At 64.2% G+C, this 111,833-nt stretch carries 108 protein-coding genes and 2 tRNA genes (1 of these 110 only partly in view); 40 read left to right on the top strand and 70 right to left on the bottom strand.

What is annotated here, in order from left to right; all coding sequences use genetic code 11:
- The first annotated feature begins 108 nt into the window (after positions 1–108).
- Complete coding sequence (locus FXB38_RS06520) at positions 109–684, top strand: cysteine hydrolase family protein (RefSeq protein ID WP_148749932.1); 576 nt, start codon at positions 109–111, stop codon at positions 682–684.
- Positions 685–794: 110 nt separating this feature from the next.
- Entirely contained in the window at positions 795–1,112 is a 318-nt protein-coding gene (locus tag FXB38_RS06515; RefSeq protein WP_148749931.1) for a hypothetical protein, read from the top strand.
- A 35-nt stretch (positions 1,113–1,147) separates the two neighbouring features.
- Here the strand turns inward: FXB38_RS06515 and FXB38_RS06510 are convergent, their stop codons facing one another.
- From FXB38_RS06510 to FXB38_RS06500, 3 genes are read right to left on the bottom strand one after another with little or no spacing between them, the layout of a single operon-like run.
- A complete protein-coding gene (locus tag FXB38_RS06510) occupies positions 1,148–2,416 on the bottom strand; it encodes a flavin monoamine oxidase family protein (protein WP_148749930.1) in 1,269 nt (422 codons plus the stop codon).
- A 9-nt stretch (positions 2,417–2,425) separates the two neighbouring features.
- The gene (locus FXB38_RS06505; RefSeq protein WP_148749929.1) at positions 2,426–3,130 is read right to left on the bottom strand and encodes a RibD family protein; all 705 of its coding nucleotides are present in this window, start codon (positions 3,128–3,130) and stop codon (positions 2,426–2,428) included.
- Positions 3,131–3,152: 22 nt separating this feature from the next.
- Entirely contained in the window at positions 3,153–3,812 is a 660-nt protein-coding gene (locus tag FXB38_RS06500; protein ID WP_148749928.1) for an FABP family protein, read from the bottom strand.
- A gap of 472 nt (positions 3,813–4,284) precedes the next feature.
- Between FXB38_RS06500 and FXB38_RS06495 the strand changes: the two genes are divergently transcribed.
- The gene (locus FXB38_RS06495) at positions 4,285–5,427 is read left to right on the top strand and encodes a helix-turn-helix transcriptional regulator (RefSeq protein WP_148749927.1); all 1,143 of its coding nucleotides are present in this window, start codon (positions 4,285–4,287) and stop codon (positions 5,425–5,427) included.
- Between the two features lie 8 nt (positions 5,428–5,435).
- Here FXB38_RS06495 and FXB38_RS06490 read toward each other — a convergent pair whose 3' ends face one another.
- Positions 5,436–5,684: a hypothetical protein gene (locus tag FXB38_RS06490; protein WP_148749926.1), complete on the bottom strand. Its 249-nt coding sequence runs from the start codon at positions 5,682–5,684 to the stop codon at positions 5,436–5,438.
- Between the two features lie 153 nt (positions 5,685–5,837).
- Positions 5,838–6,707, bottom strand: a complete 870-nt coding sequence (locus tag FXB38_RS06485) for a VOC family protein (protein ID WP_246229707.1) — start codon at positions 6,705–6,707, stop codon at positions 5,838–5,840.
- 924 nt (positions 6,708–7,631) lie between these two features.
- Between FXB38_RS06485 and FXB38_RS06475 the strand changes: the two genes are divergently transcribed.
- The 4 genes from FXB38_RS06475 to FXB38_RS06460 all read left to right on the top strand — a co-directional run bounded on the left by FXB38_RS06475 (position 7,632) and on the right by FXB38_RS06460 (position 13,545).
- Positions 7,632–9,872: a TOMM precursor leader peptide-binding protein gene (locus FXB38_RS06475; RefSeq protein WP_148749924.1), complete on the top strand. Its 2,241-nt coding sequence runs from the start codon at positions 7,632–7,634 to the stop codon at positions 9,870–9,872.
- A 93-nt stretch (positions 9,873–9,965) separates the two neighbouring features.
- Entirely contained in the window at positions 9,966–11,342 is a 1,377-nt protein-coding gene (locus FXB38_RS06470; RefSeq protein ID WP_148749988.1) for a SagB/ThcOx family dehydrogenase, read from the top strand.
- Between the two features lie 252 nt (positions 11,343–11,594).
- Entirely contained in the window at positions 11,595–12,509 is a 915-nt protein-coding gene (locus tag FXB38_RS06465) for a helix-turn-helix transcriptional regulator (RefSeq protein WP_187434696.1), read from the top strand.
- Positions 12,510–13,047: 538 nt separating this feature from the next.
- Entirely contained in the window at positions 13,048–13,545 is a 498-nt protein-coding gene (locus FXB38_RS06460; protein WP_148749922.1) for a cupin domain-containing protein, read from the top strand.
- A 69-nt stretch (positions 13,546–13,614) separates the two neighbouring features.
- Here the strand turns inward: FXB38_RS06460 and FXB38_RS06455 are convergent, their stop codons facing one another.
- Positions 13,615–14,640, bottom strand: a complete 1,026-nt coding sequence (locus FXB38_RS06455) for a LacI family DNA-binding transcriptional regulator (protein ID WP_246229705.1) — start codon at positions 14,638–14,640, stop codon at positions 13,615–13,617.
- Positions 14,641–14,947: 307 nt separating this feature from the next.
- Between FXB38_RS06455 and FXB38_RS06450 the strand changes: the two genes are divergently transcribed.
- From FXB38_RS06450 to FXB38_RS06430, 5 genes are read left to right on the top strand one after another with little or no spacing between them, the layout of a single operon-like run.
- Positions 14,948–16,240 (top strand): ABC transporter substrate-binding protein, encoded by a 1,293-nt coding sequence (locus FXB38_RS06450; RefSeq protein WP_148749921.1) that lies wholly within the window; start codon positions 14,948–14,950, stop codon positions 16,238–16,240.
- A 35-nt stretch (positions 16,241–16,275) separates the two neighbouring features.
- Positions 16,276–17,316 (top strand): carbohydrate ABC transporter permease, encoded by a 1,041-nt coding sequence (locus FXB38_RS06445; protein WP_430640158.1) that lies wholly within the window; start codon positions 16,276–16,278, stop codon positions 17,314–17,316.
- Positions 17,317–17,326: 10 nt separating this feature from the next.
- Entirely contained in the window at positions 17,327–18,382 is a 1,056-nt protein-coding gene (locus FXB38_RS06440) for a carbohydrate ABC transporter permease (RefSeq protein WP_148749920.1), read from the top strand.
- Between the two features lie 18 nt (positions 18,383–18,400).
- The gene (locus tag FXB38_RS06435) at positions 18,401–19,480 is read left to right on the top strand and encodes an ABC transporter ATP-binding protein (protein WP_148749919.1); all 1,080 of its coding nucleotides are present in this window, start codon (positions 18,401–18,403) and stop codon (positions 19,478–19,480) included.
- Between the two features lie 20 nt (positions 19,481–19,500).
- Positions 19,501–21,813, top strand: coding sequence for a glycoside hydrolase family 31 protein (locus FXB38_RS06430; protein ID WP_148749918.1), 2,313 nt, complete (start codon positions 19,501–19,503; stop codon positions 21,811–21,813).
- Between the two features lie 119 nt (positions 21,814–21,932).
- Here the strand turns inward: FXB38_RS06430 and FXB38_RS06425 are convergent, their stop codons facing one another.
- The 3 genes from FXB38_RS06425 to FXB38_RS06415 all read right to left on the bottom strand — a co-directional run bounded on the left by FXB38_RS06425 (position 21,933) and on the right by FXB38_RS06415 (position 24,317).
- Positions 21,933–22,844, bottom strand: a complete 912-nt coding sequence (locus FXB38_RS06425; protein ID WP_148749985.1) for an NAD-dependent epimerase/dehydratase family protein — start codon at positions 22,842–22,844, stop codon at positions 21,933–21,935.
- A 7-nt stretch (positions 22,845–22,851) separates the two neighbouring features.
- Positions 22,852–23,712 (bottom strand): SDR family NAD(P)-dependent oxidoreductase, encoded by an 861-nt coding sequence (locus tag FXB38_RS06420; RefSeq protein WP_148749917.1) that lies wholly within the window; start codon positions 23,710–23,712, stop codon positions 22,852–22,854.
- A gap of 215 nt (positions 23,713–23,927) precedes the next feature.
- Positions 23,928–24,317 (bottom strand): DoxX family protein, encoded by a 390-nt coding sequence (locus tag FXB38_RS06415; RefSeq protein ID WP_148749916.1) that lies wholly within the window; start codon positions 24,315–24,317, stop codon positions 23,928–23,930.
- A 149-nt stretch (positions 24,318–24,466) separates the two neighbouring features.
- On the opposite strand from FXB38_RS06415, the gene FXB38_RS06410 reads away from it, so the two are divergent.
- Both FXB38_RS06410 and FXB38_RS06405 read left to right on the top strand, forming a co-directional pair.
- On the top strand, positions 24,467–24,847 hold the full coding sequence (locus FXB38_RS06410) for a winged helix-turn-helix transcriptional regulator (protein ID WP_148749915.1): 381 nt from the start codon (positions 24,467–24,469) through the stop codon (positions 24,845–24,847).
- A gap of 79 nt (positions 24,848–24,926) precedes the next feature.
- A complete protein-coding gene (locus tag FXB38_RS06405) occupies positions 24,927–25,700 on the top strand; it encodes an SDR family NAD(P)-dependent oxidoreductase (RefSeq protein ID WP_148749914.1) in 774 nt (257 codons plus the stop codon).
- Positions 25,701–25,811: 111 nt separating this feature from the next.
- On the opposite strand, the gene FXB38_RS06400 is transcribed toward FXB38_RS06405, so the two are convergent.
- The 6 genes from FXB38_RS06400 to FXB38_RS06375 all read right to left on the bottom strand — a co-directional run bounded on the left by FXB38_RS06400 (position 25,812) and on the right by FXB38_RS06375 (position 33,468).
- Positions 25,812–27,713 carry a response regulator gene (locus tag FXB38_RS06400; protein WP_148749913.1) on the bottom strand — a complete coding sequence of 634 codons (1,902 nt, stop codon included), beginning with the start codon at positions 27,711–27,713 and terminating at the stop codon, positions 25,812–25,814.
- 25 nt (positions 27,714–27,738) lie between these two features.
- Positions 27,739–29,232 (bottom strand): circadian clock protein KaiC, encoded by a 1,494-nt coding sequence (gene kaiC, locus FXB38_RS06395; RefSeq protein ID WP_246229703.1) that lies wholly within the window; start codon positions 29,230–29,232, stop codon positions 27,739–27,741.
- A complete protein-coding gene (locus tag FXB38_RS06390; protein ID WP_187434695.1) occupies positions 29,229–29,513 on the bottom strand; it encodes a circadian clock KaiB family protein in 285 nt (94 codons plus the stop codon). The genes kaiC and FXB38_RS06390 overlap by 4 nt, the downstream gene beginning before the upstream one ends.
- Before the next feature lie 173 nt (positions 29,514–29,686).
- The gene (locus FXB38_RS06385) at positions 29,687–30,352 is read right to left on the bottom strand and encodes a response regulator transcription factor (RefSeq protein WP_148749911.1); all 666 of its coding nucleotides are present in this window, start codon (positions 30,350–30,352) and stop codon (positions 29,687–29,689) included.
- A 476-nt stretch (positions 30,353–30,828) separates the two neighbouring features.
- Positions 30,829–32,076, bottom strand: a complete 1,248-nt coding sequence (locus tag FXB38_RS06380) for an NAD(P)/FAD-dependent oxidoreductase (protein WP_148749910.1) — start codon at positions 32,074–32,076, stop codon at positions 30,829–30,831.
- 6 nt (positions 32,077–32,082) lie between these two features.
- Positions 32,083–33,468 carry an aminotransferase-like domain-containing protein gene (locus FXB38_RS06375; protein WP_148749909.1) on the bottom strand — a complete coding sequence of 462 codons (1,386 nt, stop codon included), beginning with the start codon at positions 33,466–33,468 and terminating at the stop codon, positions 32,083–32,085.
- A gap of 379 nt (positions 33,469–33,847) precedes the next feature.
- Between FXB38_RS06375 and FXB38_RS06370 the strand changes: the two genes are divergently transcribed.
- From FXB38_RS06370 to eutC, 6 genes are all read left to right on the top strand, one after another.
- Positions 33,848–34,894, top strand: a complete 1,047-nt coding sequence (locus FXB38_RS06370) for an ABC transporter ATP-binding protein (protein WP_347340221.1) — start codon at positions 33,848–33,850, stop codon at positions 34,892–34,894.
- Entirely contained in the window at positions 34,891–35,940 is a 1,050-nt protein-coding gene (locus FXB38_RS06365; RefSeq protein ID WP_148749907.1) for an ABC transporter substrate-binding protein, read from the top strand. The genes FXB38_RS06370 and FXB38_RS06365 overlap by 4 nt, the downstream gene beginning before the upstream one ends.
- A 65-nt stretch (positions 35,941–36,005) precedes the next feature.
- Positions 36,006–37,217, top strand: a complete 1,212-nt coding sequence (locus FXB38_RS06360; protein WP_148749906.1) for an ABC transporter permease — start codon at positions 36,006–36,008, stop codon at positions 37,215–37,217.
- Positions 37,218–37,222: 5 nt separating this feature from the next.
- Positions 37,223–38,050 carry an ABC transporter permease gene (locus FXB38_RS06355; RefSeq protein WP_148749905.1) on the top strand — a complete coding sequence of 276 codons (828 nt, stop codon included), beginning with the start codon at positions 37,223–37,225 and terminating at the stop codon, positions 38,048–38,050.
- A gap of 11 nt (positions 38,051–38,061) precedes the next feature.
- Positions 38,062–39,459, top strand: coding sequence for an ethanolamine ammonia-lyase subunit EutB (locus FXB38_RS06350; protein WP_148749904.1), 1,398 nt, complete (start codon positions 38,062–38,064; stop codon positions 39,457–39,459).
- Positions 39,459–40,256, top strand: a complete 798-nt coding sequence (eutC, locus tag FXB38_RS06345) for an ethanolamine ammonia-lyase subunit EutC (RefSeq protein ID WP_210250879.1) — start codon at positions 39,459–39,461, stop codon at positions 40,254–40,256. Before FXB38_RS06350 ends, eutC begins: the two co-directional genes overlap by 1 nt.
- A 97-nt stretch (positions 40,257–40,353) precedes the next feature.
- Here eutC and FXB38_RS06340 read toward each other — a convergent pair.
- The 9 genes from FXB38_RS06340 to FXB38_RS06300 form a co-directional block, all read right to left on the bottom strand.
- Positions 40,354–40,429 (bottom strand) — tRNA-Phe (locus FXB38_RS06340).
- 184 nt (positions 40,430–40,613) lie between these two features.
- Positions 40,614–40,796 carry a DNA gyrase inhibitor YacG gene (yacG, locus tag FXB38_RS06335; protein ID WP_148749903.1) on the bottom strand — a complete coding sequence of 61 codons (183 nt, stop codon included), beginning with the start codon at positions 40,794–40,796 and terminating at the stop codon, positions 40,614–40,616.
- 136 nt (positions 40,797–40,932) lie between these two features.
- Positions 40,933–41,562 (bottom strand): Maf-like protein, encoded by a 630-nt coding sequence (locus tag FXB38_RS06330; RefSeq protein WP_148749902.1) that lies wholly within the window; start codon positions 41,560–41,562, stop codon positions 40,933–40,935.
- A gap of 158 nt (positions 41,563–41,720) precedes the next feature.
- On the bottom strand, positions 41,721–42,188 hold the full coding sequence (locus FXB38_RS06325; protein ID WP_148749901.1) for an arsenate-mycothiol transferase ArsC: 468 nt from the start codon (positions 42,186–42,188) through the stop codon (positions 41,721–41,723).
- A 6-nt stretch (positions 42,189–42,194) separates the two neighbouring features.
- Positions 42,195–42,692 (bottom strand): UPF0262 family protein, encoded by a 498-nt coding sequence (locus FXB38_RS06320; RefSeq protein ID WP_148749900.1) that lies wholly within the window; start codon positions 42,690–42,692, stop codon positions 42,195–42,197.
- The gene (gene hisD, locus FXB38_RS06315) at positions 42,689–43,984 is read right to left on the bottom strand and encodes a histidinol dehydrogenase (protein ID WP_148749899.1); all 1,296 of its coding nucleotides are present in this window, start codon (positions 43,982–43,984) and stop codon (positions 42,689–42,691) included. Before hisD ends, FXB38_RS06320 begins: the two co-directional genes overlap by 4 nt.
- A 158-nt stretch (positions 43,985–44,142) precedes the next feature.
- Entirely contained in the window at positions 44,143–44,592 is a 450-nt protein-coding gene (locus tag FXB38_RS06310; RefSeq protein ID WP_187434694.1) for a DUF2948 family protein, read from the bottom strand.
- Positions 44,593–44,674: 82 nt separating this feature from the next.
- Positions 44,675–45,334, bottom strand: coding sequence for an NAD-dependent epimerase/dehydratase family protein (locus tag FXB38_RS06305; RefSeq protein ID WP_187434693.1), 660 nt, complete (start codon positions 45,332–45,334; stop codon positions 44,675–44,677).
- Positions 45,335–45,360: 26 nt separating this feature from the next.
- Positions 45,361–46,299 carry an SDR family oxidoreductase gene (locus tag FXB38_RS06300; protein ID WP_148749896.1) on the bottom strand — a complete coding sequence of 313 codons (939 nt, stop codon included), beginning with the start codon at positions 46,297–46,299 and terminating at the stop codon, positions 45,361–45,363.
- Positions 46,300–46,383: 84 nt separating this feature from the next.
- Between FXB38_RS06300 and FXB38_RS06295 the strand changes: the two genes are divergently transcribed.
- Complete coding sequence (locus FXB38_RS06295) at positions 46,384–47,037, top strand: TetR/AcrR family transcriptional regulator (protein ID WP_148749895.1); 654 nt, start codon at positions 46,384–46,386, stop codon at positions 47,035–47,037.
- A 9-nt stretch (positions 47,038–47,046) separates the two neighbouring features.
- On the opposite strand, the gene FXB38_RS06290 is transcribed toward FXB38_RS06295, so the two are convergent.
- The 5 genes from FXB38_RS06290 to FXB38_RS06270 all read right to left on the bottom strand — a co-directional run bounded on the left by FXB38_RS06290 (position 47,047) and on the right by FXB38_RS06270 (position 51,047).
- Positions 47,047–47,871, bottom strand: a complete 825-nt coding sequence (locus FXB38_RS06290; protein WP_148749894.1) for an alpha/beta fold hydrolase — start codon at positions 47,869–47,871, stop codon at positions 47,047–47,049.
- A gap of 28 nt (positions 47,872–47,899) precedes the next feature.
- Positions 47,900–48,409, bottom strand: a complete 510-nt coding sequence (locus FXB38_RS06285) for a hypothetical protein (protein WP_148749893.1) — start codon at positions 48,407–48,409, stop codon at positions 47,900–47,902.
- 197 nt (positions 48,410–48,606) lie between these two features.
- The gene (locus tag FXB38_RS06280) at positions 48,607–48,915 is read right to left on the bottom strand and encodes an EthD family reductase (protein WP_148749892.1); all 309 of its coding nucleotides are present in this window, start codon (positions 48,913–48,915) and stop codon (positions 48,607–48,609) included.
- Positions 48,916–49,094: 179 nt separating this feature from the next.
- On the bottom strand, positions 49,095–50,801 hold the full coding sequence (locus FXB38_RS06275) for an FAD-dependent oxidoreductase (RefSeq protein ID WP_148749982.1): 1,707 nt from the start codon (positions 50,799–50,801) through the stop codon (positions 49,095–49,097).
- Between the two features lie 39 nt (positions 50,802–50,840).
- Positions 50,841–51,047 (bottom strand): hypothetical protein, encoded by a 207-nt coding sequence (locus FXB38_RS06270; protein WP_148749891.1) that lies wholly within the window; start codon positions 51,045–51,047, stop codon positions 50,841–50,843.
- A gap of 315 nt (positions 51,048–51,362) precedes the next feature.
- On the opposite strand from FXB38_RS06270, the gene FXB38_RS06265 reads away from it, so the two are divergent.
- Positions 51,363–51,437 (top strand) — tRNA-Thr (locus tag FXB38_RS06265).
- Between the two features lie 1,000 nt (positions 51,438–52,437).
- Here FXB38_RS06265 and FXB38_RS06255 read toward each other — a convergent pair.
- Genes FXB38_RS06255 through FXB38_RS06245 form a run of 3 tightly spaced genes read right to left on the bottom strand, consistent with a single transcriptional unit; the run spans position 52,438 to position 54,107 of the window.
- Positions 52,438–52,926 carry a cyclic nucleotide-binding domain-containing protein gene (locus FXB38_RS06255; protein ID WP_148749889.1) on the bottom strand — a complete coding sequence of 163 codons (489 nt, stop codon included), beginning with the start codon at positions 52,924–52,926 and terminating at the stop codon, positions 52,438–52,440.
- Between the two features lie 39 nt (positions 52,927–52,965).
- The gene (locus FXB38_RS06250) at positions 52,966–53,568 is read right to left on the bottom strand and encodes a ferric reductase-like transmembrane domain-containing protein (RefSeq protein WP_430640157.1); all 603 of its coding nucleotides are present in this window, start codon (positions 53,566–53,568) and stop codon (positions 52,966–52,968) included.
- Positions 53,569–53,603: 35 nt separating this feature from the next.
- Positions 53,604–54,107 (bottom strand): peptidase associated/transthyretin-like domain-containing protein, encoded by a 504-nt coding sequence (locus FXB38_RS06245; protein WP_148749887.1) that lies wholly within the window; start codon positions 54,105–54,107, stop codon positions 53,604–53,606.
- Between the two features lie 241 nt (positions 54,108–54,348).
- On the opposite strand from FXB38_RS06245, the gene FXB38_RS06240 reads away from it, so the two are divergent.
- Positions 54,349–55,356, top strand: coding sequence for an LLM class flavin-dependent oxidoreductase (locus FXB38_RS06240; RefSeq protein ID WP_148749886.1), 1,008 nt, complete (start codon positions 54,349–54,351; stop codon positions 55,354–55,356).
- A gap of 51 nt (positions 55,357–55,407) precedes the next feature.
- Here the strand turns inward: FXB38_RS06240 and FXB38_RS06235 are convergent, their stop codons facing one another.
- Genes FXB38_RS06235 through FXB38_RS06210 form a run of 6 tightly spaced genes read right to left on the bottom strand, consistent with a single transcriptional unit; the run spans position 55,408 to position 60,019 of the window.
- Positions 55,408–56,283, bottom strand: a complete 876-nt coding sequence (locus tag FXB38_RS06235; protein ID WP_148749885.1) for an amidohydrolase family protein — start codon at positions 56,281–56,283, stop codon at positions 55,408–55,410.
- 14 nt (positions 56,284–56,297) lie between these two features.
- Positions 56,298–56,690 carry a RidA family protein gene (locus FXB38_RS06230; protein ID WP_148749884.1) on the bottom strand — a complete coding sequence of 131 codons (393 nt, stop codon included), beginning with the start codon at positions 56,688–56,690 and terminating at the stop codon, positions 56,298–56,300.
- Positions 56,691–56,715: 25 nt separating this feature from the next.
- Positions 56,716–57,519 (bottom strand): 2-oxo-hept-4-ene-1,7-dioate hydratase, encoded by an 804-nt coding sequence (hpaH, locus tag FXB38_RS06225; RefSeq protein ID WP_148749883.1) that lies wholly within the window; start codon positions 57,517–57,519, stop codon positions 56,716–56,718.
- A gap of 3 nt (positions 57,520–57,522) precedes the next feature.
- Positions 57,523–58,383: a fumarylacetoacetate hydrolase family protein gene (locus FXB38_RS06220; RefSeq protein ID WP_148749882.1), complete on the bottom strand. Its 861-nt coding sequence runs from the start codon at positions 58,381–58,383 to the stop codon at positions 57,523–57,525.
- Between the two features lie 49 nt (positions 58,384–58,432).
- On the bottom strand, positions 58,433–59,050 hold the full coding sequence (locus FXB38_RS06215) for a flavin reductase family protein (protein WP_148749881.1): 618 nt from the start codon (positions 59,048–59,050) through the stop codon (positions 58,433–58,435).
- Between the two features lie 3 nt (positions 59,051–59,053).
- A complete protein-coding gene (locus tag FXB38_RS06210; protein ID WP_148749880.1) occupies positions 59,054–60,019 on the bottom strand; it encodes a Bug family tripartite tricarboxylate transporter substrate binding protein in 966 nt (321 codons plus the stop codon).
- A gap of 129 nt (positions 60,020–60,148) precedes the next feature.
- Here FXB38_RS06210 and FXB38_RS06205 point away from each other — a divergent pair, with 129 nt between their 5' ends.
- The 4 genes from FXB38_RS06205 to FXB38_RS06190 all read left to right on the top strand — a co-directional run bounded on the left by FXB38_RS06205 (position 60,149) and on the right by FXB38_RS06190 (position 63,707).
- Positions 60,149–60,955, top strand: a complete 807-nt coding sequence (locus tag FXB38_RS06205; protein ID WP_187434705.1) for an IclR family transcriptional regulator — start codon at positions 60,149–60,151, stop codon at positions 60,953–60,955.
- A 97-nt stretch (positions 60,956–61,052) separates the two neighbouring features.
- Positions 61,053–62,348 (top strand): O-acetylhomoserine aminocarboxypropyltransferase, encoded by a 1,296-nt coding sequence (locus FXB38_RS06200; RefSeq protein ID WP_148749878.1) that lies wholly within the window; start codon positions 61,053–61,055, stop codon positions 62,346–62,348.
- Between the two features lie 4 nt (positions 62,349–62,352).
- Positions 62,353–63,135, top strand: a complete 783-nt coding sequence (locus FXB38_RS06195) for an alpha/beta fold hydrolase (RefSeq protein ID WP_148749877.1) — start codon at positions 62,353–62,355, stop codon at positions 63,133–63,135.
- A gap of 68 nt (positions 63,136–63,203) precedes the next feature.
- The gene (locus tag FXB38_RS06190; RefSeq protein ID WP_148749876.1) at positions 63,204–63,707 is read left to right on the top strand and encodes a DUF6496 domain-containing protein; all 504 of its coding nucleotides are present in this window, start codon (positions 63,204–63,206) and stop codon (positions 63,705–63,707) included.
- Between the two features lies 1 nt (position 63,708).
- Here the strand turns inward: FXB38_RS06190 and FXB38_RS06185 are convergent, their stop codons facing one another.
- Positions 63,709–63,936, bottom strand: coding sequence for a hypothetical protein (locus tag FXB38_RS06185; RefSeq protein WP_148749875.1), 228 nt, complete (start codon positions 63,934–63,936; stop codon positions 63,709–63,711).
- Between the two features lie 398 nt (positions 63,937–64,334).
- On the opposite strand from FXB38_RS06185, the gene FXB38_RS06175 reads away from it, so the two are divergent.
- Entirely contained in the window at positions 64,335–65,066 is a 732-nt protein-coding gene (locus FXB38_RS06175; RefSeq protein WP_148749874.1) for an SDR family NAD(P)-dependent oxidoreductase, read from the top strand.
- 53 nt (positions 65,067–65,119) lie between these two features.
- Here FXB38_RS06175 and FXB38_RS06170 read toward each other — a convergent pair whose 3' ends face one another.
- Genes FXB38_RS06170 through phnG form a run of 9 tightly spaced genes read right to left on the bottom strand, consistent with a single transcriptional unit; the run spans position 65,120 to position 72,121 of the window.
- Positions 65,120–65,731, bottom strand: coding sequence for a pyridoxamine 5'-phosphate oxidase family protein (locus FXB38_RS06170; RefSeq protein WP_148749873.1), 612 nt, complete (start codon positions 65,729–65,731; stop codon positions 65,120–65,122).
- Between the two features lie 26 nt (positions 65,732–65,757).
- Positions 65,758–66,354 (bottom strand): phosphonate metabolism protein/1,5-bisphosphokinase (PRPP-forming) PhnN, encoded by a 597-nt coding sequence (gene phnN, locus FXB38_RS06165; protein ID WP_148749872.1) that lies wholly within the window; start codon positions 66,352–66,354, stop codon positions 65,758–65,760.
- Positions 66,351–67,508, bottom strand: a complete 1,158-nt coding sequence (locus FXB38_RS06160) for an alpha-D-ribose 1-methylphosphonate 5-triphosphate diphosphatase (protein WP_148749871.1) — start codon at positions 67,506–67,508, stop codon at positions 66,351–66,353. The genes phnN and FXB38_RS06160 overlap by 4 nt, the downstream gene beginning before the upstream one ends.
- 12 nt (positions 67,509–67,520) lie before the next feature.
- Entirely contained in the window at positions 67,521–68,219 is a 699-nt protein-coding gene (gene phnL, locus FXB38_RS06155; RefSeq protein ID WP_148749870.1) for a phosphonate C-P lyase system protein PhnL, read from the bottom strand.
- 22 nt (positions 68,220–68,241) lie between these two features.
- Entirely contained in the window at positions 68,242–69,039 is a 798-nt protein-coding gene (gene phnK, locus FXB38_RS06150) for a phosphonate C-P lyase system protein PhnK (protein WP_148749869.1), read from the bottom strand.
- On the bottom strand, positions 69,032–69,928 hold the full coding sequence (locus FXB38_RS06145) for an alpha-D-ribose 1-methylphosphonate 5-phosphate C-P-lyase PhnJ (protein WP_148749868.1): 897 nt from the start codon (positions 69,926–69,928) through the stop codon (positions 69,032–69,034). Before FXB38_RS06145 ends, phnK begins: the two co-directional genes overlap by 8 nt.
- Positions 69,925–71,040: a carbon-phosphorus lyase complex subunit gene (locus FXB38_RS06140; RefSeq protein WP_148749867.1), complete on the bottom strand. Its 1,116-nt coding sequence runs from the start codon at positions 71,038–71,040 to the stop codon at positions 69,925–69,927. Before FXB38_RS06140 ends, FXB38_RS06145 begins: the two co-directional genes overlap by 4 nt.
- Positions 71,041–71,043: 3 nt before the next feature.
- Entirely contained in the window at positions 71,044–71,652 is a 609-nt protein-coding gene (gene phnH, locus FXB38_RS06135; RefSeq protein ID WP_187434692.1) for a phosphonate C-P lyase system protein PhnH, read from the bottom strand.
- A 4-nt stretch (positions 71,653–71,656) separates the two neighbouring features.
- A complete protein-coding gene (gene phnG, locus FXB38_RS06130) occupies positions 71,657–72,121 on the bottom strand; it encodes a phosphonate C-P lyase system protein PhnG (RefSeq protein ID WP_148749865.1) in 465 nt (154 codons plus the stop codon).
- A gap of 120 nt (positions 72,122–72,241) precedes the next feature.
- Here phnG and phnF point away from each other — a divergent pair, with 120 nt between their 5' ends.
- The gene (phnF, locus tag FXB38_RS06125; RefSeq protein ID WP_148749864.1) at positions 72,242–72,970 is read left to right on the top strand and encodes a phosphonate metabolism transcriptional regulator PhnF; all 729 of its coding nucleotides are present in this window, start codon (positions 72,242–72,244) and stop codon (positions 72,968–72,970) included.
- A gap of 128 nt (positions 72,971–73,098) precedes the next feature.
- Here the strand turns inward: phnF and phnE (FXB38_RS06115) are convergent, their stop codons facing one another.
- The 4 genes from phnE (FXB38_RS06115) to phnC form a co-directional block, all read right to left on the bottom strand.
- Positions 73,099–73,947, bottom strand: a complete 849-nt coding sequence (phnE, locus tag FXB38_RS06115) for a phosphonate ABC transporter, permease protein PhnE (protein ID WP_148749863.1) — start codon at positions 73,945–73,947, stop codon at positions 73,099–73,101.
- Positions 73,944–74,828 (bottom strand): phosphonate ABC transporter, permease protein PhnE, encoded by an 885-nt coding sequence (phnE, locus tag FXB38_RS06110; protein WP_148749862.1) that lies wholly within the window; start codon positions 74,826–74,828, stop codon positions 73,944–73,946. Before phnE (FXB38_RS06110) ends, phnE (FXB38_RS06115) begins: the two co-directional genes overlap by 4 nt.
- 73 nt (positions 74,829–74,901) lie before the next feature.
- Positions 74,902–75,837 carry a phosphonate ABC transporter substrate-binding protein gene (phnD, locus tag FXB38_RS06105; protein ID WP_148749861.1) on the bottom strand — a complete coding sequence of 312 codons (936 nt, stop codon included), beginning with the start codon at positions 75,835–75,837 and terminating at the stop codon, positions 74,902–74,904.
- Positions 75,838–75,903: 66 nt separating this feature from the next.
- On the bottom strand, positions 75,904–76,713 hold the full coding sequence (gene phnC, locus FXB38_RS06100; RefSeq protein ID WP_148749860.1) for a phosphonate ABC transporter ATP-binding protein: 810 nt from the start codon (positions 76,711–76,713) through the stop codon (positions 75,904–75,906).
- A 174-nt stretch (positions 76,714–76,887) separates the two neighbouring features.
- Here phnC and FXB38_RS06095 point away from each other — a divergent pair, with 174 nt between their 5' ends.
- From FXB38_RS06095 to FXB38_RS06085, 3 genes are read left to right on the top strand one after another with little or no spacing between them, the layout of a single operon-like run.
- Positions 76,888–77,544, top strand: a complete 657-nt coding sequence (locus FXB38_RS06095) for a transferase hexapeptide repeat family protein (protein WP_148749859.1) — start codon at positions 76,888–76,890, stop codon at positions 77,542–77,544.
- Positions 77,541–78,734, top strand: a complete 1,194-nt coding sequence (locus FXB38_RS06090) for an alpha-D-ribose 1-methylphosphonate 5-triphosphate diphosphatase (protein ID WP_246229701.1) — start codon at positions 77,541–77,543, stop codon at positions 78,732–78,734. Before FXB38_RS06095 ends, FXB38_RS06090 begins: the two co-directional genes overlap by 4 nt.
- 18 nt (positions 78,735–78,752) lie before the next feature.
- Entirely contained in the window at positions 78,753–79,451 is a 699-nt protein-coding gene (locus FXB38_RS06085; protein ID WP_148749857.1) for a DUF1045 domain-containing protein, read from the top strand.
- Between the two features lie 3 nt (positions 79,452–79,454).
- Here FXB38_RS06085 and FXB38_RS06080 read toward each other — a convergent pair whose 3' ends face one another.
- The 7 genes from FXB38_RS06080 to FXB38_RS06050 all read right to left on the bottom strand — a co-directional run bounded on the left by FXB38_RS06080 (position 79,455) and on the right by FXB38_RS06050 (position 87,008).
- Positions 79,455–80,048 (bottom strand): hypothetical protein, encoded by a 594-nt coding sequence (locus FXB38_RS06080; protein ID WP_148749981.1) that lies wholly within the window; start codon positions 80,046–80,048, stop codon positions 79,455–79,457.
- Between the two features lie 83 nt (positions 80,049–80,131).
- The gene (locus FXB38_RS06075) at positions 80,132–81,532 is read right to left on the bottom strand and encodes a selenium-binding protein SBP56-related protein (RefSeq protein ID WP_148749856.1); all 1,401 of its coding nucleotides are present in this window, start codon (positions 81,530–81,532) and stop codon (positions 80,132–80,134) included.
- 273 nt (positions 81,533–81,805) lie between these two features.
- Positions 81,806–82,747, bottom strand: coding sequence for a dihydrodipicolinate synthase family protein (locus FXB38_RS06070; RefSeq protein ID WP_148749855.1), 942 nt, complete (start codon positions 82,745–82,747; stop codon positions 81,806–81,808).
- Positions 82,748–82,882: 135 nt separating this feature from the next.
- Positions 82,883–84,964, bottom strand: a complete 2,082-nt coding sequence (locus FXB38_RS06065; RefSeq protein ID WP_148749854.1) for a methyl-accepting chemotaxis protein — start codon at positions 84,962–84,964, stop codon at positions 82,883–82,885.
- A 121-nt stretch (positions 84,965–85,085) separates the two neighbouring features.
- Positions 85,086–85,856 (bottom strand): enoyl-CoA hydratase, encoded by a 771-nt coding sequence (locus tag FXB38_RS06060; RefSeq protein WP_148749853.1) that lies wholly within the window; start codon positions 85,854–85,856, stop codon positions 85,086–85,088.
- 12 nt (positions 85,857–85,868) lie between these two features.
- Positions 85,869–86,354 carry a MarR family winged helix-turn-helix transcriptional regulator gene (locus tag FXB38_RS06055; protein WP_148749852.1) on the bottom strand — a complete coding sequence of 162 codons (486 nt, stop codon included), beginning with the start codon at positions 86,352–86,354 and terminating at the stop codon, positions 85,869–85,871.
- 45 nt (positions 86,355–86,399) lie between these two features.
- On the bottom strand, positions 86,400–87,008 hold the full coding sequence (locus FXB38_RS06050; RefSeq protein ID WP_347340220.1) for a TetR/AcrR family transcriptional regulator: 609 nt from the start codon (positions 87,006–87,008) through the stop codon (positions 86,400–86,402).
- Between the two features lie 141 nt (positions 87,009–87,149).
- On the opposite strand from FXB38_RS06050, the gene FXB38_RS06045 reads away from it, so the two are divergent.
- From FXB38_RS06045 to FXB38_RS06035, 3 genes are all read left to right on the top strand, one after another.
- Positions 87,150–88,406 carry an HlyD family secretion protein gene (locus FXB38_RS06045; protein WP_148749850.1) on the top strand — a complete coding sequence of 419 codons (1,257 nt, stop codon included), beginning with the start codon at positions 87,150–87,152 and terminating at the stop codon, positions 88,404–88,406.
- Positions 88,354–89,970: an MDR family MFS transporter gene (locus FXB38_RS06040; RefSeq protein WP_210250877.1), complete on the top strand. Its 1,617-nt coding sequence runs from the start codon at positions 88,354–88,356 to the stop codon at positions 89,968–89,970. Before FXB38_RS06045 ends, FXB38_RS06040 begins: the two co-directional genes overlap by 53 nt.
- A 111-nt stretch (positions 89,971–90,081) precedes the next feature.
- Complete coding sequence (locus FXB38_RS06035) at positions 90,082–91,800, top strand: ATP-dependent Clp protease adaptor ClpS (RefSeq protein WP_148749849.1); 1,719 nt, start codon at positions 90,082–90,084, stop codon at positions 91,798–91,800.
- 33 nt (positions 91,801–91,833) lie between these two features.
- On the opposite strand, the gene FXB38_RS06030 is transcribed toward FXB38_RS06035, so the two are convergent.
- From FXB38_RS06030 to FXB38_RS05995, 8 genes are all read right to left on the bottom strand, one after another.
- The gene (locus FXB38_RS06030) at positions 91,834–93,495 is read right to left on the bottom strand and encodes a tannase/feruloyl esterase family alpha/beta hydrolase (protein WP_187434690.1); all 1,662 of its coding nucleotides are present in this window, start codon (positions 93,493–93,495) and stop codon (positions 91,834–91,836) included.
- 80 nt (positions 93,496–93,575) lie between these two features.
- On the bottom strand, positions 93,576–95,030 hold the full coding sequence (locus tag FXB38_RS06025; protein WP_148749847.1) for a GntP family permease: 1,455 nt from the start codon (positions 95,028–95,030) through the stop codon (positions 93,576–93,578).
- A 3-nt stretch (positions 95,031–95,033) separates the two neighbouring features.
- Complete coding sequence (locus FXB38_RS06020; protein WP_187434689.1) at positions 95,034–96,053, bottom strand: patatin-like phospholipase family protein; 1,020 nt, start codon at positions 96,051–96,053, stop codon at positions 95,034–95,036.
- Between the two features lie 117 nt (positions 96,054–96,170).
- Positions 96,171–97,415 carry a phosphoglycerate dehydrogenase gene (serA, locus tag FXB38_RS06015; protein ID WP_148749845.1) on the bottom strand — a complete coding sequence of 415 codons (1,245 nt, stop codon included), beginning with the start codon at positions 97,413–97,415 and terminating at the stop codon, positions 96,171–96,173.
- A gap of 194 nt (positions 97,416–97,609) precedes the next feature.
- The gene (locus FXB38_RS06010; RefSeq protein WP_148749844.1) at positions 97,610–98,842 is read right to left on the bottom strand and encodes a rhodanese-like domain-containing protein; all 1,233 of its coding nucleotides are present in this window, start codon (positions 98,840–98,842) and stop codon (positions 97,610–97,612) included.
- Between the two features lie 75 nt (positions 98,843–98,917).
- Positions 98,918–100,099 carry a PepSY-associated TM helix domain-containing protein gene (locus FXB38_RS06005; protein WP_148749843.1) on the bottom strand — a complete coding sequence of 394 codons (1,182 nt, stop codon included), beginning with the start codon at positions 100,097–100,099 and terminating at the stop codon, positions 98,918–98,920.
- Positions 100,092–101,114 (bottom strand): extracellular solute-binding protein, encoded by a 1,023-nt coding sequence (locus tag FXB38_RS06000; protein ID WP_246229699.1) that lies wholly within the window; start codon positions 101,112–101,114, stop codon positions 100,092–100,094. The genes FXB38_RS06005 and FXB38_RS06000 overlap by 8 nt, the downstream gene beginning before the upstream one ends.
- 8 nt (positions 101,115–101,122) lie before the next feature.
- Positions 101,123–103,456, bottom strand: a complete 2,334-nt coding sequence (locus FXB38_RS05995; RefSeq protein ID WP_148749841.1) for a TonB-dependent siderophore receptor — start codon at positions 103,454–103,456, stop codon at positions 101,123–101,125.
- Positions 103,457–104,056: 600 nt separating this feature from the next.
- Between FXB38_RS05995 and FXB38_RS05990 the strand changes: the two genes are divergently transcribed.
- Both FXB38_RS05990 and FXB38_RS05985 read left to right on the top strand, forming a co-directional pair.
- Complete coding sequence (locus tag FXB38_RS05990; protein ID WP_148749840.1) at positions 104,057–104,758, top strand: hypothetical protein; 702 nt, start codon at positions 104,057–104,059, stop codon at positions 104,756–104,758.
- 41 nt (positions 104,759–104,799) lie between these two features.
- Complete coding sequence (locus tag FXB38_RS05985) at positions 104,800–105,081, top strand: hypothetical protein (protein ID WP_148749839.1); 282 nt, start codon at positions 104,800–104,802, stop codon at positions 105,079–105,081.
- A gap of 109 nt (positions 105,082–105,190) precedes the next feature.
- On the opposite strand, the gene FXB38_RS05980 is transcribed toward FXB38_RS05985, so the two are convergent.
- Positions 105,191–106,075, bottom strand: a complete 885-nt coding sequence (locus FXB38_RS05980; RefSeq protein WP_148749838.1) for a dihydrodipicolinate synthase family protein — start codon at positions 106,073–106,075, stop codon at positions 105,191–105,193.
- A gap of 178 nt (positions 106,076–106,253) precedes the next feature.
- Here FXB38_RS05980 and FXB38_RS05975 point away from each other — a divergent pair, with 178 nt between their 5' ends.
- Positions 106,254–107,666, top strand: coding sequence for an FAD-binding oxidoreductase (locus tag FXB38_RS05975; protein WP_148749837.1), 1,413 nt, complete (start codon positions 106,254–106,256; stop codon positions 107,664–107,666).
- Between the two features lie 8 nt (positions 107,667–107,674).
- Entirely contained in the window at positions 107,675–108,340 is a 666-nt protein-coding gene (locus FXB38_RS05970; protein WP_148749836.1) for a GntR family transcriptional regulator, read from the top strand.
- Between the two features lie 6 nt (positions 108,341–108,346).
- Here the strand turns inward: FXB38_RS05970 and FXB38_RS05965 are convergent, their stop codons facing one another.
- Positions 108,347–108,547 (bottom strand): hypothetical protein, encoded by a 201-nt coding sequence (locus FXB38_RS05965; protein ID WP_148749835.1) that lies wholly within the window; start codon positions 108,545–108,547, stop codon positions 108,347–108,349.
- A 126-nt stretch (positions 108,548–108,673) separates the two neighbouring features.
- Here FXB38_RS05965 and FXB38_RS05960 point away from each other — a divergent pair, with 126 nt between their 5' ends.
- On the top strand, positions 108,674–110,695 hold the full coding sequence (locus FXB38_RS05960; protein WP_148749834.1) for a YgiQ family radical SAM protein: 2,022 nt from the start codon (positions 108,674–108,676) through the stop codon (positions 110,693–110,695).
- A gap of 344 nt (positions 110,696–111,039) precedes the next feature.
- Here FXB38_RS05960 and FXB38_RS05955 read toward each other — a convergent pair whose 3' ends face one another.
- Positions 111,040–111,833 carry the 3' portion of a LysR family transcriptional regulator gene (locus tag FXB38_RS05955; protein ID WP_187434688.1) on the bottom strand. The gene runs 148 nt beyond the window's last position, so only the last 794 of its 942 coding nucleotides appear in the window; its start codon lies off the right edge, out of view — the gene reads right to left on this strand; it ends in the stop codon at positions 111,040–111,042.

Below are 111,833 nucleotides of genomic sequence, written 5' to 3'. Positions count from 1 at the left end.
CGTCCGGGGCACGAGAAGCGTCGCGAAACGAGGGAAGATTGGCATTGTGCTCTTTCCCGATCGCCCGACATATTTGACCCAGCAAACAAGCTCCGGAATCCGCACGCCATGCCTCATCCCCTCCCCGCCCTCATCGTCGTCGACGTCCAGCGCGCATTCGACGAATGGGAGGCAGCGGGCAAGCGGCGCAACAATCCGGATGCGGTGGCGCGCATCGTTGATCTGCTCGCGGCGTTCAGGGCGAGCCGCGCGCCGATCTTCCACATCCGCCACGAAGGCACCAAGCCGAACTCGACGTTTTTGCCCTCACGCACCGGCTACGCCGTCAAGGACGAGGCGCGCGAGCAAGCCGGCGAGCCTGTGATCGTCAAGCGCGTCAACAGCGCCTTCATCGGCACCGACCTCGAGAAGCGCCTGCGCGCGAGCGACATCGCCACGCTCGTGATCTGCGGCGCCACCACCAATCATTGCGTCGAAACGACGACGCGCATGGCCGGCAATCTCGGCTTCGAAGCGGCCCTCGTGCGCGACGCGACCTGGACATTCGATCGCGTTGGCCCCGACGGCGACACGCACTCGGCCGAATCCATCCACGCGATGACGCTGTCGAACCTGAACGGTGAATTTGCCCGCATCGTGACCACGAACGACGTGATCAGCTCGCTCGCAGCGGTGCGACAATAAATCTCAGCGCGATTGCGCGTTGATCGTCTGCGTCGTTTCGACGCCCGCACTCGCCGGAACGCAACAAACGCCCATCTGTTGTCACTCGACATCTCAACTGGAGTGATGACATGAAGTATCTTTTTGTCGCGATGGCCATCGGTGCGGCTGCGCTCACCGCGTCCGCAGCCAACGCGGCAAGCGGCGGCAAGGCCAAGCCGTACGCGCAAGTCAGCCAATCGACCGACATCAGCGCGCAGCACAGGCACGGCCATTACGGCCATCGCCATCATCGCTGGCACCCTCATCATCACGGCTACTATCGGCCGCACTATCGCAGCTACGGCTACTATCCGCGACACCAAGGTTATTACGGCGGCGGACCCTACGGCTATTATGGTGGTGGCGGCCCCAGCGTGACGTTTGGCTTCGGCGCCAATCGCTGGTGAGACCAGGAGGCCCGCAGAGATGCGGGCCTTCTTTCTCAACCCTGCAAGATGAGGCCAGCCGTCTTCAGGCCGCTCGCGAGCGCAGCCTCGACCGTGCCCATGTCGCGACCACGATAGAGCGCCTCGCCGGAGAACAGCACCGGGCCATCGGCGCGCGCGAGAATTTCCTGCGCCGTCCGCGTCTGCGGCGTCGCCCAGGAATAGGCGCCGCGCGCAAAGGGATCGCGCGCCCAGTTGGCGGCTTCCGCCGCCACGAGGTCGCGTACGAGATCATCGCGTGAAAGTCCAAAGATCGCGGCGAGCGAATCGATGCCGGCGTCGATCAAGCCCCGTCGATTGAGTCCGGCCAGCGCCGCGGTGCGCGGCCCGCCGAACCAGCCAGTCAGCACGGGAAGTTCGGATGGATTCTGCGTCCACCACACCGGGATCGTCTCGTCCGACAGCAGAAAGGTGAGATCGGCGAGATCCGCCGCCCTGTCGCGCCACCATGGCCGTGTGAAGCGCAGCAGGATCTTGATGACATTGCCGAAGCCGATGTCGGCCGCGGCGGCCGCCTTTTCGCGCGCGGCTTGCGGCAGCGCGATCTCGCGCAACAGCGGTAGCGGTACGGTGAGGATCACCTTGTCACAGGTGAACGCCTCGCCGCCCGCGCAACGGGCCGCAACGGTGATACCCTCTTCGATCGCCACCACCGCGCAATTGAGGTGGATCACAACGCCATGCCTGCAGCATTCGGCCGCCAGAAACGCAATCAACGCGCCGTAGCCGCCGACGACGCGCCCCTGCGAATGGTGCCCGCCGTCCATCCACTCCGCACGCAAGGCCAGCGTCGAGGCGCGCTCGGGTTCGGCGGCGTCGTAGCCTTCGACCATCCGTTCGATCGTGTGCCGCATCCGCGCATATTGATCGCCTGCAAAATGTCGGTGCAGGAACTCGGCGACGGTGAGGTCGTCCTTCAGGTCCCTCAGCGCGGCATGAAGCTCGGCCTCATGCGGATTGTCCCGGCCTTCACGCGAGAGTTTTGTGCCGTCAAAGCTCCATTGCGTGCCTTCGATGGCCTGCAGCGACAGCCCGGCCTCGCTCATCAGACCGCGCGTGACCGGCGCTTCGCCATGGACGAACTCGGCGCCGCCATCGGCGGGATAGCCGAACGCCGACGCCGGCAGCGGATGGATGCGTCCGCCGCAACGGTCGCGCGCCTCCAGGATTGTGACGCGTTTCCCTACCCGCACAAGCTCGCGCGCGGCCATCAAGCCGGCCGCGCCCGCGCCGACGATGACGATATGCTCTGACTTGTTCGACATTGCCGTTGCTTATTGGCGCGCGGCGTCGTTCTGGATCAGGTAGCGCAGCAGCAGCACGCCGCCGCCGAGCTGCCGCGTGCTCTCCAGCGTCATCGCGGCGAGCGGCGCGCGCTTGTCGCTGTCGGCGTCCGTCGAATCGAACACGAAGGGTGCACCCCTGGCACCATCGATCGCGGGGCTGAGGATCAGGTTGAATTCGTCGATCAGGCCGGCGCGGAGGAACGCGCCATTGGCGACGCCGCCGCCCTCCACCAGCAGGCGCTTGACGCCCAGCTCGCGATTGAGAATCTCGATGGCCAATGCGAGGTCGATCTCGGACTTTCCGGCGAAGATATAAGACACGCCCTCGCCACGCAGGCCGGCGAGATGCGAATCCGGTACGCTCTCGGTCAGCACCACGACGATCGGATCGCCGCCGATGTCAGAGCGGCCCCAGCCGATCTTGCCGTGCGCGTCGAGCACCACGCCATAGGTTTCCGCATCGCGCCGCGCCAACCAGTTTTCGCGCGGGAGTATTTCGCGCGCCGTCCCGGGATAGGGCTTGCCCTTGGCGAACTCGGAGCCGGTGACGCGGCCGATCACCCAGGCATCGCCGCCGAGCTCGTCATGGATCTTCTCGAACCAGTCGGTGCCGGCGCCCTTCGGGCGCCAGCGGCTGGGATGGGTGCGGCCGTCGAGGCTCGCGTGCATCAGACAGATGACGTAAGGCTTCATACAAATTCTCCGTGCCCGCTCGTCAGGCCGGCTTACCATCCTTGGCGCGATTGTTCACGATCACCGCGAGCGGATTGAGTTTTGGCGGTGCGACCAGCAGAAGCGTATTACTATCATGATGGTCGAACGGCGCCCCGCGGACGAACAACTCGGTCTGGATCTCGTAGCTCCAGCTACCATCGTCGTTGAAGCTGATGTCGCAGCGGTAACTATCGGTGCGGAAGGCTTGTTCCAGGAAGTCGGTCGAGCAGATCCCGTAAGCGGTGTCGCCGCGCTTCGCTGTGACGGAGATCTTTTTATCATCCGGCTTGGCCTGGCCGGAGGCCAGCAGCACCTGCCCGCGCGGGATCGCAAGCGTCTGCATGATCAACCCGGTCGCGGGCTCCCAGAGCCAGTAGCCGACCTGGTCGTGGAAGGTGATGTCTTCCTCGGGCGTGTTGATGTGAATGTGATAGCGCAGCCCGTAGAACAGCTGTGGCCCGTTGGCCTGCGGATCGATCGGGTCCATCCGGATATGCTCGATGAAGGTCCGCCGCTCCGGCCCCTCCGCCTTCGGATTGATATCGATGCCCTTGTCCGCCTGCCAGGTGCCGGCGAGCCGGCGGAGCGGCCCGAGATTGGCAAGGCTGTCGGACGAGACGTCCTCGGGCTCGGTGAAAATGTCGGCGGGAATGGGGAGCATGGAAACCTCGCATCGTTGCGCGGAGCAGCAATAGCACAAGGGCGGCGTGAATCGAGCGGAATGGAACCGGAAGGGGACCTGCGCGTTGCGAGCCCTTGAGTCATTTGCCCGCCATCATTCAATGGCATCTTCAGGAAGGACTTTTGCATCATCCACTGCTGCAACTCGATTTAGTCTGCATACGCAGCGCGACATCTGCCGAAGTTTTACTCAGGACATCCCACAGACCGAGGATAGGATCTCCGCCGTCGAGCGCAGATCTCCCGGCATTCACGAAAGCCACGGCATCCGGCCAAATGGCGTCACAAGAGTTTGTGCTCGGAGTACCCCTTTTGCGCCGCGGAATCGCGGTGGTAAGACCATGAGCGAACGGGCTGTGACATTCGCCATTGGCGGATCGATCGGCTCGGGAGCGATTTTCAAGCGACGTCGGTGATTTTGACGCCGGTGATATTCAAGTGAGTAGTTTGGAATGCAGCGGGTTTCAGTCGAGAAATTCTCGGATCTCATCGGTGCTGTCTATGACTGTGTGATCGCACCTGAACGGTGGGCCGGAGTTCTGGAGGAGGTATGCACCGAGTTCGGCTTCGCCACCGGCGCGCTCTCGGTGGCCAGCCTCACCAACATGAAGGCCGTCGTCAATGCCGTCGCCGGGTCCGACCTGACCCAGATGTCTCAGAATGCGATCGGCTACGGGCCCGACATCATCGAACTCTGGGGCGGCGCCGAGCGCATTCAACAATACCCGCTCGGAGAACCCATCGTTCAATCCCAGGCCGTCCGGCAGGACATCATTTCCGGCAATCGCTATTATCGTGAATGGGCCATGCCCAAGGGCCTGTTCGACGCCGTCGCGGTCGGCCTCGTGCGCGACGGGACGATGGTCGGCAACGCGATCTTCAGCCAGCACGAGTCCGCCGGCGCCATCGACGATGCGCAGCTCAACGGATTACGCTTGCTCGCACCTCACATCCGCCGCGCCGTGACCATCAGCAATCTGTTCGACATGAAGACGGTCGAAGCCGCGGCATTCTCCGAGACCGTGGAGACCCTGACGGTCGGTGTCGTCCTGGTGGACGAGGAGTCGCAGATCGTTCACACCAACGCCGTCGCTACCGCGATGCTCGCGGCCGGCGATCCGATCTTGACGCGACATGGCCGCATCGCGGTTCAGTCGGCGACGACGACCACTTCATTGCAATCGGCCATCGTGCAGGCCGCGAAGGACGAGGCGGCACTTGGCCAGAAGGGCATTGGCATCCCGATCCTTCGCGGAAGCGGCGACCCGCTCGTCATCCACGTTCTGCCGCTGCGACGCGGTCACATGCGCGCCGGCCTGATCCAGCGCGCTGCCGCCGCCCTGTTCGTGGCGTCAGCCTCCGGACCGCCGCAGATGTCTCACGTCGCTCTCAACCAGCTCTACGATTTGACGCCAGCCGAGATTCGCATCTTCGAGCTCATCTGCGAGGGCCATACCCGCGACGCGATCTCAGGACTGCTCGGCGTGTCCGTCGCCACCGTGAAGAGCCATTTGCTTCATGTGTTCGAAAAGACAGGTTGCCGCCGCCAGGTCGACCTGGTCAGGCTCGCGAGATCACTGATATTTCCGGTATGAGGCGGCTCTCAAGCCGCTTCGGACGTCGATTTGGCGCGCTGCTCGAGCATGCCGATCGTCAAGACCAGATTGTCGCGGCGCGCGCGTAGGTTCGCCGCGCGCTGCGGATAGGTCGGCTGCTGCGCGTCGAACACCCCGACCCGGGCCTCTTCCTCGAGAATGTCGGTGTTGAGCAGCCGGACACGCCACCACAAATCGGCGATCAACGCATCAAGCCGGAGCTCTCCAGCTGCACCAGAACGGGACACTTCCTGCATCGCTTGCCTCAACCTGAAACGGCCCCCCAGTTGAGGCCTGGCTTTGGCCCTGGCTGAGCAAGCGGAGTGCCAGGAAGCGGGCGCGATCCGAAAAGCAGGGCTCCGGTCCCGCCAAGTGCGCCTGAAACAACCAGGTCGATGAAGCGTCTCGTCCTAGCGCTTCGTCTTGTGAAGCACCATCCGGCCCTGTGAAGCAATGTCACCCCATTTGGCGGACCAGGTGACCTCCGGGGCGGAGGATCGCGCGATGCCCTTTTGATCCCACGCCCCCTGCAGTGCAAACAGGGCGCCCTGGGGATCGACACATCGCACGATCCAGCAACCATCGGGCAACTCGATCGGCTCCTGAAGAACCCGGCCCCCGCCGGCATCGACCCGCCGGGCCGCCACCCCGACGTCGTCGACATTGAAGTAATGAAGCCAACACGCCTGCGGTACGCTCGGAAGCTTGGTGAGCATGCCGCCGATCGTCTGCCCGGCCGCCGAAAACAATTCGTACACGCTTGCCGGGTCGGCCTCAGTGGAGGCCTGTTGCCAGCCGAGAAGCTTGCCGTAAAACGGAAAGACCTTGCTTCGGTCTTCAGCCAGCAACTCGTGCCAGCCCACGCGCCCGGGCTGGTCCAACCCGTTCTGTTGCGATTGGCCATATGTCGGCCCGGTGACCAGCGCAAACGTCGCTCCTTGCGGATCGGCGACCACCGCAATGCGGCCGATGTTGCTGTCGGTCGGCGCGACGAGGATCGCGCCTCCAAGCCGGCGGATCTGCGCGACCCGCGCATCCATGTCATCGACGGCGACGTAGCCGAGCCATCTCGGTGTTGCTCCCATTCGCACCCCTTCTTCGGGGAGATCCATCAGCCCGACGACCGGAGCGTCGCCTGCAGCCAGTAGCGTGTAAGCCAGTTCCGGGCTCGACACATCTTTCACAGCCCAGCCGACCACCCCGGCGTAAAAAGCAGCCGCCGACGGCATATCCGTCGTCAGAAGCTCATGCCAAACAAAGCGTCCGAGTTGAACGACCAAGCTAGTGTCCCCGTTCGCGCGGACAGACGGTTGCGCACTGCATCATGCGCCGCAGCCCGTGTCATCGATAGGGAATTTGGACAGGAATTTGTGGCAATGCCATTCATGAAGATGAATGCAATCTGAACCAGCGCCATTACATTTCGTGTTCACGCGAATCTTGCCCGCTTTGATTGCTCGGCGTAGGATGATTGTAGAAGATCGTTCTTCCGACCATGGAGGATGCAGCCGTGCAGCGAGCGAAGCAAGCTTCGAAAAAGAAGCGAATGACCAAAGCTGCAGTACCGGCGCTCGGATTTGCCGGACTGACCTTTTCGATGGCGGGAAGCGCGATGGCGTCCGCAGTGCCGGCGGACGAGCCTCAACAACGAGTGAATTTTTCGCCTGGCCAGTTCTCTGCGCTCAGCGAGGAAGAGCTCGCCGACGTCAATCTCGCCACCTTCCATCTCGCTAGTGACGAGAAGACTCTCAGCGGCGTGCTGCTTGCGCGCGGATGCGGCGGCTGCAGAGGATGCGGTGGTTGCAGAGGTTGCGGTGGCTGCCGAGGCTGCGCAGGCTGCAGAGCCTGTCGCTGCGGCGTCGGTTGTGGCGTTGGCATTGGCTGCGCCGTTGTTGCGCCGGTGGCATGCACAGGATGCTGCGCATCATGGGGCCGCTGCCGCTGGTGCTAGGCGCTGGCGCTTCTTGACCGGACATCGACAGGTCGCGATTTCATTGGCCGGGTTCGCTAACGACCCCGGCCAATTTGCTGTTGTCGCCACAGGATTCGTTTCGCCCGGCTCCTCAGCTTGCCGATGGCGAGCGAGTGTGTTCCAACTTGTTCGAAGAAGGCCGGTCGAATTCGGCGCACAAGTCGGGCCGCTTCAAGCTCCGTCGTGCGCCGGCAATCGGACATGACGGGAACAGGATCCGCGTGCTGACCCGATGACAGTCAAGCGAAAGAGCAACGCTGCGAAGCAGACCCGCAAGGACATTTTGCGATTCGCACCAAACTTCACCGCCTATCTGCTTCCTCCCAATGCGGTCTGTCTCTATTCCGAGAACCGCAAGTTCTTCCTGCACGGCGATCTCTATTGCGCCGTGGCAAGCGCAATCGGAAAGAACGGCAAGACGGCGCCGGAGATCATCCGCCAGCTCTCGAAGAGTTTTCCCGTCACCGGGATCGAGGAAGCAATCAGGCGGCTGCTGGAGCGCCGCTACTGCGTCAACGGAGCATCGCACGCAGGCGCCGTTGATGGCTATTGGGCAAGCCTCGGCCTGCCTCCGGAGGTCGCCGAAGAGAACCTGTGCAATTGGCCTGTGCGGGTCGAATCGATCGACGTCAAAGGCGCGGGCGAACTGAGCGCGGCGTTGGGCAAGCTCGGGGTTCACATCGCCAGGCGATCGCCCAGGCTCATCATCACGCTGGTGAACGACTACCTCGAACGGCAGCTCGCCGAACTGAACGGCGAACGCGTCGCCGACGGGACGCCCTGGCTGCTGGTCCAGCCGTCCGGCGCGTTTCCGCTGGTGGGGCCCGTGTTCAAGCCGGGCGAGAGCGCCTGCTGGACCTGCCTGCATGATCGCATGATCCGCAATCGCGAGATCAAGGGATTTCTGGACCGCGGAGCGGCGCAGGCGGTCGCCATATCGCCGCTGGTCAGCGACACCGTGGGCGAGACCGCGATCCATTTCGCTGCTATTGAAATCGCGAAGGCGATCGCCTCCGGATTTCGCACCGATCTCACCAATCACATCGCAAGCTTCGATTTGACCGGGGCGGCCATCGCCAAGCACTACGTCGCGAAGCGCCCGCAATGCGCGACCTGCGGCAGCAGGAAGCTCAGGAATCCGCGACGAACAGCAGCGCCGATCGAGCTTGCCGAGGGCAGAAAGCTGGTCATGACCAGCGGCGGATACCGCACCGTGACGTCGCGAGCGACCGTGGCGCGGTTCCGCAAGCACGTCAGCCCGCTGACCGGCGTGGTGTCGCGGCTCGAGCGGATCGAGGTCGACCTGCCGATGAACACCAATTTTTTTGCGCACCACAATTTCTCTGCGCCGGCCTGGAACGTCGACCAGCTCAGGTCAGGCCTGAGCGGCGGCAGCTTCGGCAAGGGCTCCACGGCCGAGCAGGGCGAGGCCAGTGCACTGATGGAGGCGATCGAGCGCTATTCCGGCATCTTCCAGGGCGACGAGATCAGGACGACGCGCCGCTTTGCCGATTTCGCTCCCGGTGACGCGCTCCTTCCCAACGACGTCCAGTTCTTCAGCGATATGCAATTTCAAAACCGGCATGTCCCGCTGCCGGACGATTCGCATCCGGTTCCCGAGCCGTTCGATCCCGCGACCAGAACCGAGTGGTCGCCGGTCTGGTCGTTGCGCGACAAGCGTTTCAAATATCTTCCGACCGGTCTTTTGTATTTCTTCTATGGCGGCTTCCACACCGATTCGAACGGATGCGCTGCCGGCAACACCCGCGAGGAGGCCATCGTTCAAGGTTTCCTCGAACTGGTCGAACGCGATGCGTACGCGATCTGGTGGTACAACCGCGTGCAGCGTGCCGAACTCGATCTCTCGCAATTCGAGGATTCCTATGTGCGGGATCTCCAGAGCCAGTTTGCCGATGCGGGCCGCCGGCTCTGGGTGCTCGACATCACCAGCGATCTCGGCATTCCCTCCTATGTTGCGATCATGCACTGGATGCAGAACGGACACGAGAACATCGAGTTCGGGTCCGGCTCGCATTTCGATCGCCGCATCGCCTTGCTGCGTTCGCTTACCGAGCTGACCCAGTTCATGTCGATCGGGATGATGAGCGGCGGCAGCGGCGAGAAGCCGTCGCTTGACGGTGTCACACCGCTGCGGCTGGACGATTATCCGTTCCTGACCCCCAGCGACAATCCGCTGCTCCCGCCGGCGCCTGGGATCACAGTTCACGACAACACGCGCGACCAGGTCAATGCCTGCGTGGAGATCGCGGGCCGCGCAGGATATGATTTTCTCGTGCTCGACCAGACGCGGCCCGATGTCGAGGTCCCCGTCGTCAGGGTGCTCGTTCCGGGCCTGCGGCATTTCTATCGCCGCTTCGGGCCCGGCCGGCTTTACGACGTCCCGGTGAAGCTTGGGCTGCTGGACCGCCCGCGGCTGGAAAGCGAGCTCACTCCGTTCCTGCCACACACCTGAAGGCTGGTCTCGTTGCGCGTTCCCCGGAAAAAGCCGAGCAGGACAAGCGCGCCCATCATCGCCGCCCGGCTGAACGGCCGCTTCTCGCTTCACATGCAGGCCGACGGAAGCATTGCCGCGGTCTCGGGCGATTATTCGGTGAGCCTCGGACAATTCAGCGCCGCGGCAATCGCGCGCGCGGGGCATCTGGCCGCCGGCCTGCCGCTCACCTCCCTTGCCGGCAAGAGCACCCTCGCGCGGCAGCTTCATGCTCTGGTGCGGCGGTTGGCGCAGCATGGGCTGCTCGACTATCGCCTGTTCTCTCCCCGTGACGCGCAAGACCTGGTGGTCATCGAGCCCCAGATCGCCGGATACTGGCCGCAACGCGCCAAGCTATCGAGCGCCGATACGATCGTGTTGTCGCGCTATGCTTATTTGCGCCGGCGCGGCAACGAGATGGTGCTGGAATCGCCGCGCGCCGGCGCGCTGTTCCGGATTTGCGATCCCGCCATCGCCGCCACGCTGGCTGCCCTGTCGCAACCGCAAATGATCAGCAAGCTTCGCAAGCAGACGGCCTCCCTGAACCTCGATCTGCTCGGACTGCTGCTCGACAGCGAGATGCTGATCAAGCGCGACACGAAAGACGGAGACGGCCTTCGCCTGGAAAACGGCGACAGCAACCTCGCTCTCTGGGATTTCCACGACCTCGTGTTTCACGCGCGGAGCACGGAGGGCCGGCACGCCAATCCGGTTGGCGGCACGTACGCGCATGCGGGGGCTATTCCGCCGCTGCCTGCCGTGCGCCCGCCCTGGCGCGGCAAGAAAATCTCCCTCGGCAAATTCGCCACGCCGGAGCCCGCGTCGCCCTTCGCAAAACTGCTACGCGCGCGCCACTCGACACGGGATTTCGACGATCAGCATCCCGTCACGCTCGCCGAGCTCGCGCGGTTTCTCGACGCCACCGCCCGCGTGCTGTCGGAATGGAAGAGCGGCGCCGATGTCGACGGCGGCCCGGAGGTCACCTACAGCTCGAGACCGTATCCGGGCGCAGGCAGCGCCTATGAGCTGGAGCTGTACCTGACGGTCTCGAAGTGCGAGGGCCTTGCGCCCGGGCTTTATCACTATGACGCCGGCGGCCACGCACTGGTCGCAATCGACGCCTCCGCCAATCAACTCCAGGCGCTTTCGATGGCCGCCGAATTTGCGATGGGAGCATCCGGTCCGCCGCAGATCCTGATCACGATCGCCGCGCGCTTCGGCCGGATCTCCTGGAAATACTCTTCGATCGCCTATTCGCTGATCCTGAAAAACGTCGGCTGCCTGATCCAGACGTTCTACCTGGCCGCCACCGACATGGGCCTCGGCGGCTGCGCCATCGGCACCGGCAATATCGATCTGTTCGCAAAAATGACGGGGCTGGAATTTTATGTCGAGGGGCCGGTCGGGCAGTTTGCGCTCGGGCGTGGGAGGAAGGCGGCAATCCCAAGCTAGCAGCCCCGGCGGAGGCTCGGCTTGGTCTGGAGCGAATGACGTCTGGACCCCTGCGTACTCGCAGTCATTCCCCAGCGGCGTGGTGCTATCCTGCAACACTGGGTGGTGACGCCTCAATACCCGACGGCCCTTTCGGAAGGCTCGCTCCCCGCTCGATCTTATGTAACAAACAGGGCCATGACCGACGCGCCAGTCCCGTTCGCGCCCTTGCACATTTCGACCGACGCCTTTCCGGTTCATCGGCGTCTGGCGATGTGGCGCGAGATCTATGGCCGCACGATCGCAAAATTCGACATCAAGCCGATTAACGACACTCCGTTTCGCGCTGGCGTGACGTTGCGCTCGCTTCCGGGATTGGGAGTGGCTGCCGGCCACAGGTCGGACTCGCACTACCGCATGACGCGCGAGCTCGCGACCAAATCCACCGACAATCTCATCTTTGCCGTGGTCACGAACGGCGTGGGCATCATCTCGCAACGAGGCCGCGAAGCCACCATAGGAGTAGGGGAAGCGTTGCTGATGTCGGCGACCGAACCAAGCATTTGCACCTTGCATTCGGGAGGTCGCTTTCTGACCCTCTCGGTGCCGCGCGACGCCATATCGCCGATGGTCGTCGAGGCGGGTTCAATGCTCGTCCGTCCGATTTCGAAGCACAGCGAAGCGCTGCGGCTGCTCACGAGCTATCTCGGCATTGTCAACGAAGCTGACAAGCTTTGCGACCCCGAGTTACAGCGCCTGGCTGTCACGCATATCCACGACCTGCTTGCATCCGCACTCGGCGCCACACAGGACGCGGCAATTCTCGTTGAAGGACGTGGGATACGCTCGGCAAGGCTGCGAGCAATCATGTCGAACATTGTCGAAAATCTCGGCCGGCGCGAGCTGTCGATCACCTATGTCGCTTTGCACCATAGCGTCACGCCGCGCTACATTCAGAAGCTGTTCGAGAGCGAAGGCACCACGTTCACGGAATATGTCCTTGAACAACGGTTAGTCCAAGCCAACCGGATGCTGAGCGATCCCCGTTTTTCCAATCGCGCCATCAGCGACGTCGCTTTCAAGGTTGGCTTCGGCGACCTCTCCTATTTCACGCGCACCTTCCGCCGCCGCTTCTGCATGACCCCATCAGACGCAAGAGAGCGGGCTCGTCGCGAAAGCGACGCATGAAGTACTGCGGCAATCGCCGGGACATCGCGCGAACCGCGATCGCTCGCAGCCGCGCGGGATCAATCGGTGACGATCGGTCCGAACGCCTCCCATCGATCGCCCGTGAAACGCATCATTCGGAACTCCTTGACCACACGATAGTCGGTCGGGGCGGTGTTGACGGAGAGCCCCGGGAGCAGCAGATCAATGATTACGGGATTACGACCGGGCAGCCGCAGATTTGCGCCGCAAGTTCGGTGATTTCGTCGTAAGCTGTCTCCGGCGCGCTATCGACAATGTCGAGAGCGTGCAGGGCTGCCAGTCGTTCGGTTTCGTTTGCGGGTACCGGTGACGGCATAGCGGGTCTCCGCGACGGAGAACCTTGGATGGGTCGCACGCTTTCCGGAAAACAAAGCGGTGCGACCACCCCCGTTCATTCGGTTCCACCATCGCCTCAGCAGGCGCATCACATCCTTTGTGCGAGGAACGTTGCCGCGTCAGGCGGGTTCACTGCCACTTGACGACAACGCATCGCAACCCGATCGCGGAGGGAACTGCCATGAACAGCGATGCAAGCCGCGATTTTTCGCGATTGAGCCCGCTCTTTCGGGCGCCCGGCACCGGACCTACGCTCGACGTGCTCGGTGTGACGCACAGCTACAAGGCAATGGCGAGCGATACCGGTCAGCAATTCTCGGTATGGGAATCGATCGTGCCGCCGGGCCGCGGCGCGCCGGCGCACACGCATACCCGTGAGGACGAAGCATTCTATGTGCTGAGTGGCGAAGTGCTGGTCGAGGTCGAAGGCGCGACCGATCCGTTGCGTCTCGGCACCGGCGCATTTCTCTTTGCCCCGCGCCATCGGCGTCACGGCTATCGCAATGTGGGCACCGATACGGCGCGCCTCCTGGTGTTGGCGATGCCAGGCGGCGGTCTCGATCGGATGTTCGCCGCCTTCGACGAGCTGGGAAAACGGAGCGGACATAAGCCGGCAATCGAGACCATTGCTGCAATTGCCGAGCAGTACGGTGTCGTTATCCATCCGCCGGCTGATTGAGCGGACGAAAGGCGGCACGACCGCCCCGCTCGCAGATGCAGCCAGATCTCCCCCGCGAACGGTTGTGTGTCAGCCGAACTTGCAGGGAAGCAGGCGTTCGCCGAAAGGTTCGCCTCGCCAGATCAATTGCAAGCCCGAGACGATCTCCGCGCCGTAGACGGCGTAGGGAATTTCGATCGACTTCAGCCAGGGTGCGACCCACTTGTTGAGTGGCGTGCCGTCGATGCTGACCAGTTCGCAATCGCCAGGGATTTTCAGGCCGCATTCGAGCGCGCGACGATTCACGCCGTAGGCAATCTGGTCGCTCACACAGAGAATGGCGTCCGGCCTGTCGCGGCCGTCGAAAATTCGCGCGCCGGCATCGTAGCCGACCTGGAGGTGCGATCGTCCCTCCCCGTCGGCCCGGACGATCGCCTCGTCGGACCATCCGCGCTCCCGCAGCCTGGCGAGGAAGCCCGATACGCGGTCTCGCGATGCGGACGAACTCAGCCGCGGAAAAACAACGGCGGGGACGCGCCGACCGAGATCGGCGAAATAGTCGGCGACGGCAGCACCCGCTGCGGCATCGTCGATACCGACGAACGGGCCGCTGCCGCTCGGATTTCGACGGTTCACGAACACCGTCGGCGCGCCCGAGGTGGAAAGTTCGCTCAATCCGGGGCTCGGCACCGCCGCGACGAGGACATAGCCGCGCACCATCTGCGCCCGCATCGCAAAGAGATACTCGTCCTGAAGTTCGGCGCGGTCGTGCGTGTCGCAGAGGATCATCACGTAGCCGGCTTCGCGCAGCGCGGTTTCGGTCGAACTTGCGATGGTCGCCATCGCCGGATTGTCGAGATTGGCCGCGATCATCGCCACGAGCTGACTTTGGCCGCGCTGGAGCGCGCGTCCGACCGGATTTGGCCGGTAGCCGACCGCCTCGATCGCGTCGCGGACCCGCGCCACCGTGGCCGGGGAGGCGCGTCGGGTCTGGCCGTTGACGATCCGCGATACGGTCGAAACCGAAACGCCGGCGCGGGCCGCAACGGTGGCAAGTGAGACGTCTTCCCGCATCGGCCTCCCCAGGGTCTGATCCGACTGTCTTTTCATAGTCATCCGCAGTGTCCGCTGTCGAGGTTCCCCCCGGGCGTCCCCCGAAAGCAAGGAGGCTGTCAGAACGAAGATTGACAGATTGGCAAACGTTTGCCAAAGATGTTTTTGCCCTTGTGGAAGGGGATGTCGGTTTATCCACCTGCTGCCCAGTCTGTGGATAACGCGCCCCAATTCGTGAGTAAGGCATCCGCCTGAGCAGGTGCCGATATTGAAGGAAACGCCAGCGCTGAGGATCCGTCCGAGAACGGACCCGTGCGCCAGATCTCGCGCGGACCCGCATCGGGTCGGCGAGCGGAGAGGAGATTCGACCATGCGTGCCGCCACGCCCGTCATCGCGTCCTTTACACTGTCCCTGCTGGCCGCCACTGCGTTCGGCGGGCCGGCCGCGGCCGAGACCACCACGCTGCGCATGACCTGGTATTCGGATGGCAACGAGGGCGAGGTGATGGCTGACCTGCTCAAGCGATTCCATGAGCAGAACAAGGACATCGAAATCGTCCTCGATCAGGTGCCCTTCAAGGCCATCAACGAGACCTTGCCGGTGCAGCTGGCCTCCGGCCAGGGCCCGGACATGGCGCGCGTCGTCGACATGGGCGGCCTGTCGCGCTTCGCCCTCGACATGCGCCCCTTTCTCAAGGACCCCGGCTACTGGGAAACGAACTTCGGCCCTTTCCTCGAATGGATGCGCCCGGCCGGCGACACCAAGTCAATCCCGGGCTTCATGACCCAGCTCACTGTCACCGGTCCGTTCGTCAACAAGACCCTGTTCGAGCAGGCCGGGGTCGCGATGCCGGGCGAGAAGTCGACCTGGGAGGACTGGGCGAAGGCGGCGAAGCAGGTGGCGGATAAGGTCCAGGCGCCGTTCCCGCTGGCGCTCGACCGCTCGGGCCATCGTTTCTATGCACTCGCGGTCTCGCAAGGCACGCAGGTGTTCGGGGCGAATGGCGAGCCCGATGTCGTCGACGGAGGCTTCAAGCGCGCGGCGCAGCTCGTCTACGACTGGCATAAGTCCGGCGTGATGTCGAAGGAGCTGTGGGGCTCGGTCTCCGGCACGGCCTATCGCGGCGCCAACGACGAATTCAAGAATGCGCAGGTCGTGATGTATCTGTCCGGATCGTGGCAGATTAGTCAGTTCGCCAAGACCGTCGGTGATGCCTTCGACTGGGTGGCGGTCCCCAATCCCTGCGGGCTCGGCGGGTGCAGCAGCATGCCGGGCGGCGCCGGTCTTGTGGCCTTCAAGACGACCCAGCATCCCAAAGAAGTCGCGCGGGTGATGGACTATCTCGCGAGCGAACCGGTGCTGGCGGAGTTCTACTCGCGCTCGCTGTTCGTGCCCGGCCACCTCGGGCTCGCGAAGAAGGGCCTCGACTATCCGACGGCCAGCCCGGAAGCCGCCGCCGCGCTGAAGGTCTTCACCGCAAGCGCGGCCCAGATTTCTCCGATCGCCTACCGGATCCAGGGCTACAGCAATAGCCGAATCGTCCTGAACGCCGTCATCAGCCGGCTCGGGCAGGCGGTCTCGGGCGAGACGACGCTCGAGGACGCCTACAAGCGCATCACCGCCGACGTCGCGCAGCAGATAGCCGAACGCAACAAGAAGTGACGGCAACGCCTTCATCGGGCCGGAGGATCAGTGTGATGTCGGGCGTCTCGTCCACGATCCGACCTGAGCGCGGCATGGCAACCGGCGCGCTCGCCCGGCTCGGACAGGTCGCGGTCCTGCCGGTTGGCGTCGCGCTGCGGCTGCTCGATCCGCCGATGCGATGGATGCAGCGCATGATCGGTGCGCGGCGCATGGCGTACGTGTTCCTGCTTCCCAACTTCGTCTTCTTCGGCTTGTTCGTATTCCTGCCGATCGGCATCAACGTCGTGTTCTCGGTGACCGGCGGTACGGCGCTGTTTCCCTCGCAGCGCCCCTATGTCGGCGGCGACCAGTTCGCCTATCTGTTCGACTGCGGCTCCTATCTCGATCCATCGAGCTGCCGCGAGGACCACTTCTGGCGCGGCGTCGCCAATACCGCAAAGTTCGTCGTTTTTCAGGTGACGGCGATGGTGCTGCTTTCTCTCGTCACCGCGCTCGTCCTCAACATGAAGATCCGTGGAAGGGGCTTTTTCCGGGCGGTCTATTTCTTTCCCGTGCTGCTGTCGCCCGTGGTGGTCGCACTGATCTGGAAATGGATCTTGCAGCGCGACGGGCTCCTCAACGCCGCCATCACCACGCTCGGCGGTCAGAAGATCCTGTTCTTCGTCGATCCGGGCTGGGCGATGTTCTGGGCAGTATTCGTCTCGGTGTGGGCCCATATGGGCTTCTACACCCTGATCCTGCTCGCCGGCCTGCAAGCTATACCCGCCGATCTCTACGAGGCGGCGGAGATGGACGCGACGCCGCGCTGGCGCGTATTGTTACGCATCACGCTGCCGTTGCTGTGGCCGAACATGATCGTCGTCATCGTGCTCGCGCTCATCAAGGGCGCGCAGACCTTCGACGAGGTCTTCGTGCTGACCGGCGGCGGTCCCGGCACCGCGACGCTGATGGTGGTCCAGTACATCTACGAGACCGCGTTCTCCAGCCAGGTGCAGAATTTCGGCCTCGCTGCCGCGGCATCCGTCGTGCTCGGTGTCGTGCTTTTTGTCCTGACGCTCCTGCAATTCGCCGCCGCGCGGCGCAAAGAGGTTTGAGATGGCAACCATGCGCCTTTCAAGCATGCTCGGTCAGCGTCGCAACGGGCCCGGACGTCCGCTGCACTGGACCGACATCGCGGCCTACGTCTATCTCGCGCTCGGTGTCGTCCTGATGTTCGGACCGGTGCTATGGCTGGTGCTGTCATCGTTCAAGACCCAGAGCGCGCTGCTGGAATTTCCCCCGTCGCTGCTCCCGTTCGCACAGGTCGAAGTGACGGTATCAGGTCAGCCGCAGAAGCTGCCGCTGTTCCGCGCCAAGCTTCCCGACGGCACGGTCCGCGAATTGGCGCAGGTCCGACGCATCGGGCTCATTGCCCAGATGGTCGATCCCGCCGATCCCTCGCAACAGTTCCGCGTCGCGATCGACAAGCGCGAACCGGTGCGCCGCGTCGCGCTTGCGACCGAGAACTACAGCGAGCCGCTGCAGCGCTTCGCCTTCCTGCGCTTCCTGTACAATTCGGTATTCGTGACGGTGATCGCCACGCTGATCACGCTGCTGATCAATTCCATGGCCGCCTACGGGCTCGCCGTTTATCAGTTTCCCGGCAAGCAGGCGGCCACCCTGGCGGTGATCGGGACGCTGATGATCCCGGTGACCATCATCCTCGTGCCGGTTTATCTGGTGGTGACCGAACTCGGCCTCACCAACTCGCTTTGGGCGGTGATCCTGCCGGGCGCCGCGACGCCGACCGGCGTGTTCCTGCTGCGGCAATACATGCTGACCTTGCCGAAGGATCTGATCGAGGCCGCGCGCATGGACAAGGCGTCCGAGTGGCAGATCTATTGGCGCATCGTCATGCCGCTGACCCTGCCGGCGCTGGCGGTTCTGGCGATTTTCTCGATCATGTGGCGCTGGAACGAATTCCTGTGGCCGCTCGCGGTGCTGACCAAGACCGAGGTCTACACGCTGCAGATCGCGCTCAATGCCTTCCAGGGCGAGCTCCAGACCCAGTGGCATTACCTGCTTGCGATGACGGTCGTGACGCTCATTCCCGTCGCGCTCGTCTTCGTGTTCCTCCAGCGCTTCATCACGACGGGCATCGGCTCGACCGGAATGAAATGACCGATCGGGGCTATCACCATGGCTGAACTGAAACTCACGGGCGCACGCAAATCCTTCGGCACCATCGACGTGCTTCACGGCATCGATCTCGCCGTGAAGGATGGCGAATTCGTCGTCTTCGTCGGACCGTCCGGTTGCGGGAAGTCGACGCTGCTGCGCGTCATCGCCGGCCTCGAAAACGTAACCAGCGGCGAGGTCCATATCGACGGCGAGCGCGTCACCCATCTGCCGGCCTCCGAGCGCGGGCTCGCCATGGTGTTCCAGTCCTATGCGCTTTATCCGCACATGAGCGTGCGCAAGAACATGGCCTTTGCGCTCGAGAACATGGGGCTGAAGCCTGCGCAGATCGAGGAGCGGGTCGAGCGCGCCGCCGCCATGCTGCGGCTCACGGACTATCTCGACCGCAAACCCAAGGCGCTGTCCGGCGGACAACGGCAGCGTGTCGCCATCGGCCGGGCCATCGTGCGCGATCCGAAGATCTTTCTGTTCGATGAGCCGTTGTCGAACCTCGACGCGGAGTTGCGCGTCGCGACGCGCAAGGAGCTTGCCGCGCTGCATGCCAAGCTGGGCGGCACCATGATCTATGTCACCCACGATCAGGTCGAAGCCATGACACTTGCCGACCGGATCGTGGTGCTGAAAGCTGGCCGGATCGAGCAGATCGGCACGCCCCTCGAGCTCTACAATCACCCCTCGAACGCCTTCGTTGCCGGCTTCATCGGTTCGCCCCGGATGAACTTCCTGCCGGCTGTGGTGGTTTCCGACGACGGCATGCTCCGCCTCACGGTCGGCGAACGTGACGTCGCGTTACCTCGCGCCCCTTCCGGCCTCGCAGCCGGCGCGGCCGTGACGCTCGGCATCCGCCCCGAGCATATCGACGTCGCGCCCGACACGGGCATGCTCACAGCAACTGTCGACCTCGTCGAACGGCTTGGCGGTGAGACCTTCATCTATGCGTCGGCCCCCGGCCTGCCGCAGATCACGCTGCGCCAGGATGGCCAGTCACAGTTCCACCGCGGCGATGCGGTCGCGATCCGCTTCGCCGCCGACCATCTGCATATCTTCGACGCAGCCGGCGCAGCCCTCGCCCGGCCCTGACCGACCCGGAGCCTGATTTCATGAAAGCCCTGACCCACGGCCGCTTTCGCGGTCTCGACGGCCAAGCCGCGCTGTTCGACCTCGCGACCGGACCGGCGGCGGCTCCGCTCGCGACGCTGCGCGTCGCAATTCTGGAGAGCGACATCGGCCGCGTCACCCTGCGCCAGCAGGATGGCTATCGCCTCGACCGCGGCTGGGCGATTGCGCCTGGTCGCACCGAGCCGCCGTTCGAAGGACGGCTGCGCGACGATTTCTCCGGCTTTGCCAATCCGGCTTCGACGGTGTCGGAGGCCGGCGGCATCGTCACGCTCGCCGCCGCGGGTCTCAGCGCGCAGGTGCAGCTTGATCCGTTCGGCATCGCCTGGTACCGCGACGGCGAGGACCGGCCATTGCTGCGCGACCGTCCGACCCAGGCCTATTTGCTGTCGCGCAAGACCGGTGCGTCGCTGCACGCGATGGAACGGCACGACGACGAACGCCATTACGGCCTCGGAGACAAGGCCGGTCCGCTCGATCGCACAGGCCGGCGCTTCGCGATCGACGCTGTCGACCCCTGCGGCTACGATGCCGAGCTTTCCGATCCGCTGTACAAGATGCTGCCGTTCTTCATCGTCGATGGCCCACGCGGCGCGCACGGCGTGTTCTACGACAATCTCGCCCTCGGCTCGGTCGACCTCGGCTGCACGATCGACAATTACCATGGGCTGTTCCGCAGCTATCGCGCCGAGGACGGCGACCTCGACTATTACGTGCTCGCCGGCCCGACCGTGCCGGAAGTCACGCGCCGGTTTTCCTGGCTGACCGGCGGACAGGCTTTTGCGCCCCGCTGGACGCTCGGATTCGCGATGACGACCATGACGATTGCCGACGCGCCGGATGCGGACGCGCGCATCACCGGCTTCATCGAGGATTGCAGACGCTACGGCATTCGTTGCGACAGCTTTCACTTCGGCTCGGGTTACACCTCGATCGGCGACCGTCGCTACGTCTTCAACTGGAACCGCGAGAAATTCCCGGATCCGTCGGCGACGATGGCGCGGCTCAAGGCGGCCGGCATGCAGCCGGTCACCAACATCAAGCCCTGCCTGCTCGACGATCATCCACGGCTCGCTGAAGCCAGGGCGAGCGGCATTCTGGTCGCCGACGGCGAGACCGGCGATCCGGCGGTCGCGCAATTCTGGGACGGCCTCGGCTTCCATGTCGACTTCACCAACCCGAAGGGCCGGCAGTGGTGGGCGGACGGCATCCGCGACGCGCTGCTCGCCTATGGGGTGACGGCGGTGTGGAGCGACAACAACGAATACGAGATCTGGGACGAGGATGCGGTCTGCGACGGCGACGGACGGCCGTTTCCGCAAGGGCTCGCCCGTCCCGCGCAGGCGCTCCTGATGCACAAGCTCGCCTACGAGACCCAGGCCGCACAGGCACCGGACAAACGCCCCTATACCATCACGCGCGCCGGCAGCGCCGGCATCGCCCGCTACGGCCAGACCTGGAGCGGCGACAACGAAACCTCGTGGAAGACGCTGCGCTACAACCTGACCCAGGGGCTCAACATGAGCCTGTCGGGGCTTTACAACATCGGCCACGACGTCGGTGGCTTCCATGGCCCGTCGCCAGGCCCGGAGCTGCTCTGCCGGTTTGTCGAGTTCTGCGCGTTGTGGCCGCGCATGGTGATGAATTCCTGGAAGACGAGCGGCATCGTCAACACGCCCTGGATGCATCCGGGCGTAGTTCCGCAGGTCCGATCCGCCATGAACCTGCGTCACAGCCTTATCCCTTATCTCTACACCCAGATGTGGCGTGCGGCGGCCGAAGACGTGCCGGCGGTGCGCCCGCTGCTGTGGGATTTCGCGTCCGACGCGACCGCCGGGGCCGTCGAGGATGCTTTCATGCTTGGACCCGATCTGCTCGTCGCTCCGGTGCTGGAAGAGGGAGCGACGACGCGCGAAATCTATCTGCCCACCCATCCCGGTGGCTGGTACGACTGGCATGACGGGACGCCATTCGAGGGCGGGCGAACCATTACTGTCGCAGCGCCTCTGGGCCGGCTACCGCTGTTCGCACGCGCGGGCGCGATCGTTCCGGTCGAAGACAAGGAGGGGCTGACGGCGATCGCGTTCGGAGCGCCCGATCATGGTGGCTTCGGCCTCCTCTATGTCGACGATGGCGAGGCGGCGGATTGGCGCAAGACAGGCACGACCATTGAATTGCGCCTGCGCCCCGACGATACCGGCTTCGTTCTCGATGTCAGCGGAGGAAAGTTGGCCGCACCAATCCGTGCCCGCGGCGTCGGCGTGCCGAATCTGCGTCTTGCCGGCACGGCAGAGTGAGCCGCGCGCGCGACCGAAGCCGGTCTCGATCGCACCCGCCGCTAACGGATTGAGCGCGATCCGGCGACTGTCTTCTCGACGCATTTGAGAGCGTACGGTTTCCGGCGCGAAAGGAGATCTCACTCCAGCATCCGCGCGGCATCGCGCAACGCGGTCTCCAGCGGTTCCGGCTCCATCCCGAAAGTCTCTCGGGCGATACGAGAGTCCATGATGAAGGGGTCGGTGAACTGATAGCGTGTCGCGCGGAGTTCGCGAACCATCGGGACGAAAATGCCGACAGTCCAGACCAAGCCCCAGGGTATGACCGTTATCTTCGGTTCCGGCAGACCGTTGGCTTTCGCGAACCGGGTGAGGAGCTCGCGTGCCGTCATCGGCTCATGGCTCGGCACGTGCCATGCTCTGCCCCAAGCGCGTTTGTCGGCTGCCACAGTCGACAGAAGGCGGGCCGCATCCCCGGTCGACGTCCAGGTTCGAGGCACGTCGACAGGTACCGGCGATTTCACGCGCTTGCCGGCGAGCATGGGTCTGAACATCGCCAGACTGACCAACGATTGGGGCTGGATATGATCGCTGGCGCGTATTTCAGTCGCGCGGATGCGGCCGGCGCGGTGCAGCGCGAGCGCCTCCTGCCACATCTCGCCGCGCATGCGTAGCTTGGGATGTGTGGCAGCGAGCGGCGTGGCTTCTGACATGACGCCGGAGCCCGGACCATAGGGGTATAGCGTGGCGTGTGTCGCGAGGACCGCGCCGCTGCGCTCCGCAGCCTTCAATATTGCCGCACTGATCGGCGGCCAGTCGATCAGCCAACGATCATAGGCCGGGCTGGCGCAATTGAAGAGAGCGGCTGCACCTTCGGCGATTGTGCTCAGCCGATCGGCATCGGCCGCGTTCGCCGCGATGCGCTCGATCAAAGGATGAGTTGGGCCGCCGCCTCTGCGTGTCACGAGCCGGACGTTCTCGCCGCGTTCAGCGAGCAGGGACGCGACAGCGCTTCCGACAGCACTGGCCCCTACGATGACATTCGTTTTCATTGGCTCGTTATTCCAACGATAAGCCGTGCTTGGCCGCAATGTCGCCCGTCAGGGCCCATAGCTTCCTGGCGGCATCGGAGTTCATTGCAAGTGGCTCCGGCTCGAAACGCTTGGGGTTGCGCAGGACGACTCCATCGAAGTCGGCCGGCGAGGCCTGGGTCAAAATGCGGACTGCGTTGACTGCGGAAACCTCGGGCGTTGTACCGAACAGCCCCAGCAATTTCATACTCAAGGGCATAAGCGGATCGGCCATGACCTTGGTCTTGGTGGAACCGACACAGGCCGCCGCGATAGTCACAGGACGGTCGCGCCACAACCGCGCAGCTTCCTGGACATGCAGATGACCAAGGAGGTGCGTACCCAGTATCGACTTGTAGAAGCTCCACTTGCGGCGCTCGAATTGCAGGTCATCCAGCTCGGGCATGAATGACAACGGGACATTGCCCGAGATGCTAACAATGCGTCCATCGCCCGAGGCGGCGAGCGGTTCGGCCAGCGCCCGATTGAGCGCCGCGCGCGCCATGTATTGCAGGGCGAAGGCGAACTCCAGACCGTCAGCCGTCAAGGTCTTGCCCTTGAACGCGGCCATGGCGGTGTGCATCACCCCGTGCAGGACCGGTCGCCACGCCATGACCTCCTCGGCCGCCGCCTTGACGCCCCTGAGGGTCGATAGGTCGGCGCTCAGGAAGGCGGCCGCGCCGCCCGCTGCGCGAACGGCCTCGATCGCGACCTCGCCGGCCTTTCGTCCCCGACCGACGATCAGCACGTTCGCGCCGCGGCGCCCCAGCCCCACGGCCGCAGCACGACCAATGCCCGTGGAACCGCCGAAAAACACGTAATTGCCACCAGATACCCGTCGCTCATTCATGAGTGATCCTCTTTCGGTAGGAACAAGTTGTTTGTGACGATACGACGCGCGTCAGCTCGAACGAGCTCTGCGCCCATTGCGGCTCTGGAGAAGGTGCGGGTACTCTCGCGTCCCCGATTTTTTGGGCGAGTTCGCTGACGTTGCAAACTTTCCAGAATGCTCCGTCGTGCGCTCTTGTCTCCATTCGATGGTGTGCTCGATATTTTCCTGGTGCGTCAGAGCATCGCCGCTTGCACGTAGGGTGACGGGACTTCACGAGCGACGTTCTGCGTTGCAAAGGAAGCGGCCAGCAAGATCAGGCCAATGGCCGCCGGCAGAGCGCCCTTGAGGCTGCGCACGCCGATGTGCCCCATTCCAGACAGCAGGAGGTGATAGAAGACACCGGCATAGGCGAGATCGCTGAGCGCCACGTTGAAACGCGACACGATGGCGACTGGGCCTGCGATCTTCACCACGATCATGAACGGCACGAGGTAGGCGGGATAACCGAGGTCGGCGAGTGCCTTCCGGACCCAGTCCCCTTTTGTTGCGTACATGTAGCCCGAGGTCAGATACAGCAGGCACAAAAGCGTGGTGCTGACCCAATATATGTAGACCGATGCCATGATCTCTTCCTGAGCGCGGTTGCGGCAGCAACAGCTCCTTCGACTTCGCGGCTGCTCGAAATGCGTGATTGTCTCTGCATCCGCAGCGCACATCGAAAATGTCGGCTAAGATCTGTATTCGCAAGTAGGATGAATAACCTGTTGCTAGTATGGAAAAGCAGACTATGGCCGATAAACAGATCAACATGCATGAAGAGATGCGGCGCGCGTTCGCGCTGCTCTCAGGCAAATGGAAGCTGGAGATCATGTGGCTGCTCAATCAGCGGGTCTACCGCTTCGGGGAGCTGCGAAAGGCGATCCCGGGCATCACCCAGCACATGCTGACGGCACAGCTCCGTGAGCTCGAAGCGGACGGTCTGGTGTCACGCACCGTATTCGCGGAAGTGCCGCCCCGCGTCGAATATGAGATCACGTCCAAGGCGCGGGGGCTCGGTCCCATGATGCAGGCACTGACCGCCTGGTGGAAGGAGCACGGAAAGAGCGTGCCCGTAAAGCCGAGCGGCCGCGGGCGGAAAGCCAAGGGCAGCTGAATGCGAACACATTGCCTTGCGTCGGTCTGGCGTGAGGGCGGCGATCCTGGGAGCTTCTGGACATCGAGAGGAGGAGCGAGTGGCGATTGTTTTTATTACGGGCAGCACGGACGGACTCGGGCGGGCGGCGGCGGAGTCGCTTCTCGACCACGGACACCGCGTGGTGCTGCATGCCCGATCGGCGGATCGCGTCGCGACCATCGGCAAGCTCTCCTCGCGGACCGCAGGAATCGTCATCGGCGATCTCCGCAGCGCCGCTGAGACCAGAGGTATCGCGGATCAGGTCAACGCGATCGGGCGAATGGATGCGATCATCCACAACGCCGGCGTCTACACGGAGCGCAGTCGCGGCGCGACGCCCGAGGGCCATGCCTCCACGTTGGCGGTGAACACCTTGGCGCCGTACATCCTGACTGCGCTGATCGAGCGTCCCGGTCGGTTGGTCTACCTCAGCAGCGGCCTGCACCGCGGCGGAGAGGGTTCGCTGGGCGACGTTGACTGGACGAAGCGGAGCTGGGATCCGGCTAAGGCCTACGCCGAAAGCAAGCTGCAGGTCGTCGCGCTCGCTTTCGCCCTGGCGCGACGCTGGCCGCAGGTCTTGAGCAATGCCGTCGATCCCGGCTGGGCACGCACGAGAATGGGCGGCCCGGGTGCGCCGGTCGACCTCGATACCGGCCAAAGGACCCAGACCTGGCTTGCCATCAGCGACGAACCGGCTGCAATGGTCAGCGGACGCTACTGGCACCATCTCCGGCAGGAGCAGCCGGCCGGTGAGGCCCTCGATCTCCAATTCCAGGAGCAGCTCATCGCCAAATTGGAGGAGCTAACGGGCATCGCGCTTCCTCAGGCTTAGGACCGCGCCCGGTGTTTCCGCGTAGTCGCGAGCTTGTGACGTTGGAGCTGCGGCCAGGAAGCGCAGGTTTTGCACCTAGAGCGCTCTCGCGCCATCTGACAACGCATCGTATCAGATCCTCCGCGTTCGTACTCCCATCGTTGTCAGCGCAGCCATGAGAGTTTCCATATCAAACGGCTTTGCTACGATCTGCAGCAACGCATCTTGCGCAAACCGCTGGCGGACATTCTCCCTGGCATAGCCGGTTGCCAAGATGATCGGCAAATGTGGCTGCAAAGCCCTGATGTCGGCGACAAGTCCATCGCCGGGCTTGTCTGGAAGACCGAGGTCGATGATTGCCCCGACCAGTTTGTCGCCGATGTTTCGAATCTTCGCGAGAGCCTCATGGAAGCTGCCGGCTTCTTCAGCCTGCAGCCCTTCGCGCCCGAGAGTATCCACAACCAACATGCGAATCAGGACTTCGTCATCGACGACAAGAATGCGGCCGCCCTGACTTTCTTCGTCCCGATCGAGCAATTCCCGGATACGCATGGCCAGAGCGGTCAAAGTGAAAGGTTTACTAAGTAGTTCGACGCCAGGAGCAAGCCTTCCCTCGCTGAGAAGGACACTGCCGGCGTATGCTGTCGTGATGAGTGTCCTCAAAGACGGCCTGATGACGCGAACGCGGTCCGCAAGCGCCCTTCCGTCCATGGCGCCCGGAAGGCCGAGATCGGTAAAGAGCAGATGGATTCGTGCTTCGCGTTCTACGATCTCGAGCGCAGAGGTCCCATCGATGGCTTCAAACACGACATAGCCGAGTTCGCGCAGGCTGCTGACGGTGTAGTTGCGAACATCCTCGTCATCTTCGACCACAAGGATGACTTCGCCCTCGCAGGCGAGCGGAACATGGTCAAGCTTTTTCGGTCCATCGGCTTTAGGGCTGCGCGGCGTTTTCGATGCTCTTGGGAAGTAAATCTTCGCAGTCGTTCCGAGCCCGGGCTCGCTATAAAGCTTCAGGTGGCCGCCGGTCTGCTTCACGAAGCCGTAGACCTGGCTGAGTCCGAGACCGGTCCCGCGGCCGTCGGGTTTGGTCGTAAAAAACGGCTCGAACACTTTCTTGAGGACATCGGCCGTCATCCCCGTGCCTGTATCGGAGACCGCGATCATCACATTCGGTCCGGTCGTCACATCGGCGTTGGCTGCGGCATAGGCGGCTTCAAGCTCGACATTCGAGGTTTCAATCACGAGTTCACCGCCATCCGGCATCGCATCACGCGCGTTGACGGCGAGATTCAGGATCGCTGCTTCCAGTTCGGTCGGATCGGTCTCGATGTTCCAGGCTTCGGGATCGAGCACGGTACGGACATTGATGCTCTCGCCCAGAGTGCGCTGAAGCAAATCGGACATACTCAACACGATTTCGTTGACATCGATGAGGACCGGCTCCAGCGGCTTTTGACGCGCGAAGGCAAGCAGCCGTTCGGTCAGAACTGCGGCCCGGCGTGCGCCGCGCGTCGCGTTGTCAAGGGCCTGAGCCCGTTCGGTCGTCGCCACGGCGGACTGCCGCCGCGCGCTTTCCAGGTTTCCAAGCACGACCGTCAACAGGTTGTTGAAGTCATGCGCGATGCCGGCGGTCAGCCGGCCGACCGCCTCCATCTTGGCCGACTGCCTCATCCGCTCTTCCATCGCCTTTCGCGCCGATATATCGCGCAAGCTCGCCAGAAGCGCCGGGCGGCGATCCCACGTCGTATCCACAACTCGGATCTCGGCGTCGATCGAACCGCCGCCCGGACGATGAATCGCTATCTCGGTCGTGTCGCCGCCGATCAGAGGTATGCCGATCGGCGAACCGGTCAGCGTCTCGCGCGCGCGGCCGAAAATCTGTTCCGCGGCCGGATTGGCGAACAACACGATGCCGTCTTCGTCGACAACGATGATTCCGTCGGCATTCTTCTCGACCAGGAAGCGGATGTCCGCCTGATCGATACCACCGCTTCTTCGGGGACTTGCCGCATTCATCGTGATGTCTCGCATGGGGTATTATTCGGCGGTCCGGACCTCAGCGTCTGTACTCGGGATCGCCGCCGGTGAACACGTTGGGTGCGTCCTCGAAACGATCACCGAGATGCATGCCGGTGTTGTCGATGGTGAAACGGCGAATCTCCTTGGCGTGCTCGCTGCCTCGCATCTTCAGGATCATCAGACCGCGATGCATCCTGTCCTGCTCCTGGATATAGCGCAGCAGAATGATCGAGTCGGTCAGCGTCGAAATGTGCTGTTCGCTGACGCTTTCGCCACCGACCAGCGACTTGCTGGTCGCCGTGCAAAGGCCGGCGATTTCACGCTTCTTGATAAAGGACGTGAGGCTGATCAGGAATTCGCGAAAGCCCGTGTCGGGGGCGATTCGCTCCAGCGCAGAGAGGCTGTCGATCGCAATCCGGCTCGGCTTGAACTCATCGACCAGGCCCTGGATGGTGAGGAGATGATCCGGCAAGCCCTGCGCTTCCGGATAGAGGCAGACGATCTTGAGCTTGCCCTCCGCCTCCATTTGCGCGAAGTCCACGCCCCAGCCGCTTGCGTTGCGAAACAACTGGCCTCTGCTCTCCTCGTATCCAAACAGGATGGACTTTTCGCCCGCGGCGACGCCGCCGGCGAGGAAGTTCGTCACCAAGAGCGTCTTGCCGGTCCCGGTGGCGCCGCTGACGAGCGTGACGCTGTCGCGGAAGAAGCCGCCGCCGCACATCTCGTCGATCGCGGGATTGCCGCTGGTCACCCGCACCATGCTCGACTGCTGTTCGAGGCGCAGCGACGACAGAGGCACGGCCACGACACCGCGATTCTCCAGTAAGGTGAACGGCGCCTCGCCTTCGGCGTGATGGCTGCCGCGCATCTTCAGCACTTCGATGGTACGGCGGCGCTTTTCGCGGTGAAGCACGTTGCGCAAAATCACGACATTGTCCGCAACGAACTCTTCGAGGCGATGGCGCGTGATCTCACCATATTCGTTGTTGCGCTCTGCGGTCATCAGCACCGCGAGCTTCGATTTCTTCAGGGCACTGCTGATGCGGAACAACTCGCGGCGCAATATCTTCGGGTCGCCGATGAAGTGATCGAAGAGCTGCGTCAGCGAATCCAGCACCACGCGACGGGCGCGGACGGTTTTGACCGCATGATCGATGCGCGCCAGCAGGCCGGCCAGATCGTAATCGCCGACCACCATTTCGTCGCTCGCCGAAGGGCTCGCATCGACAAAGGCCAGACGCCCCTCCTTGCGCCAGGCGGGAAGATCCCAGCCGAAGCTGCGCATGTTGGCCTCGATATCGACGGGCGGCTCTTCGAACGTCACCAGAACCCCGTTTTCGCCGTAGTGAGTAATGCCATGAGCGAGAAATTGCGTCGCGAACACCGTCTTGCCGCTACCTGGCGTCCCGCCGACAACCGTCGTGCGGCCACGCGGCAGGCCGCCCATCACCAGTTCATCGAAGGCGTTCACACCGGTCTTCACCCGGTCCAGGACATCCGAGACCTCCATGTCCTCGTCTTGCGCGATCATGCGGACTTCCCTTTCAGTTCTATGCCGAGAAAATCCAGGACACGCCTGGTGTCGCCGAGATCGCCGACGATGCGCCGCGAGCGCTCAGGGCTTTCGTACGCGAGCGTTGGCGTCGCCAGGATGCCTGACTTTTCAGCGAGTTCCGGCCTCTCCTGAACGTCGATGATTTCGACCTTGCACGCCGGATGGATGCGCGCCTGAAGCTCGGCAAGCTGTTTCTCAGCCCGCCGGGCAGTTGCCGAGGTCCCGGCAACGTAGAGGCGTAGAATTGGGTCGATCACGGGGCGTGGCCCTGGTTGCACATCGCGGGGCGCCAGCGGGCGACGGCAGACCCGCTGCCACCCCTTTCAGTACGGATGATCGATTTCATCCGCACGCGCGATGGATCGCAAAGTAAGAGCGTTTCCTCGCCTCGTGCGCAAGAGAGAGAGAAATACCAACCTTCTAGTAAGCCTTATTCAACCGAGGGACTCGGGCGCGGCGACGTCCGCCGCCGTCCGGACAAGGCATCTTGAGGCGTGATGCCGCGCTCACGCGCCCAAATCATAGCGGCGCTGCGGCGGTTCACACCGATCTTCCGATACAGCGAGGCGATGTGGTTGCGGATCGTATTCTGTGAAAGATTGAGCATGGTCCCCATTTCGGTATCGCTGCGGCCCTCGCAGATCAGGCCCAAGACTTCGCGCTCGCGATCGGAGAGAATGTCCAGATCCGAGGTTCTTGGCGCCGGCTTGGCTTTACGGAACGCCTTGAGCGCTTCGATGATCGAGCGCGTAAACCGGGATGGATCGGCCAACGCGGCCTCGAGCGCCGTAACCGCATCACGTCCATGCTCGTCCCGGGAAAGCTCGCGTTCCTGAATAAGGCATATCGTGACCGCATCTCCATTGATCACGATCTGTTGGGCGGAGAGACAACAATGAACGGCGGCGCCGGCATCGAGCGTGCGCAACGACGCGGCGAGCTCGTCGATGCCTCCGTTCAGGCGCTCGCGGGTGCGCTCATCGATCCACGCGATCTCGCGATTGGAATCGAGTAGCACCGCTCCTGTTCCGAGTGCAGTCACGACGCGCTCGAGCTGTTCTTGCGGGCGCGAACGATCATTCACCACGTCATCCATGGCGTTTCCCCTTTGCGATTGGTGATGGGGCTGACGAACTTTGAAATGTTCGCCCTGACAACGCCGTGCGAGAAGTGTAGTTCCCCCCGACTAAGCCGCTAGTAGAAAAGCACTATTTCGGATCAAAACGGCCAGCGCGCTCGGCCGCCCTCCCTGATCGACGACATCACCAGGCTGGCAGCCGTGGACAGCGCGCGGGAGCGAAGTATTTGCCTCGCCCGGTGCCAGCCAACGGAGGCCCGAGATCGCGAAGTTCGTCGATTCGGATTATCAACAACAATCATCCGCCGGCGATGGAAATCGAGCTCGGTTGCGAGCCGCATCGCGGGATCCGATAGAAAATCGCAGAACATCGTACTTTTGGTGCGCCATTCAGAATAAAACTGCGAACTCTTACGAAATTGAAATAATTGTATAACTTCGCGTCGTCGCGAGTGCAGCGCGCTCCGAGACACAGCCCGGCCGCGAAAAATCACTCAACCAAACCGGTCAGGTCGGAATGCGAAAAGGTCCGGAACATCATTGCGCCTTTCGATCAGGCTTACAACAACGCGGCTGGTTACGCCGGCCAAGGTCATGCCGAGGTGTCCGTGTCCAAAGGCGTGGATCAGGTTCGGATAGCGTCGGCTCGGTCCAATGACGGGCAGCGAATCCGGAAGCGAGGGGCGAAAGCCGAGCCACTGCGATTGAACGGGTCCGAGATTCGGGAAAAGCTTGCGGACGCCTCGCTCCAGGACAGCAATTTGCTTCTGATTGAGCGGTGCCGAGAGGCCACTAAGCTCGACCGTTCCCGCGACCCGCAAACGACCGGCCATGGGTGTGATATAGAAGCCCAGATCGACCGGGCTGACGGGCCTGTTGATCGGACAGACATCCATCGCGAATTCAATGTGGTAGCCGCGCTCCGTATCGAGGGGAATATTCTCTCCAATTGGCGCAGCCAGAGACTGCGACCAGGCGCCGGCGGCGAGCACGACCGTATGCGCTTCGATCGTGCGGTCGCGGCAGATCAAGCGGATGCGTCCGCTGTCCTGCGGCTCCAGCCGATCCACGCGGGCGCGTTCGAACGTAGCACCCTTGGCCTCGGCTGCGGCCGCCAGTCGGCGGGTCATCACGGCTGGATCGACGGTATGGGCCGCATCGGGGAAAAAAACGCCGCCGGCCGCGGGAGGAAGCGCGGGCTCCAGCCTTGCGACCTCTGCCGACGTCAGCCATTCCTGTCGGACGCCGAACTCGTTCCGCAGCCGGGCGCCCCACTCGCTATCTTTTTGCGGAAGCTTTCCCCGATAGTAATAGAGGCAGCCTTCATAGCGAAGCAGGTCCGCAAGTCGAGCCTCTTCGGCGAGCGCTCGCCAATCCGGCATCGCATCCTTGAGCAAGCCCGCAAGCGCGTGTCCGTTGCGGCGCGCTCGAGCCGGCGCGGATTGCCAAACGAACCGCGACAGCCAGGGAACGAGTGCGGGTAAGGCGGCTAGCCTGACGGTCAGAGGGCTGTCCGCCTTGAGAAGCAGGTTCGGCAGATTCCAGAGAACGTCGGGGTTGCCGACCGGCGCACAGGCGTAAGGAGCCAATGTCCCGGCATTGCCGTACGAGGCGCCCGAACCTGCCTCGTTCGGATCGACGACAACGACTTCACGGCCAGCTCCCGCCAGCCGAAATGAAATCGCAAGGCCGATGATTCCGGCTCCGACAATCGCGACGTCTGTTTTGATCAACTCCGCCACGGCGCCTCACACCGCGCCCGAGATTTCGAGATGACCGGCATTCAGCAGTTCAGCCATGATCGAAAGCGCCTGCCGCAATTCGCCGGCTGAAGGCGCCGCGCCCACATTGATGCGCACGGCGTGGGCGAGCGTTTCGCGTCCTACCGCAAATGCGTCCGCAGGAAGCACGCCTACGCCGCGCTGACGGCAGGCGCGCGCGAAAGCAGCGCCTCGCCACGGTTCGGGCAAATGCAGCCAGGCGTGAGGCGACGTCTCGTCCGTCTGAACATCGAATGCCGCGAGGGCGTCGCGCAAAATGGCCTGCCGCCGGCGCAGTTCCTCGCGCTGGAATTCGATGATCCGCTTCGCGGTCCCCTCTTCCAGCAAAACGGTGGCAACCAATGCCGTGAGCGGGCTGATGCTCCAGCAATCAATCCGCAGCGCCGCCGCGACATTGCCCAAGACTGCGCGTGGCGCGACCACAAATCCGTAGCGCAGGCCGGGTGCGATGCATTTCGATAGGCCGCTGATGTGGACGGTGAGTTCAGGTTCGAGGGCCGCGAAAGATGGAATGGCGCGATCGAGCAACGGACGGTAGACATCGTCCTCGATGATCAGCACGTTATGGCGCCGCGCAATCGCCCCGAGCGCGCGGCGGCGCTCTTCGCTCAATGTAACCGTTGTCGGATTGTGCAAGCTGGGTACGAGGAAAACCGCGCGAGGGCGCAAGGTCGCGCAAGCCGCCTCGAGAGCATCCGGCCGCATGCCCTCTCGGTCGATCGACACCCCACGCAGGTCGACACCTTGTGACCGGCAAAGCGCGCTGATGCCTTGATAGGTGATGGAATCAGCGAGGACGACATCGTCGGGCTGCGTCAGGGCCCGTAGCACACAGGCAAGGCCATGCTGAGCGCCGTCGGTCAGGACAACGCGACCGGCATCGCCATCGCCCGCTACGCCATTGAGCCAATCCGCAGCCGCGGCGCGCGCCCATAGCGGACCTTCCGGGGGATGATAGTCTTGCAACGCGCCAAATCGGCGATCTTTGGCGATGTGCGGCAGAAGAAGCGCCAGCGCGTCGCGATAAGCCGACGTCGCCGGCCTGTTGACGGACAGATCGATCAGACCGGCCTCATCGCTGGGCGCGGATTTGAATCCACCTTCCTCCGTCTCCTTCGCGGCGACAAGTGTCCCGCGGCCGGGGCGCGCCTCAACGAGTCCGCGCTGTTGCAAGGCCGAGAAGGCGCGGGTGACGGTCGTGACATTGATGCCGAGCAGGCGCGCAATTTCTCGATGTGGCGGCAACCTGTCGCCCTCAGCCAGTTCGCCGCAAGCAATTCGTTCACCGATGGCATCCGCCAAACGCTGATAAATCGGTCGATCGTTGTCCGGCAGTTCCAGATTTTCGAGCATTTCGGCTGGGTGCCCCGAGCGTTCTTGTCTTGGCCAAGGCATTCTTAACATGGAGAAAAGAATCGGACAATCCGACTTGTATGCATTCCTTACGGCTTCAACTGCCTATTATATGACATGGTCGACGCCGTAAATTGCATCATTTGATAGCCTTGACGCTCAGATTTCCGCATTGTACGGTCACTCAATCGTCTATTGTGTGGTCACATAATTGTGGGCAACCTTGGGAGGTGGAGCGATGGTTTCGACCGGACAAAGTTCGTCGCTTCGTAGTCCCCTTGCGGCAGGCGCGCGACTCGCAACGGGCCAAGGCGACGCCAAATTTGTCGAATTCATTGACGTCGAGAAATCGTACGGCAATTTTCATGCGGTCCGCCGGTTGAATTTGAGCATCGGCCGGGGCGAGTTTTTGACGTTCCTCGGTCCCTCAGGTTCCGGCAAGACCACGACCTTGAACATGCTGGCGGGCTTCGAACGTCCGAGCGAGGGCGTCATTACGCTCGATGGCAAGTCGGTCGACCGCCTGCCGCCCTATGAACGCAACATCGGCATGGTGTTCCAGAACTACGCGCTGTTTCCGCATATGAGCGTAGCGGACAACGTCGCCTTCCCTTTGTCGGTGAGAAAGCTGCCGAGGGCGGAGATCGGGCCGCGCGTCGTGCGCGCCCTCGAAATGGTGCAGTTGGAGCGCTTCAAGGACCGCAAGCCGGCGCAGCTCTCGGGCGGTCAGCAGCAGCGTGTCGCGCTCGCCCGCGCGCTCGTCTTCCAGCCGACCCTCGTTCTGATGGACGAACCCCTCGGCGCTCTCGACAAGAAGCTGCGCGAGCACATGCAGATCGAATTGATGCAGATCCATCAGATGCTCGGCGTCACCATCGTATACGTGACGCACGACCAGAGCGAAGCACTGACGATGTCGGATCGCGTCGCCATCTTCGAAAGCGGCGCCATCGATCAGATCGGAACGCCGGACGAGCTTTACAATAAGCCGGCGACTGCGTTCGTCGCAGGCTTCATTGGCGAAAACAATGCACTGGATGGTGTCGTCGAACGCGTCGTCGGCAATCAATGTCTGGTCGCGCTGCCAACAGGATTGAAGACGACCGCGATGGCGATCGGCGATATTCGTCCGGGCGCGCCGGTCCATCTGACGATCCGGCCCGAGCGGATCGGGCTGTCGGGCGCCGGCGCGGATTCGGACAACCGGTTTCAGGCGACGGTCGATGGCCGAATCTATCACGGCGACCATCAGCGCCTACTCGCGCGTTTGGCGAGCGGGCAGATCCTGACTGTAAAAGTCGGACCTGAAGCAACGATGGCGGCGGGCGAAGCGATCGACCTTTGCTGGCCTATATCCGATTGCCGGGCTTTTCCGGCAGGCGCCGTCCCGGACGGCAGCTCAGCGAACATAGGGAGCGTTTCATGAAGCGAGTATCCAGGACGACCTTGCTTGCCTTGGCGAGCGCCGCGATCGTTGGCCAGCTTCAACCCGCCAGCGCCGAAGAACTCACCGTCATGGCCACCGGCGGCGCGTGGCAGGCGGCGCTGCGGCAGGCCTGGTTCGAGCCGTTCGCCAAGAAGATGGGCATCAAGTTCAACGAGCAGGAATATACCGGCGAGCTCGGCAAGATCAAAGCGATGGTCGAGACCGGCAATGTGCCGATCGACCTCGTGACGGTCGAAACCTCGACGGTCCTGCAAGGCTGCGACGCCGGCGTTCTGATCCGCCTCGATTATTCGAAGGTCGCCGATCGTTCGCGATTCCTGCCAGGCACGGCGCTCGATTGCGGCGTCGGCATCGATGTCTATGGCGACGTGTTGGCCTATGACACGACCGTGCTGAAAGAGGCGCCGACTTCCGTGCTCGATATTTTCGACACCAAGAAATTCCCCGGCAAGCGCGCCATGCGCAAGGCGCCCGCGCAGAATCTGGAATGGGCTCTGATGGCCGATGGCGTGCCGATCGCCGACATCTACAAAGTGCTGGGAACCTTGGCCGGGGTCGACCGCGCCTTCAAGAAGCTCGACACCATCAAGAAGGATATCGTCTGGTGGGATGCCGGCGCACAGCCGCCGCAACTGCTTGCCTCCAAGGAGGTGGTCATGACGACCGCGTGGAACGGGCGCATTCAAAACGCGATCGACCAGGACAAGCGCCCCTTCGCGATCGTCTGGGACAACCAGATCGTCGAATATGACATGATCGCGATTCCGAAGAGCGCCAAGAACCTCGACCTCGCCTACAAATATCTCGCCTATGCGGCCGATCCTGAAGTCGGCGCGCGGCTCGGCCGCTTCATTCCCTATGGTCCGGTGCTGACGGATGCGACGCCGTTCGTTCCCAAGGAGGTCCTGCCGAAACTCCCCACCGCGCCCGATCACATGAAGAGCTACCTGGTCGGCGACGTCGAATTCTGGGGTGACCATGGCGAGGACTTGGTCAAGCGCTTCAACGCCTGGCTCGCCCAATAGAATAGGCCGCGACGAGAACGCCGATCGGGCACCACCCGGTCCTAACGCCACGCGAGGGGTGCCTCATGTCATCGATCGCCTTACCGAAAATCGGCACAACGGACCGATGGGACGGCCTGCGTCCGCTTGCGTTGGCGGCCCCGCTCCTGCTGCTTCTGTTGTTCAGTTTCGGCGCGCCGATCGTCGCGCTGCTGTCGCGGGCCGTCTACGAGCCGACAATTGCCAATGCGCTGCCTCACACCATCGCGGCGCTCCGGCAGGACAGCGGCGCCGGCGTGCCCGGCGAGCCCGTCTTCCTCGCCTTGGCGGCCGATTTGAAGCAGGCGCAGGCGGCAGGCGCCGTTTATGAATTCGCCAAGGCCCTCAACACCCGCCTGCCCGGCGCCCGCAGCCAGGTGCTCCGCGTAGCGCGCATCGCCACGCAGGATCAGGCGACGGGCAAGGAGGCGATGATCAAGGCGGCTCCGCTGCTCGGCGAAGAGCAAAGCTGGGCGGCTATTCGCACCGGCACAAACCGCTTCACCTCGTTCTATCTCCTCAGCGCCTTTGACCTGCGATGGACCGAGCGGGGGACCATCGGCGCGGTTCCGGCCGACCAGGCGGTCTTCCTCCGGGTCTTTGGCCGGACGTTTCTGATCGCAACGATCGTCACGCTCGCAACGCTGGCGCTCGCCTTTCCGCTCGCCTTCGTAATCACCAACCTGCGCCCCGCGGTTGCCGGCATGGTCCTCGTTCTGGTGCTGCTGCCGTTTTGGACGTCGATCCTTGTGCGTACCGCCGCCTGGACCGTGATCCTGCAGAAATTCGGCCTGCTCAACGACCTGTTGCTCTGGCTCGGCCTGACGTCGGATCGCCTCGAATTGATGTACAGCCGCACCGGGCTCATCATCGCGATGACGCATATCCAGCTGCCCTTTACGCTGCTGCCGATCTACAGCGTGATGCGCTCGGTCAAGCCTTCGCTGGTCAGAGCCGCCCAATCACTTGGAGCCCGGCCTTTCACCGCGTTCTGGCGGGTCTATCTGCCGCAAGTCATGCCCGGCGTTCTCGCCGGTTGCCTGCTCACCTTCATCCTGTGCCTCGGCTACTACATCACGCCGGTGCTAATCGGCGGGGCAAGCGACCAGTTGATCAGCAATTTCATCGCCAACTACGTCAACGTCGAGCTCAATTGGGAGATGGCGGCGGCGTTGAGCTTCGTGCTGCTCGCCTCTACCCTCGGCCTTTACGTCACCCTGACGCGGTACCTCGGTCTCGATCTCTTCAAGATGGGATGAACGCCATGTTGTCGCCATACCCAACGACCGCCGAATGGGTCCGCGTCACCGCGCTCTGGTTCTGGTGCGTGCTGGTGCTGATCTTCCTCGTCGTGCCGATTTTCGTGCCGGTGCCCTTGTCTTTCAACAGCGGTTCATTCTTCACCTTCCCGCTCGCCGGGCTTTCAACGCGGTGGTACGAAGTCGTGCTCGGGACGCCGCGCTGGCGCGCCGCCATCGGCAACAGCCTGCTGATCGGATTGGGATCGACCGTGCTGGCGACCGTGCTGGGAACGCTGACCGCGATCGGCCTGTCGGATCCGAAATTCCCGGCGCGGCGGTTCGTCGTGCCTTTGCTGATTTCGCCCCTGATCGTCCCGGTCGTCGTGACGGCGGTCGGAACCTATCTGTTTTATGCCCGCGTCGGGCTCGCCAATACCTATTTCGGCATCATCCTCGCGCATACCGTTCTGGCGAGCCCCTTTGTCGTGGTGACCGTCGGCGCAAGCCTCACGGGGTTCGACCGCAACCTGATGCGAGCGACGTCCATTCTCGGGGCGAGACCGCTGACCGGATTCATTCGGGTCATGCTGCCGCTGATCCTGCCAGGCGTATTGTCAGGCGCCGCTTTCGCCTTTGTGACGTCGTTCGACGAAGTGGTCGTGGTGCAATTCCTCGCCAACGCCGAGCAGCGCACCCTGCCACTCGAAATGTTCACGGGCCTGCGAGAGCAATTGAGTCCGGCGATCACGGCGGCCGCCACCTTGATGATGGGCCTGTCGATCCTGTTGTTGATCGTAGCCAATCTGCTCGTCCGTCGATCGCGGCAAAGCGCCAGCGCCCTGGCCGAGTGAGGCATTGTTGCATGTGCTATCACACGACAATCAACGGTACACGCTGGACCTTTCACGATCTCAAGACGCTGCTTGCCAAAGCATCGCCAGCCCGCTCGGGTGATGTTTTAGCCGGCGTCGCGGCGCAGAGCGCCATCGAGCGTGTTGCTGCCCAGATGGCGCTGGCCGATCTTCCTCTCAAGACCTTCCTGAATATCGATCTCGTGCCGTATGAGGAGGACGAGGTTTCTCGTCTGATCCATGATAGCCATGATCTGACGGCATTCGAACCGGTGTCCCATCTGACCGTCGGCGGATTTCGCGAATGGCTGCTCGACACGCGGACAACGACCAGCCATCTGGCTGCGCTGGCCCCCGGCCTGACCCCCGAAATGGCCGCCGCCGTGTCGAAGATCATGCGCGCGCAAGACCTCATCGTCGTGGCGGCCAAATGCAGCGTCATTACCGCTTTCCGCAACACGATCGGGCTTGCCGGCCGGCTCTCCACGCGGCTGCAACCGAACCATCCGACCGACGATTCCCGAGGAATTGCGGCCAGTCTGCTTGACGGACTCTTGTTCGGCGTCGGCGACGCGGTGATCGGCGTCAATCCTGCGACCGATAGTTTGCAAGACTATGTGCGCATCGTCAGCCTGCTCGACAATGTCCGGGAGCGCCTCGAAGTTCCGACGCAGACCTGCTGTCTGGGACATGTCACGACCGCGATCCAGGCCATCAATCTCGGCGCCCCGGTCGATCTCGTCTTCCAATCCATAGCTGGCTCTGAAAAAGCCAATCGAGGGTTCGGGATCAGCTTGTCCCTCCTGGCGGAGGCCAATGATGCGGCGCTTTCCCTGGCTCGCGGCACCGTCGGCAGGAATGTCATGTATTTTGAAACCGGGCAAGGCAGCGCACTATCCGCCGACGCGCATTTTGGAATCGATCAGCAGACGATGGAAGCGCGCGCCTACGCCATCGCGCGGCGTTTCAAGCCGCTGCTCGTCAACACGGTCGTCGGCTTCATCGGTCCCGAATATCTCTATAACGGCAAGGAAATCACGCGGGCCGGACTCGAGGACCATTTCTGCGGCAAGCTGCTCGGCGTGCCGATGGGATGCGATGTCTGCTACACCAATCATGCCGAAGCCGATCAGGACGACATGGATGCGCTGCTGACGCTGCTGACCGCCGCAGGCGTCACCTTCGTCATTGCGGTTCCCGGCGCCGATGACGTCATGCTGAACTATCAGAGTCTGGCGTTTCACGACATCCTCTACGTCCGTCAGACTCTCGGTCGGCGATGCGCTCCGGAGTTCGAGGATTGGCTGCAGCGGACGGGCCTCGCCGACGTGGACGGCCGTTTGCTTGAGAAAGCCGCGTCTGGAGCGATCGGTCCGGCCATTGCGCTGATCGAGACGATGGAAGCCTGATGATGCCGGACGAGCCGCCAGATCGGAACAACCAGCTCGCAGTGACCGACAAACTCGCGCGCCTGCGACGCTTCACGCCGGCGCGCATCGCGCTCGGGCGCGCTGGATCCGGGCAACTGACGGCCACGGGCCTTCGGTTCATGCTCGATCATGCGCGCGCGCGTGACGCCGTTCACGCCGCGCTTGATTTCGACACCATCGGGCAATCGCTTCGCGAGCGAGACTGGAGCGTCGTCCATGTCCAGAGCACCGCGGCCGATCGCGCCGAATATCTGCGCCGCCCGGATCTGGGACGCCGCCTATCGCCCGCAGGGCGTCTGGCCATCGACGGCCAGCAACGCGGCAGCGATGTCGCGATCGTCGCCGCCGACGGCCTCTCCGCATCGGCTATCGAGATCAACCTTCTGCCGTTGGTCGATCAGCTGCGCCGGCTCTTGTTGGCTCAAGGCCTCACGATGGGACCACTTGTCCTTGTCGGGCAGGGACGCGTCGCGGTCGGTGACGAGATCGGTGAATTGCTAGGCGCAAAGCTAGCCGTCGTCCTGATTGGCGAACGTCCGGGTCTGTCGGCAGCCGACTCGCTCGGCGCCTATATCACGTGGCGGCCGCGGGTCGGCATGATGGATTCGAGCCGGAACTGTATATCCAATATCCGTCCCGCTGGACTGTCGCCGGAAGACGCGGCTGCGCAGATCGTCGGTGTGGTGGAGCTGGCGTTCAAGCATGCCACGACGGGCGTCCGACTCAACGATTTGCGGGGAACAGAAGCAATCAGCGCGGTCGGGCCGCGAGAATAGGCGCGAACGACGATGTCCTATCTAGTCATTGGCAAATGACCGAGCAACCGAGACCGGCACTCCAGCCATTGCGAGGTTTCGTAAATCTGTTCAGGAATGGTGCCCAGGGGCGGAATCGAACCACCGACACTGCGATTTTCAGTCGCATGCTCTACCAACTGAGCTACCTGGGCGTGCTCCAAAGAGGGGCCAAAGCCCATCGAGCGGGCGGTTTATAGTGGGCTGGAAGCGGCCTGTCCACCCGGCTTCGCCAAGAGGCTTCGCCGGGTGCGGGCCGGCTGTGCACAAGGTCGGGCGCCATTGCCGCGGCTGGCGCGCGATGCATCGAACTTCCATGCAAGCTGTTGATATAACTAATTATTCTTCGCCGTCGGCTTCGTCGTCGCGGCCGGGGATGACATAGGACCCTTTCAGCCATCGGTTCAGGTCGACGTCGCGGCAGCGCGAGGAGCAGAACGGACGGGTGGCCTCCGCCTGCGGCTTGCCGCAGATCGGGCAGGTTTTGAGGGGCGCAGCGGGCTTTTTGATGTGGTCGTCCATGATGGCGGCAACTTACACGAGGTTAAAGGGTTCAAGAGCCTCTCGGCAAACGGGTTCCTGCGGCGAAGGCGCAGGCGCGCCGCCTGCCGATTCTACTGTGCATGGGATTGTTTTCGAGATTTTTGTCGGGCCGCGGTCAAATGGCCGTGGCGTTGAGCCAGCCGAAGCGGATCGGGAAGCCCTCACCGCCGAGCAGCGTCGTGGTCTCGTAGAGCGGCAGGCCGACCACGTTGCTGTAGGAGCCCACCATCTTCACCACGAAGGAGCCGGCGATGCCCTGCACGGCATAGCCGCCGGCTTTGCCGCGCCATTCGCCGGAGCCGATATAGGCCTGGATGTCGTCTTCCGACAGCCGCTTGAAGCGGACCCGGGTCTCGACCAGACGCTGGCGGAAGGCCTCGCGCGGTGTCACGAGCGTAATCGCAGTGTAGACGCGGTGGTTGCGGCCGGACAGCAGCCGCAGGCACTGCGCGGCCTCGTCGACGAGATTGGCCTTGGGCAGGATGCGGCGGCCAACCGCCACCACCGTGTCGGCGGACAGGATGAAGGCGCCGCGCAGCTCGTCATCGAGCTGCACCGATTTCAGCGCCGCATCGGCCTTGGCCCTCGCAAGGCGATTGGCGCAGGCGCGCGGCAGCTCGCCCCGCTTCGGCGTCTCGTCGACATCGGCCGGCCGGAGCGCGTCCGGCTCGATGCCGGCCTGGTTGAGCAGCGACAGGCGCCGCGGCGAACCGGAGGCAAGAACGAATTTGGGGCGGCCGAGCATCAGGTGATTTTTGGGAGACGAGGCAGGGGGTGAATTGCGCGCGGAACCTATCGGAAGGGGGCTGATTTCACAACCCGGGAACCCGGACTTTGGCGATTCGAGGTGTCCGACATGCGTGTGCCCTTAGTCTGTGACGCGGGTGTTACGCCTGCCCAATGCTACCCGCTCGCCGCGCCGACCTTGGCGAAACGCCGGCGAATCCGCATCAGGAGCTGGTCGCAGACCTCGCGATAGGCGGCGAGCTTCTGGTCGCGGCTGCCCTCGATGGTGGTGGGATCCTGCGTCGGCCAGTATTCGACGTCGGCGGCAAGCGTGCGGGTCAGCTCCAGCGCCTTGTGGTGCGCCTCGGGCGAGAGCGTGATGATGAGGTCGAAATTCAGGCCCTCCCAGTCCTCCAGTTCCTCAAACGTCTGCGGCCTGTGGGTGGAGATGTCCTGGCCGAGCTCGGCCATCACGGCGATCGCGAACGGATCGAGCTCGCCCTTCCTCGCACCGGCCGATTTCACGTAGAGACCCTGCGCGAACATGTGCCGCAGCAGGCTCTCGGCCATCGGCGAGCGCACGCTGTTCATCGCGCAAGCGAACAGCACCGATTGCGGATCGCGTGCGCGTGGGGGCGCAGCCATCCCCTTTTAACCCTTCCAATGAAGGACAGTAATGAGCGTGAACAGCCGGCGCGAGGTCTCGAAATCGACCCGCACCTTGCCCTTCAGCCGCTCCTGCAGCGTGCGCGATCCCTCGTCATGGATGCCGCGGCGCCCCATGTCGATCGCCTCGATCTTGTCCGGGGTCGCGGTGCGGATCGCCTGGTAATAGCTGTCGCAGATCATGAAATAGTCCTTCACGATCCGCCGGAACGGTCCGAGCGACAACAGATGCGCGACCACGGGCGTGCCGTCCTCGCGGCGGATGTCGAACATCAGCCTGCTGCCGGTGATGCCGATATGCAGCGTGAATGGGCCCTTGCCGTCGGCGCCCTCGGGAGCGAACAAATTCTGCTCGATCAGATCGTAGATCGCGATCGCGCGCTCATGCTCGATGTCGGGCCCGGAACGGCCGATCGAGTCCTCGTCGAGCGTGACCGCGACGATGCGATTGGTCGAGGCGTCCTGTTCGAGGGGCTGGGTCATGACAGATTGAGGCGCAATCCAATCGAGCGCGAATGGGCATCCAGCCCCTCCGCTTGTCCGAGCGTCATCGCAGCCGGCCCCAGCGCACGCAGCTGGTCCGGGCCGCATTTCAGGATCGAGGTCCGCTTCATGAAATCGGCGACCCCGAGGCCTGAGGAGAATCGCGCCGAGCGCGCCGTTGGCAGCACGTGGTTGGAGCCGCCGACATAATCGCCGATCGCCTCCGGCGTATGCGCCCCGAGGAAGATGGCGCCGGCGTTGCGAATCTTAGCGGCGAGCGCGTCGGGATCACCAGTCATGATCTCGAGATGCTCGGCAGCGATCGCGTCCGCGAGCGGAATTGCGTCGGCGAGAGAGCTCACCATGATGATGGCGCCGAAATCGGCCCAGGACTTGCCAGCAATTGCGGCGCGCGGCAGCGTCTTCAACTGCGCCTCGACAGCCTTCTCGACATCGGCGGCGAGGCGCGCCGAGTCAGTGATCAGAATCGATTGCGCGCTGACATCGTGCTCGGCCTGCGCCAAGAGATCAGCGGCGATCCAGTCGGCGTTGCCGGTGTCGTCGGCGATCACCAGCACCTCGGAGGGGCCCGCGATCATGTCGATGCCGACCTTACCGAACACCAGCCGTTTTGCGGCGGCGACATAGGCATTGCCGGGACCGACGATCTTTGCGACCGGCGCAATCGTCGCGGTACCATGAGCGAGCGCGGCCACAGCTTGCGCGCCGCCGACGCGGTAGATCTCGGTGACGCCGCCGAGATGCGCTGCCGCCAACACCAGCGGATTGAGCTTGCCGTCGGGCGAAGGCACCACCATCACCAGGCGCGAGACACCGGCGACTTTCGCCGGCACCGCGTTCATCAGCACCGACGACGGATAGGCCGCAGTGCCGCCGGGCACGTAGAGGCCGGCGGATTCGATTGCGGTGTAACGCCAGCCGAGCTCGACACCGAGCGGGTCGGTGAAGCGTTCGTCCTTCGGCAGCTGACGGCGATGGTAGGTCTCGATGCGGTCCCGCGCGAGCTTGAGCGCATCCAGCGTTGCGGCATCGCAGGCCTTTTTCGCGGCTTCGATCTCGGCGGTCGAGACGCGAAGGCCGGAAGCATCCAGCGTCAGCCGGTCGAACTTTGCCGTGGCCTCGAGCAGGGCAGCATCGCCGCGCCTGGCCACGTCATCGACGATGGTGCGCGCGGCGGCCTCGACATCGGCCGAGATCTCGCGCTTGGCGGCGAGGAAGGCCGCGAATCGCTGGTCAAAATCGGCGCTGCTGCGGTCGAGACGAACGGGCATTTTGGGCTTGGCTTCTGCTGGTCAATGGGGCGCCGTCTGGCTCACCGGCCCCCTGCTCAATGGCGCGGCGGGGAAGCTGCGTCAACCCTTGGCAGCCCCCTTTGGAAGCTACCGTTCCGGCGAGGGCCTGAGCCGGTTCGGCAGGTATACAGGCAACCTCACCCCTCCCCCTCGATCCCCAGCCCCGTTCCCAATTCGTCCGCGCCCAGATCAGTCAGCTCGCATTCCAGGCATTCGACGTCGAGCCGGATGGCGCCGCCCTGGGCGAACAGCAAGAGCGCGCTGCCGCTGGGCTCCTCATCGCGGCCGTCCCGGGGATGAAACTCGATGCCGACGAGGTCCAGGACCGCCTCGGGTGTCGCGAGATCGATGTTGCGCGACTTGCAGGCGAGCACGCGGTCGAAGCGGAGCGCTGAGACCAGCCGGCGCGGCCCGGTCTCGCCCGCCAGCGTCTGCTCCCAGTCTAGCCGGCTCATGCCGACCACGAGGCGCTTCTCGCCCTGCCGCCAGATGATGTCGGAAGGCTGCACGCGGGCGTCCTGCACATGGGTCGAGATCACCGCGAGATCGTCGGCATCGAGCGCGATCAGTTTGAGCTGGGGAGACATCACCGACACTTCTCCTCGAGGGCTGATACGGCTCAACGCGCCGGGCTGCCGAAATTTCCGCGCAAGCTAGCGATCACGCGGACTAGAGGCTATTGATATCCTTCATCTCCAGCAGCTTCTTGGGATAGCCGACCCGGGCGACATGGATCATGGCGCGGCCCATCTGCTCGGTCGAGGTGACGAGCCCAGGCGAGATCCGGCGCAGCACCGACCACAGCGGCCAGGTCACATCATAGACCGCTTGCACCCAGGGCGTCTTCGAGCGGATCCCGTGCAGAGGCTGGATCGCGCCGGGCCGGAACATATAGGCGGCCTTGAACGGCAGCTTGAGCAGATCGTTCTCGGTCTTGCCCTTGACGCGCGCCCACATCCGCGAGCCCTGCTCGGTGGAATCTGTGCCGGCGCCGGTGACATAGGTGAAGGTCATCTGCGGATTGAGCCGCGCCAGCGTCGTCGCCGCGGCGAGCGTGATGTCGTAGGTGAGATGGCGGTAGCGCTCTTCACTCATGCCGATCGAGGAGACGCCGAGACAGAAGAAGCAGGCGTCATAGCCTGAGAGCTGCGCCTCGATCGCCGAATAATCGGTGAAATCGTCGTGGATGATCTCGGTCAGCTTGCCGTTGCGCACGCCGGTCGGGCTGCGCCCGACCACCAGCACGCGCTCGACGCCGGCATCGACCAGGCACTCGCGCAACGCACCCTGCCCGACCATGCCGGTCGCGCCGAAAATGATGACATGCATCGGGACGTCCCCACCGAAGTCACGGCTCATGCGGCGGCCGCGATCTCGTCGAAGGATACACCGGTCAGCGTCGCCGAGACATCCCACAGCATGGCCGCCGAAGCGAAATCGTTCGCCTGCGGCATGATCCGCGCCGGCACGGGCGGCCCCTTCAATTCGTAGAACCAGTTCGGGCCGTAATAGCCAGCGGGCTCAGCGGCCGCCGACGTCGCCGCAAATAGCGTGGGCAGTGCGCCTTCTGCAGCGGACTGGCTGATCAACGGCTGGAGCAACCGACCAACTCGCCATTGCAGGGTGTTGGTGCCAGGCCCGTTCGGAATGAGATCGGTGCGCGCGTAGCCGGGATGCGCGGCAACGCTTCGCAAGCCCCAGCCCGCCGCATCGCTACGCCGTTGCAATTCGAGCGAGAACATCAGCATCGCGAGCTTGGACTGGCAGTACGCACGCCAGGGACGATAGGACCGCTGGCTCTGCAGATCGTCGAAATTGATCGCGCCGGAGCGATGCGCGAGGCTGGAGAGATTAACAACGCGCGCAGCTTTCGCACGGCGAAGCTGTGGCAACAGGCGGCCGGTCAGGGCGTAGTGGCCGAGATAATTGGTGCCGAGCTGCAGCTCGAAACCATCCTCGGTCTGCCGCCGCTTCGGCAGCGCCATCACGCCGGCATTGTTGACGAGGAGATCGAGCTGCTCGTTGCCGGCGGCAAAGCGCCGGGTGAAATCGGCCACGGAGGCAAGGTTTGCGAGGTCGAGATGTTCATAGGCAATCAGGGCGTTGGGAAACCGGGCGCAAATGCCCTCGATCGCCCGCAGACCCTTTGCGTCGTTGCGCCCGGTGAGTATGACGATGGCTCCGGCGCCCGCCAGTGCCAGCGCCGTCTCGTAGCCAAGGCCGCCGGTGGCCCCGGTGACGACGGCGGTCTTGCCGCTGAGCGAGGGGATGTCTGCCGTGGTCCAGTCGGTCATGCCATATCTCCGTTCAGGGCCGGAAAGAGGCCAGCGACGGGTCTAAATGTGCACTGAGTGCAAGTTTGCAAGAGGTGAAATGATTTGAAGGCTTCGAAGCCCGCCGCGACATCGGCCAGCAAAGCCGCCAAGCCATTGCCGGCACGAGCAAAATCCGCTGCCAGCCCCGGCCTGCGCCAGCGCAAGCAGCAGGAAACCCGCGAGCGGCTGAAGCGCGCGGCGATGGGCTTGTTCCTGGAGCGCGGCTTCGAGGCCACGACCATCGATGACATCGCTGCCGCTGCCGACGTCTCGCGCCGGAGCTTCTTCCATTATTTCGCGTCGAAGGAGGACGTCGTCGCCGCCTGGCAGGAGGATGCGGCCGCCGCGCTGGTCGCCGGGATCCTCGCGCGGCCTGCGGATGAGTCCATGCTCACGGCGGCGGAAAACGCGATCGCAGCCGCGGTCAAGCGGATCGACCCGACCGAGGCGGCGGCGATGTCGCGGCTCAAGCGCGACAATCCCGCGCTTCAGGCCCGCGACCAGCTCAAATACGAAAAGCTCGAGCGCGCGCTCGCGGACGGACTTGCGCAACGCTCGGGGCACAAGTCGGACCGGCTGAAGGCCCGCCTCGTCGCCATGATCGCCACCGGCGCGATGCGCGTCGGCGGCGAGAGCTGGCTCAGCGAAGGCACGCGCGACAAGCCGGAGGCCTTCGTCAAGCGGACCTTCGACGCGATCAGGGCGATCCTGGCGTGAGCGATCCGCTCAGCCCTTGAAGAACGCCAGCAGATCCGCGTTGATGGTTTCGGCGTGCGTGGTCGGCATGCCGTGCGGAAAGCCCTTGTAGGTCTTCAGCGTGCCGTTCTTGAGCAGCTTGGCGGACAGCGGCGCGGAATCGGCATAAGGCACGATCTGGTCGTCGTCGCCGTGCATCACCAGCACCGGCACGTTGATCTTCTTTAAATCCTCGGTGAAGTCGGTTTGCGAGAACGCGACGATGCCGTCGTAATGCGCCTTGGCGCCGCCCATCATGCCCTGGCGCCACCAGTTCTGGATCACCGCTTCCGACGGTTTTGCGCCGGGACGGTTGTAACCGTAGAACGGGCCAGCGGCGACGTCGCGGTAGAACGCCGAGCGGCCGGCCGCGAGCGCCGTCTGAAAGCCGTCGAACACGCTCTTCGGCAGACCGCCGGGATTGGCCTCGGTCTTCACCATCAGCGGCGGCACCGCGGAGAGGATTGCGGCCTTCGCCACCCGGCTCTCACCATGGCGCGCGATGTAGTGCACGACCTCGCCGCCGCCGGTGGAATGGCCGACATGGATGGCGTTCTTGAGGTCGAGATGCGCGCTCACCGCCGCGAGGTCGTCGGCATAGTGATCCATGTCGTGACCGTCGGCGACCTGCGCCGAGCGGCCGTGGCCGCGGCGATCATGAGCGACGACGCGATAGCCGCGGGTGACGAAGAACATCATCTGCGCGTCCCAGTCGTCGGACGACAGCGGCCAGCCATGGCTGAACACGATCGGCTGGCCCGAACCCCAATCCTTGTAAAAGATCTCGACGCCGTCTTTGGTGGTGATGATGGGCATTGGGGGGGACTCCTTTAGTCAGAAGCGATCAGGCGAACGCCATCGGCTTGTAGCGGCGCCAGGCGCCGATGGTCACCAGCACGAAGAACACCAGCACGATGCCCTGCACCACGGCGAACACAGGGCCCGACGGCGGCGCGGGCGGCACGGCCGGCGCGAGCGCGGCCAGCGCCGGCACCTTCAGGAACGACTGGATCACCAGCACGAAGACGTTGAAATAGAGCGAGATCATCGCGGTCACGATGTAGACTGGCCGCCACGCGCCCGCGAGCTTCATGCCATACAGCGCGATGCAGGCGATCGCGAGCAGCACCAGCGAGATGCCAGCGATGATGTACGAGGGCAGCAGCTCCTTGAATGGAAACAAGAAGCCCGTCGCATTGGTCAGGATGGTGAAGAGGAGGAAGATCGCGGTGAGGCCGGGCATCGGCTTCGAGCCGAGCAAGCCGAACATCACGATCAGGCCGGCGGCGATGGCGATCAGGCTGATGATGACATGGACCAGTGTGAAGGCTTGCAGGCTCATCCCGAGAACCATGGCATCTCTCCTACTCTCAGCATTGAGATCAGAGTATTGTTATTACGCTCCTCATCGGATTGCCACCTGCGCTGACGTCACATATGCGGGCGCAGCCATGCGTCATCGTGCGAATCGACAAACGCATGGCTGATTTTTTTTGCAGCGCTGTCACAAACGATGGCAGCTTTCGACGAAAGTTGAATCGATCGTCGCGATCACACTTCCTTGGTGTCGAAGATCAAGAGGTCGGCGCCGCCGCTGGCGAATTTCGGCACGTCGCCGGCTGCAGCCTTGCCCGCCTCGCTGCCGAAGGCCTTCTGGATGTCGCCCACGCTGTCGAAGGAGAGAATGGCGACGAGATGAACGCCTGAAGGTCCGGCCGGCGAGCCGACAGCGCCCGTACTGACGGCGTATTTCTTCAAGCCGGGCAATTTCTTGGCGAGCGGAATGTGGGTCTCGGCATAATGCTTGTCGAAGGCGGCAACGTCTTTGGGCGTCTTGTAGAGCACGACGAGTTCGGCCATTTAGTCCTCCCTTGTGAATCTTTTCTTCCACGCGCGATTGGTCGCGACGAGGCGATAGTCCGTGGGACACGGCAAGATGGCAAGTCACAATCGGCTTGCCATTCGCTTGTCTTGTCCTTGACTTATTGTTTGAGCACGATCTTTTCGGAAAACCGCTTCACACTTTTCCGGATCGTGCTTTAAAGCGCCGGTTTTGTGGCGTCGCCGAGATAGCCGTGCAGGGAGGCCACGACCTGCGCGCCTTCACCGATGGCGCCACCGACGCGCTTGACCGAGCCGGAGCGGACGTCGCCGACGGCGTAGACGCCGGGCACGGAGGTCTCCAGCGGCGCCACCAGCTTGCCCTGGTTCAGCTCGGACTGCGCGCCTGTGACGACGAAGCCGCCGCGATCGAGCGTCACGCCGCAGCCATCGAGCCAGGTGGTGGCGGGATCGGCGCCGACGAACAAGAAGAGATTCTTGATGTCGGCGGAATCCTCGTCATCGGACAGCCGGCTCTTCCAGCGGATCCGCCGCAGCAGCGTTGCCTCGTCGCCTTCGAGCGCGGTGATCTCGGTGTTGAAGAGAAGCTCGATGTTCGGCGTCGCTTCGATGCGCTCGATGAGATAGCGCGACATGCTGGCCCCGAGGCCGCCGCCGCGGATAATCATCAGCACGCGTCTGGCGTGTCCCGACAGGAACACGGCCGCCTGCCCCGCCGAATTGCCGGCGCCGACCAGCGCCACTTCCTCGCCGGCGCACAGCTTCGCCTCGACCGGGGAGGCCCAGTACCAGACGCCGCGACCCTCGAACTTGTCGAGGTTCTCGATGTCAGGCCGGCGATAGCGCGCGCCGCTCGCGACCACGATCGAGCGCGAGCGCAGGGGATCGCTGCCGTCGAGCGCGACGGAAAACGCACCGTCCTTGCGCGTGCAGTCGAGCGACTTCACCGTGACAGGAATCATGATGTCGGCGCCGAATTTTTGCGCCTGGTTGAAGGCGCGCGCCGTCAGTGCCTGGCCGGAAATGCCGGTCGGGAAACCCAGATAGTTTTCGATGCGCGCGCTGGCGCCGGCCTGGCCGCCGAAAGCGCGGGTGTCGAGCACGGCAACCGAGAGCCCTTCGGACGCCGCATACACGGCGGTCGCAAGCCCGGCCGGTCCGCAGCCGACGATCGCGACATCGTAGATGCGGTCGTTGCGCGGGCCGCCGATCATGCCGATGGCGCGCGCAAGCTCGGTCTCGCCGGGATTGCGCAACACCGCGCCGTCGGACGTGACCACCAGCGGCCAATCCTCAGGTTTCGGCGAATAGCGCGCGATCAGCTCGGCGGCATCCCGGTCACGCTCGGGATCGAGCAAATGATGCGGCTGGCCGTTGCGGGTGAGAAAGCCCTGCAAGCGGACCACGCCGGCCGAATGCGACGGACCGATCAGCACAAGGCCGCCGACGCCGGCCTGCAGCAGATTGACCCGGCGCAGGATCAGCGCGCGCATGATGCGCTCGCCAAGCTCGGCCTCGGCAACCAGCAACGCGCGCAGCCGCTCCGGCGGCAACAGCAGCGTCTCGACATCGCCTTTGGCGCGACCATCGACCAGCGCCGGACGGCCCGAGAGCTGGCTGAGCTCGGCCAGAAATTGCCCCGGTCCCTGGTCGATTAACGGGGTGATATTGCCGAGCCCGTCGCGCTGGGTGATGGCGACATGGCCCTTCAGCACGACGAACATGCCCGGCCCCGGCTTGCCGGTCTCGAACAGCAGCTCGCCGTCTGTGTAGGTGCAGAGCTCGCCGAAATGTCTCATGCGCTCGATTTCGGCGGATGTCAGCGCGGGAAATGTCTGCTCGGGGCGGGTGAAGCGCGACATCATCGCATCGCGTTCGGTTTGGTGTGAGTTGTCCTGCCCCATGGTCACTGCATGCACTCCAAAAATTCTGGCCGCTCGATTTTAGCGGCCGGTCCTGTCTATTGGTCCAGTCTTGCCGACGGTCCCCTCATCTAGGGAACCATCGTCGACTTGCGAGGGGTCGGCGCTTGCGGCGCGTTCGCGCGCCTGCAGCTTCCGCCGCTTCAGATTCTCTCGCAGCGCCGATTTCAGGCGGTCGTCCCGCGATCCCTTCGCCTGTCTCGTGCTCTTGTCGTTCTCGTCAGCCATCACGGGTCCATACAGCGGTTGGCGATAACATGCCCGGAGAATGCGGCAGCTCAAGAGGGCCGTGCGGTCCCGATCGTGGAAACTCAAAATGGGTCGAATCCGCCGCACCGGCCAACTGGCCAGTTGGCCGGGGGAGTAGGAACCAAAATCGACGGAAAGTCGGTCGTTTCGGGCCAAAGCAGCCGTGATACCCCCGATATCGCCCCGATTTTCTCGCTTTGGCGGGTCCTGCAAGCTTGCACAGCGGGGAGGCCTGTGGCAGATATCGGCCCGCTTGGTAGGCCCCTCGGGCGGCCGATTCTTATCCCAGCACATGCTGCCGTAGCTCAGTGGTAGAGCACTCCATTGGTAATGGAGAGGTCGACAGTTCAATCCTGTCTGGCAGCACCATTTCATCTCTCGAAGTACGCATGAATCAGCATTCTCGCGGCACGAAACGCCCGAGTTTTGCTGTTTTCCGTCGCCCTCCTCCGTGAAGAGGGCGCAGGGAAGACCGGGTGCCGACGGGCACCCGCGGTCCGCTGCGCGAAAGTGTAGCGCAAGGAGACCGCACAGCAGCATACAGGTGACGCCGAACACTCGGCCTTCCCTGCGCGATGGGTTGACGGCGTATGCCGCGCTCTCCCGGGAGCCGAGTTCCTTCTGGCCTCCCTCGCTTTCAGCGAATTGACGATGTGGTTGACCCGGTTGGGCGCTCCACACCTCCGCGAAAGCTTGGCTGTAGCGACGACAGCCAGGACCACACGATTTAGCCGTACGCAGCGATCCCGCTTCGCCCAAGGGCTTCGCGGGATACAGGCGCCGTTCGTTCGACACGGCTTGCGGTGAGCTCACGGGGTTCGGCTCAATCCTCTGCCCGCCCTGCTCCCACATCCGCGCCGGCGCTGCCGCGTCCACCGCCCCCCAACCCACGTTCGTGACGACGTACGATCGCCCCTCCCCAGGGGTCAGGATGGCGGGAGTGTGCCGCAAATCCGAATTTCGGTAAAGTGGAATATTTTTATGAAGGAGGGTTGACGGGATTTTGGTGGGAGCCGGGTGTTTTGCCCGACGGGTTAGATCGGCGCAAGTAAGGTTAATTCTTCCTTTCGATTGTCGGTAAAATTTTATCTATTATCGTCTTTGTCATTCGTGACGAACCAAAGGCTTCAATAGTGTTTGCGTTTTGCCTGATCGTGACTGGGACTGCGCTGCTTCTCTCCGGCTTGGTTGCCTTCGGGCTTCATAGAAATTCGCTCCACTCATTGGCGTTGCTGTAGCTCGTAGGATGGGTAGAGCGGAAGCGAAACCCATCAAGGCCTTCCCTCCCCGGTGACGAAACATGATGGGTTTCGCAAGTGCTCTATCCATCCTACGGGCTACGAACTCGCGGCATCGCCGAGACGCACATTCAATTCGCAGAGTTTCCCTCTTCATCCATTCGATGCCTCGTGAGGCGATCGTCGGAACGGCGCAGGCGCCGGCACAGCTCGCGATTGATGTTTTGCAGGACGATCACATAGGCGTGGATGTCGGCCTTGTAGCAAGCGTAGAGCTTTTGCGCGGTCAGCTCGTACAGCACGGTCGGAGCCTCCGCGACCACCGTGGCGGAGCGGTTCTGCATTTCGATCAGCGTCATTTCTCCGAAGAAATCGCCGGGCCTAAGGGTGGAAATCGGGATGGCGTCCCCCGAATTCGCCCGTTTGCTCACCGCGAGACGACCGGATTTGACGATGAACATCGAGCGTCCCGGCTCGCTTTCCGCCACGACGGTCGCGCCGACGTCGAAGCTGCGTTCGACCAGCATCGATAGCAGGAGGTCGAGACTTGGGTCCGTGAGACCGCCGAAGAACGGCGTCGCGAGCAGGAATGCTTTCAGATCGGAAGAACTTTCAGTCATCGCCCCAACCCGCAATCGCAATCGATTCTGCCCGGTTCACTACCTCGCAATGCTCTCGCCGCGCAACGCCCGCTTTCGCCGGAGATCAATCATCGCCTTGGCGGTTGCCGCGAGGACAAATGCACAGAGCGTCGCTTTCGAGATTGTCTCCATCGTCCCCTCGATTAGCAGGCAATGCACCACGCCGCTCGCGACGATGGCGATCGCGAGCGGAAGATGGACGATGCGCCAGGTTCGCAGTCGCAGGCCCAGCCGCCGGCGTAGCAGCGCCAGAAGCGCGACAGCGAAGATGGCCCACATCGCGATCACGCCAAAGGGCGAGAACGGCGTCGGCGACGCGAAGGTCAGGGCGTCGATCATGTCGGGCGGGCTGGTGATCCAGAGGCCGGCGACATGGATCACCACCGCGAAGGCCAGCGCGCCGCCGATCCAGTGGTGTGCACGCCGCCCGCGATAGGCCGACAGGCCAGGCAAATATCCGCCGATCAGCAAAGGCTGAACCAGCACGAGACCGAGGGCGACGATGCCTGCGAATCCAGCGAGGATGTAGACAGGACCGCGCCATGCGAGCTGCTCGCTTGCCGCAGCGAGCGCGATCGGCACGCCGATGGCCAAAGCAAGGGCGGCCCAGATCAAGGGCACCCGGGCCGATCTCCACGCCTTCACTTGCAACGCGGTCAAGCCGGCTGAAGCACGAAGTGCGCCTCGAGGCTGGTTTCCTTCGCGCTTCGCATGATCGGCCGCAGAAAGACGGTTTTGAACTCACCGCTGTCATAGGCGAGATGGCCGTGCGGCTGGCCGAAGATCGGAATGATCTGCGGCATCTCGAGCCGGAACGCCCCATCCTTGTCGGTGAGCGTGGCGCCGTGGCTCTGCGGCTCGTGCTCCTGGCCTTCGACCGTGTGCGCCCAGATCTGGATGCGCTGCCCGGCAAGCGGCGCCCCGTCGCCGGCACGGCGAACGGTGCCACTCATCCAGAAGCCGCCCTTGCCGATCCGCTCCACGACCGCCGCGCCCTTGCGGTAGTTGTTCGCCCCGCCCGTCATCGATTCGGTCGGCGCGAGGCCCTCCGCACGGGCCGGCAGCAGGAGTCTGGAAGCCCCGACTGTCAAAACTCCGGTTGCGAGGACGGTGCCGCCGGCGGCGAGGAGATTGCGGCGGCTGAGTACGACGATGGTCATGTCGATTCCTCCTGCGACGGTGCGGTGGACCCGCGGAGGGTACAACAACAGGCGCGAAAGGCCCAGTTGAGACGAAGGGCGCCATGGGTCGCAATAACAGGGTTGTGAACGGAGGTGCGGGCCGCTCAAACAGCTTCGTAGGATGGGTACAGAGCACGCTCTACCCATCCTACGCGCTGACACTACATGTGTTGTTCGCCGCCGCGCGTCATTATCCTGCCCCTCCACTCCGGTGCCCCGCATGATCCCCTTCTCCGTGCTCGACCTCGCGCCTATCAGGCAGGGCGCCGACGCCGCGCAGGCGTTTCGCAACTCGCTTGATCTCGCCCAGCATGCGGAAGCCTGGGGCTTCAAGCGCTTCTGGCTGGCCGAGCACCACAACATGACGGGCATTGCGAGCGCGGCGACATCCGTGGTGATCGGGCATGTCGCGGGCGGGACCAGGACGATCCGCGTCGGCTCGGGCGGCGTCATGCTGCCGAACCATTCTCCGCTGGTGATCGCCGAGCAGTTCGGCACGCTGGAGTCGCTCTATCCCGGGCGGATCGATCTCGGTCTCGGCCGCGCGCCGGGCACCGACCAGCTCACGGCGCGGGCGATGCGGCGCGATCTGGCGACGGCTGCCGAGAATTTTCCGCATGACGTGCTGGAGCTGCAGGCATTGCTCGGCAATGTGCAGCCGAACCAGGCGATCCGCGCCGTGCCCGGCATGGGGACGAAGGTGCCGCTCTGGATCCTCGGCTCGAGCATGTTCGGTGCGCAGCTCGCGGCGATGCTGGGGCTGCCCTTCGCATTCGCCTCGCACTTCGCGCCGCAGATGATGATGCCGGCGCTGCGCGAATACCGCGCGCGGTTCGAGCCCTCGGCGCAGCTCGACAAGCCCTATGCGATGGTTGGCGTCAATGTGTTCGCCGCCGACAGCGACGGCGAGGCGCAGCGCATGTTGACCTCGCTGCAGCAGCAGTTCATCAATTTGCGCCGCGGCACGCCCGGCCAGCTGCCGCCGCCGGTCGACGACATGGACGCGCTGTGGTCGCCGGCCGAGAAGGCAGGCGTCGCGCAATCGCTGGCCTGCTCCGCAGTCGGCTCGCCCGCGGTCGTCGAAGAGAAGCTGAAGGCGCTGATTGCCGACACCGCAGCCGACGAGCTGATGACCACGGGACAGATCTACGATCACGCCGCGCGGCTGCACTCGTTCGAGATCTCAGCCGAGGTGCGGGATCGGCTGGCTAAGCAGCCGGTGCTGTGAGCGCGATGTGCGCACCCCGACGAAGGTGCGCTCTTGGCGAGTCCCGAGCCTCTAATCCGTATACCCGAACAGCTTCGCCGGATTGTGCACCAGGATCTTCTCCAGCTCCGCCTGGTCGGGCGCGTAACGGAACATCAATTCGAGCAGATCGGCGTCGTTCGGCGGCTGCTTCACCGAGACCGGATGCGGCCAGTCGCTGGCCCAGACGCAGCGGTCGATCGCGGCCTCGATATAGCTGCGCGCGATCGGAATGACATCGTCATACGGCGGGCCCGCTTGCGAGGTCTTCTCGCCGAGCGAGAGCATGACCCAGAAATTGCCCTTCTTGAGCAGCTCCAGCATCTTGCGCAGGTTCGGATCGTCCTTGCCGCGCGAGGGGTCGGGGCGCGCCATATGGTCGATCAACACGGGCACGTCGAGATTTTCGTATTTGGCGACGCTGGAGACGATGCCGTCCTTCTCCGGCTGGATCTTGACGTACCAACCGAGCTCGCGGATTCGTGCAATCGCCCGGGCGAAATCGGCATCGGACAGCACGGCACCCAGCTCCTGTCGAAAACTGAAGCGCGCGCCGCGCACGCCGGCGTCGTGCAGTTTGGCAAGATAAGCATCGTTCGCTTCAGCAAACACCAAGGCATTGGCACAGCCGCGATAGTTCGGGCCCATCGCGGCGAGACCGTCGAGCACGACGGAATGATCGGCGCCGTAGGTCGTTGTCTGCACGATGATGCCGCGCTCGATACCGAGCGTCTTGTGCATGCGCAATGCCGCTTCCCAGGTGGCCGTGGGCATCCGATAGGCCGCGCCCGGACGTTCCGGATATTTGTCGACGGGGCCGAGCACGTGAAACTGGCTGTCGACGGTTTTCGGCGGCGGCGCCTTGACCGGACGGCGCGGGTTCGGATCGAACGGCAGATAGGTCGGCATGTGCAAAAACTCCCTCAGTCGATCACGGCGGTGAAGTCGCACTGCACCAGTGCGCCGCCGTCCATGTTGTCCATCGGCAGCGCGTGACGCGCCGGGCGCGAATGCTCGTCCGGAAACATTTTCAGCCATTCGACATTGACCGGGCCGCGCTGCGTGCGGTCCTTCAACCACACCGTCATCTTGATGATGTCGTCCGTCGTGCCGCCCGCAGCCTCCACGGTCGCCTTCATATGCGCGAACATGTTGGCGCATTGGGCGTCCAGGCTCTCCGGCATCGTGCCAGCCCCGTCGCGACCGAGGATGACGCCCGACATCACAAGATTGCCGATGCGGCAGGCGTTCGGGATCGGATTGGCGTGCTTGAAGCCGCCGATATGGATGCTCTTGCGCCGCGTTGGGCCTGTCATGTGCGCTTCCTCCTTTTTTATTGGTTCAGACGAACTGGCACGACACGGAGCCGAAGGCGCCATAGTCGGCATGAAAGGTATCACCGCGGCGGATATCGACCGGACGCGTGAACGATCCCGCCAGCACCACCTCGCCGGCGGCGAGATGCTCGTCATGCGGTGCCAGGCGATTGGCGAGCCAGGCGATGCCGTTGGCGGGATGGTTGAGCACGCCGGCGGCAAGGCCGGTCTCCTCGACCTCGCCGTTGCGGAACAAGAGCGCGCCGATCCAGCGCAAATCCGCGTCTAGCGGGCGGAACGGCCGGCCGCCGAGCACCAGCGCGGCATTGGCGGCGTTGTCCGAGATGGTGTCGACGACCTTGCGCGCCTTGCCGGTCTCGGGATCGACGCGATGCATGCGCGTCTCCAGGATTTCGAGCGCGGGCGTGACGTAATCGGTAGCGTTGAGCACGTCGAAGATGGTGCAATCCGGACCGCGCAGCGGCGCCTTCAGCACGAAGGCGAGCTCGACCTCGATCCGAGGTGCGTGAAAGTGATCGAACGGAACCGGCGTGGCATCTGCATAGAACATGTCGGCAAATAGCACGCCGTAATCGGGCTCGGAAATGCCGACCGCGTTCTGCATCGCCTTCGAGGTCAGGCCGATCTTGTGGCCCTTGATGACCCGGCCGCGGCCGAGCTGAAGTTTTGTCCAGGCGCGCTGGACCGCGTAGGCGTCCTCGATGCTGAAGCCAGGATAGTCCTTTGAGAACATCGGAATCAGCGCCTTGCTGCGCTCGGCCTCATCGAGGCGCGCAGCAAGGCGCTCGATCGTGACGGTATCAAGCATCACTTACTGCTCCGCGGCCACGGTGTTCCTGAGCACGCCGATGCGGCTGGACTCGACCTCGACGACGTCGCCAACCTTCAGCCAGCGCGGCGGATCGAAGCGGGCACCCGCGCCCGTCGGCGTGCCCGTCACGATCATGTCGCCGGGCTTCAGGGTCGCAAAGGTCGAGAGATAGGAGATCAGGACATCGAACGGGAACATCAGCCGCTCGGTCGTGTCCTGCTGCCGCACCTCGCCGTTGACGCGCGTGACGATGTCATGCGGCCCGCGCGGGTCGAGCTCGTCCGCGGTGACGATCCACGGGCCGATGCTGCCGGAGCGGTCAAAGTTCTTGCCCTGCGTGACGTTGAACTTGCCGTGGCGCAGCCAGTCGCGGATCGTGCCTTCGTTGCAGAGCGTCATGCCGAAGATGTGCGCGAAGGCTTTTTCGCGCTGGATATGACGGCCGCCCTGGCCGATCACGATGACGAGCTCGCCTTCGTAGTCGAGCTGATCCGAGACGTGCGGCTTCTCCAGCGGCTGGCCGGAGCCCGTCATCGACGACATGCTGCGAACGAACAGGCTCGGATATTTGGGCAGGTCCGAACTGTCTTTATATTCGGCATTGCGTTCGGCGTAATTGACGCCGATGCACCAGAGCTTTTCGGGCGACAGCACCGGCGGCAGCAGCGTGAGCTTCTCAAGCATATAGTCGGGCTTCTGGCCGGCCACCACATCCTGCGCCTCGGCCAGCGCGTTGGCCGCGATCAGCGCCTTGAGGTCGGAGAAATCGCGGCCGATCCGCGTGGTCAGATCGACCACGCCGCCATCAATCGCCGCGCCGTAGCGCGGCTCTCCGTCCACCAGATAGCTCAACAGTCGCATCGTCGTTCTCCAATGGTCTTCAGGCGGCGTACGCCAGGCGTCCGCACGTTCAGTCCTTCGATTTGGGCGTCTGGAACACGGTGTTCAGCGTCACGATCTCGCCGAGGCGGGCATAACGGGGCCCGCCGATGCGGGCGATCGGATCGAGTGCCGCGGTCTCGACCTTGCCGTTGGTCACGAGGCCGTCGCGGATGTGGAACATCACGACCTCGCCCACGATCAGCCGGCTGCGCGCCTCGCCGAATTCGAGGCACTGGCGAAAGCGGCATTCCATCGCAACCGGCGCAGCGGCGAGCCTTCGTACCTTGATGCGCTCGCAGTCAAGCGTCTCCAGCCCGAGCTGCTCGACCTCGCTGATTTCAGGCGGATGCTCGATGGAGCTGTCGTGCACCGCATTCATCAGCGGCGTGTCGGCGATGTGGATGACATATTCCTCGGTGTCGAGGATATTGTGCGCGGTGTCCTTGTAATCAGCGCCCTTGCGGCCGACGCTGATGGCGAGCATCGGCGGCTTCTGCGAGACAAAGGTGAAGGCGCTGAACGGCGCGAGGTTGAGCACGCCGCTCCGCGACAGGCTCGTCACCCAGGCGATTGGGCGCGGCACCACGATGCCGGTCATCAGCCGGTAGATGCGCTCCGCGCCGAGCTCGGTGGGGTCGATCCGCATCGCTCAGTCAGCCTTGATGTTGGCCTTGCTGACGACCGGAATCCATTTGGCGTCCTCGCGCTCGAGATATGCCCTGAACTCGTCGGGCGTCATCGCGACGGCTTCGCCGCCGAGATTGTCGAACTTATCGACTACGCCCGGATCTTTCAGGATCGCAACCAGCGTCTCGTGCAGCTTGTCCACGATCGGCGCCGGCGTGCCTGCGGGCGCGAACAGGCCCGTAAACGTCTGGCCATCAAAGTCCTTGTAGCCGAGCTCGGCGAAGGTCGGCACGTCGGGCAGCGACTTCAGGCGATGCGGGCTGGTGACGGCAAGCGCACGGAACAGGCCGGCCTTGATGTGCTGGAGGCTGACCGTGAGCTGGTCGAAGGCGAACTGCACCTGGCCACCAAGCAAATCGTTGATGGCCGGCGCGTTGCCGCGGTAATGCGCGGTGACCCATTGCAGCTCGAGGCTCGTCTGCATCAGCTCGCTGAGCAGGTGGTTGGTGGTGCCAGGACCGGGCGAGGCCATGGTCAGCTTGCCGGGCTCGCGCTTGGCCAGCTCGATGAATTCCTTGAAGGTTGTGGCCTGCACCGACGGATGGACCTCGAGCACCAGCGGCGTCATCGAGATGGTCGAGATCGGCAGGAAGTCCTTCTTCCAATGATAGGCGTCGCGCTTGTTGATCTCAGTCGCGAACAGCACCGGGCCATTGGCGCCAACGAACAGCGTGTAGCCGTCGGGCGCCGATTTCGCGAAGGCCTCGCCCGCGATCATGCCGCCGGCACCGGCCTTGTTCTCGATGATGAAGGGCTGGCCGAGCTTTTCCTGGAGCTTGTCGGCGATGATGCGCGCGGCGCTGTCGACATTGCCGCCGGCGGGATACGGCACGATCAGCTTGACGCTGCGCGCCGGCCATTGCTGGGCCGACGCGGGCCCCGCCAGCATCGCAGTGACGACGACCATGGCAATCGCGATTAATTTCATGTTAACCTCCCGGCGGCGCTTCCAAACTCAATTCGAACGCTTCGCCGTTGTGCACGGCGCTTGATCGCCGCGCAATCTCCAGATGAGCGCTTTACCTGTCGAGTGAATTGTGGCGTTCTTGTCCACAATATGGACAAAGCCCATTCCTCAAGATCCGCGCGCAGCGCGCTGGAACCGCGACAGGGTGCGCAAGCGATCCGTCGCGCATTGTCGGTGCTGCGTATTCTTGCCGCAGGCCGCGAAGACGGTGTGCCATTGGCCGAGGTCGTGCAGGCCACCGGCCTCACACGCCCGACCGTGCACCGCATCGTTCACGTGCTGATCGAGGAAGGCATCGTCGAGCGGCACGACAGAACCGGCCGCTACGCGATCGGCAACCAGGTGCCGGAGCTGGCGCTCGCGCGCCCCCGGCCCTCGCCCCTGCTGGTGGCCGCAGGTCCTTCGCTGCGACGCGCCTCCGCCGAAATCGGCGACACGCTGTTCCTGACGGTGCGCACCGGCAACGACACGCTGTGCGTCGATCGCAGGATCGGCGCCTATCCGATCCAGGTGCTGTCGATCGAGGTCGGCGCGCGCCGCCCGCTCGGCGTCTCCAGCGCCGGCGTCGCCATTCTCGCCGCGCTGCCGGCGCAGGATGCGCGAAAAATCGTCACAGCGAACGAGAAGCGGTTCGATGCCTATCGGACCGACGCCGCAACCGTGCTCGGCCAGGTCACCGCGGCGCGGCGGCGCGGATTTGGCATGAGGGAGATCGGTCTCGTGCAGGGCACGACATCGATCTCCACCTGGATCAAGACCCCGGACGGGCGCCCTGCGGCGGCGATGACCGTATCCGCCGTTCGGACGAGGCTCGGCCCCCGCCGCGAGCAGGAGGTTGCGGAGATTTTGTTGCGCGAGGCGCGGAGCATCGAGCAGGCCATTCGTTCGAGTGCATAGCGCTGCGCGAGCCCGCGCGAGACTGTCAATGGGCTGACGTGGCGCGCGTTTTTGTGGCACAACGGCCGCCATCGCCGATCGACCAACGAGGCCACGCATGCCCGCGCCAAAACCGCCTGCCTTCGAGACCCTGAGCCTGCACGCGGGCCAGCATCCGGATCCCGCGACCGGCGCCCGCGCAGTGCCGATCTACCAGACCACGTCCTATGTGTTCCAGGATTCCGATCACGCGGCGGCGCTGTTCAATCTGGAGCGCGCCGGCCACATCTATACGCGCATCTCAAACCCCACCACCGGCGTGCTGGAGGAGCGGCTCGCGGCGCTGGAGGGCGGCGTTGGCGCGATCTGCACCGCGAGCGGCATGGCCGCGCTGCATCTCGCGATTGCAACGCTGCTCAACGCAGGCGACCACATCGTGGCGTCGAGCTCGCTCTATGGCGGCACCATCAATCTGCTGGCGCACACGCTGCCGCGCTTCGGCATCACCACGACTTTCGTGAAGCCGCGCGATCATGATGCGTTCCGGAAGGCGATCAAGCCGAACACGAAGCTCGTGATCGGCGAGACCATCGGCAATCCCGGACTTGAGGTGCTGGATATCCCGAAGGTCGCCGCGATTGCGCATGAGGCAAAGATTCCGCTGCTGATCGACAACACCTTTGCGACGCCCTATCTCAGCCGGCCGATCGAGCTCGGCGCCGACATCGTGATGCAGTCGGCGACCAAATGGATCGGCGGTCACGGCATCGCCATCGGCGGCGCCATCGTCGATGGCGGCCGCTTCGACTGGCGCGCGTCGGGCAAGTTCGGCGTGCTGACCGAGCCCTATGGCGGCTATCACGGCATCGTTTTCGACGAGCAGTTCGGCACGGCGGCCTTCATCATGCGGGCGCGCACCGAAGGCTTGCGCGATTTCGGCGCCTGCCTGTCGCCGACCAACGCGTTCCAGCTTTTACAAGGCGTCGAGACGCTGGGCGTGCGCATGGATCGCCACATCCAGAACACGCATCTCGTGCTGGAGGCGCTGAAGTCCAACAAGGCCGTGGACTGGGTGCTGCATCCCTCGCTGGAGGACCATCCCGACTACCAGCTCGCGAAGACGCTGCTGCCGCGCGGGGCGGGCTCGATCGTCTCCTTCGGCATCAAGGGCGGCCGGCCTGCGGGCCGCAAGTTCATCGAACAGCTGCGCATGATCAGCCATCTCGCCAATGTCGGCGACGCCAAGACGCTGGTGATCCACCCGGCCTCGACCACGCATCAGCAGATGGACGCCGAGCAGCTTAGGGCTGCCGGCATCGGCGAGGAGCTGGTGCGGCTGTCGGTCGGCATTGAGGCCGCCAGCGACATCATCGACGATCTCGCGCAGGCGCTGCGCATCTCGCAGAAGGTTTGACACGATGAAGCTCTCCGTCAACGGCGCCGAGGTGTTTGCCGCAACCGGCGGCCGCGAATTCGACAAGGCGCTGCCCACGGTCGCCTTCATCCACGGCGCCGGCTTCGATCATTCGACCTGGGCGCTGCACACGCGCTGGTTCGCCCATCACGGGTTTGGCGTTCTCGCTCCGGACTTGCCCGGCCACGGCCGCTCGGCCGGGCCGTCACTCACAAGTATCGCTGACATGGCCGACTGGACGGCGGCGTTGCTCGGTGCGGCGGGCGCAGCGAAGGCGCACCTGATCGGCCATTCCATGGGATCGTTGATCTCGCTGGAGACCGCGGCACGGCACCCGGCCAAGGTCTCGGCGCTGAGCCTGATCGGCACGGCCGCGACGATGACGGTCGGCCCGGATCTGCTGAAAGCGGCCGAAGCCAACGAGCAGGACGCGCTCGACATGGTCTCGATCTGGGGCCTCGGCTTCAACGCCGAGCTCGGCGGCAGTCTCGCGCCGGGCCTGTGGATGCATGGCGGCGCGCAGGCGGTGCTTCAAGCTTGCGAGCCGGGCGTGCTGTTCAAGGATTTGTCGGCTTGCAATGCCTACGCGAATGCGCTTGCTGCGGCGGCGAGCGTGAAGGTGCCTGCTACCCTCATCCTCGGCGAGCGGGACATGATGACGCCGGCGAAGGCCGGCAAGGCGCTCGCCGCCGCGATCCCGCATGCGAAAACAATCGTGGTGCCGGGCGCGGGCCACATGATCATGGCCGAGCGGCCCGATGAATTGCTCGCGGCGTTGAGGGGCTGATAGGATCAATCTTCCGCGTCGCGCGTTGCGGTTGGACACCTTTGCGATTGCAAGAGGGAACTCGACCCATGCCAAGACAGGAAGTCATTCGTAAAGCCAAGCGGGACAAGCGCGCCGGCAAATCCGCCAGCACGCAGGCCGGTGAATTCGTCAAGGACGAGATCGACAAGATCAGGAAAGGCAAGCATGGCGCCCGCTCGGCGCGCCAGGCCATCGCCATCGGCCTGTCCGAGGCGCGCCGCGCCGGCGTCGATCTGCCGCCGCCGCGCAAAGGACGCGTCAAGAAGGCGACGCGCCGCAGCGCCAAATACGCCTATGAGGCCGGTCAGGGCAAACGCACCCCGAAGCGCCGTCCGCGCGTCTCGCGGGCCGTCGAAGGCGTCCTGAAGAAGGAGCCGCGCTCGACCGCATCGCGGAGTGCGCTGTCGAAGCAGGGCAAGCGCGCCGCGAGCCGGCGAACCGCTGCGTCACGCTCGGCCGCTGCACGGAAGGCGAGCCACACCAAAGGTGCCAAGGTCCGCTCCACCGCGGCAAAGAAGGCGGCACGCACCAGGGCCCGCCGCCGGAGTTGATCTAGCTCGCGCGCCGGCTCCGCTCCGAGAACACGGCACGCGCGGCGCGCTCGGCCTCGCGTGCCGAGCGGAACTGACGGCCTTCGAGACTGTCGAACAGGCGCTCGGAGGAGAAGAAGCGGAAGCCGCGCTCATCTCTTGTGATGATGCCAGCGGCGCGATCGTGGATTTCGATGATGTAGGCGTTGGACCGGGCCTGAAACTGGGCTTGAAACTGGGCTTGGGACATGACTGCTCGCTCGCCGAAATCTCGGCGTTCCGGACTTGAAATTTGCCTTGGGATTTGCGGTGTGTGGCGTTGCCAGGAGAAGGTCAGCAACAACAACAGGCGCTGGTAGCCGCGGAGAAACAGCGCCGCGTCATGCACGCGTGCATGTCGTCAGGATTACGCTGGTGATCGGTTCTCATATCGCGGCATCAAGCTCGAGGAGCAGTTTCAATGCTTCGAATATCGAGCGATTGGCGCGATTGGTCAATGAAATGGCTGTCCATATTTGGCAGCGGAGCGCTGGGGTGCTCCTCCCGCTACAAGCGCTGACAGGCGGATTCATCTCGCGATGAGTTCAACGCGCCCGCACGGCCAGGCGTGGTAAACTTCGGCTAACGCAATCATGGGGAGATCCTGATATGGCGCACGATCTGAAGGGGCGCGTAGCGCTCGTCACCGGCGGCTCGCGCGGGATCGGCGCTGCCGTCTGCCGCGCGCTGGCCGAGGCCGGCGCAGCCGTGGCAATCAATTGCCGCGAGCAGATCGGACAGGCCGAGCAGCTCGCAGGCGAGATCGGCCAACATGGCGGCCGTGCCATCGTCGTTGCCGCCGACGTCTCGCAGCGCGAGGCCGTTGCCAACATCGTCGCGCGCGCCGGAGCCGGGCTCGGGCCGATCGATATTCTCGTCAACAATGCCGGCATCGCCATCACGCGCGGCGTCGACGATCTCACCGAGGACGATTTCGATCGCACCATCCTGGTCAACCTGAAATCGGTCTTCCTGTGCACACAGGCCGTGCTGCCGTCGATGCGCGCGCGAAAGTGGGGCCGCATCGTCAACGTCTCCTCGGGTGCCGCGCGCGGCGCTGGCTCGATCGGCCCGCACTACAACGCCTCCAAGGCCGGCATGGAGGGCCTCACGCGCGGTTACGCGGCGCGGCTGGTGAAGGAGGGCATCACCGTGAATGCGGTAGCGCCGTCGCTGATCGAGACCGACATGATGAGCGGCCAGCCGCAACTCATCAGCCGCATCCCGCTCGGCCGCTTCGGCACGGCGGATGAGGTGGCGAAGGCCGTGATGCTGCTGGTCGACAACGCCTACATGACCGGGCAGACGATCGCGCTGAGTGGCGGGATGGCGTTTAACTGAAACTCGGTGATTGCGGCCTCCCTCTCCCACAGGGGGAGAGGGGAAGAAAGCACTCACCACATTGTCGCGGCGGCGCGCTCCGGCCAGATGCGATCATACTCGGCTCCGCCGACCTTGTTCTGGCTCATCTCGGCGAGGATCTGGCCGGGCGTCGGCAGCGTCTTCGGGTCGATGCGCTTGTCGGGATTCCAGAGGTCGGAGCGAACGATGGCACGGGCGCACTGGAAGTAGATCTCTTCCACATTCATCACCATGACGCTGCGCGGCGCCTTGCCCTCGACCTTGAACGAAACGAGCAAGTCCGGATCGATCGAGAGATGGGCGCGACCGTTGGCGCGGACCGCGTTGCCGGAGCCGGGGATCAGGAACATCAGCGACACCCTGGGATCGCGCACGATGTTGCGCAGGGAATCGACCCGGTTGTTGCCGCGCCGATCCGGCAGCATCAGCGTCCTGGGATCATGGATGCGGACGAAGCCCGGAAGGTCGCCGCGCGGCGAGCAGTCGATGCCCTCGGGCCCGATCGTGGCGAGCGCGGCGAACGGCGCCTTCTCGATGAAGATGCGATAAAGCGGCGTGACGTGGTCGGCGACTTTCACGGTCGAGGCATCATTGGTGGCGCCGTAGATGGCTTCGAGTTCCTCGACCGTCCTGATCACCGTCATTCCACTCTCTCCTGCTCTGCCGACGATTACTCGCGCCAGCACTCATTCCTGATGACGCGCACGAGCTGGCGGCCGTGATAGTCGGCGCTGCCGGCGTTGAGAATAGTGACATCGGCATTGGCGGAGGCGTCGTCGACGCCGCGCGCAAGCCGCTCAGCGAGATTGCCGTCGCTGTGCCGTGCCCGGGCGGCAAGGCGCTGCGCCAGCACGTCCGGCGGCGCCGTGATCGCGACCACGACGACGTTGGCATAGACCTGGCGCAGCGTGCCAATGACCGTGCGCGAGACGTTGGCGACGACGGCGCGCCCCGCGCGGATGTCGTCGTTGATCTCCAGCGGCAGGGCGTAGGAATGCCCATGCGCGTCCCAATGCACCGCGAAATCGCCGTGCTCGCGGGCACCGCGAAATTCGTCGGGACTCATCGCCATGTTATCCTCGTCGGCGGAGGACTCGCGTGTCACGATGCGGCGCGGGAAGACGATGTCGTGATCATCGACACACGCTGCCTGCGCCAGCCGCAGCAGCGTGTCCTTGCCGGCGCCGCTCGGGCCGACCACGAGCACCAGCCGCCCCGGTCCAATCGCGCCCGCCGCGTCCTTCGCCGTCGTGCCGGTCTCGCTCATGCGACACGGCCGCCTTCGCGCCAGACGCTGCGAACCACGGGAACGCTGCCCGCGACATGGACGCGGATCAGATCGGCGCGCTTGCCGATTGCGATCTCGCCGCGATCGGTGAGGCCGACGGCGTCGGCGGGCGCCTTGGTCACGGTGCGAATGGCCGCCGGCAGGCCGATCGACGGCGCATGCTCGGGCAGTTGCAACGCGCCCATCAGAAGGCTCGAGGGAATGTAGTCCGACGACAGGATGTCGAGCAGCCCTTCGCGGGCGAGATCCACCGCGGCGATGTTGCCCGAATGCGAGCCGCCGCGCACGACGTTGGGCGCCCCCATCAGGATGTCGATGCCGGCCTGATGCAGGCCGCGCGCGGCCTCGATCGTGGTCGGAAACTCCGCCACCGCAACACCGTCGCGCACGGCGTCGGCGACGTTCTCCTCGGTGGTGTCGTCATGGCTCGCCAACGGAATCTTGTACGCGTGCGCCAGCGCCACGATCTCGCGCATGTTGGTCGCGGCATAGGTCTTCTGATACTCGAAGCGCTTCGCGAACAGCTCGTCGAGCTCGGCATCGGTCTTGCCGCCGCCCTTGCCGCGATAATAGTCGCGCAGCTTGACCTCGTCGCGGAACTGGCGTTGGCCGGGTGTGTGGTCCATCAGCGACATCAGCTTGACGTCGGGACGGTCGATCAGCTCCCTGGCTTCCACGACCACGCTCGGCATCGGGATTTCGCAGCGCAGATGCAGGAAGTGGTCGGCGCGCAGCAGGCTCGAATCACGCGCGGTCGTGATTGCGGCGGCAAGCACGCCGGCACGACCATCGACCTCCTCGGCGCCGTCCTCGCGCCAGACGCGGAGCGAATCGAACACCGTGGTGATGCCTGACGTCGCGAGCTGGCCGTCATAGGAGATGACAGCCGCGACCGGATTCCAGAACACTTTTGGGCGCGGCACGTAATGGGCTTCGAGATGGTCGGTGTGGAGCTCGATCAGGCCAGGCATGATCAGATCGCCGCCGGCATCCTCCGCGCCCGCGGGGGCCCTGCCCTCGCCGATCTCGGCAATGCGTCCGTCCGAAAGAGCAAGCCAGCCCTGTTCGATCACCCGGTCCGCCAGCACGATCCTGGCGTTGGCGATCACGAGTTCCTTCGGCTTGGCGTTCATGTCCCTCTTCCTTCAGGCCGCGGCGGCAAAGCTGGTGACGTCGACGATGCGGTCGGCAATCAGATGGCGGATTTCGTCGTCATGCACAATCGCGACCATGGCGACGCCCTGGCGCTTCTTCTCGGCAACCAGCGCGACCACGACGGCGCGGTTGGCGGCATCGAGCGAGGCGGTCGGCTCGTCCAGCAGCAGGATCGGCAGCTCCGAGATGAAGCCGCGTGCGATGTTGACGCGCTGCTGCTCGCCACCGGAGAAGGTCGCGGGCGGAAGCTGCCAGAGCCGCTCGGGGATATTGAGACGATGCAGCAGCTCGCCGGCGCGCGCTTGCGCATCAGCGCGCGTCATGCCGTTGACGATCAAGGGCTCGGCGACCACGTCGATGGTGGCGACCCGCGGCACCGCACGCAGGAACTGGCTGACATAGCCGATGGTCGCGCGGCGGACGTTGAGGACCTGCCGCGGCTCGGCGGTGGCGAGATCAATCACCTCGCCGCGATGGCGGATGCCGATGCGGCCGGAATCGCAACGGTAATTGCCGAAGATCATCTTCAGGATGGAGGATTTGCCGGCACCGGACGGACCGGACAGCACGACGCACTCACCGGGATCGACGTGGAAGGTCACGCCGCGCACGACAGGCAGTTCGATGCCGCCCTGTAGGTGCATCGTGAAGGTCTTGTTGGCGTCGGCGATGTCGATCATGGCGGTCATCGGAAGACTCTTGTTGGAAGGCTTATGGCGGCAAAATCGAGGAGACGAGGAGCTGGCTGTAGGGCTCACGCGGATCGTCCAGCACCTGATCGGTGAGGCCGGTCTCGATGACGCGGCCGCCCTTCATCACCATCACGCGATGCGACAGAAGGCGTGCGACCGCGAGATCGTGGGTGACGATGACGACGGCGAGATGCAGTTCGGCGACGAGATTGCGCAGGAGATCGAGCAGGCGGGCCTGGACTGAAACATCAAGCCCGCCGGTCGGCTCGTCCATGAATACCAGCCGCGGACCGGTGACGAGGTTACGCGCGATCTGGAGGCGCTGGCGCATACCGCCCGAATAGGTGCGCGGCGCATCATCGATACGCGCGACGTCGATCTCGACCCGCGTCAGCCAGTCAGAGGCGGACTCGCGAATGCGGCCGTAATGGTTCCAGCCCACCGCCATCAGCCGCTCACCGACATTGGCACCGGCGGAGACCGCCATGCGCAGGCCCTGCGCCGGATCCTGATGCACAAAGCCCCAATCGGTGCGGAACAGCAGGCGCCGCTCGGCCTCGCCAAGCGCGGCGAGATCGCGGGTGACGCCGTCGCGCATCCGGTACGACACCTGCCCGCCGCTCGCCGCGAGCTGGCCCGACAGCAGCTGCAACAGCGTCGACTTGCCGGAGCCTGACTCGCCGACGATCGCCAGCACCTCGCCGGGATAGAGCGAGAACGATACGTCACGGCACGCGGCGATGCGGCCGTAGGATTTGCTGAGGCTCTCCGCAACCAGCAGCGGCTGATCGGTTTCGAGCAGATCCTGGTCAGCCATTGGAGGCCTCCTGCGCCTTGTCCTTGTAGGGCGCAGCACTTAGGGCACCGTGATGGCCGGCGGCCTGACGTCCCTCGCAATAGTCGGTGTCGGAGCAGACAAACATGCGGCTGCCCTGGTCGTCGGTGACGATCTCGTCGAGATAGGAATTCTCGGCCGCGCACAGCGCGCAGGGCGCGTTGAAACGATACGGCTCGAACGGATGATCCTCGAAGTCGAGCGACACCACCTGGGTATAAGGCGGGATCGCATAGATGCGCTTCTCGCGGCCGGCACCGAACAGTTGCAGCGCCGGGCAATTGTCCATCTTGGGATTGTCGAATTTCGGCGTCGGCGACGGATCCATCACATAGCGCGCATTCACCTTGACCGGATAGGCGTAGGCCGTCGCGATATGGCCGAAACGGGCGATGTCCTCGTAGAGCTTCACATGCATCAGGCCGTATTCGGCGAGCGCGTGCATGCGCCGCGTCTCGGTCTCGCGCGGCTCGAGGAAGCGCAGCGGCTCCGGGATCGGCACCTGATAGACCAGCACCTGGTTCGCGTGCAACGACGTCTCCGGGATGCGGTGACGGGTCTGGATCACGGTCGCCTCGTCCGTCGAGGTCGTCGTGGCGACGCCGGCAGTCTTGGCGAAGAATTTGCGGATCGAGATCGCGTTGGTGGTGTCGTCGGAGCCCTGGTCGATCACCTTCAGCACGTCCTGCGGTCCCAGGATCGCGGCGGTCACCTGCACGCCGCCGGTGCCCCAGCCATAAGGCATCGGCATCTCGCGGCTGGCGAACGGCACCTGATAGCCGGGGATCGCGATCGCCTTGAGGATCGCGCGGCGGATCATCCGCTTGGTCTGCTCGTCGAGATAGGCGAAATTGTAGGCGGGCGCGTTCATTCCGCGGCCTCCTTCATGGCATCGGGCGCATTGGCCTCGGCAGAGGCTTCGGCAAACTCCTTGCGCAGCTTGCGCAGCAGGCCGAGCTCGGACTGGAAGTCGACATAATGCGGCAGCTTCAGATGCTCGACGAAGCCGGTGGCCTGGACGTTGTCGGAATGCGACAACACGAATTCTTCATCTTGCGCCGGGGCTCCGACCTCCTCACCGAGCTCGCGGGCGCGCAGCGCGCGGTCGACCAGCGCCATCGACATGGTCTTGCGCTCGCTCTGGCCGAAGGCGAGGCCGTAGCCGCGGGTGAAGCACGGCGCTTCCGTCGCCGAGCCCTTGAACTGGTTGACCATCTGGCACTCGGTCAGCTCGATCGAGCCCAGCGGCACGGCAAAGCCGACGTCTTCGGCAGCGAACTCCACCTCGACCTCGCCGAAGCGGATCTCGCCGGCGAAGGGATGGTTGCGGCCGTAGCCACGCTGGGTGGAGTAGCCCATCGCCAGCAGAAAGCCTTCGTCGCCGCGTGCGAGATTCTGCAGGCGCAAGTCACGGTCCGCAGGAAAGTTCAGCGGCTCGCGGGTGAGGTCGCCGACGCTGGCGCCATCTTCGGCCTGCGGCGAGGTCTCGATCAGTCCGTCGCGACCCAGAATGTCAGTCACGCGCGGCGTCGGCGCGGTCGAGGCTTCGCCAACAGCCGGCGCTTCCGGCACAAAGCCTTGGGCCAGCGACGGATCGAGCAGGCGATGGGTGTAGTCGAAGGTGGGCCCGAGGATCTGGCCGCCCGGAATGTCCTTGAAGGTCGAGGATACCCGCCGCTGCACCCGCATGGCGCCGGTGTCGACCGGCTCGCTCGCACCGAAGCGCGGCAAGGTGGCGCGGAAGGCGCGAACCAGGAAGATCGCCTCGATCAGGTCGCCGCGGGCCTGCTTGATCGCCAGCGCTGCGAGCTCGCGGTCATAGAGCGAACCTTCGCTCATGACGCGGTCGACGGCCAACCCAAGCTGTTCCGAGATCTGGTCAAGCGAGACTTCCGCGACGCTTTGGTCGCCGCGCCGCGCATTGGCGAGCAGGCGATGGGCGTTCTCGATGGCGCGTTCGCCGCCTTTGACTGCGACATACATGCGTCAGCCTCCTTTGCTCATGACACGCGTGCTGCGCGGGATCGCCACCACGGCATCATCGGCGACCAGAACCACGTCGATGCCGCGCGGAAACAGCGTCTCGTTGAAACGCAGGCGTTCAAACAGGTCGAACGGCTTGATCGAAGCCAGGAGCGTTGCGACACCGTCGATGCCGGGGCCACGCAGCTCGAAGCTGCGGCCTGCGTCCAGGCTGTCGACCTGAATGATCAGTGTGGTCGAACGATCCGGATATTCGTTGGTGCCGAGCGCAAAACGCTCGAGCGAGGGCAGCGCACCGCCGTCACCGATCAGCGCAAAGGCCGCGATCGAGGAGTCCGGCACCACGGGCGCGCCGGTGTGGAACTTGAGCCATTTCAGGACGTCGGAGCTTTCCGACATCCGCGCATCAAGCCAGAGCGGCGTGTCGTGGTCAAACAGCGTCAGCGCAATCGCGGCGGTGCCGCGCATCATCGTATCAGGCGTTCCCGCCATCGGCACGATGCGCTGGACCGAACCCGGCCGCGCCATCGCATCCATGACCGAACGAAAGGTCGATTGCGCCGACAACACCTTGTCGACGAAACCGGGCGGCAGTTCCGCAATCGTGGTCATGGCCTCACCCCTCACCGCGCACCATGGTGTAGAAATCAACCTTCGTCGCAGCGGTCTCTTCCGCCGCCTGCTTGCGCCTGACCATAAGCTGCTCGCGCAACGGCGCGATAACGTCGCGCTCGACGGCTGCAGCAAAATCCCGGGACTGCACCAGCGCATCGCACAGAGCGATCAGCCGCGCCTTCTCACCGTCGCGCCCGAGCGTGTAGCCGAAGCCGACCTCACCGCCCGCAAGCCGCACCGCGGCGCGCGACACCGTCGCCTCGCCGAGGTTGAACGGCGCGCCGTCGCCGCCGACCCGGCCGCGCAACATCACCAGGCCGTTTTCGGGCGCGCGCAAATCCTGGTGGCCAGGCAAGGGGATCGTGCGGAGGCGGGCGGCGATCTCGCCCGCCTCCGCGTGCGCCAGCACGGCCATGGCGGCCTGGCGCTGGGCTTGCTGGGTGTTGTGCTGGGTCACCGAATCCACCGATCTCTTCTACAGAACTTGCCGAATCCAAGTTGTCTATGATACTAGACAACTTGATACGAGAGCGCCATGACTGTTTCGTGACAAAGGTGTGATTTTCGAGCTAGGCTGGCCACCGACATGAGCATGCAGGACACCGCCTCTTCGGGCGTCGCGCTATGGCGCCTCGTTGCCGACGGCATCGAGCGCGGCATCGCCGACGGCCGTTTTGCCGCAGGCGACAGATTGCCGGGCGAGATGGAGATCGCCGAAACCTACCGCGTCAATCGCCACACTGTGCGGCGCGCGCTGGCGGCACTTGCCGAGCGCGGCATCGTGCGCGCCGAGCGCGGCAGCGGAACCTATGTCGAAGCGCAGAAGCTCGCTTATCCGCTGCGCTCGCGCACGCGCTTCTCCGAGATCGTCGGCGCCGGCGGCCGCGAGCCGCATGGCCGGATGATCGAGACGTCGGAAGATGTCGCAACCCGCGAGCTGGCGCGGGAGCTGGGATTGAAGACCGGCGCACCGCTGGTCCGAATCGAGGCCATCCGGCTCGCCGATCGCGCGCCGATCTGCGTCTCCACCACCTGGCTGTCTGCGGAACACTTTCCGGGCGCGGGCACGGTGTTTGCCGCGACGCGCTCGATGACGAAAATGCTCGAGCATTACGGGATCCGCGATTATCGCCGCGGCGCGACCCGGATCACCGCCGGCATCGTCGACGCCACCGACGCCGCGCGGCTTGATCTCCCGCTGGGCCGGCCGATCCTGGTGGTCGATGCCACCGACCTCGACCTCGAGGGCAAGCCGCTGGTGACCAAGCACTCGCGGTTTGCGGCGGAGCGGGTGGAGTTCTTGGTCGAGCCGTAACTCTTCTCCCTCGCCCCAGATCCGAACTCGTAGGGTGGGCAAAGGCGCACTTGCGCCGTGCCCACCATCTTTCCAAGATTTAAAGTTGGTGGGCACGCTTCGCTTTGCCCACCCTACGAGATCGGCGATCAGGCCACAGCCCTACGTCCAATGATCGCAAACCGGAGCTTGCCCGAGATGAAATCGATCGCGGCGACCGCGACCAGAATCATCAGGATCAGGAACGACACCTTCTGCCATTCCAGCACACGGATCTGCTCGGCGAGCTGGAGGCCGATGCCGCCGGCGCCGACGATGCCGATGATGGTGGCCGAGCGGGTGTTGGATTCGATGAAATAGAGCACCTGGCCCGCGATCACGGGCAGCACCTGCGGCAACAGGCCGAAGCGGATCTCGTGCAGCGCGCTGCCGCCGGAGGAGCGGATGCCCTCGACCTGCTTCTGATCGGCGCCTTCGATCGCCTCGGAGAACAGTTTGCCGAACGCACCGAAATCCGACACGGCGATCGCCAGCACGCCGGCGAACGGGCCGAGCCCGACCACGTTGATCCATACCAGCGCCCAGATCAGCGTGTCGACGCCTCGGATCGAATCGAGGAAACGGCGCACGGGAAAGCGCAGGATGATCGACGGCACGACATTGCGTGCAGCAAATAAGCTGACCGGAAGCGCGAGCAGCGCGGCCAGCGTGGTGCCGAGTAGCGCGATCGACAACGTCTCGCCCATCGCCTTCAGATAGATCGGCAGCGACGAGCCGGGATCGGGCGGGATCATCATCATGCTGATCCAGCCGAGCTGGCTGAGGCCGCTGAAGAGCCGCGACGGCGAGAAATCGAGATCAATCAGGCCATAAACGAAGATGCCGAGTGCCGCGACGATCATGGCCGGCGTCGCAAGCCGTGCCGCGGCCGGACGCTCGAACACATCAGGGTAGCGCGCGCGAATCTGCGCGGTGTCGACCTCCTGCGGCCCTGTCACGTCCGCGCCTCCTTGCCGAACAGGCGGCCGCGCAACCAGCCGGTCGAGATGTCGATCATGAAGACCGTGACGATGATGAGCAGCAGGATCGCGCTGACGTCCGAATAATAGAACTTGCGGATGGCGACGACGAGCTCCTGCCCGATACCGCCGGCGCCGACAAAGCCCATGACGGACGCTTCGCGGACGTTGACCTCGAAACGCAGCAGCGCGTAGCTGGCATAGCCAGCGGTCACCTGCGGCAGAATCGCAAACCGTATGCAGGAGAGCCAGCTCGCACCTGTCGAGCGGATACCCTCGACCGGCTTCATGTCAGCATTTTCGACGATTTCCGAGAACAGTTTTCCCAAAGCGCCGGTGGAGTGGATCGCGATCGCGAGCACGCCCGCCATCGGCCCGAGGCCGAAGGCGATGACGAAGATCAGCGCGAACACGATGCCCGGGACGGTGCGGGCGAACTCGAGCAGGCGCCGCACCACGAAGCGAAGCCATGGCCGGGGCGAGGTGTTTTCGGCCGCAAAGAAGTTCAGGGCAAAAGCGAAGATGGCGCCGATCAATGTGCCGACATAGCTGATCAGCAGCGTCTCACCCAGCATCTTCAGCCATTTGCGCCAGCCCCACAGCCATTCGCCGACATCGGTCCAGACCCGCTGGCCGCTATCGAGCGTAAGGATGCGATCGAAATAGCTGAGGAAGTTGCCGAAGTAAGTGAACAGGGTCCGCAGATTCACTTCCGCGCCGATCGCAGCGAGAAGCAGCGCCGCGGCAAAAATCGCGGCTCCCAACAGGAGACGGAGCCGCTTGCGCAAGACCGCCTTGTTATAGGCGGCGTTCAGCGCAGCAAGCTGCTGCTCGGGGAGGATCGAAACGGCGACGGTCATCGGATAGAGACTGGTCCGTCAAAAGAGAATGAGCCGGGTCCATCGACCCGGCTCCAGTGCATCGCCCCGAAACTCAGGACGCCTTCTTCTTACGCAGTGCATCGACGAACTTGATCAGCTCGATCGTGCCATCCCAGTCCTTGGTGGTGGCGGGATGAAAACCCTTCTTCTGGCCGTCCTGGAGGCGATCGAAGGCTGCCTTGTCCTTGACCGGCGCGTCGAAGAACGCCTTGGCGATCGCCGCCTTGGCCTCTTCCGGCAGGTCGGAGTTATAAGCATAGGGGCCGTTGATGATCGGCGCAGATTTGTGGATGATGCGGAAATCGTCCTTCTTCATCGGCGAACCGTCGGCATTCTTCAGCATGCCCTTGGTCAGCATCTGCGCCAGCGTCGAATCGTCGTCGCTGGTCCACTGGTTGGCGGCGACATCCACCGTGCCCTGCGCCAGCGCCAGGATCGCGTTCTCATGGCTGCCGGTGAAGACGACCTTGCTGAAATAAGTGTCGGCGTCGGGGATGCCCATCTTGTCGAGCTCGAAGCGCGGCACGTTGTTGCCGGAGGTCGAGTTCGGGTCGACGAGGCCCAGGTTCTTGCCCTTGAGGTCGTCAACCTTCTTGTAGGGGCTGGTCGTCTTGACGAAGAACACCGAGTAATAGCCGGTCGAGCCGTCGGAGTTGATGTCGTTGGCGAAGGCGTCGGTCTTGACGCCTGTCAGGCGGGCGCGGGCGAACGAGGCCGAGCCGTAGCTCGCGATGTGGATGTTGCCGGCGCGCTGGCCTTCGATAACGGCGGCATAGTCGTTGGCGATGCGCAGCGTGACCTTCACGCCCAGTTCCTTGGAGAGATAGCTCATGAACGGCGCCCAGCGCTCAGTCACGCCCGAGGCGTTCTCCGCCGGAATGACCGCGAAGGTCAGTTCGGGATATTTGGCCTTCCAGTCCTCTGCGGAGGCTGAAGTCGTGAACACGAGCGCGGCGGCGCCGGCAAGAACGAGTCTGCGAGTGATCATGGTACCCTCTATCATCAGTTGGGTTCTGTTGACGCAAAAACTGGCAATGACGGACGCAAGTGCGGCTCAGGCGGCGGCCGCCGTTCCGAGTGCCGGGACGCCCTCGGGCGCCGGCGCAGGTGTGCCGCCCATGACATCGGCGGCCTCGAGATCGTAGAGTTCGCGGGCAACGTGATCGGTCAACTCAGCCGGCGCGCCGTCGAACACCACGCGCCCCTGAGCCATGCCGATCAGGCGGTCGCAATAGCTGCGCGCCAGATCGAGCGAATGCAGATTGCAGAGCACCGTGATGCCGAAATGCTTGTTGATGCGCAGCAGCGCATCCATGACGATCTTGGTGTTGCGCGGATCGAGCGATGCGATCGGCTCGTCGGCGAGGATGATGTCGGGCTGCTGCACCAGTGCACGGGCAATCGCCACGCGCTGCTGCTGGCCGCCGGAGAGCTGGTCGGCGCGCTGCGCGGCGAGCGAAGCGATGTCGAACTGCTCCAGCGCCGACATCGCCAGCGCTTTGTCCTGCTCCGGCCAGGTCTGCGACAACGAGCGCCAAGCCGGCATCTTTGCGAGACGGCCCATCAGCACATTGGTCAGCACGTCGAGCCGGCCGACCAGATTGAACTGCTGAAAAATCATCGCCGAGCGCGCCCGCCACTGCCGCAGCTCCTTGCCGCGCAGCGCGGTGACGTCGAGGCTGTCGAACACGATACGCCCCTGCGTCGGCGTCGCGAGCCGATTGATGGTCCGCAGCAAGGTCGACTTGCCGGCGCCGGAACGCCCGATCACACCGACGAAGCCGCCGGGCGAGATTTGAAACGAGGCGTCGTCCACCGCGGCTTTTGCGCCGAAGCGGCACGTCAGACCTTCAACCACCAGCATGCAGGGCTCCAGAGTAGCTGGGACCCACCGCTATCGCCGACGCTTGACACTTGTGTGACACGCGCGGTGCGGTGCGGCGTTGCTACACACCTCATCCCCTGTCATCGCATCGTCATTGTCTTGTCATCAAGCCGCTTGATGACGAGCGCCCGCCCTCGAATTCTCGGATGCAGCATGGCCAAGGTGCTTTCGGTCCAACCGACTATCGATCCTTCGGCGCAGCTGCATGAGACCCGGCTCGGCGCCTATACCGAGGTGGGGGCGCGCACGATCCTGCATGAAGTGGCGATGGGCGACTATTCCTACGTCGTCAACGACGCGCAGATCACCTACGCAACCATCGGAAAATTCTGCTCGATCGCGGCGATGACGCGGATCAATCCGGGCAATCATCCGATGCATCGCGCCACGCAGGCGCACTTCACCTACCGCTCCAGCGCCTACTTCCCGGGCGAGAGCGACGACACCGATTTCTTCGACTGGCGGCGCCAGCATCACGTCCATATCGGCCATGACGTCTGGATCGGCCATGGCGCGGTCGTGCTGCCCGGCCGCAATATCGGCACCGGCGCGGTGATCGCGGCCGGCGCCATCGTCACCAAGGACGTGCCGGCCTATACCATCGTCGCCGGCAATCCGGCGCGGATCGTGCGGCGGCGGTTCTCCGAAGAGGTTGCCGGACGGCTTGCAAAACTGGCATGGTGGGACTGGGATCACGACAAATTGCGTGAAGCGCTGCCCGATTTCCGCAAGCTCGCGATTGAAGATTTCCTGACGACATACGAAGCAGGGGCAAGTTCCTCTTCCAGCAAACGAAGCGCAGTCGCGTGACAAACATTTTCATCGAGGGTGGCCGGACCCTGATCGGCTCCGAGCTCGCCGAAACCTCCCTTGCAGTATCGGGATCCGACATCGCGCAGATCGATGCATCTCGCGGCCGCGCGCGGCTGGCGATCGATGCGCGCAACCTGCTGGTGCTGCCCGGCATCGTCGATCTGCACGGCGACGCCTTCGAGCGGCAGATGATGCCGCGCGCCGGCGTCGATTTCCCGATCGACGTCGCGCTGGCCGACACCGATCGCCAGGCCATCAGCAACGGCATCACCACGGTGTTCCACGCCACCACCTGGTCGTGGGAGCCGGGCCTGCGCAGCGGCGACAATGCAAGACGTCTGCTCGAGGCGATCGAGCGACAGCGCCCGCAGTTCGCTGCCGACACCCGCTTCCACCTGCGGCACGAGACCTACAATCTCGATGCCCAGGCCGAGATCGGCCAGTGGCTCGCCGAGGGTCGCGTCGACCTGTTCGCCTTCAACGACCACATGGACGGGGTCGTCGCCGACATCTCCAATCCACGCAAGCGCAACCGCATGGTAGAGCGCACCGGCCTGTCGAGCGAGGCGTTCGACAAGCTCGTTGCGCATATTGTCTCGCGCGCTGCCGATGTTCCGGCTTCGATCGCCCGGCTCGCTGCGGCGGCACGCAGCGCCGAGGTGCGGATGCTCTCGCACGACGATGCGACCCCGGCGATGCGCAGGGGCTTTCGTAGCCTCGGCGTGACGCTCGCCGAATTTCCGATCAACGAGGAGACGGCGCGCGAGGCCGCAGATCATGGCGACGCCATCGTCTACGGCGCGCCGAACGTGGTGCGTGGCGGCAGCCACACTGGCTGGACCAAGGCCTCGGACATGATCGCGAAGGGGCTCTGCTCGGTGCTGGCATCCGACTATTACTATCCGGCGCCGCTGCTCGCCGCATTCCGGCTGGCTTCAGACGGCGTGCTGCCGCTGACGGAGGCCTGGAAGCTGATCTCGTCGGCACCGGCGCAATCCACGGGCCTGACCGATCGCGGCACGCTCGCCGCGGGCCATCGCGCCGACATCCTGCTGGTCGACGATAGCGCGCTGCTGCGGCCGCGGCTGGTCGCGGTGATCGCCGCAGGCCGGCTCGTTCATCTCACCGATGCGACGCGGCTGCTCGGCCCGGTGGTGACGCCGCGCGAAACTGTCGTCGCGGCATAAATTGGTTATGCTCCGGCAATGACAGGTTTTTCCCGCTACGCGATCTATTTTTCCGCCGGCGCCGACAATGCGCTCTCTCGATTCGGCGCCGAGTTGCTTGGCTATGATGCCTATACGAGCGACGAGCTTTCGTTTCCGCAAGGCACCCTGCATGCCGTGCCGGACTGGCACGACATTACCGCCGATCCCCGCAAATACGGCTTTCACGGCACGCTGAAGGCGCCGATGGCGCTGGTATCAGGCAAGACAGAGGCCGAGCTCAAGGCTGCCTGCGCGACATTCGCCGCGAAGGCGCGGCCGATGCCGGTGATCCAGCCGGTGGTCGATACCATCAGCGGCTTCATCGCCGTCATTCCGGCTGAGCCGGTCGACGCGCTCCTGCAACTCGCGGCCGACTGCGTTCGCGATTTCGATTCATTTCGTCGGCCCCTGACGGCGGAAGACCGCGCGCGGCGAAAACCCGAAAAGCTCAGCGCGCGCCAGCGCGAGTATCTCGACCGCTGGGGCTATCCCTACGTGATGGAAGAATTCCGCTTCCACATGACGCTGACGGGGCGGCTGGACGCGGAGCGGCGCGGGCCGATTCTGGAGATGCTGCGGGCGAGATTTGCGGAGCTTGGTCTCGGTACACTCGAGATCGACCGCATTGCGCTGTTCAAGCAGGACGATGCGAAGGCGCGCTTCCGGATCATCGGCGAGTGGGCTTTGACGCGGTAGGCTTCAGCGCCAGCTCGCAAGATTGAAGGCGAGCGCCACGACGCCAACCAGAACGAGGCTGCTCGCCCAGATTGCATCCAGATTGAACCAGCTTCGCGAGACGAACCTCAATCCCAGATAGCGGTAGACCAGCCACGCGAGACATCCGCCGGCGCTGATCATGGCGGCAACGTGCACCAGGGACACCAGCACCGCCATCCCGAGACTTGCCTTCATCAGCGCGCCGGCGGCCTCATGGCCTGCATCGAGCTCGAAGGCCCGGCAGAGCCCGAGATAGATCGGTACGAGCATCAAGGCGGCGCCGTGAGCAATGGCAACGGCAAATGACCAGAGCGCCAATTGGGTTGGCGGGATTCGTGCCAGCGCGCGCGGATGGCGCCGCTCGATCAACCGATAGGCGCCGAAGCCGATGACGAGAAGGCTCGCGCCGAGTTGGATCGAACGCTGCCACTCGGCCAGCACGAGCAGGAACGCGAACGGCAGCAGCACGAGAAGTGTCGCCAGGAGATGTCCGGCCGCCAGGGCCCACAACGCACGGAAGAGCGCGCGCGGGCTCTTGTCCATGAGCCCGGCCGAAACGGCGAGCGGCCATCCCATTCCCGGATTGACCCCGTGATAGAGACCGCTCGCGACAAGAGCGAGCCACAGCCAGCCGAGCGCCGGATTCGCGTGCCCCCAATCTAGGCCGACGGATAGCAAAAGGAGTCCGTCGAGCAATCGCCGCCCTCCAGCCTGATTTGGTGCGCACGATATCCGTCGGGGAAGCTCACGAAGTAGTTCTTGTCGAGCTCGAGGCCGCCGTTGCGACCGACATTGGCCATGACCTCCACACCCGGAACGCCGTCCGGATAGAACTGGTCATCCCAGGTGGAATAGAGCGAATTGGTCCAGTACACGCGCCGGCCGTCGCGGCTGATCTCGACCATCTGCGGGCCGGCCGCAAATGCCTTGCCGTTCGGATTCGGGGTGCGGCGCGCGATGCCACCGACGTGAACCGAGCCCGCAAGCTTCGGCTTTCGCGGATCCCTCACATCGTACTGGCGCATTTCACCCGTGCCCCAGCACGAGACATATAGAAAACGATCATCCATCGACAGGTCAATGTCGGTCACCAGCGGCGGCACGGCGCCAAAGCCCTGGAGCAGCGGCGGGAGCTGCTCCTTTGGCGCGGGCTCGGGCGGGATCGTCGCCGTCTTCTCCGCATGGAATTTGTCGCCTTCGCGCCACCAGGTCCAGATCGATGCTTCGAGATTCGTGGTGTCGACCACAACGCCTACGAAGCCGTATTCGCGAACCGGATCGTGCGCGGGCCGCACCTCCAGCGCCATCTGATGATTGGCGCCGAGGTCGATGGTCTGCACGTTGCGACGGGCGCGGAGATCCCAGAAGTGGAGTCGATGACCATATTTGTTCGCCAGCAGATCTTCCGGGACGATCCCGTTCTCGAACTGCGGCGGCAACGCCCATTCGCTCGTCACCATGTAATCGCGCGGCAGGTTCCACCAGAAATCATAATGCAGCGTCTGCGGACCGCGGTCGATCTCCCATCGCCCAAGGACCTCGAACGTCTCGCAATCCATGATGAAGACGCCTGGAGGCCCGTTGGTGCCGTCTTTGCCGCCGCCGCCCAGCGTGCTCACATAGACGCCGTCCGGCCCGCAATGGATGGTATGCGGCCGCGAATAGCCGGTCTTTTTGAAGACTTCCTCGGGCTCGATGATCTTGTGGATTTTGGCTTTGGTCGGATCGGGCTTGGTATCGATGATATAGATTCGCGACGAACGCAGCCCTGGGATGATGAGATAGCGCCGCTCGATGAAGGCGTGTCCGGCTAGCGGCGACAATGCGGAGGAGCAGGCATTCCAGCCGAAGTGATGAAATTCATCGCCCTTGTTGGGCATCGTCACGGTGTGGACGATGCGGCTGTAGGTCGGCGATCCCGGCTTGACGTCGATGACCGCGAGAGCGTCCGGTTTTGAGAAATCTGGACTGAGCAGCAACGTGTAGGCGAAGTTCTCCGCAGGTGCTTCCATCGCAAGCTTGGGCGATGCGTGAAAGGTGGGGTCCGGCCTCATCGTCATGGCACTACCTCCCTGTTTCGTTGGCTCGCTCCAACCTGGCTCGGGATAGCGGCATAATGAAGAGCTGTTACGCGATGTCTTGAGATGCTCCGCGGGCCTGGTTGGCGAGCGTACAATAGGTCATCGCCGGGCCGCGGGAAACCGCCCGAACCGCGCCAATTCGACGCCTTCAGCCAGATGATAACTCCGAGTCTTCGCCAAAGTTCTCCCTGTTGTTATGGGTCCCGGATCTGCGCGCGCTTGGGGCGCGCTTGTCCGGGACGACGGCGGAGGCTACTTCCCCCACCGCAGCGCGAGCGCGTCGCGCTCCTTGGCCAATTCCAGCAATCCCGCCCGCGTCGCCGGATGCAGCGGCTGGAGGGGATGCCGCACCGCGTCCGACTTGATCACGCCGCCGGCCTGCATCATCGCCTTGCAGGCGATCAGGCCGCATTGGCGGTTCTCGTAGTTGATCAGCGGCAGCCAGCGTTCATAGGCGGCCTTCGCCTTCTCTCGATCGCCTGCGAAATAGGGATCGATGATCTGGCGGATGCCGTCGGGATAGCCGCCGCCGGTCATGGCGCCGGTCGCGCCCGCATCGAGGTCGGCGAGCAGCGTGATCGCTTCCTCACCGTCCCAGGGACCCTCGATCTCCTTGCCGCCCACCTCGATCAGGCTGCGGAGCTTTGACGCCGCGCCTGCGACCTCGATCTTGAAATAGCGAATATTGGCGAAGTCGCGCGCCAGCCGCGCCAGCATCTCGACCGACAGCGGCGTGCCCGCCACCGGCGCGTCCTGGATCATGATCGGGATGTTGATCGCACCCGAAAGCACCCTGAAGAATTCGACGACGCCTTTCTCCGGGACTCGAAAGGTCGCGCCGTGATAAGGCGGCATCACCATCACCATCGCGGCACCGGCGGCCTCGGCCTGCTGGCTGCGCGCCGCGCAGACGGCCGAGCTGAAATGGGTGGTGGTGACGATCACGGGCACCCGGCCCGCGACATGCTCCAGCACCGCATGCATCACGGTCTCGCGCTCGGCATCGGTCAGCACAAATTGCTCGGAGAAATTGGCGAGAATGCAGATGCCGTGCGAACCGGCATCGATCATGAAATCGATGCAGCGGCGCTGGCCCTCGAGATCGAGCTCGCCGCGTTCATCGAAGATGGTGGGCGCGACCGGGAACACGCCGCGATAGGGGCGCTGGGCTTTGTGCTGTGGCGTAACCGGCATCTAACTCTCCATCCCCAAAATTCTCTTGCAGCCATCTTTTACAGCTGTCGCCGCGCTCGTGCGGCGCGACAGATGTACCCGGCGAGCGGATCGGCTGCAATGCCGATCCGCGCCGTTGGAACAGGGAATGAAATCTTAAGCTGTCTTTACCGCGCCAAGGAAGCCCTCGACCGCGACGCGGAGACGGTCGGCGTCGGCCGACATCTTTGTCACGGACTGGAACAGCACCGTGCCGGCGTTGCCGGTCTCCTGGTTGAGCTTGGCGACGCTGCCGATGGTGTCGGTGACCTCACGGGTGCCTTGGGCGGCATGCTGGAAGTTGCGCGAGATTTCGGTGGTAGCCGCACGCTGCTGTTCGACGGCGGCGGCAATCGCGGTCATCTTCTCGTCGATGCCGCTGATGGCACCGCCGATCGAGCGGATGGCGGCGACCGCCTGCCCGGTCGCGCCCTGGATCTCCTCGACCTGACGCGAGATTTCCTCGGTCGCGGTCGCGGTTTGCGCCGCGAGGCTCTTGACCTCGCCGGCGACCACCGCAAAGCCGCGGCCGGCTTCGCCGGCGCGGGCCGCCTCGATGGTGGCGTTCAAGGCGAGCAGATTAGTCTGGCCGGCGATGGCGTGGATCATCTTCACGACTTCGCTGATGCGGCCAGCGGTCTGGTCGAGGATCTCGACCGTGGCATTGGTCTGCTCCACCTGCGACACCGCTTCGCGCGCATCGCGCGCGCTGGACTGCACCTGCGCGGAGATTTCGCCGACAGAAGCCGAGAGCTCCTCGGTCGCAGCCGCAATGCTCTCGAGATTGTTGGTGGCCTGCTCGGCGGCGGAGGAGACTGCAGCCGTCTGGCTGCTCGATTCCGACACCAGCGTGCGCACATCGGTCGCGGTGGCATCGAGCTCCTTGGCCGACGCGGCGACGCTGTGGATCACTGCCTGCACGGTCTCGTCGAAACTGCGGCACGCGTCGTCCACGGTACCGGAACGGGCGAGCTGCAGCGCCTGCTGCGATTCGCGTTCCTGGCCCAGACGTTCCGCGGTCGCCGCGCTCTCGCGCAGGCTTTCGAGCGCGGCCGCCATCGTGCCGAACTCGTCGGGATAACGCGATTGCGGGACGGGCGTCGCGTAGTCGCGGGCGCTGATCCGGGCGATGGCGCCGAGAATGGCGCGGACCGGACGCATCAGGCGATTGCGCACGACGTAAACGCCGGCGAGCGTCACGGCGAGCGCGACCAGGAACGCGAGCGACTGGATCACGAGATTGGTCAGCGCCTTCGCCTGCACCGTCTCGGCACGCGCGATCGACTGGTCGAGCGCCGTGGTCGCGACCGCAACGATCAGCGGGAACGGCGATTGGCAGAGCGTATTCCATTCCGAAGCGGGCATCGCCGGCTTGCCGCTGCCATCGAAGTTCTTGGTGAGATCGCCGATCTGCTTGAGGACACCGTCTGTCTTGACCTTCGCGTCCGTAGCTGCCGTCACCAGTTCTGCCGTCACATCGGGCGCGGCCAGCAACTCGGCCATGCCGGACCAGCCGGAGGCGATAGTACCGTCCCATTGCGCCAGCGACCGCTTCTGGGCGTCGTCGAGCGGCTTGCTGCTGTTGACGTTGGAGCGAAGTGACGAACAGTGGATTCCATAGCGGTCGCGCACCTGCCAGGCGAGGCGGCGGACTTGGATCATGCGGGCAATGAAGGGATCGTTCATCCAGGCGCGGTTCGACACGGCGGTGGAGGCGAGGTTCGCGGTGTCGATGACCTTGGTGACGGCGTCGTACCACGAGTTGGTGCGCTCGATCTTGCGCTCGGCGCGCGGGCGCTTGGCCTCGTCGTAGAACAGCTGGAATTGCGGTGCGGCCTCACCCCAGCGCTGCTTCAGCGTGCTGGCGAGCTCGTCGCGGTGCGCGAAATCGACCGTGGCGAGCGCCGCGCCGATACCGTCATAGCCGCCCTGCTCCGCCTTCTCGGCTTCACCGAGCTTGCTGCGTGGATCGTCGTCGCCGAGCAGCGCGCTCTGGGCGTCGCCGCGATTGTTGCGCAGTGACAATACGCCGTGGAAGATCGCCTTGTCGGCGGCAGCGAGCCGCGCGGTCGCGAGACTGTCGCTGTAGCGGCCGAAGGCCCCGACCATCTGGATCGCCGTGCTGGCGAGCGCACCGGCTGCCAGCAAGGCCATCAGCACCAGGAGAAGCGAACTTACCGATTTCTTAAACATTGCCATGAGTCGCGGAGCCACCACTTTAGGAGTGGCCACCTTGCCCCGCGACATGCCAATGTTCCGTTAAGGTTGTAGTCAAATGCCGGGAGTTCCCGATTTGCCAAACCTTCAGGCAGGCCCGGCGTCACGAAACCTTCGTGAAATCCGGCGGGCGGCGCTCGGCAAACGCGGTGAACGCCTCGCGCGCTTCCGCCGTGCGCAGGCGCTGCGCGAACTGCTCGCCCTCTGCCTGCATTTGCGCGACCAGCATCTCGCCATTCCGCATCAGCTTCTTGGTCGCGGTGAGGGCCCCGGTCGGCTGTCGGGCTAGACGCTGGGCCAGCGCAAGCGCCTCGGCGTCGAGCCTGTCGAGCGGCACCACGCGGTTGGCGAGACCCCATTCCAGCGCGGCCCTGGCCGGCACGGTCTCGCCGAGCGCAAACATCTCATAGGCGCGGGCGTATCCGATACGCGCCGGCATCAACAGGCTCGATGCGGCCTCCGGGACCAGCGCGAGGCTGACGAAGGGCGTCGACAATTGGGTGTTTTCGGCGAGCACGACGAGGTCGCAATGCAGGAGCATTGTGGTACCGACGCCGACGGCGCGGCCCTGCACGGCTGCGACCAGCGGACGGGTGCAGCGCGCCAGCGATTGGATGAAGCGGCCGACATTGCGGCTGCCTTCGGACTTGCCTGACGCGACGGCCGCAAACTCGCCGACATCATTGCCGGCGGTAAACATGTCACCCTCGCCGCGGATCAGCAGCACGCGCACGGACGGATCGAACTCGGCGGATTCGATGGTGTCGGCGAGCTTGCCGTACATCGCATCCGTCAGCGCGTTCTTCTTGTCGGGGCGCGCCAGGGTGAGCGTGAGAATTCCGCCGTTGTTCTCAACTCGCACATGCTCGGTCATTTGTCTCTTCTCCTAGTCCTCTGGATCTCTTGTGGGGTCTCTTGTCGGGTCCCTTGTCGGATCCCTTGGAAACTTGTCCTGAATGCTCGTCAGCCAGCGCGCGACGATGTCGATCTCCGCGCTCGTAAATCCTTCCGTCAGCCTCGCAATGATCTCCGCGGTCGACGCTTTTGCTTGCGCCAGCGTGGTCCGCCCCTTCGGCGTCAGCCAGACCCGCCAAGCCCGCCCGTCTTCGCGATCGGCGCGACGCTCGACCAACCTCGCCGTCGCAGTGCGATCGACAAGGCCGGAAATGCCGGCCGGACCGAGATCAAGCGCAGCACCTGCCTCGCCCATCAGAACACCGTCCTGCTTGCCGAGAATGAACAACAGCCCCGCCTGCGCCGACGTCACTTCGCTCGCGGGCTGCGCCGCCATCCAGCGCTGCAGGCGACGTTGTGCGACGCTGAGGAGGTAGATCAGTCGATGGTGTTTCGCCGCGGCTACTTTATTTCGCATGCGAAATATATAGCCGGTCGGGATTGGATTGTCAAAAGGAAGCCGCTAGGTCGCTTTTACGCGACTACCGTCGAGGAAAATGGCCGCGCAGGTTCGCACGCGCCGCTCGATATCCTTGCGCGCCGGCAAGGGCAGGCCGCCATAGATCGCCGCGCGCTGCGGCGCCGAGGCGACCATGCCGATCAGCATGCCGGCGGCCTCGTCGACGTCGTCGATCGCGATGAGCTTCTTCTTGACCTGGACACGAAGCCAGCGTGCGAGCGCGATGGCGGTCCGGGCAATACCGTTCTTGTAGAAGTTCGCGGCAAGATCGGGGAACGCGGCGGATTCCTGCAGCACCATGCGCTGCAACGCCACGACATCCGGATCGAGCGCGAGATCGGCGCAGGCAAGGAGCGCGGCACGCAGGCCCGTGTCGATATCGACGTCTCCGTTTGCCTGGAGATCGACAGCGGACAGCAGCCGCTCCAGCCGGTCCGCGCACATCGCCTCGAACAGCGCGGCCTTGCCCGGAAATAGGCGATAGAGCGTTTTGGTGGAGATCCCCGCACTCCGCGCCAGCTCTTCGGTACTGGTCGCGGCATAGCCGTCGACGGCAAAGGCGTGCCGTGCGGCTTCGAAGACGATCCGCTTCGTCTCCTCGTCGCTACGCACCGGCGGTCGTCCGCGCGGACGGCTCTCACTTTTCGCTTTTGCCTGAGCCATGTTTTTAAATGATGCCTGTCATTCCATTGACTATCCCAAAGCTAGTTCTATTTTGGAAATCGTCAAGTTTCCTAATTGAGGGAGCCGGCCATGACCGTGCACACCACCCCGTCCAAGACCGAATCCACCGTTGTTCCAACCCTTCCGCCAGAGAGCATCCTGCCCGCCGTGCCGCCCCCGGTCCGCCGCCAAAAGCTCAGTTTTCGCAAGCTCTTGCTCGCAGGTGTGGCGGTCGCCGCCCTCGCGGGCGCCAGCCAGTACGGCTACGACTATTGGACCGTCGGCCGTTTCCTCGTCTCCACCGATGACGCCTATGTGAAGGCCGACAACACCACGATCGCGCCGAAGGTCAGCGGCTATCTCGACCGCGTTCTGGCCGGCGATAACGAGCATGTGAAGGCAGGCCAGGTGCTGGCCCGGATCGACGACCGCGACTTCCGCGTCGCGCTCGACCAGGCCAAGGCCGATGTCGCCGCCGCGAATGCAACGGTGACCAGCAAGCAGGCGCAGCTCGAGGTTCAGGATGCGGTGATCGCCGCAGCCAAGGCGACCATTGATGTCGATACTGCTGCAAAGACCTTCGCGCAGCAGGAGAACAAGCGCTACACGGATCTCGCCGCGACAGGCTACGGCAGCGTGCAAAACGCGCAGCAAGCGCAGTCGCGCAACGCCGGCGCCGACGCAGCGATCCAGCGCGACACTGCCAATCTCGCTTCCGCCCTCAAGCAGGTCGAGCTCCTGAAGGCCGAGATCGCGCAAGCCAACGCGGCCGCAGCCCGCGCCGCTGCGCTTCAGCATCAGGCCGAGCTCAATCTCGGTTACACCACGATCGTCTCGCCGATCGACGGCGTCATCGGCAACCGAACGCTCCGCGTCGGCCAGTTCGTGCAGGCCGGCACGCAGCTGATGTCGATCGTGCCTGCCGAAGGCGCCTATGTGGTTGCCAATTTCAAGGAGACCCAGCTTACCCATGTCCGTCCCGGACAGCAGGTCGAGATCGAGGTCGACACCTTCCCGGGCCAGGTGGTGCACGGTCACGTCGATTCCATCGCGCCGGCCAGCGGCCAGGAGTTCGCCCTGCTGCCGCCTGACAACGCCACCGGCAACTTCACCAAGATCGTGCAGCGCATCCCGGTGAAGATCGCACTGGATGCCGAAACGCAGCCTGCCATCGAGCTGCGGCCCGGCATGTCCGTGATTCCGACGATCGCAACCCGTTCAGCGCCGGCCGCGCAAGCGGCAACGACGCCCCAAGCAACATCTAAAGCGAAGCTTGTTTCCGGAGGGTCGTGCCATGTCAAACAGCCTCTCAATCTCGACGCCCGCAACATCGCCCGCGACGCCTGAGCGCGTCGCCGTCGATCCGAACCGCGCCAGCGCCACGGTCTGGATCGCCGTCTTCGCGGCGATGATCGGCGCCTTCATGGCGATCCTGAACATCCAGATCACCAACGCCTCGCTGCTCAACATCGAGGGCGGCATCGGCACCGGCGTCGACAACGGATCCTGGATCTCGACGTCCTACCTGATCGGCGAGATCATCGTGATCCCGCTGACCGACTATCTGTCGCGGGTGTTCTCGTTCCGGAACGTCATGCTGGGCTTCGCGACGCTGTTTGCGGCCTTCTCGGTCGCATGTGCGTTTGCCCACGACCTGACCTCTATGATCGCGATGCGCGGTTTTCAGGGTTTCTTCGGCGGCGTGCTGATCCCCATGGCCTTCACGCTGGTCTTCACCAAGCTGCCGAAGGGCCAGCAGCCGATCGGCCTTGCCATGTTCTCGCTCGCGGTGACCTTTGCGCCTGCGATCGGCCCGACCATCGGCGGCTATCTCACCGAAAATTACGGCTGGCAGACCATCTTCTTCGTCAACGTGCTGCCCACTGCGGTCATGGTGGCGATCCTGTTCGCGACCCTGGAGCGCCAGTCGATGAATCTCGCCCTGCTGCGCGAGGGCGACTGGTTCGGCATCGCGACCGTGGCGGTCGGCCTGGCCTCGCTCCAGGCCGTGCTCGAGGAAGGCAACAAGAACGACTGGTTCGGCTCGCCCTTCATCGTGCGGCTCGCCGTCATCTCCGCCGTCAGCCTGTCGCTGTTTATCTATATCGAGCTCGTGGTCGAGAAGCCGCTGCTCCGCCTGCGTCTGTTGACACAGTGGAATTTTGGCGTCGGCACCATCGCCGCGGTGTTCCTCGGCTTCGCGCTGTTCGGCTCGGTCTATCTGCTGCCGGCCTATCTCGGCCAGGTGCAGGGCTACAATGCCGAGCAGATCGGCAACGTGCTGGCCTGGACCGGCCTGCCGCAGCTGCTGCTGATTCCGCTGGTGCCGAAGCTGATGCAACGGTTCGATACCCGTTACATCGCGACGGTCGGCCTGCTGCTGTTCGCCGCCAGCTCCTTCATGAACATCACGATGTCGCTCGATTACTCAGGCGATCAGTTCTTCATCCCCAACGTCGTGCGCGCCGTGGGGCAGGCCCTCACCTTGGCGCCGCTGTCTGCGCTCAGCCTCGGCAGCGTCGCGCCGCAGGATGCGCCCGCCGCCTCCGGCATCTCCAACATGATGCGCAATCTCGGCGGCGCCATCGGCACAGCCGTGCTGGCGACCATCGTCACCAAGCGCGAGCAGTTCCACTCCAACATCATCGGCCATTCCGTCACGCTCGGCCGTGAGGAGGTCCGCGCCCGCATCGCCCAGACGACCGATTACTTCATGGCGCACGGCGTCCCCGACCCCAACGCCGCACGCGAGCAGGCCATCATCGCGCTCGGCAAGACCGTGAAACGCCAGGCGCTGGTGATGGGCTTCTCCGACACCTTTGCGGTGATCGGCGTGGTGCTGGTGCTGGCCGCAATCGCAGTGCTGCTGACGCGGCGGGTGAAGGCGGCCGGCGGGGGCGGTGCCCATTAAGGGTTCGCCCGTCGATTGCAATTTGCCGCGGCCGTCACGCTTGACGGCCGCTTCTTTTTGTGTTCCCTATTCGTTCCGTTCAATCATAGATTGTTCCGGAGGCCTTTGGTGATGAATAGTATGCGTGGCGAAACCCAGCCGACCCAACTCGTCATTCATAGTGACGAGGACACGCCGGACCAATTCGTGATGGATCTGCTCCGTCAGGTTTTCGGCAAATCGGAGCGTGAAGCGGCTGCGCTAATCACCCAGATCGAACAGAAGGAAAAGGGAGTTTGCGGCCCTTACCCGCAACCCGTCGCCGAGGCTCTTCTCAAGTCCGCGCAAAAATCCATCACACTGGCCGGCCACAAACAGCAGGTCACGCTCGAGGCGATCAAGACTCCTTGCGAACTCTGCGGCAAGCCCGAGGGACAGACGGACGTTCGGATCGGCAATCGCACAATCTCGCTTTGCAACGAATGCATGCGTGCAGCGGATGAGCCCGCAAGCGGACAGGAAGAGAATTTCGAGTTTGCTTGCGACGTCCTTGACTGGCACTTTGCCGGCACTGCGCGCAGCAAACTCGTGACCACGATCCGCCAATTTCCCGGCCACATGCGGGTCGATGTCCAGGCCGCGATCGACCGGCTCTTCGGCAAAGCCATCCGGTTGTTCGGGCTGAACGAGGAGCAGCGCTACGAAACGCTGTCGATTTCGCGCCTTCTCAAGAGCGGCCGCTATGCGGTCGCGATCGCCCCGCTGCAATATTCCGACGTCGACGTCGGCGAGAAGAGCCCGGTCAAGTGTCTGGATAACGGACTGTGGCTGTGCAAGCAGGACGGTCTCCGTTATACGGTGTTGCTCTGCGCACACCGCGAATACAGCCGCGAGCCGGGAATTCGGATCGAGATCCTGGTGCCGTCAGGCACCGCAGGCGCAGCCCTGGTCCAGCAGTGCTTCAGCGAGCTGGAAGAGGCCGTGCAGGCCGCACGAACCTATCGCGGCAAGATCCTCTCGCTCGATGCCGACTCCGACTATCGCGGTCGCTCGCGCGGCATCACCGTGCACCGATTGCCAGAGGTCGCGCGCAACGATGTGATCCTGCCCGAGCAGACCCTGCGGCTACTCGATCGCAACGTGCTGACTTTCGTCGGCACGCGCGATCAATTGCGCCGGCCTGGCCAGTCCACCCGGAAGGGCATCCTGCTGTATGGCCCACCGGGCACCGGCAAAACCCACACGATCCGCTATCTCGCGACGCATTTGCCCGGTCATACGACGCTGATCATCACCGCGGAGCAGATCGGCTTGCTCGGCGCCTATATGAGCCTGGCGCGCCTGCTGCAGCCATCGATGGTGGTGATCGAGGACGTCGATCTTATTGCCCGCGATCGCGACGACATGGGGCCGTGTGAAGAATCGATGCTGAACAAGCTGCTCAACGAGATGGACGGACTGAAGGAGGATGCAGACATCCTGTTCGTCCTGACCACCAACCGGCCAGAGGACCTCGAAGGCGCGCTCGCCGGCCGCCCGGGCCGGATCGATCAGGCGATCGAAGTGCCGCTCCCTGACGAGCAGGGCCGCGGCAAGCTGATCCGGCTCTACGGCAAGGGGCTGCCGCTCGACGATGCGGTCATCACGGAGGCGGCACGCCGCAGCGAGGGCACGAGTTGCGCATTCATCAAGGAATTAATGCGACGGCTGGCCCAGGCGAGCCTGGCGCGCGATGGCGGCAACTCGGTAACGTCAGCCGATATCGACGAGGCGCTCGACGACATGCTGTTCTCCGGCGGTCGGCTCAATGCGCAATTGCTTGGCGGCGCACAGGCGATGGCGGCGGGGTAATTCCACCGCCATCGCCCTCAGCACGCATTGCCCCTACGGTGCGCAGGTGAAGCTCGCCGCCTCCGTCACAGGGCCGGACTTGTAGTGCGGCCAGGCCGGCCAGCGGCACAGCGGCATGGCGCGCGTGACCGCGAATGACGGCGCCTCGACCTTCTGCTCGGTGACTTCGAGATCGCCGGGCGCCGTGCCCTTCTCGACCCAGTCGACCAACGCGCTCAGCATGTCGACATTGGCGGGCGCGCCGGAGCCGACATGGTCGACACCGGGCGCGGTGTAGAGCCGTGCGAACTCGGCGGTCTCCGATTTGCTGAGCTTGCGCTCGACGCTCTCGAAATAGCGGATGCCGGCATAGGGACTCTGCGCGTAGTCAGCCATGTGCTCGAGCATGATCAGCCGGCCGCCGCGGGCGCGGAAGCGGCCGAGATCGGGATCGGTCGAATCCATCAGACCCGACACCTCGAGCAGCCGCGCCTTGTGGTCCTCCACCTTGTAGGTGGTGACGTCGAGCTTGGGATCGCGCGCGAACACGTATTGAATGCCGCCGGCACCATAGATCCAGGCGATGCCGTTGTTGGGCGCGGGCGGCTGCGCCGGCGGCGCGGCGCCGAGCCACCACGCCATCCAGCCGCCGGTCGGTCCGATCGCCGGCGTATCCTCACCCGACACGCCCCAGCCTGGATAATCGTCGAGACCATTGGCGAGCGTGAACGGGAATTTGTAGGTGGCGTGCAGCGTGTCGACCGCCTTGATCTGCGCGTCGGTGAGGCACTGATCGCCGCTCTTGCCTTCGGCGCAGCGCAACGTCTCGACCTGGAAGGCTGCCTTGCAGCCCACGGGGTCCTGCACCAGCGCATCTTCGGATCCGTCGGCCTTGTCGCAGGCCGCTCGCACGGCATCGCCCACGAGCTTGACCTGCGCCGGATTGATCCAGCCCTCGCCCATGGTGACGATGCCGGAACGGGTACCCGCATGCTGCAGGCCAACCCAGTTGATGACGGGCACGCGCGCAAAAATCCCGTCGAAATCGTCGGGATAACGCTGCGCCATGGTGAGGCCCTCGCGGCCGCCTTCGGACGAGCCCATGAAGTACATCTTGTCCGGCTTCTTGCCGTAAGCGCGCTGCATCAGCGTAACAGCGGCGTCGCGCACCTTCTTGTAAGCGCGGTGGGCGAAATTCTCGAACGCCTCGTCGTTGAGCGCGAACAGCTGCGGCGGCTCGCCCGGCCTGGACTCATGACCGGAATCGGTGCCGTAGGTGACAAAGCCGCGCGCGAGCGGCGAAGGCTTATCGAACGGATAAGCCGGCGGCAAACCGAGGCCGGTGATCAGCACGCCGTTGAAGCCACCGCCACCATATTGCACCGAGCGCCCGTTCCATTCGACCGGGAGGTTGACCTGGAATTTGACTGGCGGCGCCTTGGGATCGACCGGGTCGATATGGCCGAGCACCTTGCAGAAGACGGGATTGGCCGGAGTGATGCGCCCCGACGGCGTCGGTCCGCGCTCGGCGACAGCGAGCTGAGACGGTGTCTGCAACGTCGCGGTATCGATCTTGACAGCGTCGGTGCCGCCGGCGAGACCTTTGCAGACGGTATCCGCATCCTCGGCCAGTGTCGCCGCGAACGCGCCGGTCGCGCCCAGCGCTGCCGACGTCCCCACCAGCCACGCGCATAGCCTTGCCCTTATTAGCGTCATCGTTTCCACCCGGCTTTCTCGGTTTTTGCGTCCGACAGTTGGCCGCATTCAACGCAACCTTCGTGCCTGCGTCAATCGCTTCAGAACGATCCAAGGGCGCTGCCCAGCGCAATCACAGCCACCAGCGCCAGCAGCGACGTCACGATGCCCACCATCACAATGTCCAGATAGCTGTCGCGATGGGTCAGGCCGCAGATCGCGAGCAGGCTGACCACCGCACCATTGTGCGGCAGGATATCCAGCGTCCCCGAACCGATCACTGCAACACGATGCATCAGCGCGAGGTCGATGCCGGTGCGCGCGGCGAGACCGACATAGGTCTGGCCTAGCGCGTCGAGCGCAATCGTCAGGCCGCCCGACGCCGAGCCGGTCAGCGCTGCCAGGATATTGGTCGCGACCGCGAGCGAGACCAGCGGACCGCCTTCGATCGCGAGCACCCATTCGCGCACCAGCGCGAATGCCGGCAGCGAGGCGATAACCGCACCAAATCCGACGAGGCTCGCGACACTGAACGCCGGCAGCACCGACGCATTGGCCCCGGCGTCCATGGTCCGCCGCAATGCCGGCAGCCGCGCCCAGTTCAGCGCGATGGTCGTGACGATCGCCGCTGCCAGGGCGACCGCGACCGACCACACGCCCGCAACAGCGGCAAGCGACGTTCCGCCAAAACGCTGCTCGGCGAGATAAGAGACGTCGAGCCGCGGCAGCACCACGAGCGACATCACGAGATTGACGGCCACGACGACGACCAGCGGCAGGACGGCACTCAGGGCCGGCGGCGGCTCGCCGCTGCGATGGCCATGCTGCATTTCCGCCGGATCGAACTCCCGTGCCGTCGTCGCACGTTCGCGGACGAGCTCGTCGGCGGCGGCTCGCTCAGTCACATCCTCGACGTCATGGCCATAGCCTTCTCCGACGCGGCGAGCGGTGGCTTCGGCGCGATGCAGCCACCACAATCCCGTTCCGAGCATGATGAGGGAGGCGACGATGCCGAGGCCCGGCGCGGCAAACGGCGTCGTGCCGAAGAACGGCATCGGGATCGCATTCTGGATCGACGGCGTGCCCGGCAAGGCCGACATGGTGAAGGTCGACGTCCCCAACACGATAGCGGCCGGAATCAGCCGGCGCGGAATCGCGGCGGCACGAAACAGCGAACGAGCCATCGGCACGATGACGAAGAACGCGACGAACAGGCTGACACCGCCATAGGTGACCAGCGCACCGGCCAGCACCACCGCCAGGATCACGCGCCGCTCGCCAAGACGTTTCGCCATGAAGGCGGCGACCGACGTGACCGCGCCGCTGTCATCCATCAGCTTGCCGAAGACGGCGCCGAGCAGGAAGATCGGGAAAAACTGCGCGAGAAATCCCGCCGCGTTCACCATGAAGACCTGAGTGAGGTTCGCAAGCAGCGGCTCGCCGCCGAACAGTGCAGCAACGAGCGCTGCGAGCGGCGCAAGCAGCAGCACGCTCCAGCCGCGAAAGGCAAACAGCACGAGCAGGCCCAGCCCGACGAAGAGGCCAAGAAGCCCCACGCCTCAGCACTCCGCCAGAAGCACATCGAGATCGGCAGTCGATTGCCGGCCGATATCGGCGCCGTGTTCGGTGAGGAACGCCTCCGCGGCGATACGTCCCTCGGCGCGCAGCATCGAGACGAACTCCCATTCCGCATTGAGCTTGGACGATGCGCCGAACTTCGCCAGCATGTCGCTCTTGATCCGATGCGTCCGCATTTTCGCCCAGCGCGCGCCCTCGCCGCTGCCGGGATCCGCCGCCTGGCGCAGCAGCGCGATCATCCGCAGCTCCTTCATCAGCGGTGAGTTGAAGGAGATTTCGTTGACACGGTTGAGGATCTCCGCTGCTGTCCGCGGTACCTCGAGCCGCTCGGTTGGATTGATCTGAACGAGAATAGTGTCGTGCGCGTCGCTCTCGCGCACCAGCGGCGTGATGGTCGGGTTGCCGGCATAGCCGCCATCCCAGTAGGGCTCGCCATCGATCTCGATCGCACGGAACATGGTCGGCAGACAGGCCGAGGCCAGCAGCACATCTGCCGTGATCTCGGCGTTGCGGAAGATGCGGCCGCGACCGGTGCGCACCCGCGTTGCGGTGACGAAGAGCTGGATCGGCGAGCGCGCCAGCCGCTCGAAATCGATGCTCTCGGCCAGCACCGCACGCAACGGATTGTAGCCGGTCGGATTGAGATCGTAGGGCGACAGCACCCGCGACATCAGGTCGGTGAGGATGTAGAAGGGCGAGGTATCGAGCGTCCAGCGCCCCATCAGCCGATCGAGCGGCGAACGCTGCAGCGGGCTGAAGGCCGCGGCCTTCGCGACGCGGCGCCAATATTGTTCCAGCGCATCACGCGCGCCCTCGGCGCCGCCGGCGGTCCAGCCGTCAGCCAGCACCGCCGCGTTCATCGCGCCTGCGGAGGTTCCGGAGATCGCGGCGATGGTGAGCCACTTTTCCTCCAGCAGGCGGTCGAGCACGCCCCAGGAGAAGGCGCCGTGCGAACCGCCGCCCTGAAGCGCGAGATCGATCAGTACGGCGTCCCGTTCCATGGCGGACACTCACGCAACTGAAGCTCAAATTCGACGCGATTTGTAACACGCCGAAGATGAGAGCAGTGTAGAGAGCAATGGCCGCGAGATGCAACTGGAACGTAGGCCGCTCGCCGCCTAATGCTCGAATACCAGCCGTGCGCCGATCGTGCCTTCGAGCGCACGGATTTGCGCCAGCAGCGCGCCTGAATCCTCGCCGCCGAGATCGGCGTCCAGCACGACGTAGCCGAGGTCGCCCGCGGTCTCCAGATATTGCGCGGCGATGTTGATGTCGCGCTGGAGGAAAACCTCGTTGAGCCGGCGCAGCATGCCCGGCACGTTGCGATGGACGTGGCTGAAACGCACGCCGGAGGGACGCAAATGCAGCTGCACCTCCGGGAAGTTCACGGCACCCATGGTCGATCCCGTGATGAAATAGTCGACCAGCTTGCGCGCCACCTCGCCGCCGATGCGCTCCTGCGCCTCTTCGGTCGAGCCGCCGACATGCGGTGTGAGAATGACATTGACGAGGCCCTGCATCGGGCTCTTGAAGCGCTCCGCGTTCGAGGACGGCTCAACCGGGAACACGTCGATGGCGGCACCGGCGATGTGGCCGTCACGCAGCGCGCCTGCGAGCGCGTCGAGATCGACCACCGTGCCGCGGCTGTTGTTGATCAGGAACGAGCCCGGCTTCATTGCCCGCAGCTCGTTCTCGCCGATCATGCCTGCGGTCTCCGGCGTTTCCGGCACGTGCAGGCTGACGACGTCGCTCTGCGCCAGCAGCTCTTCCAGCTTCTCGACCGGCTCGGTGTTGCCATGGCGGAGCTTGTCGGTGCGGTCGTAATAGATCACCCGCATGCCCATGGCTTCCGCGAGCGTCGAGAGCTGCGAGCCGATATTGCCGTAGCCGATGATGCCGAGCGTACGTCCCCGCACCTCGCGGCTGCCGGCCGCCGATTTGTCCCAGCCGCCCTCATGCGCCGACACCGAGCGCGGAAAGATCTGCCGCAGCAGCATCACGATCTCGCCGACGACGAGCTCGGCGACGCTGCGCGTGTTGGAGAACGGCGCGTTGAACACGGGAATGCCGCGCTTGCGCGCTGCCGGCAGATCGACCTGGTTGGTGCCGACGCTGAAGCAGCCGATTGCGAGCAGCCCGTCGGCGGCTTCCAGCACCTCGTCGGTGATCTGGGTGCGGGAGCGGATGCCGAGCAGCGAGACACCCTTGAGCGCCCGGCGCAGCGCCTCGCCGTCCAATGCCTTGGTCAGGCGCTCGACATTCGTGAAGCCCGCGCTCTTGAACAGATCCACGGCGCTGTCATTGACACCTTCAAGCAGCAGCGCCTTCGCGCTCCGCTCAGGGCTTTGGCCTGGGGCTGGCATGGAATCTCCGTAAGTAGCGGTTTTGCCGCAGCTCATAGACCGCGGACAGCGCGCAGCACAATAGGCTTTCGATATTGGGAGAAGATGGCGCGGCGGCAGATATGCTCGGTATACCAGTCCCGTCATCCTTCGAGGCTTGCTCTGCGGCGCGATCGCGCCGCAGAGCGCACACCTCAGGGTGACGGATAACAGTATCAGATCACGTAAAACCCGTGCGTGCCGTCACGGCGGAGCTGGTCGACGAGGCCGTATTCCCAGTCGAGATAGGCCTGCATCGCGCGCTCGGCGATGCCGGTTCCCTCATAGGGGCGGCGGTAGCGATGCGCGGGGTCGGGCTTCGGCAGGCCCAGCGGAGGACCGACCTCGAGCGTGCCGGCATAGCCGCCTTCGAGCACATAGACCTCCCACCCCATCTGCGCGAGCCAGGATGCCGTCATGTCGGCGCGTACGCCCCTGTCGTCGGCCAGGAGGATGCGCGCGCCGCGCACCGGCGCGGCCATGTCGGTCTCCTGCACGAGCTGGCCGCCCGGATAGTGGCGGAAGCCGGGGAGATGACCGGCTGCATACTCCTCCGCGTCGCGCACGTCGAAGCGATAGAGCGTGCGGCTGGTCTCAGCGACCAGCGCCGACATCTCGTTCGCGCCGATATGGCGGACGCCGGCGCGATAGGCGACGTCGCGGGCATTGGCCGGGCCACCCGCGAACGACCCGACCGCGCCACGCCGGCCAGCACCATGAGCGAGCGTGTGCCGCGCCAGTGTCCAGCCGATCGTGCCGTTGCGTAGCGCCCGCACCTTGTTGGGCACGCCGGCATTGATCAGCGACTGGGTGCCGATGATCGAGCGGGTGCGGCCGGCGCAATTGACGATGATGGTGGTGTCAGGATCGGGCGCGGCCTGCCCGGCCCGCAGCACCAGCTCGGCACCAGGCACGCTGACCGAGCCCGGAATGTTCATGGTCGCATATTCGTCGAAGCGGCGGACGTCGAGGATGGCGATGTTGGCCTTGTCCGCGATCAGTTTTGCCACTTCGTCAGCGCTGAACGACGGCGTGTGCCGGCGCGCCTCGACCAGCTCGCCGAACGCCTTTGAATAGGAATTGACGTCTTCAAACACCTCGTAGCCCGCCGCGCGCCAGGCTTTCAGCCCGCCATCGAGTGCACGGACGTTGCTGTAGCCGAGTGCCGCGAGGCGCTCGGCGCCGGATGCGACCAGCCCCTCGCCGTCGTCAAACAGCACGACCGGCGCGTCCTTGCGCGGCAGCCGCACCGCGGCCTCGATTGCGATCCGGTCCGCGGCCATGTTGGCCGCGAACAGCGGATGGCCGGTGGCGAAGGCCGCCTCATACCTGAGATCGAGCAGCGCGATCTCCTCGCGCAACAATAGCGCGCGGCGGATATCGGCGGGGGTGACGGTCGAAAGCTTCATGGCATGAACCCTAAGCAAGGACAGGCCATGGGCTTTTGAACGATTGCGGCGGGCTTGGCTAGCCTTCGCATCCGTTCACTCGCCCGGAACCAGCCGCCCGAGCGGCTGCTGCGCCGGACGCCGCAGCTTGCGACGCGACAGGTACAGCAGGACACCCGTAACGGCAAACAGCGGCATCAACGCCGCGGCGATCATGAAGGCGAACTTGCCGGGCCAGCCCAGGACCGCGCCGCGGTGGATGTCGAGCACGCTCGCAACGGCTTTCTCGCCAGGCGTCTTGTCGGCATAGCGCTCCGCCGAGATGATCTGGCCGGTGACAGCATCGATGCGGAACTCATCGCGCATGGACTCGAGCGTGGAGTCCTTCGGCCACGACCGGATCCGCATCACCGTGCCCGGGGCGGTCGGGAGCGTCAGCTGCGCCCTGGCGAAGCCGTCGCTCTCCTCATGCTTGAAGGCCGACCATGCGCGATCGAACCCGACCGGCTGAGCCGGTTCGGGACGGCCGGGTGGACGCGGCTGCTTCGGCTGCATCTTCGCCGCCGCCACATGCGGACGCGACAGCAGCCAGACCACGCCGTCCTTGTACCAGTCAAACGAGTACCAGAGCCCGGTCAAGGTCATCACGAGATAGACCGGCAGGACCCAGGTGCCGATGACGGCGTGCAACGAGCGATACAAGCCGCGGCCACTGAGCCCGAAATTCGGCTTCAGCCACATCTTCACGCTGCTTGCCCGGCGCGGCCAGCGCAGCACGAGCCCCGAGATCAGCATCACGATCAGGCCCAGCGCGGCAACACCGGTAACCTGGCGCCCCCAGCCCTTGGCATCGCCGGGGATGAGTAGCCAGCGATGCAGCCTGCGCACCGTTGCGAAGAAATCCTCGCCGCGTGGAACGCCAAGCACGTGGCCGTCATAGGGATCGACATAGAGCGAAGACGGCCGCGCGCCCTGCTCGTCGCGGGCGAAGCGAATATGTACGGCCGCAGACGGATCGCTCGACAGCATGATGGCCGTAACCTTGCCGGCATCCGGCACCGCCCTCAGCCGCGCGACCAGCTCGTCCGGCATCAGCGCCGGAGCAGTCGGTGGCACGACCCGCATGATGCCGGCGTTCAGATGGTCGACGATCTCGTCCTCGAAGCTCATGATCACGCCAGTCAGCGCGATCAGGGACAACAGCAGCGCGAGCACAAGGCCGGCAATGGAATGGACCTGAAGCAGCGTCGCCTTGATCCTGTGCCCGAGCCTACTCATCGAAGCCCGCCTTCTTGATGAGCGCGATGGCGGCTTGCTGGGTCCGGCCGATCTCGTCGATCGGCAGCGCATCGGCGGTGAGCGAGCCCATTTCGGCAACGATGGGCGCGCGCTTGGCATTGTCCAGCACGGGATATTCAAGCTCCGCGGCCGCAAACATCCACTGCGCCGGCGGCGTGACCAGGAACTCCAGGAATTTCTGCGCGCCGGCGACGTGCGGCGCATGTTTCGCGATGGCCGCACCCGTGAGGTTCACATGCGTACCGCTGCCGTTGAAAGCGGTCGGAACCGCCTTGACCACCATCGCCCAGGCGCGCCAGTCGGCCCCTTCCCGTCCGTCACGCAATTGCGCCAATGCCACGGTGTTGCCGATACCGATCTCGCACGTCCCTTGCGCGATCTCGCGGATCACGTCGTTGTCCTTGCCAGCAGGCTTGTGGGCGAGATTGGCCTTCAGACCGGCGAGCCAGGCCTCGGTCGCCGCTTCACCATGGTGAGCGAGATAGGCGGCAACAAGCGCGACATTGTTCTGATGCAGCAGCGAACGCACGCAGAGCTTTCCGCGCCATTGCGAACGCGCGAGGTCTTCATAGTCGATCGCCGTGATTCCACTGTCGTTGCGCGCCATCACGACGCGCGGGCGGATCGCAAGCGCGATCCACTGCGAACTGCCCCCGCGAAGGTTGGCCGGAACGGCCTGTTCGAGACGCGGCGACGTGAAAGTCTGTGTCCGATCGCCTGTAGCAAGCTGGGTGGTCTTATCCAGTCCGATTGTCAGCAGGATGTCGGCGGGCGATGCCTCGCCTTCCGACGCCAGGCGCTTGACGAGACTGTCCTCGACGAAGACGATTTTGACGTTGATGCCGCTCGTTTCCCTGAAGGCCGCGGCAACAGGCGCAACCAGGGCAGTCTCCCTGGTCGAATACAGCGTGATCTCCTCGGCGCGACTCGCACCTGTGGCCACAAGGCAGGCAGACGCCGACGCGATCAGGACCGCGATGGCTTTGCGCTGCATCCCCATCGCTAGAACTTCACCGTGGCCGACAGCGAGAACCGCCGCGCATCGCCGATCGCGACGGCTAAAGCGCTCCCGGTGGTGGACGTATAGTAGACCTTGTCGAACAGGTTCTTGACGTTGAACTGGTAGGTCACCGGCAGCTTGTCGATCTTCGTGTCGTAGGTCGCAAAGACGTCTGCGACGGTGTAGGCCGACAGAACGAACGTGTTAGCGGAGTCGCCCGGCCGGTCGCCGACATAGTGCGCGCCGCCGCCGAGCCGCAAACGTCCGGGCAGCCGCTCGCCGAAATCGTAGACGAGATAGAGCGAGGCCGTGTTCATCGCGGCGTTGAACAGCTTGGCGTTGCCGACATCGGGATCGTTGATCAAGCGCGCATCGGTATAGCCGTAACTTCCGATCATGCTCCAATCGTCAGTCAGCTTGCCGGTCACGTCCAACTCGACTCCGCGCGACCGGGCCGCGCCGGACGTTCGCGCCGAAACCGTCCCGTTGCCGAGATCGTCCCTGACCAGCACGTTCTTCTTCTGGATGTCGTAGAACGCCAGGGTACCCGACAGCCGCTTGTTGACGTCGAATTTGAAGCCGGTTTCCCACTGTGTGCCTTCCTCGGGCGCGAAATTGCCGGTGACCACGAAACCCACGGTCGTACCCGCGAACTGCGCAATGACCGAAGTCGGCTTCAACGACTGCGTATAGCTCACATAATAGGAGAGCTCTTCGCTCAGCTTGACGATGACGCCGCCGAGCGGCAGCACCTTGTCGCCCGCTAGATTGGTGTTGGTGATGAACAGAGGCCGGCCCTTTCCCGCGAGCTGCTCGTATTCCATCCAGCGCACGCCGCCGACCACGGATAGCCAGTTGGTCAGGTGGAACGTGTCCTGGGCGAAGAAGCCGCGGGTTCCGAGCTTGTCGGTCTGCTCGCTGTCGATTGCAGAAACGGTCGTACCCGGCGTGACCAGCCCGTAGACGGGGTTGTAGAAATTGAAGTTCGCCGTCGCCTGGCGGATCAGGTCGCGGCGATCGATCGTGCGATACAGCGCCTCACCGCCGAACAGGATCTCGTTGCGGAAGCCGCCCACCCAGACGTCACCCTGCAGATAGGAGGTGCCATAGCTGGCGTTGCTCAGCGAGTTCTGGGTGCCGTCGTTGCTGCGTTTCTCGACGCCGGTCGTGGCGTCGACATTGGTGATGCGGAGCTGGTTGGCGCTGTAGGTCTCGGTGTTGTAGCTGTAAGCCGCCGTGACCTTCCAGTTGTCGTCGAGCCTCTGCTCGACCGAGGCCTGCACCAGGTCGGACGTGCCCCACATGTTGTTGAAGGGTTCGTCGAGCCGGCGCGTCGCGGGGATCGCCAACGGGGCGCCTTTGACGAAGGCGGTGCCGCGGTCGAACGGATAGATGAATTCGCGGTGCTCATAGGTGAGCTGAACCGTCGTGGTCTCGCCGTACCAGGCGAGCGACGGGTTCACGAGCATTTCCCGATGGCGGCCGAAATTGCGCCAGTAGTCCTCGCTAACACCATAGCCGATGAAGCGATAGGCGAGACCGCCATCGCCGATCGGACCGGTGACGTCGAGTGTGCCGTCGGCGCCGTTGCGGTTGTTCGCGTAGGTCGAGCCGAGCAGCGTGACCGAACCGTGCTGATAGAGCTCCGGGCGCTTGCTGATCGTGTTGACGATACCGCCGGGATCCATGATGCCGTAGAGCAGCGAGGCCGGTCCCTTCAGCACCTCCACGCTGTCGACTGCGGCGTTCAGGCTGCGGCCCTGCACCAGCGGCATGCCGTTGCGCATGATCGAACCGTCGCGATTATCGCCGAAGCCACGGCGGATCACGGCGTCCTGGGTGCCGGCGAGCGTGTTGGTCTGGGTGATGCCGCTGATGTTGACCAGCGCATCGTCGATGTTGCGCGGCAGCTGGTCCTTGATGACCTGCGCGGGCACGACGTTGACGGATTGGGAGGTGTCGAGCGGTGATGCGCCCGAGCGCAGCGTGCTCGCGCTCGGCATCGCGCGATAGCCGAGCTTTGCGGCTTGTTGTGCGGCGGCTTCAGTCGCCGCGCGTTCGGACGGCGTCGGCGCCGCGGGCGGACCGGCCGTCGGGCTACGGCGCGCGACTGCCTGTGTGCGTCGTTGCGACTGCTCCGAAGCGCGTGCCTGCTTCGGCCGCTGCGTCGGTGCATCCACATTCACCGGCGGCAGCGCCGTTTGCGCCTGCGCATTGGTGGTGTCGAAGGGATATCCGGCGAGCAGCACGGCCGTTCCGATGAGAAGGCTGGCGCGGCTGTTGCCGGCGCGATTTCGATGACCACTGGCGCGAGGGCCATCCACAGGAGCACGCACTTTCGATTCACTTCCAAGTCACAGCATTGAAGTTGGCGCATCTACCAGCCGCGGCGAATGAAGAGAACCTGGCAGCGACTTGAATCGCTCTAGTGTTGAAGCGTTCTAAGCTTTGTTGCTCGCCGTGCGGCAATCGTCGCTTGCCATCGCAGGGCGCACGACACGCAGATCGCGAATTCGCGACAACGTGTCGCGCCCTCGTGCGATCTCAGGCGATGGCGAACTCGCCCGCGAATCGGCTTGCCGCCCAACCACGCCGGCGTCGGTCGCCGGTTACCGCGACGGGGCGAAACGCACGGCCACAAGATGCAAGCCATCCTGGCATCGCGATGCGCCCCAAGCCGTCACATCGATCGAGACGTTGCTTGGGCGCAACAGCGCAGGAACTTTCGGCAACGGCACAGCTACCTTTGGTTGCGGAGTTCATCCGGATCGTGCGAGTTTTCCGGAGGGCGCTTCAACGGGGGGATCGGACCATGGGCATCCGAGTCACAGCCGCGGTTTTGCTTGGCGCATTTCTTGGCGGGTGCGGCTTGAGAGTGCCCGATTTGCAGGAATTTCCAGCCGCGCCGATCGACGGACAGCTCATGGTCCAGTCGATTGTCACCAGCGTGCACTGCGAAATTTGCGAATGCCGTCAAGTTTGTAATAAATCGCGATCTTGAACTCGCCCGTTTGAATCACGGAAAGCGATATGCGGAGTGGCTGGAGACCTGGGGCGTCCAGGTCAGCCTCACGCTGACCATCGAAGAAAGGTCGTCCCTCAATCCAAACGCGGTCTGGCTGCCGCCCACACCGGCAAATTCGATATTCACGCTTGCCGGAGGAGCGACAGTCTCGGCCGACGCGACTAGGACCGACACGCTGAACTTTTTCTATACCATCCATGACCTCTACTATCGCAAGTATTGCCAGACCGGCGTGCAGATGGGCAACTCGCCCTCTCCCCTGGTTCGAAGTGATCTGAAGCTCAGGGAGTGGCTACAGGCGCAGGTCGGACCGGTCGCGACGCAGGACATCTCGCCCCCCAGCGACCCCGGTGGGCCGCTCGAGCGAAATGCGATTTCTCACGAGGTCAAATTCGTCATATCGACCGCGGGCGACCTGACGCCAGCCTGGACGCTCGTCCAGGCGACGATCAACCAGAATGGAGCACTCCTCTCGGCAAGTCGCGATCGCACGCATGATCTGACGATTACGTTCGGGCCCAACGGCGGTCAGAAATTGGCGCTGCCAGCACTCGAAGCGCACTTCGCTAAGCAGGTCGGGCTTGCGGTCTCAACCAATCTGAAAGGCCGATAGCAATCGGACATCAATGACGTCGCACCATCGAGGAACAGGCAATGGCAAAGGCCAAAAAGCGTGCAAAGAAGGCAAGGACGGGGAAAAAGGCAACGACGGCGCGAAAGGTCAAAAAAGCAAAGAAAGTAGCGAGCCGCCGCCAGAGTCTGACGGCCAAGGCGGCGCTCCCCAGCTCGCCAATCTATGTTTCAGGGCCAAACGGCGAGCTCGAGCGTTGCGACTGGAGCAGCGAGCAAAACATCTACGTCTGCAAAGTCGTGAGCGATGGCGATACAGCGCCCGCCGGCGCGCTTATGATGCGGCGTGCGACCCGGACAGCCTGATCGGCGTCGCTCCGCAAGCAGCAACAAGGGCGCACGTACAAACCAAGCGCCGCGTGGCGGCGTGACCGCAAGCTGCGGATGTTATGGATCGGCCGTGCGGTTTTTGCAGCTACGTGAGCGCGGGGCTGGTCAATTCGTCCAGCTTCGCCTTGAGCGCGGTGCCGTCCGACAACGCACGCAGCGGCGGACGCACGCGCAACCAGCCGGCGTCGCCGGTCTGTGCGGCGAGAATGGCCTTCAGCGTCGTGAGGAAGGATGGCGATTTCACCACGATATCGACCGCGGCCTGCATGCGGGCTACGACATTCTTGCCGTCGAACATCGCCTTCACCAGCTCCGGCGCGATGTTGGCCATGCCGCAGATGGTGCCGGCGCCGCCGCCGGCGATCGCACGCGCGATGTCGGTTTCGTTGCCGACCGTGATGGCGAGCTCCGGCGCAGCAGCGCGGAATGCCTGGAACTGCTTGAATTCGCCGCTGGAGTCCTTCAAGCCGGCGACCACCTTGCCGTAACGCTTGCGCAAATTCGCCGCGACCGTCGTCGGGATCGCGACGCCTGAGACCTGCGGAATATGATAGAGATAGGCACGCAGGCGATCGTCGGCGACACCGTCGAAGATCGCCGCGAACGCATCCTCGATGCCTTCGGGCGTGACGCTGCGATCGAAGTAAGGCGGCAGATACAGCACGTGGCGCAGACCAAGTCCGAGCACGGCGCGCGTCAGCGCGATGCTGTCGCTGATGGCGGGGAAGCCGCCGCCGATGCCGATGCGTTCCGCCGGCACGCCGGCCTTGAGCACGGCTTCGATGGTCGCTATGCGTTCGGCGACATTGAACGAGGTGCCCTCGCCGGTGGTGCCGTACAGCACGACGCCGTCGACGCCCTTGCCGAAGAGTTTTTTGGCATGGGCGGCAAGCTTGGCGGAGTCCACGCTGCCGTCCGTCGCGAGCGGCGTCGCCGACGCCACCCAGAACCCGCGAATTGCCTCCGTCATAGCACCACCCATTGTTGCGGCTTCCGAGTAAGCCCCGGATTTCCAATGATCTTAGGGGGGTTACCGAGCCTTGTTTTTGCTTTACTTTTTAGCTTGTACCTTACATACAAGATAGGCGCAAATCCTTTCCGCCGTCGCGGCGCGCGTGAGGCGCAGCCAAATCCAGAGGAGGTCTCGCATGAACATGGTGACCTCCGCGGGATATCCCGAGCCATCGCTCGCCGCGTTGCGTAACAAGCTCGGTGCCGCAGCCGTGCTGACCGGAAGCGACGTGCCCGCGCGCAATTGCAACGACTGGAGCGCGAGCCTGCCGCAGACGCCGCTCGCAGTGATCCGGCCGCTCGATGCGCAGGGCGTTGCCGATGCGATCATGACCTGCCGGCAGGCACGCCTGCCCTTCGTGCCGCAGGGCGGCTTGACCGGGCTCTGCCGCGGCGCCGCACCCGAAGCGGGCTGGGTCGCGATCTCGCTGGAGCGCATGACCGGCATCGAGGAGATCGATCGCGCCTCGATGACGATGACGGTGAAATCGGGCACGCCGCTGGAGACGATCCAGAAGGCAGCCGACGAGGCCGGCTTCTTCTTTCCGCTCGATCTCGGCTCGCGCGGCTCCTGCGCGATCGGCGGCAATCTCGCGACCAATGCCGGCGGCAATCGCGTGATCCGCTACGGCATGACGCGCGAGCTGGTGCTCGGTCTCGAGGTGGTACTGCCCGACGGCACCATCATCACCAGCCTCAACAAGCTGATGAAGAACAATGCCGGCTACGATCTGAAGCATCTCTTCATCGGCTCGGAAGGCACGCTCGGGATCATCACCCGCGTGGTGCTGCGGCTGTTTCCGAAACCGCGCTCGACGATGGCCGCGCTCTGCGCATTGAAGGACTATGCCGCGGTGATCGCGCTGCTCGATGCGGCACGCAGCGGACTCGGCCCGCTGCTGTCGGCGTTCGAGGTGATGTGGCCGGACTATTGGGACGTGATCACGACGCGCGCCGGCGTCAAGCCGCCGGTCGCCGCCGGCCAGGGTCTCTATGTGCTGGTCGAAGCGCAGGGCACCGACGAGAGCGTCGATGCGCCACGCTTCCAGGCCTGGCTCGAAGAGCTGATGGAGCGCGGGCTGCTCGCGGATGCCGCCGTGGCGCAATCGCTGGCGCAGACGCAGGCATTCTGGCGCGTGCGCGACATCTGCGCCGAATTCGGCCAGGTGCTGGGTCCTCACATCTCCTACGACATCGGCCTTGCGGTGGCGCGGATGGACGAGTTCGCCACGCGCTGCAAGGTGGCCTTGGCCACCGGCATCAAAGGCTGCGAGAGCGTCTATTACGGTCATATCGGCGACGGCAATCTGCACCTCGTCTCCTGGGTCACGGGCCTTCCCGTCGAGCAGCAGCCCAAGGAGGAGATGGACACGATCATCTATGGTCTCGTGCGCGAGATGGGCGGCAGCGTCTCCGCCGAGCACGGCATCGGCACGCTCAAGAAGAAGTGGCTTGGGCATGCCCGCAGCGAGGGCGAGATCGCCTTGATGCGGACGTTGAAGGCCGCGCTCGATCCCGATCATCTGCTCAATCCCGGCAAGGTCGTCTGAGAGCATCCATGCGCGCGCTGAAGCTCGATGCGCCGAAATCGCTGTCGCAGCGGGTGATGCTGCGGCTGCGGCAGGCGATCATCGACGGCGAATTTTCGCTCGGTGCCGCCATCTCCGAGGAGATGGTGGCAAATTCCTTTGGCGTCAGCCGCACGCCGGTGCGCGAGGCGATGGGCCAGCTGCAGGCGCAGGGGCTCGTGGTGATCCGGCCGCAGGTCGGCAGTTTTGTGTTCACGCCGAGCGCGGCGGACATTGCCGCACTCTGCACTTTCCGCATCGCGCTCGAACCCAGGGCCGCCGAGCTCGCCTTTCGCCACGACCGCGATGGTGCGATCGCGACCATGAACGATGCGATCGCGGCGATGGAGCCGGCGGTCGAGGCCAAGGACAACATCGCCTACGGCCGCGCCGACGCCAGCTTTCACGAGGGCCTGTTCGCGCATTGCGGCAACCGGTACCTCGCCGAATCCTACCAGCTCGCATCTAGCCGCGTCGCCGCGCTCCGCACCAACCTGACCTCGCCGATCGACGTGCGCACCCGCTCCTCCTTCGACGAGCATCGCAAGCTGCTCGATCTGTTCGCGCGCGGCGAGCACGCCTCCTTCGAAGCGGCGATGACGACGCACATCACCAATTCAGGCGTGGTCTATGCAAAAGCGCTGAAGGTGGACTGAGCGGTCCTACCGCGCGTCTCCCGATTCCGGTCTGTCCAGAAAATCCAGCGCGGTGTTGATCTGTTCGAGCTGATGCTCAATCTTGTCGCGGTCCTCGACCGACTGCGCCTGCTCGAGCTGTTCCACAAGCTTCTGCTTCCGCGACAGCAAATTCTCTATGACTGTATTCACAGCTCCCCCACCGCCCGAGGCGAATATCGTGGTCATCCGGGATCCTGGACCGAGCGCGCGCGAGCCGGGCTCGCCGCAAACCCCATCACAATGTTCGCGAAGGCAGATGGTTCCCGGAACCTTAACCTTTCACGTGCCCGTCGGAACCTATGCCTGTGCGCCATGGACACCCAAACCATCACCGCCGAAAAGCCCCTGATGGCGCAGGCGCGCCCGCGCAAGCCGGCGCCGTTCCTCCCCATGAGCCGCGCCGAGATGGATGCGCTCGGCTGGGATGCCTGCGACATCGTGCTGGTGACGGGCGATGCCTATGTCGACCATCCGAGCTTTGGCATGGCCATCATCGGCCGGCTGCTGGAGGCGCAAGGCTTTCGCGTCGGCATCATCGCGCAGCCGGACTGGCAATCGGCCGAGCCGTTCAAGGCACTCGGCAAGCCAAAGGTGTTCTTCGGCGTCACCGGCGGCAACATGGATTCCATGGTGAACCGCTACACCGCGGACCGCCGGCTGCGCAGCGACGACGCCTATACCGCCGGCGGCGAAGGCGGCAAGCGGCCGGACCGCTGCACCATCGTCTACGCCCAGCGCTGCCGCGAGGCGTTCAAGGACGTGCCGGTCGTGCTCGGCGGCATCGAGGCCTCGCTGCGCCGGATCGCGCATTACGACTACTGGTCCGACAAGGTGCGCCGCTCGGTGCTGGCCGACGCCAAGGCCGACCTGCTGCTCTACGGCAACGCCGAGCGCGCCGTGGTCGAAGTCGCGAACCGCCTCGCTGCCGGCGAAGCACCGCGCGAGCTCGATGACATCAGGGGCGTCGCGCTGTTCCGTCGCGTGCCCCAAGACTATGCCGAGCTGCACGCCGACGATCTCGATTCCGCCGACGAGGGTGCCACGCGCCAGAAGGGCGCGACCGTGATCCGGCTTCCGGCGCTGGAGCAGGTCGAGCAGGATAAGGAAGCCTATGCGCGCGCCTCACGCGTGCTGCATCGTGAGAGCAATCCCGGCAATGCGCGGCCGCTGGTGCAGCGTCACGGCGACCGCGACCTCTGGCTCAACCCGCCGCCGATCCCGCTGACCTCAGAGGAGATGGACGCGGTCTACGACCTGCCATACGCGCGCGCGCCGCATCCGTCCTATGGCGATGCAAAAATCCCCGCCTGGGACATGATCAAGTTCTCGGTGACGATCATGCGCGGCTGCTTTGGCGGCTGCACCTTCTGCTCGATCACCGAGCACGAGGGCCGCATCATCCAGAACCGCTCCGAGGGTTCTATCCTGCGCGAGATCGAAAAGATCCGCGACAAGACGCCGGGCTTCACCGGCGTGATCTCCGACATCGGCGGCCCCACCGCCAACATGTACCGGATGGCGTGCAAGGACCCGAAGGTCGAGGCGGCGTGCCGGCGGCCGTCCTGCGTCTTCCCGGAGATCTGCCCGAACCTCAACACCTCGCACGACGACCTGATCCGGCTCTATCGCAAGGTGCGCGAGACCAAGGGCATCAAGAAGGTGATGGTCGCCTCCGGCGTGCGCTACGACCTCGCGGTCGAGAGCCCGGAGTACATCAAGGAGCTCGTCACCCATCACGTTGGCGGCTACCTGAAGATCGCGCCCGAACATACCGAGCGCGGCCCGCTCGACAAGATGATGAAGCCGGGCATCGGCGCCTACGACAAGTTCAAGCGGATGTTCGACGCGGCGGCCGAGCAGGCCGGCAAGAAATATTACCTGATCCCGTATTTCATCGCGGCGCATCCGGGCACGACCGACGAGGACATGATGAACCTCGCGCTCTGGCTCAAGAAGAACCGCTATCGCGCCGACCAGGTGCAGACCTTCCTGCCCTCGCCGATGGCGACCGCGACTGCGATGTACCACACCGGCGTCAATCCGCTGCGCGGCGTGCGCCGCGGCGGCAGCGACAAGGTCGAGGCGATCAAGGGCCTGCGCCAGCGCCGCCTGCACAAGGCCTTCCTGCGCTACCACGACCCCGACAACTGGCCGGTGCTGCGCGAGGCGCTGAAGGAGATGGGCCGCGCCGACCTGATCGGCTCGCAGCCCCACCAGCTCGTGCCTGCGCACCAGCCTCCGGGCACCGGCAAGGCCGCCGGCACGAGGCGGCCGGTGCGTCCGGGTGACAAGACGCAGCGGTTCACGACAAAGGGGCTGCGGGTGATGAAGTAGCGGGGACGCGAGCAGGCTCGTTGTGACTTGCACCCCTGCAAAAATCGAAAACAACCCCATGCACAGTAGCTAGCCCGGGATAGCGAAATCAAAGGCTTAAAGCGCAACGCGATCGGGATGAGCCGTCATAGCGTCTGAGCTTGTTGTTTGAGCGCGATATTTCCGAAAAACAGAAAAGCGCTTGACCCGTCGGGCAAAACAGGCGCAAGATGGCATGATCGGCGCGTGTGGCAAGCGCTCCCTCACGCGACAGCTCGACAGGCATCTGCCTACGAGGGCGCCTACTCATAAACGCGTACTCATAAACTCGTCAGGTCCGCTTATGAACAGGCCGCTCGGACCAATCAGCTCACTCCAACCAGCGCCTTACAGACCTCCCGGCTGGCCTCTTGGAATAATTTGACAGCACTTCCGGCCCGTCGTCCCTTCAAGGTGATTGAGGCTATCGGGGCGGAAGTATCGCCAAGATCGACGTTCAGCGCGCGCAGCCATGCGCTACTCGATCGCATTCTGAGTATCTGCATGGGCAATAGGGTTATAAACCGGCTGCTCGCCAACAGATTCAACCGCATGTAGATTGAAATCGTGGTGACGGTCGTTGGCGGAAGCGGCAGGTTATGTCGCCGAAATAGCTCGACGCCGGTACGCCCCAAAAAAGAATCGGGCGGCGAGAGCGTCCACTGCTCTTGCATAAGTTCTGCGAGCTTCAACTTCTTCCTCGATCGCAGGAGCGGATGCCGTCGCTCCGCCATCACCGCAAGGGAGGATCTAAACAGCACCTCCGCGGACAAATCATCGGCGACCGGCAACGGCGCCCAGCGCGTTATGGCCAGATCAAGCATTCTCTGACGCAGAGCATGCTCCAGCGCATCCCGATCACCTATCGTGATATGATACCTGATGCCTGGATATCTGCGGACGAGATGTCCGATAATTTCTGTAACGATGGCGGTGACCGGCTCGGTCGTACCGATCGCAACGAGCCCTTGCGCCGGATCTGACCTTTGCACAATGTCGGTAACACCTAGCTTTATTTCGTCGAAAACGACGCGCGTGCGATCGACAAGAAGGCGACCGCACTCAGTGAGTTCAACTCCGCGCGAAGTGCGATCCAGCAGCGCAGCTCCGACGGAATGCT

The organism is Bradyrhizobium cytisi, from assembly GCF_008123515.1.
In the GTDB taxonomy this organism is placed as follows: Bacteria; Pseudomonadota; Alphaproteobacteria; order Rhizobiales; family Xanthobacteraceae; genus Bradyrhizobium; species Bradyrhizobium cytisi.
The sequence above is the reverse complement of the archived record's forward strand: the minus strand, read 5'-3'. Positions and strand labels throughout refer to the sequence as shown.

Excerpts from the sequence above, each read along its gene's own strand:
- FXB38_RS06520 (WP_148749932.1), top strand. The coding sequence starts at position 109 with ATGCCTCATCCCCTCCCCGCCCTCATCGTCGTCGACGTCCAGCGCGCA.
- FXB38_RS06515 (WP_148749931.1), top strand. The coding sequence starts at position 795 with ATGAAGTATCTTTTTGTCGCGATGGCCATCGGTGCGGCTGCGCTCACC.
- FXB38_RS06510 (WP_148749930.1), bottom strand. The coding sequence starts at position 2,416 with ATGTCGAACAAGTCAGAGCATATCGTCATCGTCGGCGCGGGCGCGGCC.
- FXB38_RS06505 (WP_148749929.1), bottom strand. The coding sequence starts at position 3,130 with ATGAAGCCTTACGTCATCTGTCTGATGCACGCGAGCCTCGACGGCCGC.
- FXB38_RS06500 (WP_148749928.1), bottom strand. The coding sequence starts at position 3,812 with ATGCTCCCCATTCCCGCCGACATTTTCACCGAGCCCGAGGACGTCTCG.
- FXB38_RS06495 (WP_148749927.1), top strand. The coding sequence starts at position 4,285 with ATGCAGCGGGTTTCAGTCGAGAAATTCTCGGATCTCATCGGTGCTGTC.
- FXB38_RS06490 (WP_148749926.1), bottom strand. The coding sequence starts at position 5,684 with ATGCAGGAAGTGTCCCGTTCTGGTGCAGCTGGAGAGCTCCGGCTTGAT.
- FXB38_RS06475 (WP_148749924.1), top strand. The coding sequence starts at position 7,632 with ATGACAGTCAAGCGAAAGAGCAACGCTGCGAAGCAGACCCGCAAGGAC.
- FXB38_RS06470 (WP_148749988.1), top strand. The coding sequence starts at position 9,966 with ATGCAGGCCGACGGAAGCATTGCCGCGGTCTCGGGCGATTATTCGGTG.
- FXB38_RS06465 (WP_187434696.1), top strand. The coding sequence starts at position 11,595 with ATGTGGCGCGAGATCTATGGCCGCACGATCGCAAAATTCGACATCAAG.
- FXB38_RS06460 (WP_148749922.1), top strand. The coding sequence starts at position 13,048 with ATGAACAGCGATGCAAGCCGCGATTTTTCGCGATTGAGCCCGCTCTTT.
- FXB38_RS06455 (WP_246229705.1), bottom strand. The coding sequence starts at position 14,640 with ATGACTATGAAAAGACAGTCGGATCAGACCCTGGGGAGGCCGATGCGG.
- FXB38_RS06450 (WP_148749921.1), top strand. The coding sequence starts at position 14,948 with ATGCGTGCCGCCACGCCCGTCATCGCGTCCTTTACACTGTCCCTGCTG.
- FXB38_RS06445 (WP_430640158.1), top strand. The coding sequence starts at position 16,276 with ATGTCGGGCGTCTCGTCCACGATCCGACCTGAGCGCGGCATGGCAACC.
- FXB38_RS06440 (WP_148749920.1), top strand. The coding sequence starts at position 17,327 with ATGCGCCTTTCAAGCATGCTCGGTCAGCGTCGCAACGGGCCCGGACGT.
- FXB38_RS06435 (WP_148749919.1), top strand. The coding sequence starts at position 18,401 with ATGGCTGAACTGAAACTCACGGGCGCACGCAAATCCTTCGGCACCATC.
- FXB38_RS06430 (WP_148749918.1), top strand. The coding sequence starts at position 19,501 with ATGAAAGCCCTGACCCACGGCCGCTTTCGCGGTCTCGACGGCCAAGCC.
- FXB38_RS06425 (WP_148749985.1), bottom strand. The coding sequence starts at position 22,844 with ATGAAAACGAATGTCATCGTAGGGGCCAGTGCTGTCGGAAGCGCTGTC.
- FXB38_RS06420 (WP_148749917.1), bottom strand. The coding sequence starts at position 23,712 with ATGAATGAGCGACGGGTATCTGGTGGCAATTACGTGTTTTTCGGCGGT.
- FXB38_RS06415 (WP_148749916.1), bottom strand. The coding sequence starts at position 24,317 with ATGGCATCGGTCTACATATATTGGGTCAGCACCACGCTTTTGTGCCTG.
- FXB38_RS06410 (WP_148749915.1), top strand. The coding sequence starts at position 24,467 with ATGGAAAAGCAGACTATGGCCGATAAACAGATCAACATGCATGAAGAG.
- FXB38_RS06400 (WP_148749913.1), bottom strand. The coding sequence starts at position 27,713 with ATGCGAGACATCACGATGAATGCGGCAAGTCCCCGAAGAAGCGGTGGT.
- kaiC (WP_246229703.1), bottom strand. The coding sequence starts at position 29,232 with ATGATCGCGCAAGACGAGGACATGGAGGTCTCGGATGTCCTGGACCGG.
- FXB38_RS06385 (WP_148749911.1), bottom strand. The coding sequence starts at position 30,352 with ATGGATGACGTGGTGAATGATCGTTCGCGCCCGCAAGAACAGCTCGAG.
- FXB38_RS06375 (WP_148749909.1), bottom strand. The coding sequence starts at position 33,468 with ATGCTCGAAAATCTGGAACTGCCGGACAACGATCGACCGATTTATCAG.
- FXB38_RS06365 (WP_148749907.1), top strand. The coding sequence starts at position 34,891 with ATGAAGCGAGTATCCAGGACGACCTTGCTTGCCTTGGCGAGCGCCGCG.
- FXB38_RS06360 (WP_148749906.1), top strand. The coding sequence starts at position 36,006 with ATGTCATCGATCGCCTTACCGAAAATCGGCACAACGGACCGATGGGAC.
- FXB38_RS06355 (WP_148749905.1), top strand. The coding sequence starts at position 37,223 with ATGTTGTCGCCATACCCAACGACCGCCGAATGGGTCCGCGTCACCGCG.
- FXB38_RS06350 (WP_148749904.1), top strand. The coding sequence starts at position 38,062 with ATGTGCTATCACACGACAATCAACGGTACACGCTGGACCTTTCACGAT.
- eutC (WP_210250879.1), top strand. The coding sequence starts at position 39,459 with ATGATGCCGGACGAGCCGCCAGATCGGAACAACCAGCTCGCAGTGACC.
- yacG (WP_148749903.1), bottom strand. The coding sequence starts at position 40,796 with ATGGACGACCACATCAAAAAGCCCGCTGCGCCCCTCAAAACCTGCCCG.
- FXB38_RS06330 (WP_148749902.1), bottom strand. The coding sequence starts at position 41,562 with ATGCTCGGCCGCCCCAAATTCGTTCTTGCCTCCGGTTCGCCGCGGCGC.
- FXB38_RS06325 (WP_148749901.1), bottom strand. The coding sequence starts at position 42,188 with ATGGCTGCGCCCCCACGCGCACGCGATCCGCAATCGGTGCTGTTCGCT.
- FXB38_RS06320 (WP_148749900.1), bottom strand. The coding sequence starts at position 42,692 with ATGACCCAGCCCCTCGAACAGGACGCCTCGACCAATCGCATCGTCGCG.
- hisD (WP_148749899.1), bottom strand. The coding sequence starts at position 43,984 with ATGCCCGTTCGTCTCGACCGCAGCAGCGCCGATTTTGACCAGCGATTC.
- FXB38_RS06310 (WP_187434694.1), bottom strand. The coding sequence starts at position 44,592 with ATGTCTCCCCAGCTCAAACTGATCGCGCTCGATGCCGACGATCTCGCG.
- FXB38_RS06305 (WP_187434693.1), bottom strand. The coding sequence starts at position 45,334 with ATGCATGTCATCATTTTCGGCGCGACCGGCATGGTCGGGCAGGGTGCG.
- FXB38_RS06300 (WP_148749896.1), bottom strand. The coding sequence starts at position 46,299 with ATGACCGACTGGACCACGGCAGACATCCCCTCGCTCAGCGGCAAGACC.
- FXB38_RS06290 (WP_148749894.1), bottom strand. The coding sequence starts at position 47,871 with ATGCCCATCATCACCACCAAAGACGGCGTCGAGATCTTTTACAAGGAT.
- FXB38_RS06285 (WP_148749893.1), bottom strand. The coding sequence starts at position 48,409 with ATGGTTCTCGGGATGAGCCTGCAAGCCTTCACACTGGTCCATGTCATC.
- FXB38_RS06280 (WP_148749892.1), bottom strand. The coding sequence starts at position 48,915 with ATGGCCGAACTCGTCGTGCTCTACAAGACGCCCAAAGACGTTGCCGCC.
- FXB38_RS06275 (WP_148749982.1), bottom strand. The coding sequence starts at position 50,801 with ATGGGGCAGGACAACTCACACCAAACCGAACGCGATGCGATGATGTCG.
- FXB38_RS06270 (WP_148749891.1), bottom strand. The coding sequence starts at position 51,047 with ATGGCTGACGAGAACGACAAGAGCACGAGACAGGCGAAGGGATCGCGG.
- FXB38_RS06255 (WP_148749889.1), bottom strand. The coding sequence starts at position 52,926 with ATGACTGAAAGTTCTTCCGATCTGAAAGCATTCCTGCTCGCGACGCCG.
- FXB38_RS06245 (WP_148749887.1), bottom strand. The coding sequence starts at position 54,107 with ATGACCATCGTCGTACTCAGCCGCCGCAATCTCCTCGCCGCCGGCGGC.
- FXB38_RS06240 (WP_148749886.1), top strand. The coding sequence starts at position 54,349 with ATGATCCCCTTCTCCGTGCTCGACCTCGCGCCTATCAGGCAGGGCGCC.
- FXB38_RS06235 (WP_148749885.1), bottom strand. The coding sequence starts at position 56,283 with ATGCCGACCTATCTGCCGTTCGATCCGAACCCGCGCCGTCCGGTCAAG.
- FXB38_RS06230 (WP_148749884.1), bottom strand. The coding sequence starts at position 56,690 with ATGACAGGCCCAACGCGGCGCAAGAGCATCCATATCGGCGGCTTCAAG.
- hpaH (WP_148749883.1), bottom strand. The coding sequence starts at position 57,519 with ATGCTTGATACCGTCACGATCGAGCGCCTTGCTGCGCGCCTCGATGAG.
- FXB38_RS06220 (WP_148749882.1), bottom strand. The coding sequence starts at position 58,383 with ATGCGACTGTTGAGCTATCTGGTGGACGGAGAGCCGCGCTACGGCGCG.
- FXB38_RS06215 (WP_148749881.1), bottom strand. The coding sequence starts at position 59,050 with ATGCGGATCGACCCCACCGAGCTCGGCGCGGAGCGCATCTACCGGCTG.
- FXB38_RS06210 (WP_148749880.1), bottom strand. The coding sequence starts at position 60,019 with ATGAAATTAATCGCGATTGCCATGGTCGTCGTCACTGCGATGCTGGCG.
- FXB38_RS06205 (WP_187434705.1), top strand. The coding sequence starts at position 60,149 with ATGGACAAAGCCCATTCCTCAAGATCCGCGCGCAGCGCGCTGGAACCG.
- FXB38_RS06200 (WP_148749878.1), top strand. The coding sequence starts at position 61,053 with ATGCCCGCGCCAAAACCGCCTGCCTTCGAGACCCTGAGCCTGCACGCG.
- FXB38_RS06195 (WP_148749877.1), top strand. The coding sequence starts at position 62,353 with ATGAAGCTCTCCGTCAACGGCGCCGAGGTGTTTGCCGCAACCGGCGGC.
- FXB38_RS06190 (WP_148749876.1), top strand. The coding sequence starts at position 63,204 with ATGCCAAGACAGGAAGTCATTCGTAAAGCCAAGCGGGACAAGCGCGCC.
- FXB38_RS06185 (WP_148749875.1), bottom strand. The coding sequence starts at position 63,936 with ATGTCCCAAGCCCAGTTTCAAGCCCAGTTTCAGGCCCGGTCCAACGCC.
- FXB38_RS06175 (WP_148749874.1), top strand. The coding sequence starts at position 64,335 with ATGGCGCACGATCTGAAGGGGCGCGTAGCGCTCGTCACCGGCGGCTCG.
- FXB38_RS06170 (WP_148749873.1), bottom strand. The coding sequence starts at position 65,731 with ATGACGGTGATCAGGACGGTCGAGGAACTCGAAGCCATCTACGGCGCC.
- phnN (WP_148749872.1), bottom strand. The coding sequence starts at position 66,354 with ATGAGCGAGACCGGCACGACGGCGAAGGACGCGGCGGGCGCGATTGGA.
- FXB38_RS06160 (WP_148749871.1), bottom strand. The coding sequence starts at position 67,508 with ATGAACGCCAAGCCGAAGGAACTCGTGATCGCCAACGCCAGGATCGTG.
- phnL (WP_148749870.1), bottom strand. The coding sequence starts at position 68,219 with ATGACCGCCATGATCGACATCGCCGACGCCAACAAGACCTTCACGATG.
- phnK (WP_148749869.1), bottom strand. The coding sequence starts at position 69,039 with ATGGCTGACCAGGATCTGCTCGAAACCGATCAGCCGCTGCTGGTTGCG.
- FXB38_RS06145 (WP_148749868.1), bottom strand. The coding sequence starts at position 69,928 with ATGAACGCGCCCGCCTACAATTTCGCCTATCTCGACGAGCAGACCAAG.
- FXB38_RS06140 (WP_148749867.1), bottom strand. The coding sequence starts at position 71,040 with ATGTATGTCGCAGTCAAAGGCGGCGAACGCGCCATCGAGAACGCCCAT.
- phnH (WP_187434692.1), bottom strand. The coding sequence starts at position 71,652 with ATGACCACGATTGCGGAACTGCCGCCCGGTTTCGTCGACAAGGTGTTG.
- phnF (WP_148749864.1), top strand. The coding sequence starts at position 72,242 with ATGAGCATGCAGGACACCGCCTCTTCGGGCGTCGCGCTATGGCGCCTC.
- phnE (WP_148749862.1), bottom strand. The coding sequence starts at position 74,828 with ATGACCGTCGCCGTTTCGATCCTCCCCGAGCAGCAGCTTGCTGCGCTG.
- phnD (WP_148749861.1), bottom strand. The coding sequence starts at position 75,837 with ATGATCACTCGCAGACTCGTTCTTGCCGGCGCCGCCGCGCTCGTGTTC.
- phnC (WP_148749860.1), bottom strand. The coding sequence starts at position 76,713 with ATGCTGGTGGTTGAAGGTCTGACGTGCCGCTTCGGCGCAAAAGCCGCG.
- FXB38_RS06095 (WP_148749859.1), top strand. The coding sequence starts at position 76,888 with ATGGCCAAGGTGCTTTCGGTCCAACCGACTATCGATCCTTCGGCGCAG.
- FXB38_RS06085 (WP_148749857.1), top strand. The coding sequence starts at position 78,753 with ATGACAGGTTTTTCCCGCTACGCGATCTATTTTTCCGCCGGCGCCGAC.
- FXB38_RS06080 (WP_148749981.1), bottom strand. The coding sequence starts at position 80,048 with ATGGGATGGCCGCTCGCCGTTTCGGCCGGGCTCATGGACAAGAGCCCG.
- FXB38_RS06075 (WP_148749856.1), bottom strand. The coding sequence starts at position 81,532 with ATGACGATGAGGCCGGACCCCACCTTTCACGCATCGCCCAAGCTTGCG.
- FXB38_RS06070 (WP_148749855.1), bottom strand. The coding sequence starts at position 82,747 with ATGCCGGTTACGCCACAGCACAAAGCCCAGCGCCCCTATCGCGGCGTG.
- FXB38_RS06065 (WP_148749854.1), bottom strand. The coding sequence starts at position 84,964 with ATGGCAATGTTTAAGAAATCGGTAAGTTCGCTTCTCCTGGTGCTGATG.
- FXB38_RS06060 (WP_148749853.1), bottom strand. The coding sequence starts at position 85,856 with ATGACCGAGCATGTGCGAGTTGAGAACAACGGCGGAATTCTCACGCTC.
- FXB38_RS06055 (WP_148749852.1), bottom strand. The coding sequence starts at position 86,354 with ATGCGAAATAAAGTAGCCGCGGCGAAACACCATCGACTGATCTACCTC.
- FXB38_RS06045 (WP_148749850.1), top strand. The coding sequence starts at position 87,150 with ATGACCGTGCACACCACCCCGTCCAAGACCGAATCCACCGTTGTTCCA.
- FXB38_RS06040 (WP_210250877.1), top strand. The coding sequence starts at position 88,354 with ATGTCAAACAGCCTCTCAATCTCGACGCCCGCAACATCGCCCGCGACG.
- FXB38_RS06035 (WP_148749849.1), top strand. The coding sequence starts at position 90,082 with ATGAATAGTATGCGTGGCGAAACCCAGCCGACCCAACTCGTCATTCAT.
- FXB38_RS06030 (WP_187434690.1), bottom strand. The coding sequence starts at position 93,495 with ATGACGCTAATAAGGGCAAGGCTATGCGCGTGGCTGGTGGGGACGTCG.
- FXB38_RS06020 (WP_187434689.1), bottom strand. The coding sequence starts at position 96,053 with ATGGAACGGGACGCCGTACTGATCGATCTCGCGCTTCAGGGCGGCGGT.
- serA (WP_148749845.1), bottom strand. The coding sequence starts at position 97,415 with ATGCCAGCCCCAGGCCAAAGCCCTGAGCGGAGCGCGAAGGCGCTGCTG.
- FXB38_RS06010 (WP_148749844.1), bottom strand. The coding sequence starts at position 98,842 with ATGAAGCTTTCGACCGTCACCCCCGCCGATATCCGCCGCGCGCTATTG.
- FXB38_RS06005 (WP_148749843.1), bottom strand. The coding sequence starts at position 100,099 with ATGAGTAGGCTCGGGCACAGGATCAAGGCGACGCTGCTTCAGGTCCAT.
- FXB38_RS06000 (WP_246229699.1), bottom strand. The coding sequence starts at position 101,114 with ATGCAGCGCAAAGCCATCGCGGTCCTGATCGCGTCGGCGTCTGCCTGC.
- FXB38_RS05985 (WP_148749839.1), top strand. The coding sequence starts at position 104,800 with ATGGCAAAGGCCAAAAAGCGTGCAAAGAAGGCAAGGACGGGGAAAAAG.
- FXB38_RS05980 (WP_148749838.1), bottom strand. The coding sequence starts at position 106,075 with ATGACGGAGGCAATTCGCGGGTTCTGGGTGGCGTCGGCGACGCCGCTC.
- FXB38_RS05975 (WP_148749837.1), top strand. The coding sequence starts at position 106,254 with ATGAACATGGTGACCTCCGCGGGATATCCCGAGCCATCGCTCGCCGCG.
- FXB38_RS05970 (WP_148749836.1), top strand. The coding sequence starts at position 107,675 with ATGCGCGCGCTGAAGCTCGATGCGCCGAAATCGCTGTCGCAGCGGGTG.
- FXB38_RS05965 (WP_148749835.1), bottom strand. The coding sequence starts at position 108,547 with ATGACCACGATATTCGCCTCGGGCGGTGGGGGAGCTGTGAATACAGTC.
- FXB38_RS05960 (WP_148749834.1), top strand. The coding sequence starts at position 108,674 with ATGGACACCCAAACCATCACCGCCGAAAAGCCCCTGATGGCGCAGGCG.